The organism is Streptomyces sp. NPDC050625 (assembly GCF_040654755.1).
Lineage (GTDB): Bacteria > Actinomycetota > Actinomycetes > Streptomycetales > Streptomycetaceae > Streptomyces.
This window is the reverse complement of the sequence record NZ_JBFAIQ010000002.1, coordinates 1-115343: the sequence shown is the minus strand read 5'-3', so window position 1 is coordinate 115343 and position 115343 is coordinate 1. Positions and strand designations below refer to the sequence as shown.

Genomic DNA, 115343 nt, shown 5'->3' with positions numbered 1-115343 from the left:
CTGCGGTAGACCTCCGGCGGGATGGCGGGGCCCCGGCCCATGCGGCACAGGCTCAGGGTGAGGTCGGAGCCGAAGGTGGCGCGCCGCATCTCCAGATAGTCGACCGGGTCGGGGATGCGGTTCTGCAACTGGTTGGAGAGTTCCCACACCCAGCTCTCGGTCATCGCGTCGACCGACTGCTTCAGGGCGGTGCGTTCGCCGGGCGGCATCTCGGCCGTCGTACGGGCCCACAGGTCGATCAGTGCGCGTTCCATGCCGTTGACCGGGACGGGGACCGCCTCGTCGTCGAGGGGCATGCACGCGGACAGCCGTTGTGTGGTCAGCCGGGCGGCGGCCAGGTCACGGCGGTGTCCGAAGACGAGGGGGTAGTAGTCGTCGCCGTAGGTGCCCCAGGCGAGCCAGTGCGCGCTTAGGTCGAGCGCCTCGGGGGTCGCGTCCGGGTCGAGGCCGGCCGAGCAGAGCGCAAGGTCGTAAGCGGTCAGCTTGTCCTCGTCCCAGACCCCCTCCCGGAGCATGCCCATCCGGTGCGTCCAGCCGGTCAGCCGCTCGCGGGCGCCGTCCAGGTGCGGGGAGAGCTCCAGCGGGAAAGGCATGCAGAAGTCGGGCAGCAGGGACGGGCCGACCTTCTGGAAGGGCACATGGGAGTAGGCGCGCAGACGTTCTGCGGCGGCCGAGGCGAGCAGGGCGCCGATGTCGGCGGCGGAGGCGCCCGGGCCGGTCAGGCCGTGCCACGGGGAGACGGAGACGGCACCCTCGTTCATGTACCGGCTGGAGCGCAGGTGCCATTCGTGGCCGCCCGACTGCCAGTCCTGGAGTCCCTTCGTGTAGGCCGCGACCGCCGCGACCTGGTCGGGGGTGAGGCCCTTCTCCAGGGCGAGCACGGGCACTTCGGTCAGCGCGGTGTGCTCGAACTGGTGCAGGCGCGAGGTGAGGATGTCGTTGACGGTGTCGGCGGCCTCCTGGGTGGTGCAGCCGAAGAAGGTCTCCAGGACCAGCACGCCATTGCTGTTCTCCCCCTCGTCCTCCACCTCCCGCTGGTAGGAGAACAGGTCGTTGCGCAGGTGCACGGCGTCGGCGAAGGTCTCCATCAGCACCCTGAGCGGCCTGGATCCGGCGACGCGGGCGGGCACCTCGGCGCTCGCGTACTCGACGAGCCCCGCCGACCAGGGGGCGCCGCCCACCTTGCGGCGCATCTCGATGTACTCGACAGGATTGGCGATCCGCCCCTCGTTGATGTTGGACAGCTCCCACATCGACTCGTTGAGCAGGTGCTCGGTGGCCACCGCGAACCGCGCGCGCCAGTCGGCGGACATCGACGGCACGGTACGCGCCCACAGGTCGGCGAGCCCCGCCTCGACGGGGTTCTCCGGCTCCGGTACGGCAGTCGCCAGGTCCAGCGGCATGAACAGCGGCAGCCGGTCGAGGTGGGCCTTGCCGGCCGCGCGGTCCTGGGTGCGCTTGTACCGCTCCAGGAAGTGGTCGTCGAAGAAGAACACCCACACGTACCAGTCGGTGATCAGCGAGAGTGCGGGTCCGTCGCAGTCGGGGTGGGTGTAGGCGCACAGGAGCCCGTAGTCGTGCGCCTCCAGGTCTGCCTGCTCCCAGACCCCGGAGCCCTCCAGCATGCCCATCTCGCGCGCCCACGCCGTCGAGTGGGCACGCGCCTCCTCGACATGCGGGTTCAGCCGCGCGGGGTACGGCATGTAGAAGTGCGGGAGTTCGAACGGCTGCGTCATGGCCGGGGCCCTACCCGTGGCCCCCGGCAACCATCCGCCGGGCGACACATGATCACACCATCGCGTGAACCGGACGGAAACCCGCCAACTCGCCCCGTGCGCAAGCACCGTCCGCGCTCTTGCCGAGCCCCCGTCGACCGGTCACGGTGGTCGCATGACCTCCTTCGTGCTGCCCCATGAGGTGCACGGCGACGGCGCCCACAAGGTGTTCGCCGTGCACGGCTGGTTCGCCGACCGGTCCGCCTACGCGGCCGTCCTGCCGGACCTGGACCGAGAGACGTTCACCTACGCGCTGGTCGATCTGCGCGGTTACGGGCGGGCCAAGGACGCCGTGGGCGCTTACACCACCGCCGAGGCGGCGCTGGACCTGGTGGAGCTGGCCGACCGCCTCGGCTGGGAGCGGTTCTCGGTGGTGGGGCACTCGATGGGTGGCGCGGTGGCCCAGCGGCTGCTGGCCGTGGCCCCGCACCGGCTGCGCCGTATCGTCGGCGTCTCCCCCGTGCCCGCCTCGGGGCTGCCGCTGCCCGGCGAGCAGTGGGAGCTGTTCGCGGACGCGGCGCACCGGCCGGAGAACCGGCGCGCGATCATCGACTTCACCACCGGCGGCCGCCGTCCCGCGGCCTGGCTGGACCGGATGGTCGACACCTCGCTGGAGCGGAGCGACGCCAAGGCGTTCCGCGCCTGGCTCGACTCATGGGCGGGCGACGACTTCCGCGCCGACGTCGAGGGCTCGGACGTACCCGCGCTCGCCGTGGCCGGGGAACTCGACCCGGCCCTGTCACCCGGGCTGGTCCAGGAGACCTGGATGTCCTGCTACCCGCGCGCGGAGCTGTGCCGGCTGCCGAGCGCCGGGCACTATGCCATGGACGAGACCCCGCTGGAGCTGATCAGGGTGGTCGAGGACTTCCTGCGCGAGGACGGGCCCGGCACGGGCGGGACGGCGTGAGCGTGCGCCCGGCTCCACCCGTTCCGGACGTCTTCGATCCGCGCCGCTACGCGTCCGGTGTGCCCTACGACGACTACCGCGTCCTGCGCGACCACCACCCCGTGGCCCGGCAGGACGAGCCCGAGGTGCTGGGCTGGCCCGCCGGGCCCGGGTTCTGGGCGGTGACCCGGCACGCGGACGTGGTGCGGGTACTGAAGGACGCGGCGACGTATTCGTCGTACATCGGGGCGACCCAGATCCGGGATCCGGACCCGGAGGATCTGCCGTTCATCCGGAGCATGATGCTCAATCAGGACCCGCCGCAGCACGGTCGGCTGAGGCGGCTGGTGAGCCGGGCGTTCACTCCCGGGCGGGTCGACCGGTTCGCGGACGTCGCGCAGGAGCGGGCACGTGCGCTGCTGGCCGGCGCCCTGAAGGCGGCCCGCGCGTCGGACGGCACGGTCGACCTGGTCACGGCCGTCACCGACGAGTACGCGCTGCTCAACCTCGCCGACCTGCTGGGTGTCCCGGAGAGCGACCGGAGGCTGCTGCTGCGCTGGACTCAGCGGGTGATCGGCTATCAGGACCCGGACGAGGCCGGTCCCCCGGTGCTGGACGGTGAGGGCAAGCCGGTCAATCCGCGGTCGCCCGCGATGCTGCGGGACATGTTCGACTACGCCCGGCAACTGGCGGCGTACAAGCGGCGCTACCCCGCCGACGACGTGATGACCACACTCGCGCACGACGCCGAACTCACCGGCGCGGAACTGGAGATGTTCTTCTTCCTGCTCACCGTCGCGGGCAACGACACGGTGCGCAGCGCCGCTCCGGGCGGGCTGCTGGCGCTGGCGGAGCATCCGGAGGCGTACCGGGCGCTCCGCGAGGAAGAGGTCGGACTCGACACCGCTGTCGACGAGTTGCTGCGCTGGCATCCGCCCGTGCTGACCTTCCGCCGTACCGCGGCCCAGGACACCGAACTGGCCGGGCGGAAGATCCGGGTCGGTGACAAGGTGGTCGTCTTCCACGCCTCGGCCAACCGGGACGAGCGGGTCTTCACCGGCCCGGACCGTCTCGACCTGGCCCGTACGCCCAATCCGCACGTGTCCTTCGGGGACGGTCCGCATGTGTGTCTGGGCGCCCACTTCGCGCGGCTTCAGCTGCGGCTGCTGTACGAGGAGGTGCTGCGGGTGCTTCCCGCGCCGCGCCCGGCCGGGCCCGCGGAGCGTCTGGTGTCCAACTTCATCAACGGGCTCAAGTCGCTTCCGCTGTACGTGGATTGACCTGGACCAGCGCGTGCGTGCCACCGGTGCGCCAGCGCTGCCCCTCGGCGGCGACCAGGGCCGCCTCGGTGCGGCTGTCCAGGCCGGTGATCACATCGGACTTGAGCGTGCGCAGCGCGGCGACCGGGCCGGGGAAGTAGGCGGTGACGTCCCCGAAGGGCGTGGTCGGGGGCCACAGCCGGTCGCCCACCAGGCGCCGGTAGTTGAGGTCGCCCTTGAAGAGCGTCAGGGCGGCCGCGGCGAACTCCGCGCGGAGGTCACCGGGCATGTCCGAGTACGGAAGCGGGGCGCAGGAGAAGGGGTGGGCGCGTACGGCCAGGCGGCCGTCGGCCATGGCCGCCCACAGGCGCCGCCCGTACGCGGCCGCCGCGCCAGGCGCCGAGACGAGCCGGCGCAGGGCGTCGACCACGTCGGCGGTCGTGGCGTCGGAGACGTAGTACGGGTACGGCTTGACGTGCAGCACGGCCCGTCCGACGCGCCCCTCGGCGAGGAGGCGGGCGATCAGCAGCAGGTCCGGGACGAGTTCGCGGCCCGCGTTGTCCGCGACCAGGCACAGGGTGCCCGTGCCGGAGGGCGGGAGCAGGGACCACAGGGTCTCGCTGTCGTCGGCGACCAGGGCGGGCACGGCCTCCTTGGCCTCGGCACCGGCGTCGGACAGCCGGAAGCCGAGGTCGGCGCGGTTGCCCCAGAGCGAGCCGTGCAGCAGCGCCCGCGTCCTCGCGTCGGCCGGGCCGTCCTCCAGGGCGTCGAGCGCGGCCAGTTCCTCGTCCGTCTCCTCGGCGTCGAGTTCGGCCAGTTTGAAGGGGCGGAAGGGGTCGATGCCCCGCCAGGCGCCCGGGTCGAAGAAACCGACCGCGTCGAGGAGCCTGCGGTAGAAGTGGCTCTCGGACCACAGCCAGGGGACGTCGAACCAGGACCGGCCGGTGTACGCGTCCATGCCCCACTCCCGCCATCGGTCCCGGTCGGGCGCGTCGGCGGGGAGCGGCTCGATCACGCCCTCGGTGCAGCTCTTGTGCAGCGCGTCGAGCGCGCGGTGCTGCTCGGGGCCGTACGGAAAGGCGTCCCGTACCTGCCGGATGATGGCGGGGTGCCGTTCGGCCAGCACGCTGTGGGGGAACGAACCGGGTTCGTCGCCGAGGATCACGGGTGCGGCGGAGGTGTCGGGCATGCGCGTCACCGTACCGCGCGCGTCAGACGGTTCTGATCTCCCGCTCCAGCTGCGAGGCGAGCGTCAGATAGCGGGCGCGGCGGGGCACCGGGACCAGGCTGCGGATCATGAGGTGCCACATCTCGGCGACCCTGCGCGGCAGTCGGGCGACGGGTTCGAGGGAGCGGCCGGCGACCCGGGTGCCGACGAAGAAGTACACGAGTGAGTGAGCGACGGCATCGATGTCTATGTCCGGGTGCACATCGGACTCCCTGACGGCCCCGAGGAGTTTGCGGGTGGCCAGCTCCAACCACTCGGCGAAGGGATGCCGCAGCGGCGGCCGTACGGTGACGTCCGCGGTGGCGAGGCGGAGCCCCGCCCGGGGGATGGGGCCCTCGACGGCGAGCCGGGCGATCCCGAACGTGGTGCGCATCAGGGACTCCAGCGAGGAGCAGCCCCGGCTCTCCACTTCCTTCAGCACCTGCCGCGACGCCCTGGACTGGAGCTCCATGATGGCGTGCGCCAGGTCCTCCTTGGCGGCGAAGTGGAAGTACAGCGCCCCCTTGGTGACCTGGGCGTGTTCGACGATGTCGCTCAGGCTGGTGGATTCATAGCCATGACGGTCGAACAGGTCGGCTGCGGCTGTGATGATCGTTGATCGGGTCTGCTCGGCGCGTAACTGCCTCGCCATCGACTGGACACTCCTTGCGGTCAGAAACGAACGGGACGTGCCGTTTGTTTTTTACCCCTCGCATACGATAGCTCACCCTGCGAGAACGGGAGCCGGGTATGTAGGGCGGGTGGTCGACACGTGTAACTGATGTGTGGACGGCCGTCATCGCCATCGAGCCCCGACAAACGGACGAAGTCAAAGTACGTCCCTCCCTCGACATCTCCCGTATTTCCGGAGGCTTAGGCGGGCGGCGGGTCGCCGCACCGGTGATCGCCACGATACGAGGCGGGCGGCCCGTTCTCAATGGGCCCTTGACGGAGCCTCAAAACAGACGGAACGGTCGGTCGTTGACTCTTGGTCGCCTTCGCGAGGATCGCCCGTGGGGTGCGGCCGTGAGATGCGGCCGTGAGGTGAACGGGATGGGTGTGATCTCCGTACTTCACGGAGCAGACCGTTCCAGCGCCGGCCGAGGAGACGTCCCGGATGACTCGGATGACTCGGATGACCTCACACCTCAGGGTCACGGGGGCCGCCGTCGCGGCCTCGGCCCTGCTCTCCCTGTGGGCGGCGGGGCCCGCCCTGGCGCACGGTGCGCCGACGGATCCGGTCAGCCGGGTGTACGCCTGCTCCCCCAGCGGCGGCAGCGCCTCGACCGCGGCCTGCCGGGCGGCGATCGCCGCGAACGGCACGTCCTTCGTGGCGTGGGACAACCTGCGGGTGGCGGGAGTCGACGGCCGGGACCGGCAGCTGATTCCGGACGGCAGGCTGTGCAGCGGGGGGCTGTCCGCCTACAAGGGCCTCGACCTGGCCCGCGCGGACTGGCCGTCGACGCGGCTGACGCCGGGCGGGCGGCTGACCATGACGTACGCCTCGACGATCGCGCACACGGGAACGTTCAAGCTCTATCTGACCAAGCCCGGCTACGATCCGGCCAGGCCGCTGAAGTGGTCCGACCTGCCCGCGCAGCCCTTCGCCCAGGTCACCGACCCGGCCCTGACGAACGGGGCGTACCACATCACCGCGAAGCTGCCGTCGGACCGGACGGGGCGTCAGGTGCTGTACACCATCTGGCAGAACAGCAGTACGCCGGACACCTACTACTCGTGCTCCGACGTGGTGTTCTCGAAGTCGGCCGGGACCTCGGGCGGGGCGGGCGCTCCGGCGAAGAAGCGGGAGAGCGCGAGTCCGTCGAGGAGTGCGAAGCCGAGCCCCTCGACGTCCTCGAAGAGCGCGTCGACCCCGTCGGCCCCCGCGGCGGACGCCCCGCAGTCGGCCGTCGGCACCACCACCGACAGCACGCCGGTCGCCTCCGACACCGCGACCGGCTCGGGTCCGTCCGCACCGCTGATGGCGGGCGGCGCCGCCGCGGTGCTGATGCTCACCGGGGGCGCCGCCCTCGTACTGCGACTGCGCCGGCGCTGAACGCCGGGCCTAGGAGCGTCAGTTCACGTAGACGGCCGCGCCCGCGTCGGTGACGGGGGCGTACTTCGCGGTGAAGAAGCCGCTGGCGAAGCAGAGCGAGGAGCCGGAGCTCTTGGTGAACTGCTGGTTGGTGAAGGAGATGCTGTTGTCGGCGTTGTCCGCCTTGCCGGTCAGGCTGGCGGCCTGGTACACGCAGGTGATGCTGCCCAGCAGGGTCTTCAGCTTGACCGTGGTCTGGATGGTGGAGCCGCTGGCCGGGGTGACGGTGAGGGTGCCGTCGGAGGCGACCGAGGTGGTGTACGGCAGGTTGTCGACCGTGATGCTGGTGACGCCGGTGACACCGAGGACGTTGCTGGTGCAGCTGCTGCTGTCGAAGGTCTGCGCGTCGACCGCCTCGGTGGCCGTGCCGGGGGCGGCGGGGTTGTCGGTGACGGTGGCGGTGAACGTCGAGGACGTGCACTTGACTCCGCTGGTACCGGTCGCGCTGGAGTAGAGCGTCGCGCTGGTGCCACTGGCCAGCGGCGCGCTGAGCACGTCGCCGACCGCAACGGCGGTGCCGCCGGCGCTGCCCGTGGTGAGCACGGCGCCGTCCGCGGAGGCGGGGACGGTGGCCGCGGCCGTGAGGGCGACGACGGTTCCGGCCAGGGCGAGGAGGGATCGCGTACGCATGGAGGTGCCTCTTTCCTTGGGTGGGGGGCTGTGTGAGGTGGGGTGGGGGGTGGTCGGGCGCGTGCGGCGCCAGCCGTTGCCGACCCGTTACGCCTTCTCCGTACGTGACGGACCGGCAACGGCAGCCGGCCGGACACCGGCCGGAGACTTCGGGGGGAGAAGCCTCCGGCCGGGCCGGGTGGGGGGCGGCCGGGCACGGACCGAGGGGGGAAGCGACCGTGGCCGTTGCCGCGCTGATGCGGAGCGGTGAAGGGGGGGAGGGGGGAGGGGGGGTTCGGGCCGGGACGCGGGCGATGCCGCGGCGGCGGATCCGGCGCCACGGATCCAAGGGAAACCAGGGAGAGTTGTAGACCTGAGTGTCCGTCAACGTCAAGGCCGATCAAGGGAGTTCAAGGTCGGAGCCACAGCTGGCGCACATTCGACACTCTTTTTTCACAACTCTCTTGACCGTGAAATGTAACCCCCGGTAACTTCCTCGTCGGCTACTGACGCGTAACGAGAAAGCCCTTGCAATCGCCGGGAGTTGCGAGGAGACGTGCGCGGCAGCCGCTGTCCGCGCCAGGACAACGTGCCACTGAAGCCCAACCCGCTTTGATTTTGCCCATGGGAGCAGAGATGGCCTCGTCCGCCGACAACATCCCCGAGAACCCGGAAAGCGGTTCCGGGGAACTCACCGAAGGTACTGACAGACGTGGCCGGGTCCGGCTGCGCCGTGCCGCCGTACTGGCCGTGCCGGCCACCCTGGTCGCCGCGGGCCTCGCGGTCCTCACCGCGGAGGGCGCGCTGGGCGTCCAGTTCGCCATCTCCGGCATGCCGTTCACGGTCACGGCGACCAACCTCGACGGCACCGGCTTCGAGCAGTTCGGCAACCTCGACAACATGGCCGAGGGAAGCCCGAACACGGGTGACACCGGCGGTCAGGTGCTGGTGGTCACCTCCGCGATCAAGAACGCCACGCTCACCAAGCTGTGCCAGAGCGTCGACCTCGGTGGCATCAATCTGAAGATCACCGCTGGCGGCGGCAAGGACAAGGTGTCGGCGACCGACCTGACCACCGACTCCACCGAGTTGTCGGGCGACGCCGCATTCGACAACATCGAGATCGGCAACGACGCCAGCACGCTGACGAAGGCCGGGGTGAAGGGGCCCATCGGCGTCTTCAGCCAGCAGGCCGACACCGTGCACATCGCCAACCTGCGGCAGACCAACTACGCCACCACCGCAGGCGTGTTCAAGCTGCCGGGGCTGAAACTCGGCTTCAGCGACTCGGCCTGCTGATGACCGACCGGTCACCGCAGGGGATGCGGCCCGCCTTTCGGCGCTGGCGGGCCCGCCGTCCGTTCTGGGGCGGGCTGCTGTTCGCCCTGGGCGGGGCGGAGGTCCTGCTCACCATGAAGGCGTCGATGAAGGTCGTCATGCACGTCGGCATGCAGGGCCTGGCGGGCTATCTGCTGCCGATCGTGATGCTGCTGTGCGGCCTGCTGACCCTGTTCAGCCCCGCCCAGCGGATCTTCTACTCCCTCATCGGTGTCATGGCCTCCCTCGGAACCTGGCTCACCTCCAACCTCGGCGGCTTCTTCGTCGGCCTGCTCCTCGGCATCGTCGGCAGCTGCCTCACCTTCGGCTGGCTGCCGGACCAGAAGCCCCGGGTGAGCCGGCGCCAGCGCCGCCGCCTGCGCGAGCAGGAGGCGGCCCGGGCGACGGCCCCCGCCCTTGCGGAGGGCACGGGCGAACCGGTGTGAGCCCGCGGCGACGGGCTCACACCCCCGGCAGCAGCCGGGGTTCCAGGCGTTCCTCCACCGCTGTGTCGCCGTCCCGCAGGACTACGTACGCGCCCTTGCCCGGGATCTCGGTGACCGCCTCGGTGAGTTCCGTGCCCCGGTAGACCAGGCCGACGCCGTCGTCCGTGCAGTGGCTGGTGGGCAGGGTGCCGTCGGCGACCAGCCGGTGGATCAGGGGGCGGCGGCCCGTGTCGGTGTCGTAGTGGACGCCGTTGCCGTACGGCAGGAAGCCGAGCGCGTCGGTGAGCGGGCGGAGTTCGGGGCCGAAGGAGTCGGTGGTGCCGCCCTGGAACCAGCACAGGGAACCGGCGCTGACCCCGCTGAGCACGACACCCGACTCCCAGGCCCGGCGCATGATCCGGTCCAGGCCGTGCACCCGCCATACGGCCAGCAGATTGGCCACCGAGCCGCCCATGACCCAGACGACGTCCTGCGCGAGGACCGCGCCCTCGACGTCGTCCAGGTTGGGCATCGGGAAGAGGTGCAGCGGGGTCAGGTCGAACCCCGCCACCCGCGCCGCCTCCGCCATACGGGCGGTGAAGTGCTCGGCGTCGCCTATCGCCGTACCGACGTACATCACGCGCGGCGGCCGGCCGTGGACGCCCGAGAGGTCCACCGCGTGATGGACCAGCGCGTCGAACTCGACCATGGTCCGGCCACCCGCGCGGTGGCCGCCCGAGGTGGCGAGGATGGTGGGTTCACAGGCCGGCACGGTGCGGATGCTAGCGGAACCGCCGCCGTCAGCCCGCGGCGGCCGGCGGCTCCGCGGTGTCGGTGGCCGGCACCGGGTTCTCGTCCTTCATCGCCTTGGCCTCGCTCTTGAGGATGCGCATCGACTTGCCCAGGGCCCGCGCGGTGTCGGGCAGCTTCCGGGAGCCGAACAGCACGATGAACACGACCGCGACGATCAGCAGGTGCCAGGGTTCCAGTCCGTTGCGGAGCATGACCGCGCCCTCCTCTTTCTTACGTTTCCCACTCACCGTTGGTTGCTACATTGCGCAACTGTACAACCCGGGGTTGAGACCGTGAGAGGGCGTCGATGACCATCGCCAGCAGGAGCAGGGAGCGGCGCCGCCGCCCCGGCGGCCGGATACGGATCGCGCTCGCCGTCTGTCTGTCCCTGCTGGTGCTCGTCGCGGGCGGGGCCGGCTGGCTGTATCTGAAGCTGAACGGGAACATCAACACGTTCGACTCGGGCGGCCTCTCCGACAACCGTCCCGCGGCGGGCTCGTCCAGGGGCGAGAACGTGCTGGTCATCGGCTCCGACGCGCGGACCGACGGCAACGCGGCCCTGGGCGGCGGCAACAAGGACGACATAGGCCGCTCCGACACGACCTTCCTGCTGCACATATATGCCGACCACAAGCACGCCCTCGCGGTCTCCATCCCCCGCGACACCCTGGTCACCGTCCCGCCGTGCAAACTCCCCGACGGCACCTGGACGAAGACCCGGGCCGACACGATGTTCAACGCGGCCTTCTCCGTGGGCGGGACCGACAAGGGCAACCCCGCCTGCACCCAGAACACCGTCGAGAAGCTGACCGGACTGCGTGTCGACCACACCGTCGTCGTCGACTTCAAGGGTTTCGCGGCCCTGACCGAGGTGGTGGGCGGGGTCAAGGTGTGCGTGCCGGGCGACGTGTACGAGAACGACCTCAACCCCCACCGCGCCATCCGCGGGAAGCTGCTGTTCAAAAAGGGCGAGCAGACCGTCTCCGGGCAGCGGGCCCTGGACTATGTACGCATCCGGCACGGGATCGGCGACGGCTCCGACATAGGCCGTATCAAGCGCCAGCAGGCCTTCGTGGCAAGCCTGTTGAAGGAGGTCAAGAGCAAGGGGCTGACCCCCACCAAGCTGCTGCCGCTGGCCGACGCCGCGACCAGGTCACTGACGGTGGACACCGGGCTCGGCACCGCCGACAAGCTCATCTCCTTCGCGATGTCACTGAAGGACATCGACCTGCACGACACCAAGTTCGTGACCGTCCCCTGGCGGTACGAGGGATCACGCGTCGCCGTCGTGGAGCCGGACGCGAACGCGCTGTGGGCCGCGCTCAAGGCCGACCGCACGATCGACGGCAGGAACGCCGGCGGAAGGAGGAGCGCCCGAGCCGCCGCATCCACCTCCCCCTCCCCCGCCCAGGTCTCGGGCTCCGGCATCGACGTCGCCGTCTACAACGGCACCACCGTGCCCGGCCTCGCCGCCCGGGGCGCCGCCGACCTCACCGCGGACGGCTTCACGGTCACCGGCACCGCCACGGCCACCGCCCAGGACCACGCCACCACGGTCGTCGAGTACGGCCCCGGCCGCACGGCACAGGCACGGACCGTGGCCCAGGTGTTCCCGGGCGCCCAGTTGGAACCGATCGCAGGTGCGGGGATCAACGTGGTCCTGGGCCAGTCGTACGCCACGTCCCCCTCCCCCACCGCCTCTCCGACCCCCACCGCGGTCCCGTCCGCGGTGGCGAGCGGAGCCCGCTCGGCGGACGACAACCCGTGCGCGAACCTGACCTACGGCTGAGCCCGATCACGGCGCGGCGCCGTGGCGGTGGTCTCAGAGTCCGCGGACGCGGCGCGACGGGGTCCCGGCCGGGGTGGCGCGGTCGGCGAGGCGGCCGATCAGGAGTCGTACGACGTCCACCACGTCCGGATCGTCGACGAAGTAGACCTGGCGGCGGCCCTCACGGCGGGAGCGGACCAGTCCGGCCAGCTTGAGCTTGGTCAGGTGCTGGCTGACCGCGGGCAGGGCGCCGCCGACCCGCTCGGCGAGCCCGGTGACATCGCTCTCGCCCTGCGCCAGTGCCCACACGATGTGCAGCCGGGCGGACGAGGCCAGCAGACCGAAGGCCGCGGCCGCGTCCGCGAGCACCTCGGCGGAGGGATCCTCGAAGCCACTGCCGACCGGCACCACCGTCGTCGCCCTCCCGTACGGAACGCCCTCCACCGCTTGTGCGGGCCGCATCAGTCTAGGTCGCCGGGCGGGGGGCGGGCCCCGATCCGTTCCCCCTCACAATTCGGCGAGTACGGGCAGGAGGTCGATCGCCGTGGTCACGTCGCCCGTGAGCGGGCGGTCCTCGGTGTCCGGTGGGAGGGCGGCGGCCGCGACGGTGAAGGCGGGGACCGTCGGGGGCGTTCGGCTCAGGCGCAACGCCCGTACGGCGGTGACCAGTTCGCAGGCCAGGACCGTGGCGTGGGCGGCCGTGGCGCGCTGGGTCTGGCGGGCGGCCTGGCCGGCGAAGCTGGCGGCCTCCTCCAGGCCCTGGGAGACGACGGCGTGCCCGGCGGAGGCGGGTACGGCGCATGAACGCAGGTCGGCGAGAGCGGAGTTGGCGGTGTACTCCAGGATCATCGTGCCGGAGCTGCTCGCGGGTCCGGCGGTGAGGTAGGCGGGCAGGCCGGTGAGGTCAAAGCGGCCCAGGGCGGTCAGGCGGGCGGCGGAGAGCTGGGCGGTCTGGAGCACCGCCAGGTTGAGGCCGTCCAGGGCCAGGCCCAGCGGCGCCGCGAAGAAGCCGCCGTGGTGGTAGGCGTGGCCGTCCGGGGTCAGGACGGGGTTCTCGGTGGGGCAGTTGACCTCCACCTCGACGATCCGGCGCAGTGCGGCGCAGGCGTCGAGGGCGGCGCCGTGCACCTGTGGGAAGGCGCGGAAGCCGTACGGGTCCTGTATCCGGCGGCCGCCGGTGAGGGGCCGGTCGGGCAGACCGAGCAGCCGCCGTACCTCGGCCGCCGCACGGGCCGGTCCCGGGTAGGGACGCAGGGCGTGCACGGGGGCGGCGTACGCCTCCGGGGAGCCGGAGACGGCGGCGAGGGAGAGCGCGGCGACTGCGTGCGTGGCCCGCAGCAGGACGTCGGTCTCGTGAGTGGCGAGCGCGGCACCGGCAAGGGCCAGGGCGTTGCTGCTGAGCAGTGCCAGGGCGTCACCGGGGCGCAGGGTCACGGGCGCGGGCATGCCCGCGGTGTCCTCCGGTACGGCGGCCAGCCAGGGGCGTTCGCCGAGCAGGGTCAGACCGGTCTGGGCCAACGCCGTCAGGTCGCCGGTGCCGAGACCCCCGTACTCGTTGATCGCGGGGTGGACGCCGAGGCGCAGTGCCTCGGTGAGGGCGGTCACCCAGGAGGGGTGGATGCCGGAGCCGCCGGCCAGGAGCTGGTTGGCGCGGACGGCGAGCATCGCGCGGGCCTGGCGGGGCGGGACGAGCCGTCCGGCGCCGCCCGCGTGGCTGCGCAGGAGCCGCAGACCGTGGCCGGTCTCGTCGGCCGGGTCGACCGGGACCGAGCGGTGGGCGCCCACGCCGGTGCCGCGGCCGTAGAGTCGACCGGTGCCGGCGAGGCGGTCGGCGGTCTCCCGGGCCCGGCGGACCCGGTCGAGGGCCTCGGGCGGTACGACGGGTTCGGCGGCCGCGTCGGCGAGCCGGACGAGTCCGGGCACGTCGAGTCCACGGCCGTCGAGCACCACGCGGGTGTCCCCGGCGTCCGGGGGCACCCGCGTCGAGCCGTCGTGGGTCGTGCCCACCCGCTGAACGTCAGTCGAGGCCGGCGGACTTCAGCCAGGCCTTGGCGACGTCCAGCGGGTCCTTGTTCTGCGACTGCACCTGGGTGTCCAGGTCCAGCAGGGTCGCCGTGTCGAGCTTGGCCGACACGGCGTTGAGCGCGTCGACGCCCTTCTGGGGGAGCGCGCTCTTGTAGACGAGCGGCTGGACGTTCTCGAACCCGAACAGGTTCTCCGTGTCCTGCAGGACGACGAACTTCTCCTTGGAGATGTCCGCGTCCGTGGTGAAGATGTCCGCGGCCTGCACGGTGTTCTTCTTCAGCGCCGCCTTGGTGAGCGGGCCGCCCGCGTCCAGTGCCTTGAAGGACTTGAACTCCAGGCCGTACACGGACTTCAGGCCGACCAGGCCCTGCTGGCGGGTCTGGAACTCCGGCGAGGCGCCGATGGCCAGGTCCTTGGCGACGCTCTTGAGGTCGGAGATGGAGGACTTGTCGGTCAGGTTGTACTTCTTCGCGGTGGCCGCGTTGACCGTGACCGAGTCCTTGTCCTGCGCCGGTGCCGGCTGGAGCAGCGTCAGCTTGGAGTCGAGCTTGGTCTCGATGGCCGAGGTGGTCGCCTCGATGGTCTTCGGGGCGGCCTTCGGGTCGAGGTAGGCCAGCAGGGCGCCGTTGTACTCGGGCAGCACCGAGATGGAGCCGTTCTTGAGCAGGCCGTAGGTGGTCTCCCGGCTGCCGATGTTCGGCTTGTAACTGACCTTGATTCCCTTGGCCTTCAGGGCCTCGCCGTAGATGTCGGCGAGAAGGATGCTCTCGGCGAAGTTGTTGGAGCCGACGACGACGGTGTCGCCGCTCGCCTTGCCGCCGTCTTCCTTGAGCGGGTCGCCGGACTTGTCGTCGGAGGAGGAACAGCCCGCCAGCAGGGCCGTAACCGCGGCGAGCGCGACGGCAGCCGCGCCTCGGTTTCTCCGGATGAACCTGCTGGTGTGGGTGGTGGCAGTCACGATTCCCGTTCCGGACTCAGAGGTGGTGGGGTGGGGGGAACAGCGCTGGACGCAGCGCTGGGAACAGCACTCACTGATCCAATCCAGCCGGTTCTCGGTCAGTCAAGTGCCTCTTGGTCACCGATTGGATTCGATCCGTGGCAAGTTGTGGATGGAGAGGGGTTCCTTTGTAACGGATTCTTGATAAAAGGCGAGCCGGTTGGACCTTCAAGGACGCTGTAGTCTCGCGGCAGTTGATATCGGTCACAGCGGTGCACGGGGCCCGCTTCCGTGCCGTTACGCATCAGTTCGGGTGGAGACACCCCGACCAAGGAGGCCCGGTGTCCACGAACGAGGTGGACGCGCCCGCTCGGCCTGCCCGCCCGGAGCGGGCCGGAGCACGAGGCTTCGCCGACCGCTGGCCCTTCCGGCGCAAACTCAATCTGCTCGTCGGCGTGCCGCTCGCCGTGATCGCCGTCATGCTGTCCTACCTCGTCAGCGGGTTGATCGACGAGTCGGACACCACGGAGTCGGCGGCGCGTGTCGTCCGCGACAGCGCCACGGTGGCCCGGCTGGTGGACCGCATCGAGGCGGAGCACCAGCAGGCCATCCTGCTCTCCGCGCGCTTCGAGTCCGGCTACTCCAGGCCTTTCCTGGCCGCCTACCGCACGGCCCAGCAGGCGGTGGACGACCAGGTCGAGACGGTGCGCGACACCTTCGGCGACCGGCTGCCGGACACCGAGACGCAGGCGCTCAGGGAGGTCGAGGGTCTGTCCAGCCTGCGGCAGAGCGTGGAGCGTGGCTATCTGCCGGCCGACAACATCGACCCGGCCTACACCTCCGCGGCCAAGGGCGTGATCGACGGCCTCGGACTGGACCGCACCACCTCGCTCGCCTCCACCTTCACCGGCAACCTGCTGGACTCCCTGCTGCGTGCGGACGCCGCCCACGGCTCCTTCGAGACCAGCGTGTTCTCGGCGACGACCGGGGACACCAACGCACTGATCGAGTTCACCAACGCGGTCGGCGCGTACGACCTCTACTCCCACCAGGCCGACCGATTCAACCGGTTCGCCACACAGGACCAGGCGCGCAAGCTGGCGGGGATCGAGCACACCCCCGCGCAGCAGCGCATCGCGGAGTCCTTCGCCGAGTTGCAGATCGACCCCACGCAGCTGGAGGCCGGGACACAGGACGAGATCCGCAAGGCGGTGCAGGACGCGCTGAGCGAGTACCCCGCCTATCCGGACCAGGCCGCCGCCCGGCTGAAGATCACCACCTCGCTGATCGACGACATCGCCGCACGGGCCGACGAGGCCTCCAACGAGGCACAGTGGCGTGCCCTTCTGCTGGTGAGCGGCACGCTGGTCGGCTTCGCGCTGTGGATCGCCTTCTCCGTGCTGGTCCGCCGCTCGGTCATCCGCCCCGTGCAGTCCCTCACGGGCGCCGCGCGGGAGGTCGCCGACGTGGCCGGCCGGGAACTGGCCCGGGTGGCCGACGACGACGCCGAGGACGACGGGCCGCCCCGGCTGCGCGACATGCCCGTGACTGCGCGCGACGAGATCGGTGACCTGGCCGAGGCCTTCAACAATGTGCAGACGACCGCGGGGGCGCTGCTGGAGCGTCAGGTGCACAGCCGGCGCAATGTCGCGGAGATGTTCGGCAACGTGGGCCGCCGTGTCAGCAATCTGACGACCCGCCAGCTGGCCCTGATCGACGCCGTCGAGCGGGGCGAGACCGACCCCGCCCTGCTGGAACGTCTCTACTCCATCGACCACATCGCCGTACGCCTGCGGCGCAACGCCGACAGCCTGATGCTGCTGGCCGGCATCCGTGAGGCGGCGCTGGACGCGGAGCCCACGGCCCTGACCAATGTCGTGCGGGCCGCGCTCGGGCAGATCGAGGGCTATCAGCGGGTACGGCTGTACGCCGGGACGGACGCCGTGGTCGAGCCGGACATCATCGGCGACCTGACCCTCATGGTGGCCGAACTCCTGGAGAACGCGGTGTCGTTCTCGCCCGAGGGCAGCCCGGTCGAGGTCACCGTCCGCTCCGGCGACGAGGCCGCGTACGTCGTGATCACCGACCACGGACTCGGTATGAGCGCCGCGCGCCTGGCCGAGGAGAACGCCCGGCTGATCCGCCGCGAGCGCCTGGACGTGGTGCCCACCAAGGTCCTCGGCCTCTTCGTGGTCGGCGCCCTGGCCCGCCGCTGGGACATCGGGGTCGAACTGACCCGCACCCCGGGCGGCGGTGTGACGGCCGAGGTGAAGCTTCCCGCGGCACTGCTGCTGACGACGAGTCCGGTGCAGGCGGATGCCTCGGGTGCGGCGCCGGCCCCGGAAGCGAAGCCCGGGTCCGTGGCCGCGGAAGCGAAGCACGCATCCATGGCCTCGGAAGCGAAGATCGTGCCCGTGGCCGCGGAGGCGAAACCCGCGCTCGTGGCCTCGGAAGCGAAGGTCGAGCCTTCCCCGGCCGTCTCCGGGCCCGTACCCTCCGCCACCGTCGAGGACCGTGCCGCGGCCCCGGACGCGGACCCGGACCACTCCACCACCCTCCCCCGCCGGGTCCCCCGCCGCGAGTCGCCGGTGACCGACGGGAAGACCCCGCTCGTCCCCGCCCCGCGCACCGGGACGCCACCCGCCGAGGACACCTCCCGTCCCCTGCGCCGCCGGGTCCGCGGGGCCACCCTGCGCACCACCGCCGGTGCCGCGCAGGTGCTTCCGCAAGAGGCGCGGGAGCGGGACGCGGAGGCCGTGCGCAGCGCGCTGGAGGAGTTCGAGGCGGCGGTCGAGCGCGCCCAGCGCGACAGCGACACCGGGAACTTCGCCCGCCCCGGCAACGAGGCCGGTCCGGCGGGCGCATCGCGGACCACGAACCCCCCGCAGGACCAGAACCACCTTCCGGAAGGAGCCGAGCAGTGAGCACGTCGACAGGTGACACCCCGACGGGCGGCGCCACACCGACCGACCTGCAGGCCGCCGCGGCCGACTTCAACTGGCTGCTGAACCGTTTCGCGACCGAGACCGCAGGCGTCGTCGACGCCATCGCGGTGTCGTCCGACGGCCTGCTGATCGCGGTGTCCGAACTGCGTGAACGCGCGCACTCCGAGCGGCTGGCCGCGATCGTCTCCGGCATCACCAGCCTGGCCGCCGGGGCCTCCGGCAACTACGGCCTGGGCGGTCTGAACAAGGTCATCATCGATCTGGAGGGCGGCCATGTCATCGTCTCCGCGATCGGCAACGGCGCCGTGCTCGGTGTGGTCGCCGACAAGGAGGCCAAGCTCGGCAACATCGCCTACGAGATGACCGTGTTCGCCAACCGTGCCGGTGCCGCGCTCAGCCCGCAGCTCGTGCTCGAACTGAAGAACACCGTCGGTTCGGTCTCGGCGCGCTGACCGGACGCCCGGTCGAGAAAGGAAGCGACCCAGCCATGGCGGACGGCTCCCCGCCACCGGGCCCCGACCCGGTCGGCCCCGCCCCCGCCGTACGGCCGTTCCTGGTCACCGCCGGCCGGGTGGCGGACAACGCCCCCGGCCGGGCGATGCCGGTCGAGACCCAGGTGGTGGCCACCACCGCGGGGCTCGCGGCGCTCGGCCGGCTCTCCTTCGAGCGGCACGACATCGTCGCCGCCTGCCGGCTGCCGCAGTCGATCGCGGAGCTGGCGGCCCGGCTGCGGCTGCATCTCAACGTGGTGCGCGTGCTGGCCGAGGACCTGCGTGACGCCGGGCAGTTGGCGGTGTACCTGCCCGACGTCGAAGCCACCCACGACGCATCCGTCCTGCGCAGGGTTATCGACGGCCTCCGGGCCGTCCCCGACTCCCGAGGGGAACTCCGTGACACCGACTGAACCGCTGGTCCGCGGCACGCAGGCCGCCGTACGGCCACCGCTGCCGGTCAAGATGGTGATCGCGGGCGGCTTCGGCGTCGGCAAGACCACGGCCGTCGGCTCCATCTCCGAGATCGAGCCGCTGACCACCGAGGCGGCCATCACCGAGGTCGCGGCGGGCGTGGACGACCTCACGCACACCCCGTGCAAGACCACGACCACGGTGGCGATGGACTTCGGCTGCATCACCATCGACCCGACGCTGAAGCTGTATCTGTTCGGCACGCCCGGACAGGAGCGGTTCGGGTTCATGTGGGACGACATCGTCGAGGGCGCGGTCGGCGGGCTCGTCATCGTCGACACCCGCCGGCTGGACGACTGCTACGCGGCCGTCGACTACTTCGAGCACAAGGGCATCCCGTTCGCGGTGGCCATCAACGCCTTCGACGGGAAGGTGGAGCACACCCTGGACGAGGTCCGCTGGGCCCTCGACGTCGCCGAGGGCACCCCGCTCGTCGTCTTCGACGCCCGGGAACGCGGCTCGGTGCGGGACGCGCTGCTCGTCGTACTGGAGCTGGCACTGGCCCGCGCCGAGGCGTGAGCGTCAGCCGCCGCGCCGTACCCCCGGTGACACCGCGATCCGGCCCACCGCCCAGAACACCGCGATCGTGGCCAGGGCCATCGCGGCGACCAGGGTGGCGCCGCCGACGACCTTCTCGTAGTTCTTCTGGTAGAGGCCGTCGATGATGTAGCGGCCGAGGCCGCCGAGGCTGACGTACGCGGCGATGGTGGCGGTGGACACGATCTGGATGGCCGCCGAGCGCAGCCCGCCCAGGATCAGCGGGAGCGCCACCGGGAGTTCCACCTGGAAGAGGATCCGTGACTCGTGCATGCCCATGCCCCGGGCGGCGTCCACCGGGGACGGGTCGACGGAGCGCACCGCCTCGTAGGTGGTGACGAGGATCGGCGGTACGGCGAGGACGACCAGCGGGATCATCACGATCCCGATGCCGAAGCCCAGCCAGGTGACCACCAGCACCAGCAGGCCGAAGGTGGGCAGCGCCCGGCCGGCGGTGGCGATCAGCGCGAGGGCGTTGCCGCCGCGCCCGTAGTGCCCGGTGACCAGGCCGACCGGCAGTCCGATCACGGCGGCGAGGGCGAGCGCTTCCAGGGAGTACTGGATGTGTTCGGTGATCCGGGTGGGGATGCCGTCGTAGCCCTGCCAGTGGGAGCTGTCGCTGAAGAAGGCGTGGATGAAGTTCAGTACGTTCACCGGGCCGCGCTCTCCTTCGGCATCCAGGGGGTCAGCAGCATGCGCACGGCGACCAGGGCCGCGTCGACCAGGGTCGCCAGCACGGCGGTCGTCACGACGGAGTTCACCGCGAGCACGGGCCGGTTGTAGATCTGCGCGTCGTGCAGCAGGTTGCCCAGCGCGCCCTGGTTGCCGATCAGCATGCCGACGCTGACCAGGCTGATGCTGGACACGGTGGCCACCCGCAGGCCGGCGATGATCGCGGGCACGGCGATCGGCAACTGCACCTGGACATAGCGGCGTACGGGGCCAAAGCCCATGGCGGTGGCGGCCGCCAGGGTCTCCTGCGGCACCGAGCGCACCCCGTCCACGATCGCGGGGACGAGCACCACCAGGCTGTACACGGCCAGCGGGATCATCACCGTGGTCTCGCTCTGGCCGGTGTAGTCGATGAGGACGACGAAGAAGGCCAGCGACGGGATGGCGTAGAGCACGGTGGTCACGCCGAGCACGGGCGGGTACAGCCAGCGGAAGCGCACACAGAGCTGGGCGACGGGCAGCGAGACGATCAGGCCCGCGAGGACCGGCAGCAGCGCCTCCCGCAGATGCAGTCCGATCAGGCCGGCGTAGCTGTGCTGGAGGTCGCTGGGGATGTCGAAGAAGCCGTTCATCCGGCGGCCTTCACCTCGTCGACGCGGCCGTCGGGGTGGGCGTCGGCGTGGGCGTGGCGAATGGCCTCGGCGATCGTCTGCTGCGACACGACCCCGACGACCCGCCCGGTGCCGTCCACGCCGACGGCCCAACCGGTGGGCGACAGCACCGCGCAGTCGAGCGCGGCCCGCAGCGAGTCCTTGCCGTGCACGAAGGGCCGCCCGTGGGGCAGCAGCCGCTCGGGCACGATCTCGCCCGCCGTGAGGTCCTGGGGTTCGCCCCAGCCGAGGGGCTTGCCGTCCAGGTCCGTCACGAGGAGATGGGGCACTTCCGCCGAGCCGCGCGCGGCGATCTTCTCGGCGTCGGCGTCCACGGCGACGATCGGAGCGGTCAGCAACTCCAGTTGCCCGGAGGGGAAGAAGGACAGCCGCCGGATGCCGCGGTCGGTGCCGAGGAAGTCCTCGACGAACGGGTCCGCGGGCGAGGTCAGCAGTTCGGCGGGCGGCGCGTACTGGGCGAGCCTGCCGCCGGTGCGCATCACGGCGACCATGGTGCCCAGCTTGATGGCCTCGTCGATGTCGTGCGTGACGAAGACGATGGTCTTGCCCAGCTCCTCCTGGATGCGGAGGAGTTCGTCCTGCAGCCCCTTGCGCACCACGGGGTCGACGGCGGAGAACGGCTCGTCCATCAGCAGCACCGGTGGATCCGCGGCGAGCGCCCGCGCCACGCCGACGCGCTGCTGCTGGCCGCCGGACAGCTGGTACGGGTACCGCTTGGCGAGGGCGGAGTCGAGCCCGACCCGCTCCATCAGTTCCGCGGCCCGGGCGCGGGCCTTCTGCTTGCTCCAGCCCAGCAGGCGGGGCACGGTGGCGATGTTGTCGACGATCGTGCGGTGCTGGAAGAGACCGGCGTTCTGGATGACGTATCCCATGGACCGCCGCAGCGTGTTCACCGGCTGCTGCTGGATGTCGACACCGTCGAGGAGGATGGTGCCCTCGCTGGGTTCGACCATCCGGTTGATCATCCGCAGGGTCGTCGTCTTTCCGCAGCCCGAGGGCCCGACCAGGACGGTGATCGAGCGGTCCGGTATCTCCAACGACAGCCGGTCGACCGCGACCGTGCCGTCCGGGTACCGCTTGGTGACTGAATCTATCCGTATCAAAACGCCGAATACCCTTCGGGTTTGGCAGAAACTGCCCACTTTCGGCCACGGTTGTCCTTGCGCAGGCCGTTGCGGGACGAGTCTAGACCGCGAGGGTTTCGGCACCGCTCCCAGCCAACGGCACGCCGGTGCTGGTGGCGGCGCACGAAGGGACGATCACGCTCGGCGGACGATCCGACTAGCATGGGTGACGTGTCGTCACACGAGGACCACGATCATCAACTGGCTCTGTTCTGCCAGCAGTTGCCGCGGCTGCGGCGGATGTACCGGGGGCCGGTGGGCGCGGCGAGACGGCTGGCGGTCGACCGCGCGGTGACAGCGGCGCGGGCCGGTGAGCCGATCGCGGAGCATCTGGCCGCCCTGGGGCTGCCGCACGGACGTACGGCACCGGATGCGCCGGAGGACGAAGCGCGCTCGACCCTGCCGCCCCGGGTCGCGGACGCCGCGCCGCGCGCCCTGCTCGGCGACCACGTCTGCCCGCGCGGGGTCTGCGCGCGGCGGGAACAGCGGTCGGCCGGTGCGCAGCGGCCGGTGTGCGAGGTCTTCGACCTGGCGCTGCGCTTCGAGGCCGAGGGCTGAGCGGACGGGCATGCTCACCGGATTCGTCACCGACGTAGGACGGAAGCTGGCCGAGCGCTGGGCGGGGGCGGTGGTGCTGCCCGGGCTGCTGTTCACCTGCGCTCTGGCGACAGGCACGATGTTGCGCCAGGACCACTGGTCCGACGTGGGGTTGCTGCGGCACCGGCTGACCGGGCTGAGTTCCGGTTCGGGCTCGACCAGTACGGCCGTGCTGCTCCTCGGCGCACTCGCCGCCTCCTTCGCCGCCGGGCTGCTGGCCGGCGCGCTCTCGGGACCGTACGAGCGTGCCCTGCTGGGGAGTTGGCCCCGGCCCCTGGCCGGGGCGGCCGACGCGCTCACGCGGCGGCGGCGCCGGATCTGGCGGGAGCGGGACGAGGCCTGCCGACGGGCCCGGGACGAGGGCGAGGACGGCGTCCGGGTGGGCGAGCTGGAGGTGCGGCGCAACCAGGTGGCGCTGGTCCCGCCGGAGTGCCCCACCTGGACCGGGGACCGGCTGCGTGCCGCCGCGGTGCGGATCCGCCTGGAGTACCGGCTCGAACTCGCCGACGCCTGGCCCCGGTTGTGGCTCGTCCTGCCCGACTCCACGCGCACGCCGCTCGCCGAGGCCCGGCAGCGGCTGGACGAGACACTGCGGCTCGGCGGCTGGGCGGGGCTGTATCTGCTGCTGGGCGCGGTGTGGTGGCCGAGCGCCGCGGCCGGGGCGTGCGCGGCACTGGTGGCCTGGCGACGGGGCCGTGAACGGGCCGATGTGTACGCGGAGTTGGTGGAGTCGGCGGTCGACGTCCATCTCCCGGAGCTGTCCGAGCGGTTCGACGAGGAGACCCGTCCGGTCCGGGCGAGCCTGGGACCCGCGCTCACCGAACGGTTCCGGAAGGGGGCGGGGCCGCGGCGACTGTGACGTGACCGGCATCGGGGACGACTCGGATCAGGGGTACGGAACATGACGACGGACACGACGGATCCGGGCCGGCGGCCCGGGGACTCCGACCGGCCGGCCGAGCGCGCGCGGCTGCTTGCGGCCGTACGGGAGCGGCTGGAGGGGACCGGCACTCCCGCCGGCAACGCGCGTCTGCACACCGAGGAGGCGCACGGCGAGACCGGACGGCTGCTGTGGCACCTGATGGGCCCCGCCCCGGACGGCGGCTTCGGACTCGACCCGGAGGTAGTGTACGTCCTGGGCGTGACGTATCTGTTCCGCGCGCACGACCGGCCGGACGCCCCCACCGCCGAACGGGAGAGCCGGTACGGCCTGACGCTGCTCGCCCCCTTCTACTTCCATCTGCCGGGACAGGAGGACGTCCTGCCCCCCGACCTGCGTGCAGCGCTCGACGGGATGGCGGGCCCCGACGCCGGGCGGCCCGAGGAGCCGGCGGAGCTCGTCCAGCGGCACGCCGAGGCCCTGACCAATCTGGCGATGCTGGTGATGGAGCTGGCCGTCGCGCTGCCGTATCCGGAGGCCTTCGAACTCGCGGCCGGGCTGACCCGGGACTCCCTTCCGTATCTGTCGCCGGAAGGCCCCGACCGCGCGCTGGCCGGCTGCAACCTCGGATACGCGCTGCTGCTGAGCGCCGTCCACGGCGACAGCGGACCCGAGCGGCTCAGCGAGGCCGTCGACGTCCTGCGCACCGCGTTCAGCGCGACTCCCCCGGGCCATCCCAACCACGCCCGCTGCGCCAACGGGCTGGGTCTGGCACTGCTCGCCTCGGCGGAGCGGCGCCAGGACCGCGCCCCGGTGCCCGAGGCCGTCGAGATGCTGCGCACGGCGACCCGGGCCGCCACCGAGGGCGATCAGAACAGGGCGCAGATGTACTCCGACCTCGGCTACGCCCTCGTCGTCCTCGCCCGCGGCGCGGAGGACGGCGAGGCGGTGGGTCCGGAGCTGCGGGAGGAGGCCGTGACCGCGCTGCGGCGCTCGCTGGACCTGACCGACGACGGGCAGCCGGAGCAGCTGCGCGAACGGCTCGGCCGGCTCGCCGACGCCGAGCTGATCGGGATCCCGGACGACGACCGGCCAGGCGCCGCCGCACAGGCCTCGCAGGCCGCCGGGGCCCTGCGGCGACTGCTCGGACTCACTCCCGACGGGCACCCGGAGCGCGGTGAGCTCCTGCTGCGGCTGGCCGCGAACCTGGTCGTGGCCCAGCGGCCGCGGGAGGCCGTCGGGCTGCTGACCGAGGCCGGTGCGCTGTTCGCCGGTGACGCCGAGCGGGCGGAGCAGGTGCAGGTGCTGCTCTTCCAGGCGTCCATGCTCCAGGGGGAGCTGGCCTCCCGCTCGGACCTCACACCGGAGCAGCGGGAGGACTGGGAGGCCGTCGACAGCGCCATGCGGTCCGCGCTGTCGGGGGACCCGGCCGGTCATCCACTGGGCGCGGTGCTGCAGCTCATCGGCATGGGCACGGAGCAGGGGGGCGGCAGCCGCGGCCAGGAGCTGATGGAGCTCGGCGCCCTGGTGCTGGGCTACCCGGAGCAGGTCTCCCTGAGCGACCTCTTCGCCAAGACCATGGAGCTCCAGGCCCGGCGCATCGCCCGGCTGCCCGAGACGGAGCGCGAGCAGGCCCTCGCCGACTTCCTCGCGGGTGAGGGCACCGGGTCCGAACCGGACGTCGAGGGGCCGGTGGACCCCGGCGCCCTCGACGAACTCCTGGACGTCCACGAGCGGTTGCTCGGCCTGCTGCCGGCCGGCTCCCGCGAGCACGGGCTGCTGAAGGGCAGCCGGAACCTGCTGCGCCTGCAGAAGATCACCTACGAGTCGATGAACGAGCCGGAGGAGGGCCCGGCCCGACTGCGGTCCCTGCGCAGGTCCCTGCCACTGCTGCGGGAGATGTTCGACGACATGCCCGAGCAGCTGCGGCAGTTGGGGATCGCTCCCGAACTCTTCGGCGCGCACACGGCGTTGATGTTCTCCTCCGAGTCGCCGTTCGACCAGTTGGAGGCCGTGGAGGAAGGGGTGCGGGGCGCCCGCCGCAGACTGACCCGGCTCACCCCGGGGACACCGGAGTACGACGAGGCCAGGACGTCGCTCGCGGTCTCGCTCTTCTTCCGGGACGCGCTGTGGCCCGAGGAGGCGGATTTCGAGGAGGCCGTGGCCCTCGCCCGCGAGCTGACCGCCGTACCCGATCCCGGGCTGCGCACCGCGATGCTGCTGACGCAGTGGACCTCGGCCACCCGCTCACATCTCGAACAGTCCCGGTCGCAGGACCGACCGGCCGCCCGGTCGTTCAGCCGGATCACCCGGATGGCGTCCGACCGCGCCGCCAGGGCGCTCGACGAACGGGACCCCGTGGACGCGCTGGAGACCCTGGAGGACGGCCGGGCGCACCTGTTGTCCACCGCGCTCAACACCCGTCGCGAACTGGAGGTCCTGCACGGCGCGGACGCCGACCTGCACGCCCGGCTGCGCGCCGCGCTGGACGAGGTCCGGGCGCTGCGCCGCAGGGTGGAGCCCGGCCACTGGGCCGACCCGGACGAGTTCGAGGCGGTGCGTGCCGCCTCCGGGGACGCCGCCCGGCTCGTCGCCGAGCTCCAGCGGCGCCCCGGCTTCCGGCGCTTCCTCACCCCGCTGCCGCTCGGCCTTGACGACCTGCTGCCCGCCGCCGCGGAGGGCCCGGTGGTGAGCGTCAACGTCCATCCCCGCCGCTGCGACGCCCTGGCGCTGTGCGCGGACGGGCTGCGCACGGTGCCGCTGCCCGAGCTGGACGCCGCCGACCTAGCGGCGCAGGCCGAGTCGTTCCGGCTCGCGGTCGAGGCACTGACGTCCGGACCGCGCGATCCGCTGTTCGAGGAGGCGCGGGACATCTTCACGGGCACCCTGGCCTGGCTCTGGGACGTCCTGGCCGAACCGGTCCTGGACGCCCTCGGACTGACCGGCCGTCCCCCGAGTTCTCGGCTGCGCCCGGACAGGGGGAACCCCCATGAGCCGGGAGCGCCGTGGCCCCGGCTGTGGTGGTCGCCGTCCGGTGTGCTCAACTCCTTCCCGCTGCACGCCGCCGGGCACCACGGCCCGGACGCGCCGGCCGGCGCGGCGGTCCTGGACCGGGTCGCCTCCTCCTACACGCCGACGCTGCGCGCACTGCTCTTCAGCCGGGCCCGCCGGCGCGCGGCACCTGGCCGGCGCAGCACCCTGGCCGTGGCCATGCCGGAGACGGCGGGGCAGGCGCCCCTGGCCCGTACGGTCGCCGAGGCCGCCGAGGCGGTCGCGGCGGGCGGCGGGGTCCCGCTGATCGGAGCGGCCGCCACCCGGGACGCGGTGCGCGCGGCCGTGCCGGCCGCGTCCCTGGTGCACTTCGCCTGCCACGCCGACAGCGACCCGGAGGAACCGGCAGCGGGCCGGCTGCTGCTGGCCGACGGCGACCTGTTCCTCCAGGACATCGCCGAACTGCGCCTGGAATCCGCCGAGTTGGCCTATCTCTCGGCTTGTGGCACGGCCCGCGGCAGCGCCGCGCCCGCCCTGGCCGACGAGGCCGTCCATCTCGCCTCCGCCTTCCAGCTGGCCGGATACGCCCAGTCGGTGGCCACGCTCTGGGAGGTGGGCGACGCGTTCGCGGCCGACGCCGCCGCCAGGTTCCACCGCACGCTGGCCCCGTCCCTGCCGCACCCCGGCCCGCTGCCCGCGGCGCAGGCCCTGCACCACACCGTGCGCTCGCTGCGCGCGGAGCGGCCGGACCTGCCGTGGACCTGGGCGGCACTGGTGCATGCGGGGGCGTGAGCGGGCGGGGCGAGGCGGCCACGGCGCAAGGATGCCGTGGGGCTCACCACCCCCTCTCGGAAGAGCCCTCCAGCGGGATGTGGGCGCCGTGGCGCAGCCGTGGGCGGGCCGCCATGACCGCCACGTCGTCCTCCGCGTTCTTCACGTCGAGGCGGGTGACGATGGTCTCCAGGATCTCGTGGACGCCCGCGCCCACCGCGAAGCGGATCTCGGCCAGGCGTTGCAGGGAGCTGTCGATGTCCTCGCCGCGGTGCTCGACGAGGCCGTCGGTGAACAGCACCAGCGTCTGGTCGGGGTCGAGCCGGGACGTGGTCGACTCGTAGCCGCCGAAGCCGGTGCCCAGCGGTGGGCCGACCGGGGCGGACAGCAGTGAGGTGTGGCCGCCGCGCGTGATCAGGGCGGCGGGCAGGTGGCCCGCGCTGGCCACGGTGAGCTGGCCGCGGGCCGGGTCGACACGTGCGATCAGGCAGGTGGCGGGTCTGCGCTCCGCCTCGTTGGAGGCGATGTCGTCCATCTGGCGCAGCACCCGGTGCGGGGGCAGGTCGGCGGAGGCGATGTAGCGCAGGGAGGAGCGGTAGGCGTTCATGTCGACGGCGGCCTCCAGGCCATGGCCCATGACGTCGCCGACGACGAGCAGGGTGCGGCCGAAGTGCAGCCGTACGGTCTCGCACCAGTCGCCGCCGACCAGCGTGCGGGTTCCCGCGGGCAGGTAGCGGACGGCGACGTCCAGGTTGGGGTGCGGCCGGCCGGGCTCGGCGAGCAGGGCGCACTGCAGGTCGGCGGCGGTGCTGCTGATCCGGTCGTACTCGCGGGCCTGCCGGATGTGGGACGCGGCGCGCTCGGTCAGCAGGGCGAGGAGTTCGACCTCGGAGCGGGTGAACGGCGGGCCGTCCCGTGCGCAGACGAGGACGCCGTAGTGGAGCTCCCCGGTGGTCAGCGGCAGACAGATCGCGGGCCGGGCACCGCCGTGGGCCGGGTACTCGGTCCACGGCTCTTCACGGCCGTCGGCCGCCGGGGTCGCGGCGTCCCGGGCCACGGCGGCGGCCCAGCGGGCGTCGGGCAGGGCGTCGGCGTCCCCGATGATCGAGTCGTACCCGGAGACGCTTCTGCCGACCCGGTGCATGACGGCCGCCGAGCCGCCGGCCAGCCGCACGACCGCCCGGGCCAGCTCGGCACAGGTCGTGCTCTCGTCCGGCGTCGTGCCGATACCGGCCGCCGCCACGCGCAGCGCCCTCAGTCCGTTCTCCCTGCTCCGCGCGTCGACCTGCATCGACGTTTTTCGCGTTTTTCGACGGGACCGGATCCACCGCACGACACCCAACACCCTCACAGAATCTCAAACCAGGGCATTTGGGGCATCCACCGGTTGTGGATGCGGCACATGCCCATGGAGCCATCATGGGACTGTGAGGATCCCGAGGAGCCGTCCTCCCGAGGTGCCCGGCGACGACAGCGACGACCTGGCACGGTTCGGCTACCGTCAGGAGCTGAAGCGCTCCCTCGGGCCGCTGTCCAGTTTCGCCGCGAGTTTCAGTTACATCTCGGTCCTGACCGGAGTGTTCCAGCTCTTCGGCTTCGGCTTCGCCTCCGGCGGCCCGGCGTACATCTGGACCTGGCCGCTGGTGTTCCTCGGGCAACTCGCCGTCGCCCTGTGCTTCGCCGAGATGGTCGGACAGTTCCCGCTGGCCGGCTCGGTGTACCAGTGGTCCAAGCACCTCGCCCGTCCCCTCACCTCATGGCTGTCGGGCTGGATCATGGCCGGTGGCGCGGTGGTGACCGCGGCCGCCGTCGCGGTCGCCTACCAGGTCGTCCTGCCGCAGATCTCACCGGCCTTCCAGATCCTCGGCGGCCCCGGCGACGCGGGCGTGACCGACACCCGGGGCGGTGCCCAGAACGCCATCGTGCTCGCTCTCGGTCTGGTGGTCTTCACCACCGTGGTCAACCTGTGCGGTGTCCGGCTGATGGCGAGGATCAACGACTTCGGTGTGGTGGTCGAGCTGATCGCCGTGACCCTGCTCGTCGTCATGCTGGGCATGCACGTCAGACGGGGGCCGCAGGTCGTCCTGGAGACGCAGGGCACCGGGGCCGGCCACTCCTCCGGCTATCTCGGCGCGTTCCTGGTCGCCTCTCTCGCGAGCGCCTACGTCTTCTACGGCTTCGACACCGCGGGATCGCTGGCGGAGGAGACGAGGGAGCCCAGACGCCACGCGCCCCGTGCCATCCTGCGGGCGCTCACTGCGGCGTTCGTCTCCGGCGGGCTGCTGATTCTGGTCGCGATGATGGCGGTCGGCGACATCGGGGACCAGGAACTGCGCGACCTGGGCATGCCCTACCTGGTCAAGTCCACGCTGGGCTCCGGGCTCGGCTCCGTCTTCCTGGTGTGCGTGGCGATCGCCGTCACCGTCTGCTGCCTGGCCGTGCAGACCGCGGCCATCCGGCTTCTGTTCTCCATGGCCCGGGACGGCCGGCTGCCCTTCAGCCGGGCCGTCTCCCGGGTCTCCCCGCACTCCAGGACCCCCGTCGTGCCGGCCCTCCTCACCTGCCTGCTGACCATCGCGCTGCTGGTGGTCAACCTCGGCAACCGGCACCTGTTCTACACCCTGACCTCGGCCGGCATCGTGCTGTTCTACGTCCCGTACCTGCTGGTGACCGGGCCCATGCTGGTGCGTCGGCTGCGTGGCACCTGGCCTCGTGCCGACCACGGGCCCTACTTCTCCCTCGGCCGCTGGGGCCTGGCCGTGAACCTCGTCGCCGTGCTGTACGGCATGGCCATGACCGTCAACGTGGCCTGGCCGCGGGCCGCGGTGTACCCCGGGGACGCCTGGTACTACCGGTGGGGGGCCCTGTTCTTCCCCGCCGTCATCACAGCCGTCGGCGCGGCCCTCTACCTCGTGCGCCCACGCGCTCGTCCGGCGCCGGAGTGCCGGTAGAACTCCACGGGTTCGGGCGCCAGGGGCTTGTTGCCGAGGATGATGTCGGCGGACTTCTCTGCGAGCATCATCACCGGGGCGTAGATGTTGCCGTTGGTCACGTACGGCATCACGGAGGCGTCCACGACGTACAGCCCCGTCAGGCCGTGCACCGCCATGGTGCCGGGGTCCACGACCGATGCCTCGTCGATGCCCATCCGGCAGGTGCACGAGGGGTGGAGCGCGGTCTCGCCGTCGGCCGCCACCCAGTCCAGGATCTGCTCCTCGGTCTCGACCCCGGGGCCCGGGGAGAGCTCGCCGGTACTGAACTCCTCGAAGGCGGGCCGGCCGAGGATGTGCCGGGTGATGCGGATCGCCTCGACCCATTCCCTGCGGTCCTTGTCGGTCGAGAGGTAGTTGAACCGCAGCGCTGGGTGCGTGCCGGGGGCGCGTGAGACGATCTTCACCGATCCCCGCGCGTCCGAGTACATGGGCCCGACATGCACCTGATAGCCGTGCCCGGGTGCGGGTGAGGACCCGTCGTAGCGGACCGCGGCGGGCAGGAAGTGGAACATCAGGTTGGGGTAGGCCACGTCCTCGTTGCTTCGTACGAAGCCGCCGGCCTCGAAGTGGTTCGTCGCCCCGGGCCCGCGGTGCAGGAGCAGCCACTCGGCGGCGACGAGGGGCCGCCGCCACGGCTTGAGCGCGGGCTGCACCGACACCGGTCTCCTGCTGCCGTGCTGGACGTACACCTCCAGGTGGTCCTGAAGGTTCTCGCCGACGCCCGGCAGGTTCAGGACCGGCTCGATGCCGAGCGCTGCCAGCTCGTCCGCGTTCCCCACGCCGGAGAGCTGGAGCAGCTGCGGGGAGTTGACGGCCCCGCCGCACAGGACGACCCTTGCGCCGCGGCACTGGCGCAGCCCGCCGCGGCCCCGCGCGAGGTACTCCACGCCCACCGCCCGCCCGCCCTCGAACAGGATGCGGGTGACCGTCGCCCTGGTCCGCACCGACAGGTTGGGACGGCTCATCACCGGGTGCAGATAGGCCCGGGCGGCGCTGAGCCGACGGCCGCGGTACACGTTGCGGTCGAACGGGGCGAAGCCCTCCTGCCGGAAGCCGTTGACATCGTCGGTCAGCCGGTACCCCGCCTGCTGCACGGCTTCGAAGAAGGCGGTGAACAGCGGGCTGTCGGCCGGTCCCCGTTCGAGGACGAGCGGCCCGTGGTGGCCGCGGAACTCCCCCTCCGCGTCGGCGAGGCAGTTCTCCATCCGCTTGAAGTACGGCAGGCAGTGGGCGTAGTCCCAGTTCGCCATCCCCGGGTCGGCGCTCCAGCGTTCGTAGTCCAGGGGATTCCCCCGCTGGAAGATCATCCCGTTGATGCTGCTGGAGCCGCCGAGCACCTTGCCCCGGGCGTGGTGGATCCGCCGGCCGTGCAGGAAGGGTTCCGGTTCGGACTCGTACCTCCAGTCGTAGAACCGGCTGCCGATGGGAAAGGTCAGGGCGGCGGGCATGTTGATGAGGAGGTCCCACGGGTAGTCGGGGCGTCCGGCTTCGAGCACCAGCACCCGGTTGGCGGGATCGGCACTGAACCGTGCCGCCAGCGCGCAGCCGGCGGAGCCCCCGCCGACGATGACGAAGTCGTATCGATCTTCCAAGGCCTTGGTCTCCTGCCTGGCCGTGGGGACCGGTCAGCCCGCGGGCATCGGCTGCTCGGCCCAGATGACCTTGCCGCGGGGTGTGTAACGGGTTCCCCAGCGCTGGGCGAGCTGGGCCACGAGGAAGAGGCCGCGGCCGCCTTCGTCGGTCATGTCGGCCTGACGCAGATGCGGAGACGTACTGCTGGTGTCGGCGACCTCGCAGATGAGCATCCGATCGCGCAGCAGCCGTACCTGGAAGGGGCCGGTGGCATGGCGGATGGCGTTGGTGAGCAGTTCGCTGAGGATCAGCTCCGTGGTGAAGGCGGCCTCTTCCAGGTTCCAGTCGGCGAGCTGCCGGACCACGGCCCCGCGTATCTCGGAGACGATGGCCGGGTCCGGCGAAAGGCCGTCCCAGCAGGCCATGTCCGAGGCGGCCAGACCGCGGGGGCGGACGACGAGCAGGGTGACGTCGTCCTCGGCCGGCTGGGACGGCGGCAGGGCTGCCACGGCGGCCTGGCAGGTCTCCTCCGGCGAGCGTCCGGGGTGGCCCAGAGTGTGCCGGAGCTCCTCCAGCACGGTCTCGATGCACCGTTCGCGGTCCTCGACGAGGCCGTCGGTGTAGAACACCAGCTGGCTGTCGTCCGGCAGCTCGATCTCGACCGTCTCGAAGGGGAATCCGCCCAGGCCGAGCGGCGGCGCGGCGGGTACCTCGGGGAAGGTCACCGTCCCGTCGCCGGAGATGAGCGCCGGTGGGAGGTGTCCCGCGCGGGAGAGACTGCAGCGGCGGGTCGTCGGGTCGTACACCCCGTACAGGCAGGTGGCTCCGATGAAGGCGTCCGTGCTGCCGTCCTCCCGGGCCATCCGGGCGACCAGGTCGTCCAGATGCGTGAGGAGTTCGTCGGGGGCGAGCTCGAAGGAGGCGAAGTTGTCCACGGCGGTGCGCAGCCGCCCCATGGTGGCGGCGGCCTGGACGCCGTGGCCGACCACATCGCCCACGACGAGGGCGATACGGGCTCCCGACAGGGGGATCACATCGAACCAGTCACCACTGACTCCGGTGTGCGCGGGCAGATAGCGGTAGGCGACCTCCAGCGCGTTCTGTTCGGGCAGTCCGTGCGGGAGCAGACTGCGCTGCAGGGCGAGCGCGGTGGCGTGCTCGCGTGTGTAGCGGCGCGCGTTGTCGATGCAGAGCGAGGCGCAGGCGACCAGTTCCGCGGCGAGTGAGACGTCGTCGTCCTCGAAGGGCGCGGATCGTCGCGAGCGGTAGAAGCCGGCCATCCCCAGGGGCACGCCGCGGGCGCTCAGCGGCACGGTGATGAGCGAGTGTATGCCCCGGTCGAGGATCTGCGAGGCACGTACGGGGTCCTCGGCGGCCCAGCATCGCGAGGTCTTCAGGTCCGCCTCCATCGACGGAGAGCCGCTGGCCAGACACTGCGCCTGCAGGCTGGTGGGGGCGAAGCCGATCTGCTCGCCCACCCCGCTGAAGGGGAAGCCCTCCACCCCGCCCACCGCGGCGCGCTGCATCGGCAGCACACCGGCCAGCGAGGGCTCGTCGCCGCGCAGCACCGCGGGGTACAGGTCGACGGTGACGACGTCGGCGAAGTTCTCGACCACCACCTCGGCCAGCTCTTCGGCCGTGCGGACGACGTCCAACGTGGTACCGATACGACGGCTGGACTCACGCAGCAACTCCAGACGGCGCCGCGCCGCGAGGGCGAGCCTGCCGATCCCCGGTTCCCCGACAGCCAGCAGCCATCGATGGCACTGCCCCTCGCCCGCCGTTGCGGACGGAGCCGCGGTGGGGGCCGGAATCGCCGTGTGGGCCGGAATCGCGGTGGGAGGACCGCGCCAGGCACCGGGGGCCGTTTCGGCCGTGTCGGTGCGCGGCACGCACGGCGCGGAAGCGGGCGTCCCGCCCGCGGAGACCAGCGCGCCGCTCGCGGGAACGATGACCTCGACCGCGACCCCCTCGCACACGTCCGCCACCGGGCGTGCCAGCAGCGTGACCACCCGTCCACCGGACACGGGTACCTCGATGGCAGCCCTGCGGCCCGAGGCGATCAGTCCTGCCGCCTTCTCCTCCAGGACCAGCCGGTCGGACCCCGTCAGCAGGTCCTCGGCCGGGGCACCGAGGACGATCTGCCGTCCGTCCCTGAACTCGGGTGCCCGCATCTGGCGAGCGGTCCGCATATAGGCCCGCAGCAGGGTGCGCTCCCGGTCGGTCTTCTGCTCCAGCAGCCTTCGTTCGATGGCGTGAGCCGCTTTGCGCGCCATGGTTTCCAGCATCGAAGTGAACTCGGACGACTCGGTCGCAAGGTCCACCACGCCGACGATGCGTCCGCTCAGGGGCTCGTGCACGGGCACGGCCACGCAGCCCTGCACGGTCCATGCGTCGGCGAAGTGCTCATGGCCGTAGACGCGGCTGGCGCGCCGCTCCGCGAGCGCGAGGCCGATGGACGTGGTACCGCCGAGGGACTCGTGGAAGCTGAAGCCGGGCGCCCCGCCGCCCGCGGTGTCGAGATACCGGGTCATCTGCGGCTCGCCGGTCAGGCAGCGGAGCACCACGCCCTCGCCGTCGGTGAGGATCACGGTGGACCAGGTTCCGGCGATCGCGCGGGCCACCTCGTCGAGCACCGGCTCCGCCGCGTGGACGAGTTCCGTGTCCAGGTCGGGTTCTCCCAGGTAGGTGGTCCCCAGACTCGGACGCAGACCGAGGGACTGGCAGCGGCTCCACGAGGACAGGATCTCGCTGCGTACCCCGGCGACCACCGGCCCCCCGGCCAGGAAGCGCTCACGGCTGCGCGCCGTGACGTCATCGCTCCGACCGTCGCGAGCCATCCGGACCACTCCCACCTGTGGGCAAATCAGGTGACTTTATGAAAATACACCAGACGGTTTCGTCTCAGCCCTCGTCCGGGGTCATCCGCAAGGAGATCGAGTTGATGCAGTACCGCTGGTCGGTCGGGGTCGCGTACCCCTCGCCCTCGAAGACATGGCCGAGGTGCGAGCCGCAGCGGGCGCAGCGCACCTCGGTGCGCACCATGCCGTGCGAGCGGTCCTCCAGGAGTTCGACGGCGTCGCTGTCCTTCGGGTCGAAGAAGGACGGCCAGCCGCAGTGGGAGTCGAACTTGGTCTCGGAGGTGAAGAGTTCGGCGCCGCAGGCGCGACAGGAGTAGACGCCCTTGGTCTTGGTGTTCGTGTACTCACCGACGAAGGCCGGCTCGGTGCCGGCCTCGCGCAGGACGGCGTACTCGGCCGGGGTCAGCTCCGCGCGCCACTGCTCGTCCGGCTTCTCGACGTCGTACGACATGAGCCTCAGCCCCTCACTGCTGCGACAGGTGATCCAGGATGCGCGGGCCCAGGTCGGTCACGTCACCCGCGCCCATGGTGAGAACGAGATCACCCGGCTTCGCCATTCCCGCGATCACCGAGGGGACCTCCGCCTTGTCGTGCAGGGCCATGACGACCGCACCCGCCGCGCGCGCCGCGTCGATGATCAGGTCGCTGGTCACGCCGGGGATCGGGTCCTCACGGGCCGGATAGATGTCGAGGACCACGGACTCGTCCGCGAGGGCCAGGGACTCGCCCATCTCCTTGCCCAGCTCCTGGGTGCGGGAGAACAGGTGCGGCTGGAAGACGACGAGGATGCGGGAGTCGCCCGCGGCCCCGCGCATCGCCTCCAGGTCGGCGGTCATCTCCGTGGGGTGGTGGGCGTAGGAGTCGATGACCTGGACGCCGGCCGCCTCGCCCTTCAGCTGCAGACGCCGCTTCACACCGGTGTACGCGGCCAGCGCGGGCGCCAGCTCGGCGGCCGGGACGCCCAGCGCGACGCCCGCCGCGAGGGCGGCCACCGCGTTGTGGGCGTAGTGACGGCCGGGGACGGAGACCACGAAGGTGAGCTCCGCCCCGTCCAGCACCACGGTGACCTCGCTCTTCAGGCCCTGCGGGACGACGGACAGGACGCGTACGTCGGCGTCCGCCGCCTCGCCGTACGTCACCGTCCGTACCGATCCGGCCAGGCGCTCGGTCAGCTTCCGGGCGCCCTCGTGGTCGGCGGAGATCACCAGGGTGCCGCCGGGCACGATCCGGCCGGCGAAGGTCTCGAAGGACTCGTAGATCTCGTCGATCGAGGCGTAGTTGGCGTGGTGGTCGAGCTCGACGTTGAGGACGATCGCGACCTCGGGCGCGTACTTGTGGAAGCTGCGGTCCGATTCGTCCGCCTCGGCGACGAAGATCTCGCCGTCGCCGTGCAGGGCGTTGGAGCCGGGGGCGTCCAGGTCGCCGCCGATGGCGTAGGAGGGGTCCAGGCCCAGCTCGGACAGGGAGACCGCGAGCATCGACGTGGTGGTCGTCTTGCCGTGGGTGCCCGCGACCGCGATCGGACGCAGGCCCTCCATCAGGGCGGCCAGGGCGTCGGAGCGGTGGACCACGGGGATGCCCAGCTCCGCGGCGCGGGCCAGCTCCGGGTTGTCCTTGCGGATCGCCGAGGAGACGACCACACAGCTGGCGTCGTCGGCGAGGTGCTCGGCCGCGTGTCCGATGTGCACGGTCGCGCCCAGCGCGCGCAGCGCCTCGGCGGTCGCCGACTCCTTGGCGTCACTGCCCGCCACCTTGGCCCCGCGCTGCGCGAGGATTTTCGCGATGCCCGACATTCCGGCGCCGCCGATGCCGATGAAGTGCGGTCGGTCCATGGCGGTAGGAAGGCCCGGGGCCATGTGCGTCTCCCTGGAGTGGTGCGGCGAAGCGAACATTCAGCGCACCACCATATGGCCCCGGCGCACCCAACACCTATTAGGTCCGTTACGGGCGGCGGTCACGTCACGTCCCGCCGCGGTCGCCGGTCACGCCTTGCTGTGCGAGAACAGCTTGAGCACCGGTACGCCGACCTTGTGACGGGCCCTGGACGCCCAGTCGCGGTGGAAGAACTCCTCCACGTAGTGGGGGTCGGTCAGGACGATCACCTCGTCGGCGCCGATCTCGTCGACCAGGTCCTTCAGGGCGTCCAGCGGGTGGTCCTCCACCAGCCTGCCCTCGGCCTCGCCGCCCGTCGCGCGCAGCGCCTTCAGGGACACCTCCAGGGCCTGCTCCGCGGGCTCCTTCGCGGCGGCGCCCTCGGGCGTCTCGCGTTCGCGTGCCGCCTCGTCGAGCTCGCCGAGCGCGATGTCGTCGATGGCCCGCAGGAGACGGTCGGCCTGGTCGCCCCGAGGCTGGAGCAGCACGTGGAAGGAGACCTGCTCGTCTCCGTGCAAGGTGGTGACGAACTCCACGTCGGCGGACGTCAGGGCCTTCTCGATCATCAATACGCTTGTGAACACCAGTGCCCCATTCTGCTCCGTGGGCCGTGTCAGGCCCTGCGGAAACCATCCTGCCCCGTGATCGCACGGGTACTGCCGGATTCAGTGTGCCCGTCGAAAGCCAAGCGGAACGGTAGATTCCGCTGATTTCATGACCGACGGTAGCGACCGAACAGGAACCCGGCCTCTTCCAGCAGCGACACCAGCTCGAAGCGCCGCGGCACCGCGACCGACGGCCCCCCGGCGATGCGCTGCGCGTCGCCCGCGGTGAGCATCGGGGAGAGGGTCAGACAGAGCTCGTCGAGCGCTTCGGCGGCGATCAGCTGGCCCAGCAGCCGGGGGCCGCCCTCGGTGAGCAGCCGGGTGTGACCGAGGCCGGCGAGGGCCGCCACGGCCCGCTCCGGGTCCACTCCGGCGCCGTCGCCCGCGATCACCACCCGCGCGCCCGCCCGCTCGGCGGCGGCGACACGGTCCGGGGCCGCCGCGGCGCCGGTCAGGACCAGGGTGGGCACCTGGGGGGAGGTGAACAGCGGAAGCGAGTAGTCCAGGTCCAGGCTCGCGGTGACGACCGCGATCGCCGGGGCCGGGGCCTGTCCCGCCGCCTTCCTGGCGTCCGCGAACTCCGCACGCGCGCGTGCGGGGCGGTACGCCTCCTGCCGTACCGTTTCCGCGCCCACGAGGACGACGTCCGCGAGCGCCCGCAGCGTGCCGAAGATCCGCATGTCGGCCGCGCTGGAGATGGGCTGCGAGCGGCCCTCGTGCTGGGCGGCCCCGTCGAGCGTGGACACCATGTTGGCCCGCAGCCAGGTCCCCCGCCCGCCGGCCGCCGGCTCGGGGTAGGCGTATGCGGCCGCCAGCTCGGCAAGACTCCACTCCCGGTCACCGAGGGCCTCACCGGTCGCACCGGCCCCACCGAAGGGCTGGGCTGCTGTTTCGTCGGTCACAGGGAACAGGCGTCGCATGTCGTGCAGTGTGACACGGCGCTTAGCATGGATAACCGTGTCGTCATCCACCGCCGCGTCCGCCCTCAGCCCGATAGCCGACGCGACCCCGTTGTCCCTGTGCGCCCGCGAGCCGCACGTCCCCGCGGACCGGCTGGTCGCCGAGATGGTGCCGCCCCCCCGCTTCGACTCGGTCCGCTTCGCCACGTACCTCCCGGACCCGGACCAGCCGAGCCAGACCGAGGCCGTACAGGTCCTCGACGGCTTCGCGGCCGGTCTCGGCGGGGCGCACGCCATCGGCACCGGCCGACGGGGGTTCTTCGGGTTCGGCAAGGCCAAGGCGCCCAAGGCGCCGGCCGGACCCCGCGGTGTCTATCTGGACGGCGGGTACGGCGTCGGCAAGACCCACCTCCTCGCCTCCCTCTGGCACGCCACCCCGGCCGAGCCCGCGCTCAAGGCGTTCGGCACCTTCGTCGAGCTGACCAACCTCGTCGGCGCCCTCGGCTTCCAGCAGACCGTCCAGACCCTGTCCGGTCACCGGCTGCTGTGCATCGACGAGTTCGAGCTCGACGACCCGGGCGACACCGTGCTGGTGTCCACCCTGCTCGGCAGGCTCGTCGACGCCGGTGTCGCACTCGCCGCCACCTCCAACACCCTGCCGGGCAAGCTCGGTGAGGGCCGGTTCGCGGCGGCCGACTTCCTGCGCGAGATCCAGGGCCTGTCCGCCCACTTCCGCGCCCTGCGCATCGACGGCGAGGACTACCGCCACCGCGGCCTGCCCGAGGCACCGGCGCCGTACTCGGACGAGCAGGTGACGAAGGCGGCGTACGCCACCGCGGGCGCCTCGCTCGACGACTTCCCGCATCTGCTGGACCACCTGGCCAAGGTGCACCCCAGCCGGTACGGCGCGCTGACCGACGATCTGAAGGCGGTGTGCCTCGTCGGTGTGCGGCCGGTGCCGGACCAGTCGACGGCGCTGCGCCTCGTGGTCCTCGCGGACCGGCTCTACGACCGTGAGGTCCCCGTGCTGGCCTCGGGGCTGCCCTTCGACAAGCTGTTCAGCGAGGAGATGCTGAAGGGCGGCTACCGCAAGAAGTACTTCCGCGCGATATCCCGCCTCACCGCACTCGCCCGGGACGCGAAGGCACTCGTGACGGCCGAGTAGCCCGCCCGGACCCCCGGGCCGAGTCCCGCTGCATGGGGGCGTGGCCGCAGACCAGACACCGGGCATATCGTTGCAGGAGTGGACACAAAGGGCCTCTTATGGAGGAGGTCGTCATGTTCCAGGAACTGCTGGGGGCGATCATCGCGGCCGGTGCCGTCGGACTGGTGTACGCGTCCGCGGGGGTGCGGGTCGTCAAGCAGTACGAACGCGGGGTGGTCCTCCGGCTCGGCCGGCTGCGGGGCGAGATCCGTTCGCCGGGACTCGCGCTGATCGTCCCGGTCGTGGACCGGCTCTACAAGGTCAACATGCAGATCGTCACGATGCCCGTGCCCGCCCAGGAGGGCATCACGCGGGACAACGTGACGGTGCGGGTCGACGCGGTCGTGTACTTCAAGGTCGTGGACGCGGCGGCCGCGACCATCAATGTCGAGGACTACCGCTTCGCCGTCTCCCAGATGGCACAGACCTCCCTACGCTCGATCATCGGCAAGAGCGACCTCGACGATCTGCTCTCCAACCGCGAGAAGCTCAACCAGGGCCTGGAGCTGATGATCGACAGCCCCGCCATCGGCTGGGGCGTGCAGATCGACCGGGTCGAGATCAAGGACGTGTCGCTGCCGGACGCGATGAAGCGCTCCATGGCCCGGCAGGCCGAGGCCGACCGTGAGCGCCGGGCGAGGATCATCAACGCCGACGCCGAGCTCCAGGCCTCCAGGAAGCTGGCCGAGGCCGCGCAGCAGATGGCCGACACGCCCTCCGCACTGCAGCTGCGACTGCTGCAGACGGTGATGGCGGTGGCGGCCGAGAAGAACTCCACGCTGGTACTGCCCATCCCGGTGGAGCTGCTGCGCTTCCTGGAGAGGGGCCAGCAGCCGGCCGCGCTCACCGAGTCGCACCAGGCGGACGGAACCACCGGCTCGCACCCGGCGGACGCCGACGGCGACCTGCGGCAGAGCGAACCGCAACAGAGCGAGCAGCAACGGACCGAACCGCAACAGCCGGACGGCACCGGCGACGCACAGCAGTCCGCCGCCGTCGACGGCACGCAGCAACCCACCGGCATCGGTGACTCCGCGGCCCCCCGGAGCTAACGTTCCGGGCATGCGCCGGAGCTTCCTGATCGCGTTGGTGGCCACCATGGGCCTGCTCCCGGGCTGCGGCAGCGACAGCGGCGGCTCGTCCGCCCCCAGCCCGGCCCGCACACCCACCGCCGCGCACCGCATCACGGTGACGAGTACCGCGTTCACCGAGGGCGGCACGATCCCGCGCCGCCACACCTGCGACGGCGAGGACGTGTCGCCGCCGCTCGCCTTCTCCGGCGTGCCCACGGACACGACCGGACTGGTCCTCATGATGGAGGACCCCGACGCCCCGCACGGCACGTTCACGCACTGGCTGGTGTGGAACATCGGCCCGCGGACCACGGAGCTGGCCGCCGACCAGGCACCCCGGGGCGCCACGCAGGGGCGCAACGGCTTTGGCAGGACGGGGTACGGCGGCCCCTGCCCGCCCAGGGGCGACAGCCCGCACCACTACGTCGTCACGGTCTATGCCGCCGACCGGCGCCTGGACCTCGCCCCCGACGCGACGCCCGACGACGTCCGACGCGCCCTGACCGACCACACCCTCGCCACCGGCACCCTGACGGGCCGTTACGGCCGCTGACCGGGCGGAGGCGGCCGGGGCGCCCGGGCGGGTGACTCCGGTACGACCGGTAGGGCGCGTCGGTCGAATGAGCATATTTACGATCATATCTTCATGCGGTGTTCACTCTTGTACGCCGTGTCACCGCCCTCTGTGCCCTGGGCACCGCCCTCGCCGCCTGCGGCACCGCGAGCGCCCCGCACGCCGCCCACCAGGCCCTCACCTCGCCCTCCGCCTCCACCTCTGCTTCCGCTTCCCCCTCACGACCGCCCACCCTCGTCCCGGGCCCGGGCGGCCTCACCCCGGTCTTCACCAACGGCCCGCGCACACAGGGCAAGACCGTCGCCCTCACCTTCGACGCCGACATGACCGCCGACCAGGGCCCGCGAGCGGCCTCCGGCGAGCACTTCGACAATCCGGCGCTCATCGCCACGCTGCGCAGCCTGAAGGTCCCGGCCACCGTCTTCATGACCGGCCGATGGGCCGACCAGTACCCGGCCGAGGCCCGCTCCCTCGGCAACGACCCCCTGTTCGAGGTCGCCAACCACTCCTACAGCCACTACGCCTTCACCGGCGACTGCTACGGCCTGCCGACCGTCGGCGACGACAAGATGCGGACGGACGTGGAGCGGGCGTACACCGCGATCCGCAAGGCCGGGGTGGCGCAGCCGATGCCGTACTTCCGCTTCCCCGGCGGCTGCTACGACCGGAAGGCGCTGCGCGCGCTGAGCGGCCTCGGCGTCACCGCGGTGCAGTGGGACGTGGTGAGCGGGGACGCGTTCGCGACCGATGCCGACGCCGTCACCCGGCAGGTGCTGGACGGGGTGAAGCCCGGCTCGGTCGTCGTGATGCACTGCACCCGCAGCGCGGCCCCGACGACGGAGCAGGTGGTGCGCACGGTCGTACCGGAACTGCGAAAGCGGGGCTTCCGGTTCGTGAAGGTGTCCGAGCTGATCGGGCAGACCGGTGGCCACCGGTGACCGGCCTACCCTGAAGAGATGAGCGACGAGGACTACTGCACGATCATCGACAGCACCGAGTCGCAGCCCGCCGACGGGCCGCCGTACGCGGAGTGCGTGCTGTGCCGGAAGCCGACGGAGTACCCCGCGTCGTACAGGGGCGCACGCTGTGCCCGGTGTGATGGGGGTTCCCCCTGTTCGAGCGAAGTCGAGAACTTGGGGGAGGCAGGAGGCGCAGCGCACGGCCTGCTCAGGGTGACCGGCGGCGGGTGAGCGCGCAGGCCACGGCGAAGGCCGCGGCGGTCAGCAGCGCCGCCGCGGCCAGTGGCGGCAGCGGCACCGGGACCCGGCCCGACTGTGAGCCGGTGACCAGCCCGCTCACCGCCGCCTGCGCCGGTGAGCCCGCGACGACCACCGACAGCAGCGCGGCCAGCAGCATCGCGGGCACCGCCCGGCCGGGCGAGCGCAGCAGCGGCCGGTTGGTGAGCGCGCCGACGGCCGTGCCCAGCAGCGCGCAGGACAGGGCGGCCAGGAGGCCGGCCGCGCCCGCCTCGATGCGTGGGACGTGGGCGCGATGGCCGTTGGCCGCCGGGTCGCTGATCAGCGTGACGGCCAGGGTCGCCACGGTCCCGAGTGCCGCCGACGCGAGGAGAGCGGCCAGGAGACAGGCGAGGTGGGCCCTGGCCTGTCCGGCCGCGGCGGCGACGCAGGCGCGGGCCGCGGGCGGCTCGTTGGTGACACAGATCCGCACCAGCCAGGCGGCGACCGGCAGCAGCGCCGCGGCCGTGTAGCCGAGCGAGTCGAGCACCGGCTGGCCGCTCTGCACGCCGACGGCGAGGAAGGCCGCGTACAGGACGACGGGCGGCAGCCAGCGCTGGGAGCGTACGAGGAGTGCGGCCTGGTAACGCAGGAGTGCGGTCATGGGCGGCTTTCGGGATCGGGCGGCGTCTCGGGGGGTGTACCGGGGCTCACGCTCACCACGTGCCAGGGCGGGCGGGCCGTCAGCAGGGCGCGGAGCAGGACGTCGGAGTGGGACTCGGGGACGGTGAGCCGGTGGATGCGGGGCGCGGTCTCCTCGGCCGAGGTGACCGCCCGTGCCGCGTCGGGGGGCAGTTGTCCGCCCGAGGGACCCTGCGCGATGACGACGGCGTGCCGGCCGGCCGGTGAACTCTCCTTCCCCGTACGGCGGTTGAGGGCGCCGTCGACGACGGTGTACGTCGCGTCGGGCCCGGCCAGGCGGCGCGGGTCGTGGTCGACGAACACGACGGCACATCCGGCGGCCGTACGCTCGGCGACGGCCCGCTCCAGTTCCGCCCTGGCCGCGGCGTCCAGACCGGTCCAGGCCTCGTCCAGCACCAGGAACTCGGGCTCCGCGAGCAGGGCCTGGGCCACCGCGACCTTCTGGCTGCCGCCCTTGGACAGCTGGGCCATCGGCGTTTCGGCATGAGCGGCGGCACCGAAGCGGTCCAGCCATGCGACGGCGGCGCCGGCCGCCGTCCGGCGGGACAGGCCGTGGACCGTGCCGAGGTGGGTGAGATAGCCCGCGGCGGTGAAGGGGAGCGCCGAGGGGAACCGCTCCGGGACGTACGCCGTGCGGGGGCGGCCGGTGATACGGCCCTCCGTGGGCGCGTCCAGCCCGGCGAGGATGCGGAGCAGGGTGGACTTGCCGCTGCCGTTGGCTCCTTCCACACAGATGAGCGAGCCGGGCCTGACGGTGAGGTCGACGCCTCGTAACACCCAGGGGCCGCGTATGCCGTAGCGGCGGCCTACGCGGGCCAGCCGAAGATCACGTCGCATGGGGCCATTTTGGTCCGGCTTTAGGGTTGGCTGTTGTGAGCCACGTTTCGACATCCCCCGGTGACAGTCCCTTCCGGTCCGAGCGCAGTGCGCGCGACGAGGCGCCGCAGTTCGTGCTGCCGCTGGTCGTGCGCATCGAACGCGGTGCGCCGCCCGCCCGTACAGATGCGCTGGAGACCGCCGCGCGTTCCGTGCTGGTGCTGCTCGCCGACGAGCGGGCGCTGGGGGACGGCGAGTGGGCCGAGGCCGTGCGGGACTGGCAGGACGCCCGGATCCGCAAGGTCGTACGGCGGGCCCGTGGCGCGGAGTGGCGGCGGGCGGAGGCGCTGCCCGGGATCACGGTGACCGGCAGGTCGGCGCAGGTACGGGTCTTCCCGCCCGTCCCGCTGGACGGCTGGCCCAAGGACCTGGCCAAGCTCCAGGTGTCGGGCACCGACCTCGACGACCCGGAGCCGCCTGCCGGCCCCGACCGTGCTCAGCCCGTGCTCTGGATGAATCCCGAACTCGGCATGTCGGCCGGAAAGGCGATGGCCCAGGCCGGGCACGGCGCCCAACTCGCCTGGTGGGAGCTGTCCGACGAGGAGCGCGCGACCTGGCGTGCCGCGGGCTTCCCGCTCTCGGTACGGACCGCGGACCCGGCCGAGTGGCGCCGGCTGACGGACAGCGGGCTGCCGTTGGTACGGGACGCGGGCTTCACGGAGATCGCGCCGGGCTCCTGCACGGTGGTCGCCGATCATCCGGCGCTGCGGCGGGATCCGGTGGACTCGCGGGGCGTGCCCGGGTAGGCCGGGTCCGGGCCGGGTGCCGGGCCGTGTTCCGGGCCGCGAATCCCGGAGCCCGCTCTGCCGCGCACCCACCTCACATCCCGCTCTGCCGCTCACATCCCGCTCTGCCGCGAACCTCAAATGTTGCTCTGAAGGTGCGGGCGGTGTGGTTCGGAGCCGGGCGCCGGGGTGATACCCCCGTCACGCGAAAAGGGGGAAGGGCCATGCGGCGACTGGGAACGGGGATCGGCTGGCGGCCGCAGATCGCGGACGCCGTGGAGCGCATGCCCGGCATCGACTGGGTGGAGGTCGTGGCGGAGAACGTCTGCCCCGGCCACCTCCCCGAGTCGCTGCTGCGGCTGCGCGAGCGCGGGGTGACCGTGGTGCCGCACGGTGTCTCGCTCGGCCTCGGCGGCGCGGACCGGCCCGACGAGGGGCGGCTGACCGCACTCGCCGAGCGGGTGGCGGCGCTGGGCGCGCCGCTGGTCACCGAGCACATCGCGTTCGTGCGCGCGGGCGGTCCGCTGACCGCCTCCCCGCGTCTGGAGGCGGGCCATCTGCTGCCCGTGCCCCGCACCCGGGACGCACTCGACGTGCTGTGCGAGAACGTGCGCATCGCCCAGGAGGCGCTGCCCGTGCCGCTCGCCGTCGAGAACATAGCCGCGCTGATCTCCTGGCCGGGCGAGGAGCTGACCGAGGGCCAGTTCCTGTACGAGCTGGCCGAGCGGACCGGGGTGCGGCTGCTCATCGACGTGGCGAACCTGCACACCAACCAGGTCAACCGGGGCGAGGACCCGGCCAAGGCGCTCGCCGAGCTGCCGCTGGAGGCCATCGCGTATGTGCATGTCGCGGGCGGCTTCGAGCGGGACGGCGTCTGGCACGACAGCCACGCCCACCCCGTACCGCGACCGGTGCTCGACATCCTGACCGACCTCGCCTCACGGGTCGCGCCGCCCGGCGTGCTGCTGGAGCGGGACGAGAACTTCCCCGAACCCGGAGAGCTGGAGCGGGAGTTGGAGTCGATTCGGACAGCGGTGGAGGAGGGGCGCGCGACGCGCTCCGGTTCCGGGGCGGCGTCGCGGGCCGGTGCCGTGACCCCGCCTGTGGTCGCCGCCGACGACGACACCCGGGAGCGGCTCGCGCTTGCCCAGACCGCGGTGCTGTCCTCGCTGGTCGCCGGGACGCCCGTGCCCGAGGGGTTCGACCGGGTGCGGATGGGGGTGCAGGCGCGGGCGCTCGCCGCGAAGCGGGCGGACGTGGTGGCGAAGATCGCGCCGGAGCTGGCGGTGATGCTGGGGGCGGAGTACCGGCCGGCGTTCCTCGACTACGCCCACGGGCACCCGATGACCGGGGGTTACCGGCAGGACGCGCTGGACTTCGCGGGGCAGTTGCTGTTCGCGGGGCGCATCGAGGACGCGGGGGTGCGGCGGGAGCTGCGGGAGTGGTGGCTGGAGCGGTCGGGGCCGGTGCCCCGGTCGCGACGGCCGGTGGTGCGGGCGGCCCGGGCGGCGCGGAGGGTGCTGCTGCGCAGGGGGTGACAGCCGTAACACCGGCATCCCATTTGATGGGTTCGCACACCCTATGTCCCTGCGCCCGCACGGTGGTTGGCCCTGACTCCGCAGTAATATGCGAACTCGCACCCACCCGAGCGCACTGGCGTGCGGTGCCGCAAGCAGGAGGCACCATGCGACCGCGACCCCCGATCAAGGGCAGAGGCATCTTCAGCGGGACCGGGCTCATCATCACGGGCCTGGCCGCGACGCTGGCGGCGCTGCTGTTTCCCGTCTGGTCGTACGCGGACCGGACGGGGATCGCCGGCACCGGCGCCGACGTGCTGAACGCCCAGACCGTGACGACGCAGTACGGCCCGCTGTCCCAGGCGGACCGGGACTTCGTCACCAAGGTCCGCCTCGCCGGGCTGTGGGAGCTGCCGGCCGGTCAGCTGGCCGAGACGAAGGGCACCACCGAGGCCGTACGGGCGGCCGGGGAGCACCTCGTCGCCGGGCACACGTCCCTGGACGCGCATGTCCGCACCGTCGCCACCCGGCTCGGCCTGCCCCTGCCCAACCAGCCCAACGAGCAGCAGCAACAGTGGCTCGCCACCCTGAGCGCGGCACAGGGGCAGGACTTCGACCGCGAGTTCGCCAACATCCTGCGGCTGGCCCACGGCAGGGTGTTCTCCGTCGTCGCCCAGGTCCGGGCCAGTACCCAGAACTCGCTGATCCGCGATCTCGCCGACGACGCCAACACCACCGTGCTGGACCACATCAAGGTGCTGGAGGCGACCGGGTACGTGGACTTCGCCGCACTGGCCCGGGACTTGGCGGCCGCCGCCTCGCCCGTGCCGTCGCCGCCGGTGGTCCAGCCCGGTTCGGCGACTCCGATCGCCTCCCCGCCCTCGCCCACGTACTCGCTTCCGCCGGCCGCCTCCAGCCCGCCGCCGGGCGACGGCTCCTGATCCACCCGGGAAGCGGAACGTCACGTACCGACAACACTCCGTCCGGATGGTGAAAAGGGCATGGTGTTTCACAGGCCCCTGGCATAGAAAAACGTCATGTTCTGGGTCCTTCTCCTGCTGCTGGCCTGGGCCGTCGCGGGCACGGCGTGTACGCGGCTGTGCCTGGCCGCCGTACGTGCGGCGGCGGTCGACGCGGAGGGTACGACCGCGGACCGGGGGCACGATCTGACGCTGTACGAGGCGGCGTTCCTGTCGGGCGGACCCGCACGGGTCGCCGATCTCACCATGGTCTCCATGGCTCGGCAGCGGCGGCTGCTGCTCGCGCACACCGGCTGGGCGACCGTCGTCGACCCGCGGGGCCGGGACGAGATGGAGCGGTCCGTCATAGGGGCCATAGGGCCGGAGGGCCAGTCCCGTATCGAGCCCGTGCGCTCCGCCGCGGCCGGGGCCGACGCCGTGCGCAGCATCGCCGACGGGCTGGTCCGGGCGGGGCTCGCGGTGCCCGACGGGACGCGTACGACCGTGGCGTCCGGGGTCCGTCAGGTGCGGGTGGCCGCGCTGGCCGTCGTCGTCCTGGGCGCGATCGCGCTGCTGACGCCGGCTCAGACCGACATGCCGCGCGACCTGGTCGCCGCCTGGTTCGCGCTTCCCTTCGCCCTGACCCTGAGCTGCCTGGCCATCGCCCGGGTCGAGGTGCACCCTTACTCGCGCTGGGCCTCCCCGGCCGGGCAGCGGCTGCTCGGCGCGCTGAACCGGCGCGCGACCGGGGCCGGTGACGACCGCACCTATCTGACCACCGTCGCCGTGCGCGGAATCCGCGCGATCGGCGAACCGGAGCTGCGCGCGGCGTTCGCCCATCGCGACCAGCCCTGGCGGGAGTAACGGCGTCCGCGCGGGGGCGCACAGGGAGTATTGACGCCGACACCGGCCAGGTGGTGCTTGCCTTCGCCAACGCCCGAACGAAATATCCCTTTTGTTGACGCAGTGTCAGTGCTGCGGCGCACCGAAGGGATACGCCATGCGAGCTGCCGCCCTCTACTCGGCCGCCGGGTCGTTGCTGCTGACCACCCTCGCCGCCGCGCCGGCCGGCGGCGCGCCCGGTGCTTCGGGTGTCCCGGGTACGGCGACCGAGACGCGTGGCACGGTGGTCGCCGCCGCGCGTGCCCGTGCGGAAGGCATCGCCTTCGGGAAGTGCCCCGCCGCGGAGGGCCTTCCGGACAGCTTGCGGTGCGGCACGGTGCGCGTCCCGCTGGACTACGCGCATCCCGACGGCAAGCAGATCGAACTGACCGTGAGCCGGACCGCGGCCACGCACAAGGACCCGCGCAACAGCAAGCGGAAGGTGCCCCGGCAGGGCTCGCTCGTCTACAACCCGGGCGGTCCGGGCGCCTCCGGCATGGCCTTTCCCCTCGTCGGCGCACTGCCCGAGTGGCAGCGGATCGCGGCCGCGTACGACCTCGTCGGGTACGCCCCGCGCGGGGTGGGCCGGTCGGCGCCGCTGTCCTGCCAGGCCCCGGAGCGATTCTTCAAGGGGCCCTCGCAGGCGCCGACGCATCCGTCGGAGTCGTACAAGAAGGAGCGGATCGCGGAGGCGACGGCGTACGCGCACGACTGCGCCCAGCGCGCCGGAAGCGGGCTGCAGTACTACAACTCGCTCAACAACGCCCGTGACCTGGACGTCCTGCGTGCCGCGCTGGACGAGGAGAAGCTGACCTTCATGGGCGCGTCGTACGGCACCTACTTCGGGGCCGTGTACGCGACGCTGTTCCCCTCGCACGTACGGCGGATGGTGCTGGACGCGGCCGTGAACCCGGACCCGGCGCAGATCTGGTACCGCAGCAACCTGGAGCAGTCGGCAGCGTTCGAGAACCGCTGGACCGACTTCCGTGAGTGGGTCGCCCGGCACGACGACGTGTACGGGCTCGGTGCCACGGCCGAGAAGGTGCAGCGCAGCTACGACCGGGCGCGGGCGGCGCTGGCCGCGAAGCCGGCGGGCGGCAAGGTCGGGCCGGGGCAACTGCAGGGCGCGTTCCTGATGGCCGGGTACTACGACGACGTCTGGCCGAGCCGCGCCGAGGCGCTGTCGGCGTATCTGAAGGGCGACACCGGGCCACTGGTGAAGATCGCCTCACCGGCCGTTGGGACGGGGACGGCCGCCGAGGCCGAGAACGCGAGCGCGGTGTACGCGGCCGTCGAGTGCAACGACGCGCCCTGGCCGACGGACTGGGCGGTCTGGGACCGCGACAACACCCGGCTCGCGCGCGTGGCGCCCTTCGAGACCTGGGACAACGCGTGGGCGAATCTGCCGTGCGCCTACTGGAAGGCGCCCCGGCAGGTGCCGCTCGACGTGCGGACCGGGCCGGACGAGTTGCCGCCGACGCTGATCCTGGCCGCCGAGCGGGACGCTGCCGCGCCCTATGACGGGGCGCTGGAGATGAACCGGCGGCTGGCCGGCTCGGTCCTGGTGACCGAGCGGGACGCCGGCACGCACGGCGTCGCGGGCGGTCCCAACCAGTGTGTCAACGCCCACCTGGACGCGTACCTCCTACAGGGCCGCCTCCCCAACCGCCACGCGTCCTGCGCCGCCCACCCGGAACCAAGGCCCCAGCACCAGTCGCAACGAGACGCCCTGAAGGGAAAGTCCGACCAGCACTGAACCCTCACGGCCCCGCACACAACAGCCAAGCCCCACAGCCCCGACAGGCCAAGCCCACACCAACTCACCGAGCCCCTCACGGGCCGAGCCTCAGGACACCGCGGCCGGTCAGGCGGCCCGGCGTCAGCTCGCCGGTTACTTGCGACGGCCCGCACGACACCCGCCGGGGAAGACCCCCGGCCCGACCGACCCGGAAAACGGCACGGCCGATCACGCAAGCCCGGCGATCAACGCACCAATCACCTCGCGGCAGCCGGCACGGAACCCGCCGGGAGAAGCCCCCCCGGCCCCCGGCCGACCCAGAAAACCGCGCGCCCCATCAGGCAAGCCCCCGTCAGCTCACCGAGCTTCTCGCGGGCCGAGCCTCAGGACACCGCGGCCGGTCAGGCAGCCCGGCGTCAGCTCGCCGGTTACTTGCGACGGCCCGCACGACACCCGCCGGGGAAGACCCCCGGCCCGGCCGACCCGGAGGGCGGCACGGCCGATCACGCAAGCCCGGCGATCAACGCACCAATCACCTCGCGGCAGCCGGCACGGAGCCCGCCGGGAGAAGCCCCCCGGCCCCCGGCCGACCCAGAAAACCGCGCGCCCCATCAGGCAAGCCCCCGTCAGCTCACCGAGCTTCTCGCGGGCCGAGCCTCAGGACACCGCGGCCGGTCAGGCAGCCCGGCGTCAGCTCGCCGGTTACGTGCGACGGCCCGCACGACACCCGCCGGGGAAGACCCCCGGCCCGACCGACCCGGAGGGCGGCACGGCCGATCACGCAAGCCCGGCGATCAACGCACCAATCACCTCGCGGCAGCCGGCACGGAACCCGCCGGGAGAAGCCCCCCGGCCCCCGGCCGACCCGGAAAACGGCACGGCCGAATGCGCAAGGCCGACGATCAACTCGCCTATCACCCTGCGGCGGCCCGAACGGGGCCCGTCGGGGGACGCCCCCCGGCCCCGTCGGGCCCACGAAACCGCGCGCCCCATCAGGCAAGCCCGCGATCAGCTCACCGAGCTCTCTCGCGGGCCCGCCCGCAGCACTCCGCAGTCGGTCAGGCGAGGTCTGCGATCAGCTCGGCGATTTCCTTGCGGCGGCCCGTGTAGAACGGGATTTCCTCGCGGACGTGCATGCGGGCCTCCGAGCCGCGGAGGTGGCGCATGAGGTCGACGATGCGGTGCAGGTCGTCGGCCTCGAAGGCCAGGATCCACTCGTAGTCGCCGAGCGAGAACGAGGCGACCGTGTTGGCGCGGACGTCCGGGTAGCCGCGGGCCATCTTGCCGTGGTCGGCGAGCATGCGGCGGCGGTCCTCGTCGGCCAGCAGGTACCAGTCGTACGAGCGCACGAACGGGTACACGCTGACATAGTTGCGCGGCGTCTCGTCGGCGAGGAACGCCGGGATGTGCGAGCGGTTGAACTCCGCCGGACGGTGCAGCGCCATGTTCGACCAGACCGGCTCCAGCGCGCGGCCCAGCTTCGTGCGGCGGAAGAGGTTGTACGCCTCCTGCAGCTGGTCACTGGTCTCGGCGTGCCACCAGATCATCAAGTCGGCGTCGGCGCGCAGACCGGACAGGTCGTACGTACCGCGGATGGTCACGTCCTTCGCGGCGAGCTGGTCGAACAGCTCCTGGACCTCGTCCGCGTAACCCGCGCGGTCCTCGGGCAGCACGTCCTTCAGCTTGAAGACGGACCACAGGGTGTAGCGGATGACCTCGTTGAGGTCCTTGGCCAGCTTGCCCTTGTTCGGGATCCTGCCGGTCTCGGTGGTGGGTGCGTCGTCACTCATGTCCCTTATTCTCCCGCTCCGCCATGAAGACTCTGCACCGGGTTGGCGGTGAGCTCCTGCACACCGCTCGAATCGCCGCCCAGCCGGTCCACGGCGGCGTACGCGCTCGCGATGCAGGCCGGGATACCCACGCCGTCGTACTGCGCTCCGCACACGGCCAGCCCCTGCAGCTTGGCGACGTGCTCGCGGATGCGGGCCACGCGCGCGTGGTGGCCGACGGGGTACTGAGGCAGGCCGTCGGTCCAGCGGGTCACGAGCGTCCGCACGGGAGTCGCGTCGAGGCCGATGGCCGCCCTGAGGTCGTGCCGGGACACGTCGACCAGGTGGGCGTCCTCGTGCTCCAGGATCTCCGTCTCGCCGTACCGCCCGACCGAGGTGCGCAGGACGACGACGTCGGGGTCCTCCTCGGCGATCCAGCCCCACTTGCGGGAGGCGAACGTCGACGCCTTGATTGTGCGGCCGTCCACGGGCGGGACGAGGAAGCCGCTGCCGTCGGGCAGCGCGGCCTCGCTGCGCCGGTAGGCGAGGGTGATCAGGGCCATGGAGGCGTACTCGACGGCCCGTAGCTCGGCCGCGGCCCCGGGCGACTCCGCGGCCAGCAGGTCGGCGGCGGCGGGCGCGGGGACGGCGACGACCACGGCGTCGGCGTGCAGGACGCGGTCGCCTGCCGTCACACGCCAGCCGCCGGCGGCGTCCCGGCGCAGCTCCGTCGCCGGCCGCGAGGTGAGGATCTCGCCCCCGCGCGCGGTGACGGACTCGGCGACGGCGAGGGGCAGCGTGCCGACACCGCCCTCGATGCCCATGAACACGGGCCCGGTCTGTCCGCCGGCCGCCGCCTTCGCCTGGATCTCGCGGACGGCCTCCGTCAGGGAGTCATGGGTCTGGGCGGCCTGGAAGAGCTGCGGGACCGCCGAACGCATCGAGATGCGGTAGGCGTCACCGGCGTACACCCCGCCCAGCAGGGGTTCGACGAGGCGGTCGACGACCTCGCGGCCGAGCCGCGCCGCCACGTACTCCCCGACCGCCACGTCCTCCCCGACCTCCGTACGGGGGAGGTCGGCGTCGCGCTCGATACGGGCGAGGCCCTCGTCGGACAGCACACCGGACAGGGCGGAGGCGGTACCGGGCACGCCCATCACATGCCCCTTGGGCATGGGGCGCAGGGCGCCGCGGGTCCAGATCGAGGCGGCCGCGGTGGCGGGCGGCCGGAGCCGGTCGCCGAGGCCCACCTCGCGCGCGAGCCCGACCGCTTCGGGGCGGCGGGCCAGCATCGACTCGGCGCCGAGGTCAACCCGTACGCCCTCGATCTCCCCGGACCACAGTTTGCCGCCGAGTCTGCGGCCCGCCTCCAGCACGGTCACGCGCGCCCCGCGCTCCAGCAGCCGGTGCGCGGCGGCCAGCCCCGCGATACCGGCCCCGATGACGACGACATGATCCGTGCCCGTAGGTGATCCGCTCATGGCTCCACCCTCTCAGACCCGGCCGACACTCCCGCCAGGGCCATGTGGCCCTGCCGAGTCCCGACCGTGACCGCATCGGGACTCGCCCCGCCAAACGTCCCGGCCCGGCCCGGCGTCCAAGGAGCGTCATCGTCACGACCCTCGGGGGTACCGCCACATGCGCACACGACGTTCCGTACGACCGGCCCGGGCCCTGACCGGGATCCTGCTCGCCGCCACGCTCGCGCTCGCGGGCTGCGGCGGCTCGGACTCCTCCGGCGGCAGCACGAGCGACGCCAAGGCCGCCGCGGGAAGCGCGCGCCAACGGGGCGCCGCCGAGAGCTACTCCGGCGACGCCGCGAAGGGCTCCGCGGCGAAGGCACCCGACCTCACCGCGAACCGCATCATCCGCACCGCCTCCCTCACCGTGCAGGTCAAGGACGTGCCCAAGGCGCTGGACGAGGCCCGTACCACCACCGAGAACGCGGGCGGCTACATCGGCAACGAGAGCACCACGCGCGATGCCCGGGGTCACGAGCGCACCCGAGTGATCCTGCGCGTCCCCGTCGAGAAGTACGACGAGGTCCTCGCCGAACTCCAGGGCACGGGCAAGCTGATCGACCGCACGTCCAAGGCGCAGGACGTCACCGACCAGGTGGTGGACGTCGACAGCCGCATCCGGTCGCAGCGGGCCAGCGTGGCCCGGGTCCGGGAGCTGATGGACAGGGCGACCAAGCTCAGCGACGTGGTCACCCTGGAAGGGGAGTTGAGCAACCGGGAGGCCGACCTGGAGGCGCTGCTCGCCCGGCAGGCGTCCCTGAAGGACCGCACGAGCCTGGCCACCATCACCCTGTCGCTGTCCGAGACGCCGGTGAAGAAGGCCGCGAAGGACGACTCCCCCGGCTTCGTGGACGCGGTGTCCGGCGGCTGGCACGTCTTCGTCACGATGCTGCGCTGGATCGCCCTGGCCCTCGGCGCGGTGCTGCCGTTCGCCGCGCTGGTGGCGCTGCTGATGCTGGTGTGGCTGCGGATCGTACGGCGCCGGCTGCCGCTGCGTGCGGCTCCCGCGGCCGGTCCTGGTCCGCTGCCGGCGAGCGGCCGGGGACCCGGTGAGGAGGGTGAGGAGAGCTGACCGAGCCCGAAATGGCCCGTCCCCGTAGCGTGTTCACATGAGCATGAGCGGTGGACGGGGCGGGACGGAACGGCTGGTCGTGATCGGCGGCGACGCCGCGGGGATGTCCGCGGCGTCGCAGGCGCGCCGGCTGCGCGGGCCCGGCGAGCTGGAGATCGTGGCGTTCGAGCGCGGCCACTTCACCTCGTACTCGGCGTGCGGGATCCCGTACTGGGTGGGCGGCGACGTCCCCGACCGGGACCGGCTGATCGCGCGCACACCCGAGGAGCACCGCGCGCGCGGGATCGATCTGCGGCTGTGCACCGAGGTCACCGAGATCGACGTGGCCGGGCAGCGGGTACGCGCGCGTGACGTGGATTTGGGCGCCGAGTCCTGGACGTCGTACGACAAGCTCGTGATCGCGACGGGCGCGCGCCCGGTCCGCCCCGACCTGCCGGGCGTGAACGCCCCCGGAGTGCACGGCGTGCAGACCCTCGACGACGGCCAGGCCCTCCTCGACACACTGACACGCTCACGCGGACGGCGGGCGGTCGTCGTCGGCGCGGGCTACATCGGCGTCGAGATGGCCGAGGCCCTCATCAACCGGGGCTACGAGGTGACGGTGGTCAACCGTGGCAAGGAGCCCATGGCCACGCTCGACCCGGACATGGGGCGTCTGGTGCACGAGGCGATGGAGGGCCTGGGCATCACCATGGTCAATGACGCCGAGGTCGTCGGGATGCCCACCGGAGCGGACGGCCGGGTGCGCGCGGTGGCCACACGGGACGCGGAGTACCCGGCGGACGTGGTCGTGCTGGGCATCGGCGTGCGCCCGGAGACCGCCCTGGCCGAGGCGGCGGGACTTCCGCTCGGCGGGCGGCGCGGTCTGCTCACCGACCTCGCGATGCGGGTCCGCGGCCACGAGAACATCTGGGCCGGCGGCGACTGCGTGGAGGTCCTCGACCTGGTCTCCGGCCAGGAGCGGCACATCGCGCTGGGCACCCACGCCAACAAGCACGGCCAGGTCATCGGCACCAACGTGGGCGGTGGTTACGCCACCTTCCCCGGGGTGGTCGGCACGGCGGTGAGCAAGGTCTGCGACCTGGAGATCGCCCGCACCGGACTGCGCGAGAAGGACGCGCACCGGGTCGGTCTGCGCTTCGAGACGGTCACCGTCGAGTCGACCAGCCGTGCGGGCTACTACCCCGGTGCCTCCCCCATGACGGTGAAGATGCTCGCCGAACGCCGCACGGGACGGCTGCTCGGCGTGCAGATCGTCGGCCGGGAGGGCGCGGCCAAGCGGGTCGACATCGCCGCGGTGGCCCTCACGGCGGGCATGACGGTGGAGGGGATGACGGCCCTGGACCTGGGCTACGCCCCGCCGTTCTCGCCGGTGTGGGACCCGGTCCTGGTGGCGGCGAGAAAGGCGGCGGCGAAGGTGCGCGACGGCGAAGGTGCGCGACAGCGCCCGGGCGACGGGACCTAGGCCGACCCGCTGATCCGCGGGAGTGCGGTCACGCCCGCGTTCGTCGAGGTCGCCGGTGCGGGCTGTTCGCCCGCCGGCCTGGCGTGCGCGGCGGACGGGCGGGTGGACCGCAGACGGTTGCTGACGGCCTCGTCCAGCGTCACCGGCCGCTGCATCTGCGTGGCCAGCCGCCCGGCCTCCTGGCCGAGTCTGGCGACATCCTCCCAGGGGAGCTTCACGACAAGGGAGAGCTCCGCCTCCCCGTCGGGCAGAGCCTGCATCGCGGGAGCAACTCGCTCGTTCATCGCCTGATCCTCACGTCGGTTGACCAGTGATACGCGTGCACGGGCGGGCCCGTTCATCGATTCGCGGGCCGCATCGGGGGCACTACTCCTGTGTGGTCATCCCCGTGCACGACGTGAACCCGGTACGCCGCACCCCTTGGGTGACGTATGCGCTCATCGCCGCGAACGTCCTCGTCTTCGTGTCCACGCCCGGCATAGCCGGTTCCGTGGCCGGCGGCAGTGACCTGGCCCAGCTGTGCCATCTCCAGGCGTTCATGGACCACTACGCGGCCGTGCCCCGGGAACTGATCCACCATCAACTGCCCCGGCTGGTCCCGACGGGCGAGGTGGGGGTGGGCCCGCACGGCCCCGGGTGCGTGGTGGCCCCGCCGCACTACACCAAGTCGCCTCAGCTGTCGGTGTTCACGTCGATGTTCCTGCACGGCAGCTGGCTGCACCTGCTGGGCAACATGCTCTTCCTGCTGATCTTCGGCAACAACGTCGAGGACCGGATGGGCCACATCCGCTACTTCCTCTTCTACGTCGTCTGCGGCTACGCGGCCGGCTACGGCTTCGCGCTGCTCAACGCCTCCTCGGGCGCCCCGCTGATCGGCGCGTCCGGGGCGATCGCCGGGGTCCTGGGCGCCTATCTGGTGCTGTATCCCAGGGCGCGGGTGTGGGTCCTGGTCCCGTTCCTGATCTTCCTGCCGCTACGGCTGCCCGCCTGGCTGGTGCTGGGCTTCTGGTTCGTGCTCCAGGCGGTGTACTCGTCGGGCCACGGTGTCTCCGGCGCCGGGACGGTGGCCTACGCGGCGCATGTGGTCGGCTTCGTGGCGGGGATGCTGCTCGCCTGGCCGCTCAAGCCCGGCACCCCGCCGCCACCGGAGCCGCGCAACCTGCTGTTCGGCAGGCAGGCCCGGCCCCGGCACACCTGGTGAGTCAGCGGGCGGTCCGCGTGTGGACGTAGTCCACGAGCCGGGTCAGGGCGTCCGGGTCGGTGGAGGGCATCACACCGTGGCCGAGGTTGAAGACGTGCCCCTCCAGGCCGGCGGCCGTCTCGAGCACCTCGCGCGTCTTGGCCTCGACGGCCTCCTTGGTGGCGAACAGCACCGTCGGGTCGAGGTTGCCCTGGAGCGCCTTGCCGGGGCCGACGCGACGGGCGGCCTCGTCCAGGGGAACGCGCCAGTCGACGCCGACGACGTCCGCGCCGGCCTCGCCCATGAGCTTCAGCAGCTCACCGGTGCCGACACCGAAGTGGATGCGCGGGACGCCGTACCCGGCGACGGCCTGGAAGACCTTGGCGGAGGCGGGCAGCACCGAGCGGCGGTAGTCCGCCGGGGCCAGCGCTCCGGCCCAGGAGTCGAACAGCTGGACCGCGCTCGCGCCCGCCTCGATCTGGACCTTCAGGAAGGCGGCCGTGATCTCGGCGAGCCGGTCGAGGAGGTCGGCCCACAGTTCGGGGTCGCCGTACATCATCGCCTTGGCGTTCTCGTACGTGCGCGACGGACCGCCCTCGACGAGGTAGCTCGCGAGGGTGAAAGGAGCACCGGCGAAGCCGATCAGCGGGGTGGAGCCCAGCTCGCGGGTGAGCATCCCGATGGCCTCGGTGACGTAGGAGACGTCCTCGGGGCCGAGGTCGCGCAGCTGGGCCAGATCGGCGCGGGTGCGGATCGGGCGCTCGACGACCGGGCCGACGCCGGGCTTGATGTCGAGGTCGATGCCGATGGCCTTGAGCGGTACGACGATGTCGCTGAAGTAGATCGCGGCGTCCACGTTGTGCCGGCGCACCGGCTGGAGCGTGATCTCGGTGACCAGCTCGGGCCGCGTGCAGGACTCCAGCATCGGAACGCCCTCGCGCACCTTGCGGTACTCCGGCAGCGAGCGCCCGGCCTGCCGCATGAACCACACGGGGGTGTGCGGCACGGGCTCGCGCCTGCACGCCTTGAGGAAGGCACTGTCGTACGTCGCTGTCGGCTGCTGGCCCGTGGGGCTTGCGTTGGCACTCACGACGGCAAGTCTCGCACGGCCCCCAAGCCGACGTGGCCGCGGCCTTGAGGGTGTCTCTCCCTGCGCCGAGGCCCCGTTCCCCTTAATCTTCCCCGCATGGCTGCGGCTCAGGGACGACTGTCGGACGGCGCTGGCGAAATGGACGACGCGAAGGAGACGGGGGAGGCGGAGCGGCACAAGGACAAGGCGGCCCCGCCGGCCTTCCGGACCGCGGTCGAGGCGATCAGGAGCGCGCGGCTGCGGCCGCAGGTCGAGGTGGAGCCGACGCCGGCGCCGCAGCGGCTCGCCCCGTTCGCGTACGCCCTGGAGGCCGCGGTGGTCGACGGCGACCAGGAACTCGCCGACGGCCGTCTGGTGCTGCTGCACGAGCCGGACGGGCACGAGGCCTGGCACGGCACCTTCCGGCTGGTGACGCTGGTACGCGCCGAGCTGGAGCCGGAGATGGCGGCGGATCCGCTGCTGCCCGAGGTGTGCTGGTCGTGGCTGACCGGGGCGCTCCAGGCGCGCGGGCTGTCGTACGGCGAGCCGAGCGGCACGGTCACGCGCGCGAGCTCGCACTACTTCGGCGGGCTGGCCGAGCGCCCGGCCGCCTCGCAGATCGAGATCCGTGCCTCCTGGACGCCCCGTGAGGGCCTGGGCGGAGTCCCGGACAGCGCGGCGCATCTGGCCTCCTGGTGCGATCTGCTGGCCCAGGTCGCGGGTCTGCCGCCGGCCGCCCCGGGCGACGCCTCGGTGGTGACGCTGCCGCAGCGCCGCAGGGGACCGCAGTCCCGTTGACCGCCCGCTTTCGGTTGATCATCATCTCGTTGACCATCTCTTTGTCGATACGGCCACTTTCAGTCCCGTAATCGCCACGACTCGAGCCGACTCGATCTTCGGGTGATCGATCGCGTGTCCGAATTGCACGGATTGTTACTCACTAGATCGTGATCATTCTCTAAAGGCGGACGGGTTTGATGCCGAAGACAGCTGTGACCTTGAAAGCACGGTTCGTCCCGGCTTCATCCCCAGAGCCGGCCCCGTCCCGCACTCCAGGAGGCCTGGTGTCCGTTCTTCTTGAGCAGCCCGCAAGCCTGGTCGCCTACCGCCCGAACAAGCCGACCGCCATGGTGGTCGTGGCCGACCCGCGCGTCCGCTCCACCGTCACCCGCCATCTGTGGGCGCTCGGTGTGCGTGATGTCATCGAGGCCTCGTCCATCGCGGAGGCTCGTCCCCGCATCGGCAACCCCCGCGACATCTGCGTCGCCGACGTCCACCTTCCCGACGGTTCCGGCCTGACCCTCCTTTCCGAGACCCGCGCCGCAGGCTGGCCGAACGGGCTGGCACTGTCCGCCGCCGACGACATCGGCGCCGTGCGCAACGCCCTGGCCGGCGGGGTCAAGGGCTATGTCGTCACCGGGACCCGGACCAACATCGGGCTCCCCACCAGACCGGGCACCTCCCCCATCGGCGCCACCGCCGCCCGTATGCACCGCCGCCCCCCGGGTTCCCCGAGCCACCCGGGTGGCTACCGCGAGCTGTCCGGCCGCGAGGTCGAGGTGCTGCGACTGGTCGCGGAGGGCCAGTCGAACAAGGCGATCGGCGTCTCGATGGGCCTGTCCGCACTGACCGTCAAGAGCCACCTCGCCCGCATCGCCCGCAAGCTCGGCACCGGTGACCGGGCCGGAATGGTCGCGGTGGCCCTGCGCACCGGGATCATCCACTGAACTGGCCGAAACCGTACGCCGAACCCGCCGGAGGCCCCGCACCCACCTACCGTGTTCGTTCACTCACGTGAACGAGATGTTTCACCGAGCTGACTGGTTTACGACCCCCTGACGCCCGTCGACGGAACGTTCCGTCGACGGGCGCTGTCCACACACAGATACCCTTGACAGGTGACCGACGCCCAAGACACCGCAGCCGACATGCCACTGCGCACCACCGGAGGGACCCCTCCGGACGACGGCGGATCGTCAGCGGCGGGGGCGCCGATCCCTTTGCTCGAACCGCGCGAGGGCATTCCGCCGGTGATCGCCGACGAGGCCTCGCTGGCCGAGGTGATCGCCGCCTTCGCCGCCGGCTCCGGCCCCGTGGCCGTGGACGCCGAGCGTGCCTCCGGCTACCGCTACGGCCAGCGCGCCTATCTGGTGCAGCTGCGCCGCGAGGGCGCCGGTACCGCGCTGATCGACCCCGTCGCCTGCCCCGATCTGTCGGGGCTCGGCGAGGTCCTGTCCGGTGTGGAGTGGGTGCTGCACGCCGCCACCCAGGACCTGCCCTGCCTGCGCGAGATAGGCATGGTGCCCAGCCGCCTGTTCGACACCGAGCTGGCCGGCCGGCTCGCCGGGTTCCCCCGGGTCGGCCTGGGCGCGATGGTCGAGGGCGTGCTCGGATTCGTACTCGAAAAGGGGCACTCCGCCGTCGACTGGTCGACCCGGCCGCTGCCCGATCCGTGGCTGCGGTACGCGGCCCTGGACGTCGAGCTGCTCGTCGACCTGCGCAACTCCCTGGAGAAGGAGCTGGACCGGCAGGGCAAGCTGGAGTGGGCCCGCCAGGAGTTCGACTCGATCGCCGGCGCCCCGCCCGCGGAGCCGCGCAGGGATCCCTGGCGCCGTACGTCCGGGATGCACAAGGTGCGGCGCCGACGGCAGCTGGCCGTGGTGCGCGAGCTGTGGGAGACGCGGGACCGCATCGCCCAGCGGCGGGACGTCTCGCCCGGAAAGGTGCTCGGTGACGCCGCGATCGTCGAGGCGGCGCTGTCGCTCCCGGTCAATGTGCACGCGCTCGCCGGGCTGAACGGGTTCGGGCACCGGATGGGCCGGCGCCAGCTGGAACAGTGGCAGGCCGCGGTGGACCGGGCCAAGGCCCTGACGGAGGCGCAGCTGCCGCAGCCGGGGCAGCCCGTCGCCGGGCCGCCGCCGCCCCGGGCCTGGGCCGACAAGGACCCGGCCGCCGCGGCCCGGCTCTCCGCCGCGCGCGCCGCGGTGTCGGCGCTGGCCGAGCGGCTCACCATGCCCCAGGAGAATCTCATCGCCCCGGACACCGTGCGGCGGCTCTGCTGGGAGCCGCCGAAGTCTGTCGACATCGACTCCGTGAGCGCTGCCCTGTCCGGGTACGGTGCGCGGCCGTGGCAGGTGGCGCAGGTGGCGCCGGCGCTCGTCGACGCGCTGTCGGTGAAGGACGCGTAACCGCGACAGCGGTTGGTCACGCACCGCGGCGTCGAGATCACGCCAAGATCCTGGGACGCCCCGGACGAGGAAGGACGGCCGCCTTCGACCAGGCGGCCCGGTCCACGCGCTTCCACTCGCTCCCACGCGCTTCCCGGTGACGGTCGCATCCCCGCCGATGTGACGTTCGCCGCTCCCCGCGTCAGGGGTGTGCAGCTACGTTACCCACAAGTAGCATGGGCCCTGAGCGCGCGCTCAGCTCTTGCGCGTCGCAGCAGTGCCATCCCGCACCCTGGAGGAGAGCCATCGTGCCTCGTACCGTCAGGGATGTCGTCTTCGTCGACGGCGTCCGCACCCCGTTCGGCAAGGCGGGCCCGAAGGGCATCTACCACGAGACCCGCGCCGACGACCTCGTCGTGAAGGCGATCCGGGAGCTGCTGCGCCGCAACCCCGGCCTCGACCCGAAGAAGATCGACGAGGTCGCCATCGCCGCGACCACGCAGATCGGTGACCAGGGCCTGACCCTCGGCCGCACGGCCGGCATCCTCGCCGGTCTCCCCCAGTCCGTCCCGGGCTACTCGATCGACCGCATGTGTGCCGGCGCCCTGACCGCCGTGACGACCACCGCCGGTTCGATCGCGTTCGGCGCCTACGACGCCGTCATCGCCGGTGGCGTCGAGCACATGGGCCGCCACCCGATGGGCGAGGGCGTGGACCCCAACCCGCGCTTCGTCAGCGAGAAGCTGGTCGACGAGTCCGCCCTGTTCATGGGCATGACCGCCGAGAACCTGCACGACCGCTACCCGACCATCACCAAGCAGCGCGCCGACGAATACGCCGTGCGCTCGCAGGAGAAGGCCGCCAAGGCCTACGCCGACGGCAAGATCCAGCAGGACCTGGTGCCGATCTCGGTGCGTCGTACCAACCCCGAGGCCGGCGAGACCGGTTGGGGCCTGGTCACGGCCGACGAGCCGATGCGCCCGGGTACGACCCTGGAGAACCTCGCCGGTCTGAAGACCCCGTTCCGCGTGCACGGCCGGGTCACCGCCGGTAACGCGGCCGGTCTGAACGACGGCGCCACCGCCTCGATCATCGCGAGCGAGGACTTCGCCCGCGAGAACAACCTGCCGGTCAAGATGCGCCTGGTCTCCTACGCCTTCGCGGGCGTCGAGCCCGAGGTCATGGGCTACGGCCCGATCCCGGCCACGGAGAAGGCCCTCGCCCAGGCGGGCCTGTCCATCTCCGACATCGGCCTCTTCGAGATCAACGAGGCCTTCGCCGTCCAGGTCCTCGCCTTCCTGGAGCACTACGGCATCGCCGACGACGACGCACGCGTCAACCAGTACGGCGGCGCCATCGCCTACGGCCACCCGCTGGCCTCCTCCGGTGTCCGTCTGATGACGCAGCTGGCCCGCCAGTTCGAGGAGCAGCCGCACGTCCGCTACGGCCTGAACACCATGTGCGTCGGCTTCGGCATGGGCGCGACGGTCATCTGGGAGAACCCGCACTTCGAGGGGGACAAGTGAGCACCACCGCTGAGCTTCTGAAGGGTGCGGCCGAGCTGTTCCCCGACGAGGTCGTGACGTCCGCGCACGTACGCCACCTCGACCTGCCGTTCGGTGCCGGGCGCTTCGCGCTCATCACGCTGGACAACGGCTTCGACCACACCAAGCCGACCACCTTCGGCCCGGCCTCGCTGGCGAACCTCGACACCGCCATCGACCAGGTCGAGGCGGAGGCCGCGGCCGGCGACATCGTCGGTGTCGGCATCACCGGCAAGCCGTTCATCTTCGCGGTCGGCGCCGACCTCAAGGGCGTCGAGCTGCTGAAGAAGCACGACGACGCGCTCGCCATCGGCAAGGGCGGCCACGAAGTCTTCAAGCGCCTCGCGGGCCTCGCGGTCCCGACCTTCGCGTACTACAACGGTGCCGCCATGGGCGGTGGCGTCGAGGTCGGTCTGCACTGCGCCTACCGGACCGTCTCCAAGGCGATCCCGGCGTTCTCCCTGCCCGAGGTCTTCCTCGGTCTGGTCCCGGGCTGGGGCGGCTGCACGATCCTGCCGAACCTGATCGGCGCCGACAAGGCCGTCTCGGTGATCATCGAGAACAGCCTGAACCAGAACAAGCAGCTCAAGGGCCAGCAGGTCTTCGACCTGGGGATCGCCGACGCCATCTTCGAGGGCGCCGACTTCCTGGAGCAGTCGCTGATCTGGACCGCGAACGTCCTCAAGGGCGACATCGAGGTCGAGCGCCCGGTGATCGACCGCGGTGAGGGCTGGGACCAGGCCGTCGCCAAGGGCCGCTTCATCGCGGACTCCAAGGTGCACGGCGCGGCCCCGGCCGCCTACCGTGCCCTGGACATCATCGCGGCCGCCAAGAACGGCGACCTGCAGCAGGGCTACGACGCCGAGGACACGGCGCTCGCCGACCTGATCATGGGTGGCGAACTGCGCTCCGGCATCTACGCGTTCAACCTGGTGCAGAAGCGCGGCAAGCGCCCGGCCGGTGCCCCGGACAAGAACCTGGCGCGCCCGGTCACCAAGGTCGGCGTGGTCGGCGCGGGCCTGATGGCCAGCCAGCTCGCCCTGCTCTTCCTGCGCCGCCTGGAGGTCCCGGTCGTCCTCACGGACATCGACCAGGAGCGCGTCGACAAGGGTGTGGGCTACGTCCACGCCGAGATCGAGAAGCTGCTGGGCAAGGGCCGTATCAACCAGGACAAGGCCAACCGCCTCAAGGCGCTGGTCACCGGTGTCCTGGACAAGGCCGAGGGCTTCGCGGACGCCGACTTCATCATCGAGGCCGTCTTCGAGGAGATCGGCGTCAAGCAGACGGTGTTCGCGGAGGTCGAGGCGGTCGCCCCGGCACACGCGATCCTCGCGACCAACACCTCCTCCCTGTCGGTGACGGAGATGGCGTCGAAGCTCAAGAACCCCGAGCGGGTCGTGGGCTTCCACTTCTTCAACCCGGTCGCCGTCCTCCCGCTCCTGGAGATCGTCCGGGGCGAGCAGACCGACGACGCCTCGCTGGCCACCGCCTTCGCGGTCGCCAAGAAGCTGAAGAAGACCGCGGTCCTCACCAAGGACGCCCCGGCGTTCGTGGTGAACCGCATCCTGACCCGCTTCATGGGCGAGATCCAGAACGTCATCGACGAGGGCACCCCGGTCGAGGTCGCCGAGAAGGCCATCGAGCCGCTCGGCCTGCCGATGTCCCCGCTGGTGCTGCTGGAACTGGTCGGCCCCGCGATCGGTCTGCACGTCTCGGAGACCCTCAACCGGGCCTTCCCGGACCGCTTCAAGGTCTCCCCGAACCTCGCGGCCGTCGTCAAGGCGGGCAAGCGCGGCTTCTACGTCTACGACAGCGGCAAGCCGGAGCTGGACCCCGAGGTCGCGGCGCTGCTCAAGCAGGGCGATGTCGTCCTGACCGAGGAGCAGGTCCGGGACCGCGTCCTCGACGCGGTGGCCCAGGAGATCGGTCTGATGCTCGACGAGGGTGTCGTGGCCGAGGCCCAGGACATCGACCTGTGCCTGATCACCGGCGCCGGCTGGCCCTTCCACCTGGGCGGCATCACGCCGTACCTGGACCGTGAGGGCGTCTCGGAGCGGGTGAACGGCAAGAAGTTCCTGGCTCCGGGCGTGGCGTCGGTTCCCGCGTAACCGTCGTACGCACGTGAAGAGGGCCTCCGCTTCGGCGGAGGCCCTCTGTCGTCGCGTTCCTACGACCGCCAGGGCCCCAGCGGGCTTCCCGCGGTCGGCGACAACTGGCGGCGGACGCGCAGCTGTCCGTCGGTGCCGATGACGGCCACGACCAGGGCGCCCGTCGCGTCGTACGCCATGGCCGGAGCGTGGGCGATCATCTCCCCCGTCTCGTGCCAGTGCGTCCCGGAGACGTCCTTGTCCCGGTCGGGCAGGGAGACGACGAGCCGGCCACGGCTGCCGCGGTGGGCCAGGAAGGCCTCGCGGGCGCCGCGTTCGGGGGCCCACAGCGCGGCGACGGCGCCCGTGCCGCCGTGGCCCCCCAGTCCCGCGCCGGAGCCGGGCCAGCGGCCGTCGGCGTGCTGGCGGTAGGCCATGACCTGCTGGGTGCCGGCCTCCCGGAAGTAGAGGCAGGTGCGGCCGCCGCCCGAGTCGACGGCGGTGATCCCGCCGGTCGCCGGCCGGCCCGTCTGCAGGGTCTCGTCCAGCAGGAAGGGACCACCGGGCTCGGCCTGGTGCCAGCGCCACACGGTGTTCTTGCCCGGCACGTACAACTCCACCGTGCCACGCTCGGTGACCAGGGCGGTCCCGGCGTCCTGGACGAAGCTGCCGCCGAGGGCCTCCCAGGGCAGCCAGGTGCCGTCGGCCTCACGGCGGCGGCAGCTGATGCCCTGGTCGAAGTCGCGGACGAAGACGTACAGCCGGCCGGCCGCGTCGACCGCGGCGGACGGCACGCCCACCTCCCGCTGCCGACGGCCGTCACCGTGTGCCCAGTCGGGGTTCTCCAGAGTCTGCCAGCCGCTGAAGCCGTTGCCGCCGGGGTCCTGGGCGGTGTGCACGACGTCCACGGTCACCCCGCTGCCGACCACGTTCTGACGGCGCAGGCCCACGAGTTCGGCCGGACCGCCCGGCAGCCCGGTGACAGCGAGCGTGGGCGCGATCCAGCCGTCGCCGAGGACGAAGGGGCCCTTCCACTCACCGCCCGCCGGACCGGTCTCCGTCCAGAAGGCGAGCCGGCCGGCCAGCACCCCGAAGGCGTTGAGTCGCCCGGCCGGCCCCAGGCGCAGCCAGTCGGTCGTCGGGGAGTATCGGTAGGCGGCGCTCATCATGTGCGTGCTGCGGTACGGGTTCGGCCCCAGCTGCCGGTCGCCGCAGGTCCGGCAAGTGCCGTGCGGGCAGACCGTGGGGGCGTCGAGGCCGCCGTACGTGGCCAGGTACTCGGCCTTCTCCGCGACCGCGGCCGAGTCCAGGTTGTAGCCCCAGAAGCGGTTGGCGTAGGCGCGATAGTGCTCGACGACCGGGTTGTGGCCCGCCTCCCGGTGCCGGGTGAGGGCGGCGAGGGCGAACTGGGAGGTCGTGGTGTGGTCGACGTGGTCGGAGCAGACGAACTCGCTGCGGCCGCCGTCATGTTCCGGGTCGGGGTCCATGGTGCGCACCGCGGTGGGACGGACATGGCTCATGAGGGCGGTCAGGGCGGCGATCACCTGCTCGCGGGTGACGTGCTGGACCTCGCCGACGGTGCATCCGTGCACCGGCAGCGTGGTCTGGGTGCGCACGGCGCCCTCCCACAGTTCGTGGAGCCGGGTGCGGGTGCCGCGTTCGGTAGGGGCGCCCATGTGCAGCTGCAGGAAGTAGAGGCACACGGAGTCGTGGTCGACGAGCGTGAACCGCTCCGCCGCGAACCCGGGCACGAGGTCGACGGGTTCACGCCGCCAGGGGTGGTCGCGGTTTCCCGTGGCCATGCGGGCGTAGGCGGAGCGCAGCCCGCAGCCGCGCTCGGTGCTGTAGCGGACGAAGTCCGGTACCACCGCCGCGCGTTGGGGCTCGTTGGTGTCGACGTTGATGCCGTCGGCCTCGCCCGCCGTGACGATGACCGTGGTGATCCGGTCGCCGTCCTGCAGGGAGCGCACCAGGTCCGGGTTCATGAAGTACAGGTCGTCGTCCTGGTGGGCGACGATGTGCAGGATGGAGCGGGTGGGTTCGGTCATCGGCCCTCCTCGGCCGTCGGGGTCGGCGGGGCTCATCGGTCGACCACGTTCATGGCCATGGCGCCCGAGGCGGAGCAGTAGGGCCGCACCCACACCGGGCGGGCCGGGTGAACCACGGCGTACTGCGAGGCCTCGTCACCCACCAGTGGGACGGACGGGTAGACGTAGGCGCCCTTGACGTCGGGAAAGTCCTCCAGCAGGTGGCAGACGCGCATCTTGCGGCGGTCGAACGGGTCGGGCTGCAGCCACCAGTCCCAGTCCTCCCAGCGCTCCAGGCGGTGGTCGACGACCCGACGCAGCGGCGCCTCGGCGCGGAACGACTGGCGGCCCAGGACCTGCACGGGCACCGAGAAGCTCCGCCCGTGCCGGCCGCGACGGCTGACGATGAACAGGGCGCCGGGCTCGATCCGGCGTCCGCCGGTCAGCACGCCGCGCAGCGTGATGGCGCCGTCGCCGACCTCCACGCCGGTGCACTCGACGTGTTCCTCGCGCAACACCGTGCGCAGCATCAGCCGCCCGTTGGGCTGCGCGTAGGGCAGGTTCCAGCCGACCGGCCCGGTCGGGGGGCGGGCCACCAGGCGGGCGCGGGCGTCGATGAGGGCGCGGGTGTCGCGGACGCCGGCCTTCATGTGCACGGGCGAGGACTTGGGGGCGCTCATCGTCACCTGCCAGCGTCCGTCCCCGAGGTCGTCGAGGGCCGTCGGCGTGAGGACGGCCGTGTAGCGGGTGCCGCCGTTGTCCAGGTCCGTGCGGGAGGTGCGCAGCGGGAGGTCGGGGCGGCGGTCGCCGTCGGCGGTCTTGTGGCGCAGCACGAACTGCCAGCGGCGGCGGCCCTCGGCGGGCCCGTCGGCGGTGAAGCGCAGCCAGCCCGCGTCGTCGGCGGTGACGTCCACGGTGGCCGCGCCGAGCGAGACCGGCGCCACCGTGAGCTGCTCGGCTCCGGTCTGGCGGGGCCCGGCGGGGGCGCGGTAGCCGCGGTGGGCGGCGGCACGGCGGCGGGCGGCGTCCTCGAACAGCTCCAGATAGCGGTCGGCCACGGCCGACGGGTCGAAGCGCGCCGCGTTGCGCAGCGCGGCGGCGCCCATGACGCGGCGCAGCGGTTCGTCGGCCATGAGGCGGCGCAGGCCCCAGGCGATGCCCTCGACCTCGCCGTTGGGCACGAGGAAGCCGTCCTCGCCGTCGGCCAGGATCTCCCGGGGGCCGACGGGGCAGTCGGTGGAGACGACGGGCAGGCCGCAGCGCATCGCCTCGACCAGCGTCATGCCGAACGACTCGGCGCTCGACGTGACGGCCGCGATCGAGCCCTTGGCCCACTCGGACTCGATCGGCGAGAAGCCGCCCATGAACAACGCCCGCCCGGTCAGGCCCAGTTCGGTGACCAGGGTGCGCAGCTTGCCGGCCTCGCCGCCGTCGCCGTAGATGCGCAGCTGCCAGTCGGGGAACTCCTCGGCCAGTTGGCCGAAGGCGCGGATCAGCAGGTCGTACCGCTTGATCTGGTGCATGCGGCCCGCGCTGACGACGACCTTGCGCGAGCAGTCGGACGGCTCGACGGACGGCTCGGGGACGCTGTTGGGGATGCCGACCACGGGGATCCCGGGGATCGGCGTGTTCTCCATGAAGGAGCGGGCGTCGGCCTCCGTGACCGTCGTGATCGCGTCCAGTCGCGGGTAGACCCGGGCCATCTCCGCGCGTACCGCGGGCGGGATGGCCAGGTGGGTCATGTGCTCCTGGGCGACGCGCAGGGCGCCGTCGCGGGTGTGGGCGGCGACGAAGAGGTTGAGGCTGGGCCGGGTGCCGACCACCACGTCGGCGGACGTCTTCTGCAGTTCGCGGATGATGCGGCCGTCGGTGAACCTGCTGTACTGGGCGTAGAACTCCTCCTGGCGCGGCACCACTTCACTGGGTTCGTCGCTGCCGGCGGCGCCCCGGTCGGCGGAGCCGGGACGCAGGTCGACGAGGGCGCGGACGGTGACGCGCGGGGAGATCTCGAACTTGGTCGCGGTGGCACGCCGGAAGACCGAGACGATCTCCACCTCGTGGCGGACCGAGAGCGCCTCGGCGAGGTTGATGACGGTGCGGTTGGTGCCGCCGATGCCGTAGATGTTGTTGATCAGGAAGGAGATCTTCACCGGACCTCGCCCTCCTTGCGCTCGAAGGGGCTCGGCACCGGGTAGTAGGCGCGCAGGAACGTGTTGAGCATCCGGGTCTGGCGGTCCACGTCGTGGCCGTCGGAGAGGGTGTCGTTGATGCAGAAAGCCTGGCGGTCGCGGCGGGCCAGCAGGATGCCGAGCCGGCGCTGGATCTCCGGCTTGGCGAGGTCGAGGTAGGCGAAGGTGATGTTCGAGGGCACGGCGCGGCCGGTGAAGTAGGCGTAGTAGTGGTACAGCGAGGACGGGATGGAGATGTCGGTGGCGCTGCGGAACCTGCTGTGCGAGGTGTTCCAGTGCTCCTCGGCGAACTCGCGCTCGATCTCGTGCAGCACGCTGCGCCGCAGCGCGTAGGGGGCGTGCCGCAGCTTCTGCACGATGGCCGTGCCGAACTGCTCCAGCAGCAGGCGCCGGTTGTTCTTGCCGGCCGCGTCGACCGGGCGGTCGACGGGGCTGCGGTCCCACCGGGGCACCTGGGACGGCGAGAAGAAGGTGCGGGTCATGCCGTTGGACAGGAAGAAGTCCTGCGGGGTGACGGGGCTGCCCAGGAACATGTCGTCGTTGAAGTAGAGGAAGTGCTCGGACAGGCCCTTGATGTGGTGCAGACGGCTTTCGATGGCGTGCGAGTTGAAGGTCGGCAGCGCGGCCGGGTCGTCGAAGATCTCCGAGTGGTCGACGACGGTGAGGCGCGGGTGGCTGTCGTGGAGCCAGGCCGGGCGCTGACGGTCCGTCACCAGGTAGACGTGGCGCACCCAGGGGGCGTTCTGCTCCAGCGCGCGCAGGGAGTAGCGCAGTTCGTCGCGGCTGATGTAGCGGGCCGCGTTCGCCGACTCGGTGTGGTAGCCGCCCTCGCCGTAGGCGCCGCGCCGCCGCTGCCAGGCGGGGTCGCTGCCGTCGACCCAGGTGTAGACGACGTCCACGGGGAAGCGCACGTCCTCGGGCAGGGGTTCGGCGCAGGGGCGGATGGTGCGCACCGAGCGGGTACGGCGGGTGTGCAGGGCGGCGAAGCCGGTGAGCCTGCTGATGGGGACGGTGACGCGGGGCTCGTCGGGTGCGACGTCCTCGGTGACGCGGTTGGGCCGCGGGGCGAGCAGGCGTCCGTCCTCGGGCTGCCAGAACTCGATGTCGCAGCCGTGCTCCAGGCCGAGGACCAGGGAGCCCGCCGGGTCGCTCCACACCATCCCGATGCGCAGGACGGCCGCCTGGCGGGCCAACTGTCGGCCGCCGCGCGATCCCGCCAGCACGGTGCGGCCCTGCGCGGCCTCGCCACGACAGGCCCGCAGGTAGACGGGGCTGCCCTCGGCGCAGCGCTCCAGCACCTCGCCGACCCGGTCGCGGTCGGCCTCGGCGACGGCGAGGCAGGAGCGGAAGTCGGAGGCGCCGCGCACCGCGAAGTAGTCGACACCGGCCTCCTCGAGGGCGGTGACGACGAGTTCGAGGTTGGCCTCGCGCAGGCCCAGCGGGGACACGGTCGGCCGGACCAGGGCGATCCGGGCGCCGTGCCCGGTGAGTGCGGCGAGCCGCTCGCCCGCGCCGGACAGATGCGGCCAGCGGCGACGGGCCCGGGCGCCACGGACCATGCGGGCGCCCAGGCTGACGGTGTGCAGTCGGCGCAGCAACTGCTTGAGCACCATGCGCAGGCGCACCGGTACCCGGCGTGCGACACGGCGTCTGAGGCCCGCGGGGACCAGGGTGCGGTACGCCCCTACCGCGGCGGATGCCTCGGGGTTGCCCATGCTCACGGCCGGCTCCCCGCCTCGTGGTGCTGGTCGATGGTCTGATCGCGCTCGAAGACACTGGGGACGGGGAAGTAACGGTGCAGGAAGCGCACGACGGCCTTGGTGCCGCCGCGGACGCGTGCCTCCTCGGTGCCGAGGCCGAAGAACTGGATCTGCTGGGTGTCGCGGCGGATCAGGAGGCGTTCCAGGTGGGTGCCGATGCCCGGCAGCGCCGCGTGCAGCGCCACCGACGCCTCGCCGGACGGGTCGGCCACTCCCGCGGTGTGCCCGACGTGGTGGACCACGCCGTCCAGGGGGTGCGTGCCGGGTACGGCGGGCAGCCACTGCCCGTCGTCCAGGGGCAGCGGTGCGGCGCCGGACTCCATGAGCCGGGCCAGTGTCTCGGCACGGTGCGGCTGCGGGCCGTGCGCGTAGCCGTGGGTGGTGACCCGGCCGCTGGCCGAGAACGCGGTGCGCGTCCACGGGGCGAAGGACTCCTGGGCGTTCCAGGGGCCGCGCCGGGGGCGGGTCGCACCGTTCGGGGTGAAGTAGTCGAAGGGGCGGACCGGCCGGCCGAACAGGGCTCCGGGGCGCAGCAGCAGGAAGTGGTCGGCGAGGTCGGGCAGTTGGTGCAGATGCCACTCGGAACCCGGCCGGGCGCGGACCACGGTGAGCCGGTCGTCGGCCTGCAGCCAGGCCGGCGGCTCCGCCTCGGCGACCAGGTGGACGACGTCGACCCAGGGGGCGTACTGGTGCAGGGAGCGCAGCGCGGCCCGCAGCAGTTCCTCGCCCCACGGGGTGGGGTGCTGCCACAGCAGGACCGCGTCCACGGGGAAGGTGATCTCCTCGAGGCGGGGGACGTCGAAGTTCTCCAGCGTGATCGTCGGCTCCATGTCGCCGTCGATGTCGCAGTAGCCGGACAGCCGGTCGAGGCCGATCTCCACGCCGGGCGCGTCGCTGGGCACGGCACGCTGGACCCGGTTGGGGCGCGGGCCGATCAGCCGCTCGACGGGCAGGTCGGTGTTGGCGGTCCAGAACTCGATCTCGATGCCCTGGTCCTCGCCCACCCAGAGGTTCCCGGTGGGCTCGGTGCGCAGCCAGGTCAGGCGGATCACCTTGGCCTTGCCGTAGTGCTTCCACGCCTTCACATGGCTGCCCGGGATGTCCCGGGTGTCGTTCTGGGAGGGCGAGACGGAGACGACGTAGCCGGTGTGTTCCTCCAGCAGCGCGCGGAGCACCCGGCGGACGGCGCCCTTGTCCTGCTGGTCGACGGCCAGGCAGATCCGTCGGTCGTCGAGGGCCGGGACCGCGAACCAGGGGATGTCGGCGGCATCCAGGGCGTGGGTGACCAGGTCGTGGTCGAGCCGGCGGGCCCGGTCGACGGTGAGGCCGGTGTGCACATGGCCGACCCTGCCGTCGGGTGCCTGGGTGCGGCTCTCGGAGTGGCCGAACTCCGCCTTGCGCACCCGGCGCAGGGCCCTGCGGTGCAGCCGGGCCTCGCGGCGGCTCAGGGTGCGGGCGAGCCGCCGCTTGACCTTGCGCCGCACGCCGACGGGCACCGTGGTCGCGGCGGCGGAGCGTACGGGCTGGGGGACGAGGCGTTTGTAGACGTTGACCGCGGAGCTCATGGACGTCGGGTCCGGCACGTCATGAACTCCGTTTCATCGCTCGTGGGGGCTGGGGGTGGGGAAGTAGGAGGTGAGGAAGCCGTCCAGCAGCTCCGTCTGCGCCTCGATGTCCTCGGGTGTGGAGAAGGCGTCGTTGAGACAGAAGGAGTCCTGGTCCCGGCCGTCGAGCAGCCGTTGCAGCCGGTCCGCCAGGTCCGGCACGGCCAGCTGGAGGTAGGTGAAGGGCATCGAGCCCGGTTGGGCCCGGCCGGTCAGTGCCGCGTAGTAGAGCGCGAAGGACGAGGTCGGCGACAGGTCGGTCATCGCCCGGAACCTGCTGCCCGCGGTGCGCGCCCAGGCCTCGGGGAAGTCCCGCTCGGCCTCCTCCATCGCCGAGCGCCGCAGGGCGTACGGGATGTGCTCCATCGGCTGGGTGATCACCTTGCCGAAACGTTCCAGCAACAGGGCGCGGTTGTTCTTGCACGCCGCGTCGACCGGAGTGTCGGTCTCGGCGACCGGGCCCTGCGGAATGCGGTTGCGCGAGGGGAAGTAGCGCGCCGTGCCGCTCGGCGTGAAGAAGGCCTGCGGGGCCACCGGACGGCCGATGAACATGTCGTCGTTGAAGTACAGGAAGTGCTCGGCCAGGCCCTCGATGTGGTGCAGCTGCGACTCGATCGCGTGCGAGTTGAAGACGGGCAGCACCGAGCGGTCGCGGAAGATCTCGCGGTGGGTGGCGATGCGCACCCCGGGCACGTCCTCGCGCAGCCAGGCCGGGACCTGGTCGTCGGTCACGATGTACACGGTGCGGATCCACGGCGCGAACAGGTGCAGGGAGCGCACCGAGTAGCGCAGCTCGTCGCGGCTGATGAAGCGGGCGTCGCTCGCGGACTCCGCGTGGTAGGCCTCGCCCTTCGCCTGCGCCTTGCGCCGCTGCCACGCGGGGTCGTTGCCGTCGACCCAGGTGTAGACGGCGTCGACGGGGAAGGCGATGTCGTCCGCACAGTTCACCAGGAACTCGGGGCGCGTGGGGAGCGGGGGAGCGAGGTGGCGCGGGGTCCAGTCGGAGACGAACCGGCTGAACAGCCGGGCGGACCCCAGGACGTTCCCGCCGTCGGCGGCGACGGCCCAGGTGGCCCGGTTGGCGCGGGGCGCGAGGAGGTACGTGCCCTGCCGCTGCCAGAACTCGATGGCGCAGCCGTACTCGTGCCCGAGCAGCAGGTGCCGACCCGGGTCGGTGCGGTACCAGCTGATCTGCAGGACCCGCGCGCCGGAGACGTCACGCCAGGCCTTGGGGTCACGGGAGGAGACGGGCTTGGCCGGCCGGGGCGCGTCCGGATCGATCACGCTGAGGTGCCCCGGGTACTGGCTCAGCCCGCGGAACACCACGCCGAGCACGCGGTCCCGGTCCTCCTCGGCCACGGCGACGACGGTGCCGTGGTCGGAGGTGCCGCGGACGGCGAAGTGGGCGACGCCCGCCGAGTCGAGCAGCGCGGTGAGCGCGGAGCGGTTGGCCTCGCGGGCGGCAAGCGGTGTCAGTCCCGGCTCGACGTAGACGTCGCCGTGCTCCGCGGTGACCGTGGTGGGCCCGGTCGCCGCGGGACGCTGCCGTTCGGCGCCTCGCGGGGTGCGGTCCGTCACACCCTCCGCCTGTCCGACAGCACGGTCGGAGAGGGTCGTCACGCCGCTCGCCCCCCACGGGCCGACGCACGCACCAGCACAGCCACCCCTTGACCCCGTCCATGGCGGCACCGGGCCACCATGGATTTCACTACGAAGATTTAACCTTCACATGACCGGCACATCATCATCAAGCGCTTACTTCGCTGTCAACATCACTCGGAAATGACAGAAAACACATACAACCCTTACGTTCCTCTGAACGTCTGATGACCGGTGGATGTGTGTCCACCACCGCAGACGGGCCCGGCCTCTCCCCCCCCACTCGTGCCCTGAGCTCCTGACGACCACGGCATCGAGCCGGCCCGAGAGAGGAACCGAGGCAATGACGCACGCCCAGACGGAGACGGGCTCACCGGGATCGCGGCGGGCGCCGGCCGGCCGCCGGGCCAAGCCGCCCCGGCGGCGCCGTCGCGTGTGGCGCTGGATCGCGCTGAGTCTCGTCCTGCTCGTGCTGGCCGCGGGCGGGGTCGGCTACTGGCTCTACAGCGACCTGAACGGCAACATCAAGGGCGTCGACCTCGAGAAGGCCATCGGCGACGACCGGCCCCACAAGCTGCCCACCTCGGGGCAGAACCTCCTGGTCCTCGGCTCCGACTCGCGGTCCGGCGCCAACGCGTCGCTCGGCACCGGCAAGGTCGCCGGCGCACGCTCCGACACCGCGCTGGTGATCCACATACCCGAGGGCCGCAGCAGGGCCGTCGCCGTGAGCATCCCGCGCGACACCCTGGTGACCCGGCCCGAGTGCACCGCGAAGGGCGGCTCGGCGCTTCCCTCCGCGAAGCGTGTGATGTTCAACTCGGTCTACTCGCTCGCCGGTCCGGCCTGTGTGGTCAAGACCGTCGAGCAGATGTCCGGGGTGCGGATGGACCACTTCGTGGAGATCGACTTCGCGGGCTTCAAGGGGCTGGTGGACGCGATAGGCGGGGTCAGCGTCACCGTCGACCAGGACATCCACGACAAGTCCAGCGGCCTGGACCTGACCGCCGGCACCCACCGGCTCGACGGCACGCAGTCCCTGCAGTTCGTCCGCACACGGCACGGCATCGGCGACGGCAGCGACCTCGGGCGCATCGGGCTCCAGCAGCAGTTCCTGATCGCCCTGCTGAGCGAGATCAAGAAGCAGGACCTGCTCGGCAGCCCCACCAAGGCCTACCGGATCGCCGACCGGCTCACCGAGTCGCTCACCACCGACTCGGGCCTCGCCTCCCTGACCAAGCTCGCGGAGTTCGGGCGCAGCATGAACGGCGTCGACCCGTCCACGATGGAGACGATCATGCTGCCGGTGCGGTACGACACCCAGGACCCCAACCGCGTCGTGGCCGCCCAGCCGCAGGCCGGCCGGTTGTGGCAGGCGCTGCGCAAGGACCAGGAGATCCCCGCGTCGGCGAAGAAGTCGCCGGCGACGGGGGGTTCGGCGTCCTGACCCAGGGCCTGTCGCGGACGGGCGTCAGACGCGGACCGACGGGGACAGCGCCAGGCCGGGGCCGCCGGCCTGGCGGGCGATGTGGAGCGCTCCGTCCGGTGCGATCACGGCGAGCACGATCCGGCCGTACGCATCGAGGGCGAGCGCCGGAGCGCCGACGCAGTGCTCGCCGGTCGGTGACCACCACAGGCCGGCCTGCTCGTTCTCCACGCCGGACGCGGCGAGCACGACCTGCCCGTCCATGTCCCGGTGGGCCAGCACAGTGCAGTCGTACCCGTCGAGCACCGCACGCAGCAGCGAGACGGGGTCCCCCGCCGGTGCGCCGCCGAGGGGGATCACCCAGCCGCCGGGGCGGTGGGCGACGAGGCCACCGCTGTCGGGGTCGGCCCAGTAGTACGACGCCCGGTCCGGCGCCGTCTCCAGCGCCGACACCGTGCCCGGAGCCACCCGCACCGGAATGTTGGGCTCCTGCCGGAAGTCGCCGTCGGCCTCGGCCTGCCGCCACCACATGACGTCCTGGTCGCCGCCCGCCAGCACCTCGATGCGTCCCGAGGCGTGGGCGACGGCGGCCAGTCCGTCGTGCACCCGGCTGCCCTTGAGGTCCTGCCACGGCTCCCACTTCCCGGTGGGCCCCTCACGGCGCAGCATCAGCCCGCGGCCCGCGTTGCGCGCGAAGACGTGCACCCGCCCCGAGGCGCTGACCGCGGCCACCGGGACGCCGAAGCGGGCGGCCTTCTCCCGGTCCTTGTGCGGGTTGCCCAGCGACCGCCACTCGGTCACCGGGCGGCCGGTCTGGTACTGGATGGCGTGCACGATGTCGACGGCGGGCGGGCCGTCACCCTTGCGGACCTCGCGTCGGCCGACGAAGTGGACGTAGGTGTCGGCGCCCTGGGTCACCGACAGGTGGGTCAGATCCGGCACGGGGAAGAAGTCGGGGCCCGTCCAGTGCGGGCCGCCCGGCCGGGTCTCGGTCCAGCGGAGCAGACCGGCGCGGGTGCGGGCGTAGGCGGTCAGCCTGCCGTCCTTGCCGAGTACGAGCCAGCGGCCCGCCACAGCCTCGGCGGTGTACTGCTCCGTCGTCTCCGTGCGTGCGACGACGCGGTCGCCGGCTCTGCGCCGGGCGGTGCCGCGCCCGGATCCGGTCCGCATGACGTGACCTCCCCCTTCCCTGCCGCCCGGCTTGGTTGACCTGCCGACTCCCGAACACCTGTTGCACGGGGAGGCCGAGCGCGCCTCATCATAGGTCGAACGTTCGGCGAACGCGGTGTGACGATCGTGTGCACGCCCCCCCCTCACACCTGCCGCCACGCCTCCAGCGCCAGTCCCGGCTCGTCCTTGCGGCGGGTGACCAGGAGTCGGCCGGTCGACGGGGACAACGTTGCCGCCGTCACGCGGCCGTTCTCGTCCAGCGCGAGGGCCACCACGGCGTCCGCGGGGAGCTGGGGGCCCGACTCGGTCCACCAGGCGCCCGCCGTCTCGTCCTGGGTCGGATACGCGGCGAAGGCCACGCGGCCGCTCGACGAACGCTGGGCGAGGAGGGTGCAGTCGTGGCCGTCCAGTTCGCAGCGGACCGCCGCGACCGGGCCGTCGCCGGCCGCGGGGAGCAGGGCGACGGGCTTGCCGCCGGGGCGCCAGGCGCAGATGTCGCCCGAGTCGGCGGTGTAGAAGAGGGTGGTGCTGTCGGGGGAGGTGGCCAGGGCGTGCAGGGTTCCGGGGCGGGCCGGTGCCTCCAGCGCCTCCTCCAGGACCGGCTCGGCGCCCGCCTCCTCCTGGCGCCAGTGCAGTACGGCGCCGGGGACGGCCGCGTAGAGCTCGACCCGGCCGGACTCCCCCGTCACCGCCGCGAGTTCCTCCTGGACGTCCCGGCCCTTCAGGTCGCGCCAGGGATCCCAGCCGCCCTTCTCCTTCTGGGCCAGCAGGCTCACTCCGCCGCCCTTGTTGCGTACGAAGACATGGGCCCGGCCCTGTGCGTCCACGGCGACCGCCGGGGTGCCGGTGCGGTCGCCCTTCTTGTCGGGGTGTCCGACCGGAGCCCAGTCCAGGGCGGCGAGATGCGGCCGGAAGTGGGTGGAGTGCACCAGGCCCGACTCACCGACCGCCGTGGGCCGCCAGGAGACCAGATGGGCGTATCCGTCGGCGCCCTGACCGACGCCGAGCACGGGGTGCAGCCGCTGGTCGCCGCCGACCTTCCGCGGGGCGCCCCAGGAACCACCGGGACCGCGCTCCGCCCGGCACAGGACGGCTTCACCCGACGGCAGATAGACACTGAGCCGGCCGTCACGGCCGCGTATGAGCCAGTCGCCGTTCACCGCATCACTCTATGCCGGACGCACGATCGACCGGTGCCCGCCCCTGCCGGTCACCGCACCGGATGCCCTGCGTCGGCGGCCGCGCCGGTGTTCTGTCGCTGTTCGGGGCGCATCGCCGTGGGACGCTTGGCGTATGGACGAGGATGCGCCGCTGCTCGTGATCGTCGATGCCGCGAACGTGGTCGGGTCGGTGCCCGACGGATGGTGGCGGGACCGGAGGGGAGCCGCCGAGCGGCTGCGGGACCGGCTGGCGTCGGAGGGGCTGCCCGGTCATCCGAACCCCGTGGAGATCGTGCTGGTCGTCGAGGGCGCGGCGCGCGGCGTGGAGTCCGCGCCCGGACTGCGGGTGGAGTCGGCGCGGGGCAGCGGCGACGACCGCATCGTCGAGCTGGTCGAGGAGAACCGCGGCCGCCCCACCCTGGTCATCACGGCCGACCGCGAACTGCGGCGCAGGGTGACGGAGTTGGACGCGGAGGTGACGGGCCCACGGGCGGTGCTCGGCGGCATGCCCTAGGGGGTGTCGTTTGGATCAGGTCGGCTGTGACCAACGGTGCGGGCCGGCCGACCCGAGCGGGGTCATGGGGGTGCCCCCTGGTCGAGCGAAGCCGAGAGCTTGGGGGAGAGTGACGACAACGCCTGGGGGTCCCCCCTGCTCGAAGAGCTTGGGGGAGTGCGTGCCAGACCCCGCGACGCCGGGATGATCCAAACGACACCCCCTAGTCCCGTGTCACCCGTGCGTACAGCACCGCCCCGTCCACCTCCCCCACCGGCTCGTACCGTGCCGCGAGGAGTCGGCGCAGGCCTGGGACGCGTTCGGGGGCGTACGGCTTGCCCCTGGAGTCGTCGACCACCAAAGCGGGTGCGTGGGTGGTCATTTCCTCGCGGAAGACGGGCCAGGTGCCCTGGACGGCGTACTTCTCACCGACCTGGGGGCTGCCGCGGCCGCCGCTGAAGTTGGTGAGGAGCCCGGCGGTGAGATAGCGGCTGGCGGGGGTGCGCCGGGACAGCCAGTACGTCTCCGGATGTATCCCCCACACGAGGACCCGGTCGGTGAGCGCCGTGCGGTGGGCCACGGCGGAGGCCAGGCGCTGGGCGTGGGTGAGTTCGGGGCGGGGCGCCAGCAGACCCCAGGCCAGGAAGAGGACGCAGCAGCAGGCCGAAGTGAGGACCGCCGCCGTGAGCCGCTGCCGGGGCAGGATCTGCAGCGCGGCCGTCGCCAGCAGGGCGAGCGGCGGGATGAGTTGCAGGTAGTAGTGGCCGAAGAAGTGGAGGCCGAGGAGCACGGCCAGGGCCGAGGAGGCGAGCCACAGCCACAGGTCGGCCGCCCCCGTGCGGGCCAGTCGCAGTACCCGTACCACCGGCGGGATCAGGCCCGCGCAGGCCACGGCCAGGATCGCCGTGTTGGTCAGCGCCCGGACCAGGGCGTGCAGTTCGGACCCGGTGAAGGAGGCGTACGCCCCCGATCCGGTGACCGTCCAGAAGACGAAGCCTGCCGGATCGGTGACCAGGGCCGCGCCCAGCACCGGCAGGGCCACCCCCGCGGCCAGCCGCAGCACCGCGCCGCGCGGGGCGCCGTACCGGTGTGCGAGCCACAGCACCGGCACCAGCACCGCCCCGCCGGTTTGCTTGGTGAGCAGGGCGCAGGCGACGGCCGCGCCGGCCGTGCCCCAGCGGCGGCGGTCCGCGCACCACATCGCGGCGGCCGTGCAGGGCAGCATGAACACCTCGAACGTGGCGGCCTGCGCGTCCTCGGGGTTGAGCCCCACGGAGACCAGCAGATACAGCACCCCGGCCGTCCGGCCCGCGGTGTCGCCCCACCGGCGCCGGGCGAGTGAGGACAGCAGGACGGCGGTGAGCAGCTGTGCCAGCACGGCGAGGATCCGCACCGGTGTGAGCGATCCGGAGCCGCCCAGCGCGAACGCGGCCTGGTACAGCCAGGGCACGATGGGCGGCTTGCGGTCCACCACCGTCTCGTACAACTGCCCGCCGTGTGCCAGCATCCGGGCCTGCACGGCGAGAAAGCCCTCGTCGGGGTTCCACAACGGCCGCGCGAAGGACGGCACACGGGTCACACAGGCCAGGGCCGCCAGCAGCGGCAGCAGCCGCGTCCAGTACGCCTTCCCTGCGACTACGGAACGTGGTGGGGCGAGCGACACGGCGGACATGGGGAGCACGCTATCCGGCCCCGCGGTCTCCACTGAAACAGGACATACGGGGCCGGGGCGGCAAGCTGTTTGACTACCGTGCGTTCATGTTCTCCTATTCGGGTGCGCCGCCCCGCTTGTGCTTGAACACCTCGCCGACCGTCGTCTCCTCGTGCCGTCCGAGGCGGCTGTGCGAGCGGCCGTACGCGAAGTACACGACGAAGCCGATCACCATCCAGATGGCGAACCGGAGCCAGGTCTCGGCGGGCAGGTTCAGCATCAGCCAGAGCGTGGCGGCGACGGACAGGACCGGGATGAAGGGCACCCACGGGGTGCGGAAGGCGCGGTGCAGGTCCGGGCGGGTGCGGCGGAGGATCATCACGCCGAGCGCGACGACCACGAAGGCGAACAGCGTGCCGATGTTCACCAGTTCGGCGAGTTCGCTCAGGCTGGTGAAGCCCGCGATGACCGCGATGAGCACACCGAGCAGGATGGTCGGCCGGTGCGGGGTCCGGAACCGGGGGTGGACGATGGAGAAGAAGCGGGGCAGCAGCCCGTCACGGCTCATCGCGAAGAACACCCGGGTCTGACCGAGCAGCAGGATCATGCAGACGGTGGTCAGGCCGACGACGGCGCCGAAGCTGATCGCGCCCGCGTACCAGGGGTGGCCGAGGGCCTTGAAGGCGTCGGCGAGCGGGGCGTCCACGGAGAGAGCGGTGTAGTGCTGCATGCCGGTGACGACGATGGACACCGCCACGTACAGCACCGTGCAGATGAACAGGGAGCCGAGGATGCCGCGCGGCATGTCCCGCTGCGGGTTCTTGGTCTCCTCGGCGGCGGTGGCCACGACGTCGAAGCCGATGAAGGCGAAGAAGACGACGGAGGCGGCGGTGAAGATGCCCATCACGCCGAAGTTGGACGGCGCCCAGCCGGCCAGCAGCTGGATGAGCGGCGCCTTGAGACTGCCCCCGGCCGGCACCGGCTGGGCCTTGGGGATGAACGGCTTGTAGTTGGCGCTGGTGATGAAGAAGGCACCGGCGACGATCACGATCAGAACGACCGTCACCTTGATGGCGACGACCACTTCGGTGACCCGCGCGGACAGTTTCATGCCGATCACGAGGATGGCGGTGAGCACCAGGACCAGCGCGGCGGCGAGGATGTCGAAGCCGAAGCCGTGGGCTCCGTCCCGGCCGGCGAGGTAGTCGGGCAGGTGCCAGCCCGCGTTGTCCAGGAGCGAGCGCATGTAGCCGGACCAGCCGACGGCGACCACCGCCGTGCCGAGCGCGAACTCCAGGACGAGGTCCCAGCCGATGATCCAGGCGGGCAGTTCTCCGAGGGACGCGTACGAGAAGGTGTACGCGGATCCGGCCACCGGGACCGTGGAGGCGAACTCCGCGTAGCAGAGCGCGGCGAGGGCGCAGACGACGCCGGCCGCGACGAAGGCCAGGGAGACCGCGGGGCCCGCATTCTCCTTGGCGACCTTGCCGGTCAGGACGAAGATGCCGGTGCCGATGATGACGCCGACGCCGAAGACGGTCAGATCCAGCGCGGACAAGGATTTCTTGAGCGCGTGCTCTGGCTCCTCGGTATCGAGGATGGACTGCTCCACCTTTTTCGTCCGGAAGAGGGAACTGCTCACGGGGTACCTCCCACGCTTGTCGTCCTCGACATGATCGAGAGGGGGCGTGGTACGTATGCCCCGAGGCGTGCTCATTCACGCAAATGGGCCGGTTTCACCACTCTTGACAGTGGCAAAACCGGCCCGGAAGGGCGCCGCGAGGCCCGCCCTTCGGGCGGACGACGCGAGTTTGACGACAGGACCTAGTCGCGCGCGGGCTCCACCGAGTCGACCTCGCTCGTCGGGCGGTCGAAACGGCCGTCCAGCTTGGAGACCAGACCGGTGACCTGGCGGGCGATGTCGGGGGCGGTCAGCCCGATCTCGGCCATGACCTCCGCGCGGGAGGCGTGGTCGAGGAAGCGCGGCGGGATGCCGAAGTCACGCAGCGGGACGTCGACCCCGGCGTCGCGCAGGGCCTGGGCGACGGCCGAGCCGACGCCGCCGACACGGGAGTTGTCCTCGACGGTGACGACCACGCGGTGCCGCTCGGCGAGCGGGGCCATGGCCTCGTCGACGGGCTTGACCCAGCGCGGGTCAACGACGGTGGTGGTGATGCCCTGCCGGTCAAGCAGGCCGGCGATCTCCAGGCACATCGGGGCGAGGGCGCCCACGGAGACCAGCAGCACGTCCGGGGTGTCGGTGCCCGGCTCGCGCAGCACGTCCATGCCGCCGACGCGGCCCAGGGCCGGTACGGCGGGACCGACCGCGCCCTTCGAGAAGCGCACGACGGTCGGCGCGTCCTTCACCTCGACGGCCTCGCGCAGCTGCGCGCGCACCTGGTCGGCGTCGCGCGGCGCGGCCAGCCTGAGCCCCGGCACGACCTGAAGGATCGACATGTCCCACATGCCGTTGTGGGAGGCGCCGTCGGTGCCGGTGATGCCCGCCCGGTCCAGCACGAAGGTCACACCGCACCTGTGCAGGGCCACGTCCATCAGCACCTGGTCGAAGGCGCGGTTGAGGAAGGTGGCGTACACGGCGAAGACGGGGTGCACCCCGCCCGTCGCGAGGCCCGCGGCGGAGACGGCGCCGTGCTGCTCGGCGATGCCGACGTCGTACACCCGCTCGGGGAAAGCCTTGGCGAACCGGTCGAGTCCGACCGGCTGGAGCATCGCGGCGGTGATGGCGACGACGTCCTCCCGCTCGTGACCCAGCTTCACCATCTCGTCGCCGAAGACGGAGGTCCAGTCGGCGCCGGAGCTGGCGATGGGCAGGCCCGTGTCGGGGTGGATCTTGCCGACGGCGTGGAAGCGGTCGGCCTCGTCCTGGAGGGCGGGCTGGTAGCCGCGGCCCTTCTCGGTGAGGCAGTGGACGATGACCGGGCCGCCGAACCGCTTGGCGCGGGCCAGCGCCGACTCCAGGGCCTCGATGTCGTGGCCGTCGATCGGGCCGACGTACTTCAGGCCGAGGTCCTCGAACATGCCCTGTGGGGCGATGAAGTCCTTCAGGCCCTTCTTCGCGCCGTGCAGGGTCTCGTAGAGCGGCTTGCCGACGACCGGGGTGCGCTCAAGCACCTCCTTGGTGCGGGCCAGGAAGCGCTCGTAGCCGTCGGTGGTGCGCAGCGTCGCGAGGTGGTTGGCGAGGCCGCCGATGGTCGGCGCGTAGGAGCGCTCGTTGTCGTTGACGACGATGACCAGCGGGCGGTCCTTGGCGTCGGCGATGTTGTTGAGCGCCTCCCAGGCCATGCCGCCGGTGAGGGCGCCGTCGCCGATGACGGCGACGACATGACTGTCCTTTTTGCGCAGTTGATTGGCTTTTGCCAGACCGTCAGCCCAGCCGAGGACCGTCGAGGCGTGCGAGTTCTCGATGATGTCGTGCTCGGACTCGGCCTGCGAGGGGTAGCCGGACAGACCGCCCTTCATCTTCAGCCGGGAGAAGTCCTGCCGGCCGGTGAGCAGCTTGTGCACGTAGGACTGGTGGCCCGTGTCCCACAGCACCTTGTCCTTCGGGGACTCGAAGACACGGTGCAGGGCGATGGTGAGCTCGACCACGCCCAGGTTGGGTCCGAGATGTCCGCCTGTCTTGGAGACGGCGTCGACGAGGAAGGTCCGGATCTCCTCTGCCAGCTGGTCCAGCTCCTCCAGACTGAGCCGGTCCAGATCGCGCGGTCCCCTGATGCGGGTCAGCAGCGGCACCCGTGCCTCCTTGCAGTAGAGCTGATCGAGCTGTTGCCGGGCCTGTCGAGTCTAATGTTCCGCCTTTGCGACCGACGCCCGGGCTGTGCGTCGTACGTCACGCGAACGGCCGTACCCACCAGAAGGGTTCCCGGGACACAGCTGTGCCCGGCACCGCCGTTGGTGCCGGGCACAGCGTTCTGATGTGAGCTACGGCGAGGGATTTGCGCGTTATGCGCGGCCCGCCGCCTTCTGGCTCTTGCGGGAGACCGAGTCGATGACGACGGCGCCCAGCAGCACTCCACCGGTGATCATGTACTGGATCGAGGTGTTCATGTTGAGCAGGTCGAGACCGGTCTGGATGGACTGGATGACCAGCATGCCCAGCAGGGCGGACCAGACGGAGCCGCGGCCGCCGAAGAGGCTCGTACCACCGATGACGGCCGCCGCGATGGCGAGCATCAGGGTGTTGCCGCCACCGGCGTTGAGCGTGGCGCTCGCGGTCTGGCCGGCGAAGAACATACCGCCGATCGCCGCGAAGCCGCCGGAGATGGCGAACACGGTGATCCGGACCATCGGCACGCTGATACCGGCACGGCGCGCGGCCTCGATGCCACCACCGACCGCAAAGACCTTCCGGCCGTAGGTCGTACGACGCAGCACGAAGTCGACGATCACCAGCGCGGCGAGGAAGATCACCAGGGCGTTGGAGACACCGGAGGCGTTGTTCAGCACGGCCGCGGCGGCGAAGGACGCGATGGCGAGCAGGACGACCCGGATCAGGATCTCGCTGGTGGGCCGGAAGGGCACACCGGCGGCGCGACGGCGGCGCTGCTCGTTGAAGGAGCCGACGGCCATCAGGACGACACCGAGGCCCGCGAGCAGATAGGCGCCGACGATGGCCTGGTCCATGAAGAAGGAGCTCTGACCGAGCAGGTGCACCGGGCCGGACTCGGCCGGGATGTTGATGGTGCCGCTGTCGCCGAGGAGCCACAGCATCAGACCGTTCCAGCCGAGGAAGCCGGCCAGGGTCACGACGAACGCCGGTACGCCGATCTTGGCGAAGAACCAGCCCTGCAGCGCGCCGATGGCGATACCGGTCACGACGGCGAGGACCAGCGCCAGCCAGCCGTTCATGCCGTGGTTGACGACGAAGACCGCGAACACGGTGGACGCCAGACCGCTGACCGAACCGACGGAGAGGTCGATCTCGCCCAGCAGCAGCACGAACACCAGGCCGATGGCGAGCATGCCGGTGGCCGCGAGGAAGTAGCTGATGCTCGACAGGTTGTCGGCGCTGAGGAAGAGGTCGTTCTTCAGCTGGAAGATCGTCCAGATGACGACCAGACCGACGAAGACCGGCAGCGAACCGAGCTCGCCGCCCTTGATCTTGCGCTTGAACTCGGTGATGTAGCCCTTGAAGCCCTCTTCGCGGACCAGCAGGCGGGGGTCGACGACGGCGACCGGCGCGGCCGTGGGGTCGTCGGCGGGGGCCACGGTGTCCTGGACCTCGGGAGCGGGGGCGGCCTTCTCTACCTTCTCGGCCTTGGACGTGTCACTCACTTTGCCGCCTCCGTGGTGCGACGCTCCGCACGACGAGTCACGGCGTTGTCCGTGGCTCCCGTGATCGCGGCGATGATCTCTTCGTGGCTGGTGCTCTTCACGGGGAAGGAGCCGTTGTTCTTGCCCAGGCGCAGGACGGCGACGGTGTCCGCGACAGCCTTCACGTCCGCCATGTTGTGGCTGATGAGAATGACGCCGAGGTTGCGCTCGCGCAGCCGCTCGACCAGGTCGAGGACCTGCGCGGTCTGCTCGACACCGAGCGCGGCGGTGGGCTCGTCGAGGATGACGACCTTCGGGTCACCGATCAGGGCGCGGGCGATGGCGACGACCTGGCGCTGACCGCCGGAGAGGCTCGCGATCGGGATGCGCACGCTGGGGATGCGGATCGAGAGCGTGCTCAGCAGCTCACGTGCCTGCTTCTCCATCGACACCTCGTCGATGGCTCCCCGGTGCAGCAGCTCGCGACCGAGGAAGAGGTTGCCGACCACGTCGAGGTTGTCGCACAGCGCGAGGTCCTGGTAGACCGTCGCGACACCGAGTCCCTGGGCGTCGTGCGGCTTGTTGATGCTGACCGGCTTGCCGTCCCACTCGATGACGCCCTCATCGATGGGGTGGACACCCGCGATCGTCTTGACCAGGGTCGACTTTCCTGCGCCGTTGTCGCCCACCAGGGCGACCACTTCTCCGGCGTGGACCTCCAGCTCTACGTCGGTGAGGGCCTGGACCGCACCGAATCGCTTGGAGACTCCGCGCAACGCCAGCACGGGCGTAGCGGACACGTGAACCATCTCCTTCGCCGCCTGACCGGCGGGGATGCCGCGCTTGGACTGGCGCGGAGGGACGTGCACGAAGCACGAGGTTTACAAGATGAACATGCGCGAATCCGCTGCCCTTGGCAACGGTTCCGTCCGACGCCCGTCCCGGCAGCGGGGTATGGAGGCCGGGGCGGGCGTCGGAGGGGTTTCGCGGGACCGCTGTGAGCGGTCGGGGCCCGGTGAGGCTCGTACGCGCCTCACCGGGCTTGAGCCGAGTGATTACTCGAGGCCGGCGGCCTTGCAGGCCTTCGCGAACTCGGCGGTGCAGATGTCCTGGACGGTGTACAGCTTGTCCTTGATCACCGTGTCCTTGATGTTGGCCTTGGTGACCGACACCGGGGTCAGCAGCTGGGAGGGCACCTTGTCGCCGGAGCCGCTGGTCAGCTCCTGGTTGGCGAGGGACTTGATGTCCTTGCCCTGCAGCAGGTCGACCGCGAGCTGGGCGGCGGCGTCCGCCTCCGGCTTGAAGGCCTTGTAGACGGTGGAGGACTGGGTGCCGGCGACGATGCGCTGGATGCCCGCGAGCTCCGCGTCCTGACCGGTCAGCGGGATGCCGCTGATGCCGGCGCCCTTCAGCGTGGTGGCGATACCGCCGGCCATGCCGTCGTTGGCGGCGTAGACGCCCGCGATCTTCTTGGCGCCCAGCTGGGTGATGGCCGCCTTCATCTTCTGCGCGGCGACGGTGTCCTTCCACAGGCCGGACTGCTCGTAGGCGATGTCGACCTTGCCGTCGAGGATGTTGTGGGCACCCTTCTTGAACTGACCGGCGTTCGGGTCGGCGTCGTCACCGTTGATCATGACGACCTTCGACTTCTTGTCGGCCTTGGAGCCGAGCGAGTCGAGCAGCGCCTGGCCCTGGAGCTCGCCGACCTTGACGTTGTCGAAGGAGACGTACGCGGAGACCGGGCCCTGGGCGAGGCGGTCGTACGCGACGACCTTGATGCCCTTGTCGACGGCGGTCTGGATGGAGGACTTGATGGCGGCCGAGTCCTGGGCGCTGATCACGAGGACCTTGACGCCCTTGGTGATCATGCTGCTGACCTGCTGGGCCTGCTTGGCCGCGTCACCGGCGGCGTTCGCGTACTCGACCTTGCAGTCCGAGCAGAGCTCCTTGACCTTCGCCTCGAAGAGCGGGTGGTCGAACTTCTCGTAGCGCGCGGTCACGCTGTCGGGGAGCAGCAGACCGATGGTCTTGCCGCCGGAGGAGCTGTTGCTGCTCGACGAGTCGTCCTTCTTGTCGCCGGCCTTGCCACAAGCGGCCATGGACAGTGCCATCGAAACCGCGGCCGTACCGATGACGACTCTGCGCATCGTTGCGTTCATTTGGGGGTGCCTCCCTGACAGGGCCGCAACGCTGCGGCCGAGGTGGCTCGAAGTCAACTCGGCCGCAAGTTCGACGTCAAGAAGTAAATACTTAACGAGATGGCAACGGCGTCATGCGTTCTCTAAGTGAAGGCAGGTGCCGCGGCGGTCAGACTTCCGTCCAAAAGGGTCGAATCGCCCATCTCGCTGAGGGCGAGAGCGAGCGCGCCGAGCACCTCCGCGCGACCTCCGAGCGCCCCTGGGAGCACGGAGAGCCGACGGGCGGCGCTGGGGATCGCATAGCGGCTCACGGACTCCCTGATGGGCCCCAGAACCAGCTCTCCGGCCTCCGCGAGATCACCGCCGAGGACCACCCGGCTCGGGTTCAGCAGATTGCAGAGATTGGCCACTCCGCTGCCGATGTGGCGGCCGACGTCGGCGATCACCCGACGGCAGCCCGGATCGCCGTCCCTGGCCAGCCGTACGACGCCTTCCATGGTCAGGTCGGTGCCATGACTGGACTGGAGCAACGGGAGCACATAACGCGCGGCCGCGAACGTCTCCAGGCAGCCGCGGTTGCCGCAGCGACAGACCGGGCCGGACTCATCCAGGGTAATATGCCCGATTTCACCCGCCGTGCCGCCCGGACCGCGATAGATCTTCCCCTCGATCACCAGACCGGCGCCGACACCGCTCGCGACCTTGATGTAGGCAAGATCACGAACCCCCCGGCCGCTGCCCCAGACCAGCTCGCCCAGGGCGCCCAGGTTGGCGTCGTTGTCCACGTGCACCGGCACGCCGAGCCGCCCCCGCAGCTCCTCGGCGGGTCTGGTGCCGCTCCAGCCCGGCAGGATCGCGGACGAGCCGAGCGTGCCGGACTCCAGATCGATCGGGCCGGGTACGCCAAGACCCACGCCGGCGATCTTGGAGCGATCCACTCCCGTTGCCCCGATCAGCCGGTTGACCAGCTGTTCCGCCCGGTCGAAGCCCTGTGCCGCGGAGGCGTCCACATCCAGCGGCTCGGACTCCTCGGCAAGCACCTGGTGGGCCAGGTTGCCGACCGCGACCCGCAGATGCGTATGGCCGAAATCGACACCGATCACAATGCCCGCGTCCCCGCTCAGGGAGACGCTGCGGGCCCTGCGGCCACCCGCCGACGTGGGCGTGACCTCGACCGTTCCGCCGTCTTTCAGCTCCCGCACGATGTTGGAGACCGTTGCTGCGGACAGACCCGTGGTCCTTGCGATCTCCGCCTGCGTGAGCGACCCGGCGAGTCGTACGGCGCGCACGACCCTCTCCAGGTTGGCTCGGTGCAGTGACGACTGCGACCCCGGAGTCTCCACGACGACCTCCTGCGCACGGGACCGCCTCGGCGAGGTCCCGTCTATGTCCAACTAGTGAACTCTAAGCTGAGCCGTTCGGGTCGGCTCCCGTCAAGAGGTTGAACTGTTTCCGGGGTCTTGCCCACACGACCGCGCGCCGCCCCCGAAGCCGGGAACGGCGCGCGTACGGACCGTTTCGAAGCGCTACGCCCAGCGCCCCTGAAAGGCGCTACTTCAGGGTCGCCGAGGTCAGTCCGGCCTGCACCTGACGCTGGAAGGAGAGGTACACGACCAGCATCGGGATCATGGCGATCGTCACGCCCGCGAAGAGAACGGGCAGGTCAGAGGCATATCCCTGCTGTTGCTGGAGCTGGATGAGCCCCTGGGTGAGGACATAGCGCTCGGGGTCCGAGCCGCTCTGCGGCTGCATGAGGACCGTCGGCAGGATGAACTGGTTCCACTGGCCCAAAGTGTTGAAGATCCCGACGCTGATCAGGCCCGGCTTCGCCATCGGAAGCATCACCTGGAAGAAGGTCCGGGTGTGCGAGGCCCCGTCCAGGATCGCCGCCTCGAAGACCGCCGTGGGCAGGGTCCGGAAGAAGGCGTGCATGAAGAACACGGTGAACGGCATCGAGTAGGCGATGTAGACGAGGATCAGGCCCTGGTAGGTGTTCAGCATGTCCAGCCGCTTGACCATGAAGAACAGCGGGACCAGGGCCAGGAACACCGGGAACATCGCGCCGGCGACGAAGAAGTAGTAGAGGAGCCGGTTGCCCCAGAACTGGTAGCGGGCCAGGACGTACGCGGCCATCGAGCCGAAGAGCATCGTCAGCGGCACGCTGAACACCAGCACGATGACCGTGTTCAGGAAGTAGTCGCCGATGCCCTTGTTCCAGGCCCGGTGGAAGACGTCGAAGGACCAGTTGTGCGGCCAGCCGAAGGCCGAGCCGCCGATCTGCGCGTCGGTCTTGAAGGAGCTGATCACCAGCCAGAGCAGCGGCAGCACGATCAGCAGGGCCCACAGGGCGAGGAAGCCGTGCGAGAAGACGTTCAGGACGATGCCCTCGCCGCGCTGCTCGCCGGGGCGTACGGAAACCTTGTCGACGGGCCGCTCCGCGGGAACGGCCTCGGTCTCCTTCGAAGGTGCGCTCATGTCGTCGTATCTCCCGCTCAGAACTCGACGCGCTCGCGGCGGGTGGCGCGCAGCATGACCACGGACAGGACCAGGGTGAGCACCAGCATGACCACGCCCATGGCGCAGGCGTAGCCGCTCTTCCCGAAGTATTGGAAGTTGCGCATCATCACCGTCGACATCACGTCGCTGTGGTGATCGGGGCCGCCACCGTACGCGCCCATGTTCTGGGTCATGGAGGAAACCAGGACGAACATGTCCATCGCGACGATGCCCAGATAGACCCACGCGGTCTGCACGGTGTCCCACAGCAGAGGCAGGGTGATGCGGAAGAAGGACTGATTGCGACCGGCGCCGTCGATGAGGGCGGCCTCGTAGATGTCCTTCGGAATGGACTGCATGGCGGCCGAGAACAGCACCAGATAGAAGCCGACGCCGTGCCAGACCACGGCGGCGATCAGCATCCACAGCACCAGGTTGGGCTCGTTGAGCCATTCCACGGGATTGTCGGTGTCGACCAGTCCGAGTTTGATCAGGAAGCCGTTGAGAAGGCCGCCGCCGTCACTGCGGTACACCGCGTTGAACAGCACCGCGACGATCGCCAGCGACAGCACCTGAGGGAAGAAGTAGACGATTTTGTAGAACCGGGATCCGGCGACGCCCTGCACTCCGCCCGCCCTGCTGCGGCCGCCCGCGTTCACCATGAAGGCGAAGAACAGGGCGAGCAGAATGGTGATCACCGGGATGAAGATCAGGAACAGGATGTTGTGCCAGATGGCCTGCATGAAGACGTCGTCCTGGAACAGCGCCTTGTAGTTGTCCAGTCCGACGAACTTGAAGGTCTGCGACTGGCCCTTCCAGTCGGTCAGCGAATAGCCGAACGTCTGGATGTACGGCCAGATCACGAAGATCACATAAAGCGCCACGGGCACGAAGAGAAATCCCGCGACGAATCTGTACTGCCCTTTGCGCATTGGCCTACCTGCTCCTGGTGTCCTCCCCCGGGCCGGATCGCTCCGGCCCGGGATACGGCGTGCGGTCAGTCCCGGTGGTTCTTCTTGGAGGCCGGGTCCTTCGCCTGCTTGTCGACCGCGGCCTGGCACCGCTTCAGCCACTCCTTCGGCTGGATGCGCTTGGCCATCAGCTCGTTGGACGCGGCCTCGATGGCGGCGCCCATCTCGCTGTACCACTCCGTGTAGAGGAAACGGAAGGTGTTGTCACCGGCCGCCTTGGACGCCTCGACCGTGGACTGGGTGCCCGGCCGGAGCTTGACGCTGGGGTCGACGCCGTCCTTGAGGATGGTGAGCGAGTTGGCCTCCTTGGCGAACAGCGTCGACCACTCCTTGGAGAGCATGTGCCGCATGAACTCCTTCGCCCCGGGCAGGTTCTTCGCCTTCGCCGGGATGATGAAAGGCTCGCCGGAGCCGGCCCGGATCGCCTCGAACGGCAGCTTGCTGCCGGGCAGCAGCGGCATCGGCATGAACTTCATGTCGAAGTCCGCGGGCGTCTGCTTGAGCTGCTCGTTCTCCAGCCAGGAGCCGCAGGTGATGAAGGCGGCCTTGTACTGGTTCCAGCGGGTCTGGGACTCGGTGTGGGTCAGGCCGTTGGTGCCGGGCATCAGCAGGCCCTTTTCGACGACCTCGTAGATCGCCTCGACACCGGCCTTGGCCGCGTCCGAGCCGACGAACGCCTTGGGGTCGAGGTTGTCGATCGCCTTCATCGCGTCCAGACCGCCGGTCTTGGCGATCAGGTCCATGATGGCGACGTTGATGTAGTACGGGTACTTGCCCTGGTGGGCCAGGCCGCCGATGCCCTGCTTCTTGGCGTCCTGACAGATGGTGAGGAAGTCGGCCCAGGTCTTGGGCTCCTCCCAGCCCTTCTCCTTGAAGAGCTTGCCGGAGTACCACAGACCCCACACCGTGTAGATGTAGTTGAGGGCGACGATCTTGCCCTCCTGCATGCCCGCGTCCAGGGTGCCGGGGATGATCATGTCCCGGACCTTCTTGGCCGGGTCGTCGACCGACGGGGCGTCGAGCACCGCGGCGAGGTCGAGCAGCTGGCCGTTCTTGTAGAGGACGTCGACCTTGATCTGCTGGGCGCCGGAGTCGTCCACGATGTCCGGCGGGTTGCCGGCGTTGAAGCGCGGCTGGAGCTTACCCGTGATCTCCTGGGTGCCGGTGTGGGTGGAGGTGATGCCGAGCTTCTTCTGGTAGTCCGACTCCCACGCCTTGGCGTAGTCGTCGCCGTAACCGCCCTTGAAGATGACGACGTCGAGCTTGCCGCCCTTCTTCACGCCGAACGGGTTCGACTTGGACGTCTTGCCCTGGTCGCCGCCGTCGTTGGAACTGTCGCCGCCACCGCTCGCGCAGGCGGACAGGAAGCCCGCCGTCGGAATGGTGAGCAGACCGAGTGCGGCGGACCGCTTGATCAGATCACGGCGGCCCACACCGTCAACACCGTGGTTCGCTGCGGATTGGGATCCCATGCTCAAGTCCTCGCCTTCTCCAGGACTCAGGCGGTGAACCGGATCCTCCCCGGCACCGCGGTCGGGTAGCGCTGGGTCGTGCAGGAAACGCCGACAGGTATAGTCCACTTCCGGCCGACGGAGCAAGATCGAGCGCAAGGTTGGCCATGGGTCTTTTCCGAGTTGAGACCTCACGGAAATATGAGCCGCCTGTGACCGCGCCGCCGGAAAAGTCCGTGACATAGGCCCCTGAATGCCTCCCCCAACACCCTTGACATCAATGGCCACTTGGCCACCTACTGGATCCTGCGCACGAACTTGACAACGTTGTCTGAAGCCCGCGCAGGGAGGGAACCCGTTTTGTTGCAGCGGAGAACTCGGCACAGATTCGGTACGGCGGCCGTGCTCACGGCCGCCTTCGCCATGGCGGTGGCCTCGCAGGGAGCCGCGGTCGCCCGGCCGGCCCAGGCTCCCGCCGCCGACCGGGAGTTCGCATCCTCGTTCGAAGCTGATGACCCGGCGCCGGACTGGCTGAACACCGTCGACACGGAGCCGGACGGCAGCAAGCGCGCCTCGGGCGTCGACGGCGGCTACAGCACCGGCATCCCGGGCAATGTGACCGACCATGTCACCGACGTACGGGCGAGCGCCGAGAACACGGGCGCGGGCGAGGTGAAGGAGAACCTCGTCGACGGCGAACCGGGCACGAAGTGGCTGGCCTTCGAGCCCACCGGCTGGGTCGAGTTCGACCTGGACAAACCCATCAAACTCATGACGTACGCTCTCACTTCGGCCAATGACTACGACGAGCGCGACCCCAAGGACTGGACCCTTCAGGGCTCGACGGACGGCAAGGACTGGAAGACCCTCGACACCCGCTCCGGCGAGACCTTCTCCGAACGGTTCCAGACCAAGTCGTACGACCTCGCCCAGCCGGCCGAGTACCAGCACTTCCGGCTCGACATCACGAAGAACAACGGCGCCTCCGGCATAGTGCAGCTCGCCGATGTCCAGTTCTCGACGGGTGGCAGCACAGGGCCGGTCCCGCAGGACATGCTCTCCCTCGTCGACCACGGCCCGAGCGGCTCGCCGACCGCCAAGGCCCGCGCCGGCTTCACGGGCACCCGGGCCCTGCGGTACGCCGGGCGGCACACGGGGGCCGGCCACGCGTACTCGTACAACAAGGTCTTCGACGTGAACGTGAAGGTCGGCCGGGACACACAGCTGGCGTACCGGATCTTCCCGTCGATGGCCGACGGCGACCGCGACTACGACGCCACGAACGTCTCGGTCGACCTGGCCTTCACCGACGGCACCTATCTGAGCGACCTCGGCGCGATGGACCAGCACGGCTTCCCGCTCTCCCCCCGGGGCCAGGGCGCGGCCAAGGCGCTGTACGTCAACCAGTGGAACGACGTGGCCTCGCGCATCGGCTCGGTCGCCGCGGGCAGGACGGTCGACCGGATCCTGCTGGCCTACGACTCCCCGGACGGTCCCGCCAAGTTCCGCGGCTGGATCGACGACGTGGCCATCCGGCCGGTCGTCCCGGAGCCGCCCAGGGCGCATCTGTCCGACTACGCGCTGACCACCCGCGGCACCAACTCCAGCGGCAGCTTCTCGCGCGGCAACAACTTCCCGGCGACCGCCCTGCCGCACGGCTTCAACTTCTGGACGCCGGTGACCAACGCGTCCTCGCTGAGCTGGCTCTACGAGTACGCGCGCGCCAACAACGACGCCAACCTGCCGACCATCCAGGCGTTCAGCGCCAGTCATGAGCCCAGCCCCTGGATGGGCGACCGGCAGACCTTCCAGCTGATGCCGTCGGCCGCCGCCGGCACCCCGGACACCGGCCGCTCGGCACGGGCGCTGGCCTTCCGGCACGAGAACGAGACGGCACGGCCGTACTACTACGGCGTACGGTTCGAGAACGGGCTCAGGGCCGAGATGACCCCGACCGACCACGCCGCCGCGCTGCGCTTCAGCTACCCCGGCGACGACGCGAGCGTGCTCTTCGACAACGTCACCGAGCAGGCGGGTCTCACCCTCGACAAGGACCACGGGATCGTCGCCGGCTACTCCGACGTGAAGTCGGGCCTGTCCACGGGAGCGACCCGGCTCTTCGTGTACGGGCAGTTCGACAAGCCGGTGACGGACGGCGGCTCCAGTGGCGTCAAGGGCTATCTGAGGTTCGACGCGGGCGCGGACCGCACCGTCACCCTGCGCCTGGCGACCTCGCTGATCAGTATCGACCAGGCGAAGGACAATCTGCGCCAGGAGATCCCCGACGGCACCTCCTTCGACACGGTGAAGGCACGCGCCCAGCGGACCTGGGACCGGCTGCTCGGCAAGGTCGAGGTCGAGGGTGCCACCCCGGACCAGCTGACCACGCTCTACTCCAGCATGTACCGGCTGTACCTGTACCCCAACTCCGGCTTCGAGAAGGTGGCCGGCAAGGACCAGTACGCCTCCCCGTTCTCCCCCATGCCGGGCCCGGACACACCGACGCACACCGGCGCGAAGATCGTGGACGGCAGGGTGTACGTCAACAACGGCTTCTGGGACACCTATCGGACGACCTGGCCGGCCTACTCGTTCCTGACCCCCGGTCAGGCCGGTGACATGGTCGACGGGTTCGTTCAGCAGTACAAGGACGGCGGCTGGACCTCCCGCTGGTCCTCCCCCGGCTACGCCGACCTGATGACCGGCACCTCCTCCGACGTCGCGTTCGCGGACGCATACGTCAAGGGCGTCCGCTTCGACGCGAAGGCGGCGTACGACGCGGCCCTGAAGAACGCCACCGTCGTCCCGCCGGCCTCGGGCGTGGGCCGCAAGGGCATGAGCACCTCGCCCTTCCTCGGCTACACCAGCACCGACACGCACGAGGGCCTGTCGTGGGCGATGGAGGGCTACGTCAACGACTACGGCATCGCGAAGATGGGCGAGGCCCTCTACGAGAAGACCAAGGAGAAGCACTACAAGGACGAGTCCGAGTACTTCCTCAACCGCGCCCAGGACTACGTCGACCTCTTCGATTCCAAGGCGGGCTTCTTCCAGGGCCGCGACGCCAAGGGGAACTGGCGCCTGGACTCGTCGAAGTACGACCCGCGCGTGTGGGGCTACGACTACACGGAGACCAACGGCTGGGGCTATGCCTTCACCGCCCCGCAGGACAGCAGGGGCCTCGCCAACCTCTACGGCGGCCGCGGCGCCCTGGGCGACAAGCTCGACGAGTACTTCTCCACCCCGGAGACCGCCTCCCCCGACTTCGTCGGCTCCTACGGCGGCGTCATCCACGAGATGACCGAGGCACGGGACGTGCGGATGGGCATGTACGGCCACTCCAACCAGGTCGCGCACCACGTGATCTACATGTACGACGCGGCCGGCGAGCCCTGGAAGGCGCAGCGGTACGTCCGCGAGGCGCTCTCCCGCCTCTACACGGGCAGCAAGATAGGGCAGGGCTACCACGGCGACGAGGACAACGGCGAGCAGTCGGCCTGGTACCTCTTCTCCTCGCTCGGCTTCTACCCGCTGGTCATGGGCAGCGGTGAGTACGCCATCGGCTCCCCGCTGTTCACGAAAGCGACCGTGCACCTGGAGAACGGCCGGGACCTGGTGATCAGGGCACCCGGGAACAGTGCGAAGAACGTGTACGTACAGGGTGTGACCTTCAACGGCCGTCCCTGGACGTCGACTTCGCTCCCCCACTCGCTGCTCGCCAAGGGCGGGGTGCTGGACTTCCGCATGGGAGCCAAGCCCTCGGCCTGGGGCACCGGCAAGAACGCGGCGCCGGTCTCCATCACCCGGAGCGACAAGGTCCCGACGCCGCGCGCGGACGTGCTGAAGGGCGACGGCGCCCTGTTCGACAACACGTCGGCGACGGACGCCACGGTCACCTCGGTGGACCTGCCGGTGGGCGGCGCAGCCAAGGCCGTCCAGTACACGCTGACGTCCTCCGCGGACCGCGGCAAGGCACCGGCCGGCTGGACGTTGCAGGGCTCGGCGGACGGCACGACCTGGCAGACCCTGGACCGGCGCACGGGAGAGTCGTTCGCCTGGGACCGGCAGACCCGGGCCTTCACGGTCACCACACCGGGCTCGTACACGAAGTATCGCCTGATCCTGGACGGTGAGGCGACGCTGGCGGAGGTGGAGCTGCTGGCCTGACCCGTCGTTCACGGCTCGGACGAGAGGAGGCCGCCCCCGGGGAACCGGGGGCGGCCTCTTGCTCCGCGGGGCGGGGTCTCTTGCTCCGGGGCGGTCGGCGGGATGCTCAGCCCACCGCGAGCGTGAAGACGTGCAGATCCGTGTCGTCCGGGAGCTTCACGCTCCTGATGGTCTTCCCGGACGGCGCCTCGAACGGCTTCGTCGCGAAGACGTACGTCGCCACCGGGTCCTTGTCCGCGCCCGCGACATTGCGGTACGCGCTCTTGGCGACGACCTCGTTGCCGTACTGGACGCTTCCGCCGCCTCCGCCGACGGTCCAGTCGGTGAAGGAGAGGTCGACGGCCTCGGTGGTGCCGTCGGTGTAGGTGACGGTCGCCTTCTTCTGCTGGTTGCCGTTGACCCCGCTGCCGATGAAGGACAACTTGGCGGCCGGGATGGGCAGTTCGATGGTCTGGCCGTCCGCGGCGGCGTTGTCCGGGCGGCCGGTGGGCGAGCTCGGCCAGGTGAAGGTGAGCCCGTCCACCGTGCCCTGCCCGCCGGGGGTCAGGCCCGCCGCCGCGAGGGCCTGGCGGGAGTAGCTCCAGCCGCCGCCGTCGTAGTCGGCCTCGTCGTGATCGCCCTCGTCGTCCGAGACGCCGGTGTTGTCGTAGGCGGCGAGGAGGGTGCCGGGGGCGGCCACGGTCAGGGCGACCGGCTGCCCGTACGAGGTGTCGCCCGAGGTCACCGTGACCTTGACGTCGTAGAAGCCCTGGCGGGCGCCGTCGGCCGCCAAGAGGGTGATCTCCTGTGAGCCGTCGGTGACCGTGCCCTCGGCGGGCGTGGCCGTGACGCCGTCCGGGGTCTCGACGCGGAAGCGGACCTCGGGGCCGGTGCCGCCGCTCAGCGACAGGGCGCGGATGCCGAGCTTCGTGCTGCCGCCGGGGGCGACGGTCGCCGCGGTCGGGCCGACGCCGATCTGGTACGGCTGCTCGCCCTCCCGGAAGGAAGGGGGCGGGGCGGAGGTGCCCCAGGCCCGGTCCGGGGCGGCTGAGAGCGTGTAGTCCAGTCGGCCGCCGTCACGCACGAAGGAGGCCGGGAGCCAAGGCCTGTCACTGGTACGGCCGTTGACCCTCAGGGACTGGACGTACGGTGCGTCGGCGGCCGCTCCCCTCGCGCGGATCGAGATGTCGTTCCCCTGCGGGCGGTCGATCTCGACGCGCTCGAACAGCGGTGACGTGAGGACGAGTTCGGCGCGGGAGGGGACCTGTGGGTACATGCCGAGCGCGGAGAAGACGTACCAGGACGACATGGCGCCGAGGTCGTCGTTGCCGGGGATGCCGCCGGGCCGGGTCGACCAGAGCTGCCTCATCGCCGCGCGGACCGTCTCCTGCGTCTTGTACGGGGCGCCCGCGTAGTCGTACAGGTAGGGGACGTTGAGGGACGGCTCGTTGTCCAGCTCGGACTTGGCGCCGCCGCTGCCGGTGAAGGCCCAGCTGCCGTCCGCGTTGTGGAAGAAGTCGTCTAGCCGGGCCAGCGCCTTGTCCGTGCCGCCCATCACCGCGAACAGGCCGGCCGGGTTGTGCTGGACCATCCAGGTGTACTGGGCGGCCGTGCCCTCGACGAACCCGTTGCCGGTGTCCGGGGTGAAGCCGGTGACCCAGCTGCCGTCGGCCTTGCGGTTGGCGATGTATCCGCCGGTGGGGTCCGCGGCGATGTTGAAGTTGTTCTGCCACCACTGGGCGCGCCGGGCGAAGGCCGCCGCCGTGTCCTTCTCCCCCGCCGCCGCGGCGAGCCCGGAGAGCGAGAAGTCGGCGGTGGACATCTCCAGGGTCTCGGCCGCGCCGCCCCAGGCGTTGGACACGGACGGCATGTAGTGGTGGGAGAGGTACTTGTCCAGGGACGGGCGCTGCCCGACCGACAGCACCGGCTTGCCCGCGGCCGACAGGTCCTTGTCGGTCGGTACGGTCGCCGCCTTCACCAGTGAGTCCAGCGCGCCGCGCAGGTCGAAGCGGGTGCCGCCGAACGCGTGGATACCGGCCAGGGCGGTGGGCGAGGGGTCGCCGTTCATGACGTGCGTGCCGCTCGCGCCGTGCAGCCAGCGGTCCCAGACGCCCCCGTTCTGCCGGGCGAGTTCGTACAGCGACTGGGCGATGTCCGAGCCGGTGCGCGGGTCGAGGAGGGTGAGCAGCTGCACCTGGTCGCGGTAGACGTCCCAGCCGGAGAAGGTGCCGTACTGGGCCCGGTGACCGCGGCCCACCCGGTGCACCTCGTCGTCGCTGCCCCGGTATCTGCGGTCGGCGTCGCTGATCACGTTCGGGTGCAGCAGGGAGTGGTAGAGGGCGGTGTAGAAGGTGGTGCGGTCGGTGTCCGTGCCGCCGCCGACCCGTATGGCGCCCAGCCGGTGGCGCCAGGCCTGCCGGGCCGCGGCCCGGACCGAGTCGAAGGAGCGGTACGACGGGTTCTCGGCCGCGAGGTTCGCCTCGGCGCCCGCCCGGCTCACGTACGAGATACCGACCTTGACGTTCACCGGCCCGGTTCCGGGCGCGAACTCGACGTACCCGCCCGCGCCCTTGCCCGCGACGGGCCGCCCGCCCTTGGCGAAGCCGCCCGTGCCGCCGGAGGCCGTGGTGGCTCCCGGCTCCAGCCGGTCGTCCTGCCAGGTGCCGGTGGAGGTGAAGGCGCGGTCGAAACGGGCGGTGAAGTAGAGCGTGTAGTAGGCGCGTTGGCCCTCCGGGTCCAGATAGCCGCAGAAGTCGCCGGAGGTGACGGAGCCGGAGATCGTGCGGGTCGCCGGGTCGATCGTGACCGTCGAATCGGCCGACCCCACCTCGGAGTTGGCGGTGCGGACGAGCAGCGAGGCCGGCCTGTCCGCCGGGAAGGTGAAGCGGGCCGAGCCGGTGCGCGCGGTCGCGGTGAGGTCGGCGGTGACGCCGGAGGCGAGACCCACCTTGTAGTGGCCGGGTTCGGCGGTCTCGTCGGTGTGGCTGAAGTCGGAGGCGTAGACGGCGTCCTTGGTGTCGCTCGCCGGGGACGAGGTGACCTCGCCCGCGTACGGGAAGAACGGGATGTCCCCGCTGCCGCCCGCACAGCCCGTGCCGGACATATGGGTGAGGCTGAAGCCGCGGATGCGGGTGGCGTCGTACTGGTAACCGCCGGGTGCGGAGGTGCGGGTGGCGTCGCCCCTGGTGTTCTCGGGGCTCCAGGAGAGCATGCCGAACGGCACGACGGCACCCGGGAAGACATTGCCGCCGTTCTTGGTGCCGATCAGCGGATCGACGTATGCGGTGGGGTCCTTGACGAGATCGGGCGGTTGGGCGGTCGCCGCCAGGGCGGGGGTGGCGCCGCCCACCGCGAGTACCGCGGCGAGCAGCAGTGATGTGGGACGGAAACGCATGACGCGGCCCCTCCTCCTTCGGACGGGTCGCGCATCACAGGTCGCACAAGCCGCAGGGACAGTAACGCGCGTCGGCAGTACCACGGAAGACCGTGTGCACCACCGCCGACGCGCCCCGGGATCACTCTGGTGGGTGATCCCAACTGGCTTGACATCGTTGTCGGTTGGGGCGGTACAGTCATGACGGACCTGATAGACAACGTTGTCGCCATCGCGGCGTCGACACAAGCCACGCTCCACCCGGGCGGGCCGCACCCCCTCGCCCGCCCGGCTCGCGGACCCGGTGTGCACCGCCACCGGGTCCGCCCCGAGCGACTCAGCCGACCCGGCAGGGCAGAGTCGTCGCACCGTCACCGCCGGAGCCCTGGACGACGTAGCCGAACGTCGCGCTCTGCCCCGGACTGAGCGAGCCGTTCCAGTCGGCGTTGTGGACCATCACGTCCTGCCCGCTGTAGGTCGCGGTGCCGTTCCACAGGCCGGCCACCGACTGGCCGCCCGGCAGCGTCCAGTCGACCATCCAGCCGAGCATCGGCACGTCGCCGCTGTTGGTGACGGTCACCTCGGACTGGTGGCCGCCGGGCCAGCTGTTCGTCGTCCGGCGGGTGGCCGTGCAGGTGCCGGGCGGGGGCTCGGTGGGGATGCCCGGGTCGTGGACGCCCGTCACCTCGCCGTTGCCGCCGTCGAAGACGACGTCGGAGCAGGAGTAGAAGGTCTCCGCGCTGTCCGAGCGCTGCCAGACCATGTAGATGATGTGCCGCCCGGACTTGCCGGCGGGCAGCGTGCCGGTCCAGGAGTAGTTGGCCTCGACGGTGCCCGGAGTGCCGTTGAGCGGCGGGTGGTCGACGTCCAGGAAGGGCTGGTCCTCCATGTCGTTCCAGGTGAGCGGCTTGGTCGGGTCGTAGCCGTCCTTGGTGACGTAGACGTGGAACCAACCGGGGTGCGCCGCCCAGGCGTTGTAGGAGAAGTCGACGGTCGCTCCCGCGGTGAGGTGCGTGAGGGGCCAGTCGTTCCGCGGCAGATCGAACCCGGTGAAGTTGGGGTTGCCGCCGCTGCACAGCTCGCCGTGGGGCACGAAGCCGCGGGTGCGTCCGGCGCCGTCCGAGCGGAGCACCGAGAACCAGTTGTAGAACGGGGTGGTGCCGCTGACCCGCTGGACCGCCTTGCAGGCGGGGTTGACGGGCTTGATCTCACCTGTGTCGGTGAGCCCGTCCTGCCAGCACAGGAAGGTGCGGCTGCCCGGTTTCATGGGGGTGCCGTGCGCCTCGGCACGGGTGCCGGTGGCGACGATGAGGCCGAGGGCCGGGACGGTGGCGAGCAGGGCCACCAGGACCAGGAAGAGGGCCCCGCCGCGGTAGGCCGAGTGCGTCGAGTGCGGTAATCGCGGGCGGCCAGGGAATCGGGGACCGCTCAGTCTTGTCGTAGGCAAGACAGTTCCACCTTCATCATGTGGACGATCGAAGGCCGTACCGAAGGTGTGCGGATGGGCACCGAGAGGCGCGTAGGGCGGGAGCGGGCCCGCGCGGCGGGTTCCGGTCCACCGTATGGGAGCGCTCCCACCCCACTCTTCTGTGAAAGTAGCGCGGACCGCGACAGCTGTAAACGCCGGATGCGCAAGGGCGGATGACCGCCCAGGAGGCAAGGCAAGTTTCCGGTAAGAAGATTCCGTGAGAAAAGGGGCTTTCTGCGGTAAAGGAGGAGGCGGCGGCACCTGCAAAGGGGGGTGACGCCCGCCGCACATTGGACCGGGCCATAGCCAGGGGGAATCGCCGGTGCTACAAATGTCGCATGGCGGACCGATTCGCCCGGTTTCGACGCTTCTCCTGGCGCTCGCTTGCCGGCAAGAGCCCGCGAAGCGTCGCCGGGCAGGTCTTTGTACTGCAGCTGACGCTGGTCGCGTTGCTGGTGGTCGGTGCCGTCTTCGCCCTCGTCCTGCAGTCGCAGCGGGACACCAGCACGGAGGCCAAGCGCCGCTCCGTGGCCGTCGCGCAGACCTTCGCGCACTCCCCCGGCATCCTGGAGGCGCTGAAGACCGAGAAACCGTCGAAGGTGCTCCAGCCGCTGACCGAGGCGGGACGGAAGTCGGCGGGCGTCGACTTCATCGTGGTGATGGACACCAAGGGCATCCGCTACACCCATCCTCTGCCGGACCGGATCGGCAAGCGGTTCGTGGGCAGGATCGAGCCGTCACTGGCGGGCAAGGTCTACACCGAGAGCGTCCACGGCCCGCTGGGCCATGAGGTGCAGGCGACCGTGCCCATCGAGAACGCCGACGGCAAGGTGGTCGCCCTCGTGTCCGCGGGGATGAAGGTCAAGAACGTGACCAGCGAGGTGAACCGGCAGCTGCCGATCATCCTCGCCGCCGGAACCGGTGCGCTCGCGGTGGCGGCCGGCGGAACGGCGCTGGTGGGCCGGCGGCTGCAGCGGCAGACCCACAGCCTGGCGCCGGACGAGATGACCCGCATGTACGAGCACCACGACACGGTGCTGCACTCCGTACGGGAAGGAGTGCTGATCGTCGGTGAGGACGGTCGGCTGCTCCTCGCCAACGACGAGGCGAGACGGCTCCTCGAGCTGGCCCCGGACGCGGAGGGGTGGCCCGTGTGGGAGCTGTCCGACCTCGAACCCGACATGGTGGACCTGCTCGTCTCCGGGCGCGAGGCCACCGACGAGGTGCACTTCGCCGGGGAGCGGCTGCTCGCGGTCAACCAGCGGCCCACGGACCGCGACGGCGGCCCCAGGGGAACCGTGGTGACGCTCCGCGACTCCACCGAGCTCCAGGCGGTGTCGGGCCGCGCGGAGCTCGCTCGTGAGCGGCTCAAGCTGCTGTACGACGCGGGACTCAGCATCGGCACCAGCCTCGACGTGCTCCAGACCGCCGACGAGCTGGCGCAGGTCGCCGTCCCCCGCTTCGCCGACTTCGTCACCGTGGACCTGGCGGACGCCGTCATCCACGGCGAGGAACCCGCGCCCGCGGCGCCCGACATGCGGCGGGTCGCCGTGTGCGGCATCCGGAGCGACCATCCGCTCTACGAGAAGGGCCGGCTGATCGACTTCCTGCCCTCCACACCCCAGGCGCGAGGCCTCGACACCGGCCGCTCCGAGCTGGTGACGAACCTGTCGGACGCGGCGGACTGGCGGGCACAGGACCCGGAGCGCTCGCGGGAGATCGTCACGTACGGCATCCACTCGCTGATCGCCGCGCCGATCCAGGCCCGCGGCGTCGTGCTGGGCATGGCCAAGTTCTGGCGCTCCAAGCGGCACGAACCCTTCGACGAGGAGGAGCTGTCGCTGGCGGAGGAGCTGGTCGCCCGTGCCGCGGTGAGCATCGACAACGCCCGCCGCTACACCCGCGAGCACGCCCTGGCGGTCACGCTCCAGCGCAGCCTGCTGCCGCGGGCCCTGCCCGAGCTGAGCGCCCTGCAGGTCGGCTACCGCTACATCCCCGCCCAGTCGGGCGTGAGCGGTGACTGGTTCGATGTCATCCCGCTGCCGGGGAACCGGGTGGCGCTGGCCGTCGGCGACGTCGTCGGGCACGGTCTGCACGCCGCCGCGACGATGGGGCGGCTGCGGACCGCGGTGCACAACTTCTCCACGCTGGACCTGCCGCCGGACGAGCTGCTGAGCCACCTGGACGACCTGGTCGGCCGCATCGACCAGGACGAGGCGTGCGCGGAGGCGTCCGAGGTCGTGGGCGCCACCTGCCTGTACGCGATCTACGACCCCGTGAGCCGCCGCTGTGCCATGGCACGCGCGGGACACCTGGCACCCGCGCTGGTCCATCCCGACGGCACCGTCACCTTCCCCGACCTGCCCGCCGGGCCACCGCTCGGCCTGGGCGGCATGCCCTTCCAGACGGCCGAGGTGGACATCGCGGAGGGCACCCAGCTGGTCCTGTACACCGACGGCCTCATCGAGGACCGCGCGCGCGATCTGGACGTGGGCATGGAGCTGCTGCGCCAGGCGCTGGCGGGCCACCCCGACCGGTCTCCCGACGAAAGCTGCCGGGCGGTGGTGCAGGAGCTGCTGCCCGGGCGCCCCAAGGACGACGTCGCCCTGCTCATCGCGCGCACCCGGGCACTGCCGTGCGACCAGGTCGCCGACTGGGACGTGCCGCGCGATCCGGCCGCCGTGTCGGGGATGCGCAGCGCGGTCTCCGAGAAACTGGACGAGTGGGACCTGTCCGAGCTGGGCTTCGGCATGGAACTCGTCCTGAGCGAGCTGATCACCAACGCCATTCGCTACGGCTCGGAGCCGATCCATGTACGCCTGATCCGGGACCGCACGGTGACCTGCGAGGTGTCCGACGGCAGCAGCACGTCGCCGCATCTGCGGTACGCCGCGACGACCGACGAGGGCGGCCGCGGCCTGTTCCTGGTCTCCCAGATGGCCGAGCGCTGGGGCACCCGGTACACCCCGCAGGGCAAGGTGATCTGGGCCGAACTGGCCCCACCGGACCCCGACGAGGTCGGTCTGCTGGACATCCCGGACGACCTCTTCCCGGACTGACCCACGAGCGGCGAGCGCAACGAGCGGCGAGAGGCCGACGGCGCGCGGCGGGAGCGGGAGGTGGGAGGCGGGAGGGTGACGCGGGGCCGTGATCCGCGGCCCGTGCTCACCGCAGTGAGGCCCTGGGCCGGGACATCGGCGCGTCCGCCCCCGAGTCACCGGCCGACGGGAGCACGACCGTGAACTCCGTGCGCCCGGGCTCGCTCCGCACCTCGATTCGCCCCCCGTGCGCCGCCGTGACGGCCGCCGCGATCGCCAGCCCCAGCCCCGGTCCGCCCTCTGCCGCCCCGGCCCGGGTGCGGGACGTGTCCGCCCGGGTGAAACGCTCGAAGACGGACGGAACGAGCTCGGGCGGGATGCCGGGGCCGTCGTCGTGGACGCGGATGACGTGCTGGGCGGACGTGGACTCGACGGAGACGGTCACCGTCGTGCCAACAGGTGTGTGCACACGCGCGTTGGCCAACAGGTTGGCCACCACTTTCCGGAGGCGGGCCTCGTCGCCCCTGACCAGTGCGGGGGTGTCCGGGGAGAGACCGAGTCGCCAGACATGGCCGGCGCCCGCGGCCCGTGCGTCCCACACCGCCTCGGCGACCAGCGCGGCGAGGTCCACCTCGGTGCCGTGCAGCGGGCTGCCCTCGTCGAGACGGGCGAGCAGCAGCAGGTCCTCGACCAGCTCCGTCATGCGCGCCGACTCGGCGAAGACCCGGCTCCAGGCGTGGTCGGGGGCGACACGGTTCATCAGCTCGGCGTACCCGGCGATGGAGGCGAGCGGGGTGCGCAGTTCGTGACTGGCGTCGGCGACGAAGCGGCGCATGCGTTCCTCGCCGCGCCGGCGTTCGGCGAGCGAGGCCTCGACGTGGTCGATCATCCGGTTGAGGGCGGCACCGACCTGCCCGGCCTCGCTGCCGGGGTCGGTGTCGCGTTCGGGGACCCGGGGCAGCGCGCCGACCCGGCCGTGGCCGAGCGGTACCCGGGAGACCTCGACGGCGGTGTCGGCGACCCGGCCGAGCGGGCGGAGCTGGCGCCGGATGACGACCCCGCAGACGCCGCCGGCGAGGGCGAGTCCGGCGGCGCCGACGACCGCCTCGATCTCGACCAGTGTGCCGAGCGTGGCCCGGACGTCGTCCATGGGCAGACCGGTGAGGACGCGGATGCCGCTCGCGTCGAGGGCGGTGACCCGGTAGGTGCCGAGTCCGGGCACCGTCCGGGTGTGCAGCGAACCGTCGGGGCGGATGCCGCTGAGGGCGGCGCGCTGGGCGGAACCGAGGGCACGGGGGGCCGCGTCCCGGGTGACGACCGCGGCGGAGACGAGGTGCCCGGCGGCGTCGAGCCGGGCGGCGAGCAGGCCCTCGGTGTGGCCGCCCTCGCCGAGGAAGGCGAGGGCGGCGGGGAGTTCGGGGTGCAGCGCGGCGCCGCCCACACTGCGTTCGGCGGCGTCGTTCACCCGGTCGTCCAGCTCGCCCATGAGATAGGCGCGTTGGGCGAGGACGGTGGTGAGGGCGAGCGCGGCGCACACGCACACGAGGGTGGCGGTGACGAGGACCAGGAGGCGTGTGCGCAGCGAGCGGGCCCACGGGCGGCGGCTCATGTACCGATCCTGTCCCGGTTCGCTGAGGGAAGCCTGTGTTCCGTCTGAGGGTGGGTGATGACCTTCGTGCCGCCTTCGTACTGACCTTCGTACCGCCCTTCGTCGTACCCGGCCCGGACATGGCCCGGACATGGCCCGGACATGGCCGGGACATGGCGAAGGGCCGCACCCCCGTCACCGGGGATGCGGCCCTGTACCGCCGTACGCTGCCGCTTACTTGCGGATCAGGTTGCGCAGGACGTACTGCATGATGCCGCCGTTGCGGTAGTAGTCGGCCTCACCGGGGGTGTCGATGCGGACGACCGCGTCGAACTCGACACCGGTGTCGGTGGTGACCTTGACCGTGCGCGGGGTGGTGCCGTTGTTCAGCTCGGTGACGCCGGAGAAGGAGAAGGTCTCCTCACCGGTCAGACCGAGGGACTCGGCGGAGGCGCCCTCCGGGAACTGGAGCGGGAGCACGCCCATGCCGATGAGGTTCGAGCGGTGGATGCGCTCGTACGACTCGGCGATGACGGCCTTGACGCCGAGCAGCGCGGTGCCCTTGGCGGCCCAGTCGCGGGACGAGCCGGAGCCGTACTCCTTGCCGGCCAGGACGACCAGCGGGATGCCCTGGTCGATGTAGTTGCGCGAGGCGTCGTAGATGAACGACACCGGCGCGTCCGCCTGGGTGAAGTCGCGGGTGTAGCCGCCCTCGGTGCCCGGCGCGATCTGGTTGCGCAGGCGGATGTTGGCGAACGTACCGCGGATCATGACCTCGTGGTTGCCACGGCGGGAGCCGTAGGAGTTGAAGTCACGACGCTCCACACCGTGCTCGGTGAGGTACTTGCCGGCCGGGGTGTCGGCCTTGATGGCACCGGCCGGGGAGATGTGGTCGGTGGTGACCGAGTCGCCCAGCTTGGCGAGCACACGGGCACCGGCGATGTCGCTGACCGGGGCCGGCTCCATCTCCATGCCCTCGAAGTACGGGGGCTTGCGGACGTAGGTCGACTCGGCGTCCCACTCGAAGGTGTTGCCGGTCGGGATGGGCAGGGACTGCCACTGGGCGTCGCCCGCGAAGACGTCGGAGTAGGACTTGTTGAACATGTCCTCGCCGATGGCGTTCGACACGACGTCGTTGACCTCGGCCTCGGTCGGCCAGATGTCGGACAGGTAGACCGGCTTGCCGTCCTGGTCGGTGCCGAGGGCGTCCTTGGTGATGTCCACCTTCATGGAGCCCGCGATGGCGTACGCGACGACCAGCGGCGGGGAGGCCAGGTAGTTCATCTTGACGTCGGGGTTGATACGGCCCTCGAAGTTCCGGTTGCCGGAGAGGACCGAGGTGACCGCGAGGTCGTGGTCGTTGACGGCCTTGGAGACCTCCTCCGGCAGCGGGCCGGAGTTGCCGATGCAGGTGGTGCAGCCGTAACCGACCAGGTTGAAGCCGACCTTGTCGAGGTACGGGGTCAGACCGGCCTTGTCGAAGTAGTCGGTGACGACCTTCGAGCCCGGGGCGAGGGTGGTCTTGACCCACGGCTTGCGGGTCAGGCCCTTCTCCACGGCCTTCTTCGCGACGAGCGCGGCGGCGACCATGACGTACGGGTTCGAGGTGTTGGTGCAGGAGGTGATGGCCGCGACCGTCACCGCACCGTGGTCGAGCGTGTAGGTCGTGCCGTCGGGGGCGGTGACCTGGACCGGGTTGGACGGCGTGCCGTTCGGGTGGACGGCCGGGGCGTCGGAGGCCGGGAAGGACTCCTCGCCCGCCTCGTCGGCGGTGGTGACGTAGTTCAGGACGTCGGTCTTGAACTGCTCGGCGGCGTTGGCGAGGACGATACGGTCCTGCGGGCGCTTCGGGCCGGCGATGGAGGGAACGACCGTCGACAGCTCCAGTTCGAGCTTCTCGGAGAAGTCGGGCTCGGCCTGCGGGTCCAGCCAGAGGCCCTGCTCCTTGGCGTACGCCTCGACGAGCGCGACCTGCTGGTCGGAGCGGCCGGTCAGGCGCAGGTAGCTCAGGGTCTCGCCGTCGATCGGGAAGATCGCGGCGGTGGAGCCGAACTCCGGCGACATGTTGCCGATGGTGGCGCGGTTGGCGAGCGAGGTGGCGGCCACGCCCTCGCCGTAGAACTCGACGAACTTGCCGACGACACCGTGCTTGCGGAGCATCTCGGTGATGGTGAGCACGAGGTCCGTGGCCGTCGTACCCGGCTGCAGCTCACCGGTCAGCTTGAAGCCGACGACGCGCGGGATGAGCATGGAGACCGGCTGGCCGAGCATGGCGGCCTCGGCCTCGATGCCGCCGACGCCCCAGCCGAGGACGCCGAGGCCGTTGACCATGGTGGTGTGCGAGTCGGTGCCGACCAGGGTGTCCGGGTAGGCCTGCCCGTTGCGCACCATGACGGTCCGCGCGAGGTGCTCGATGTTCACCTGGTGGACGATGCCGGTGCCCGGCGGGACGACCTTGAAGTCGTCGAACGCGGTCTGGCCCCAGCGCAGGAACTGGTAGCGCTCGCGGTTGCGGCCGTACTCCAGGTCGACGTTCTGCTTGAAGGCGTCGCTGGTGCCGAACTTGTCGGCGATGACGGAGTGGTCGATGACCATCTCGGCCGGGGAGAGCGGGTTGATCTTCGCCGGGTCGCCGCCGAGCGCCGCGACGGCCTCACGCATGGTCGCGAGGTCCACGACACAGGGGACACCGGTGAAGTCCTGCATGATCACGCGGGCCGGCGTGAACTGGATCTCCTGGCTGGGCTTGGCCTGCGAGTCCCAGGTGCCGAGAGCGCGGATGTGGTCGGCGGTGATGTTCGCGCCGTCCTCCGTGCGGAGCAGGTTCTCCAGCAGGACCTTGAGGCTGTACGGCAGCCGGGCCGAGCCCTCCACCTTGTCCAGCCGGAAGATCTCGTACGACTCGTCGCCCACCTGCAGCGTGCTGCGGGCGTCGAAGCTGTTCGCCGACACGACAGTCTCCTTCATTGATGTGCGCGTACTCACCACGATCCTGCCGCCACGGCATCTGAGCCAATCCGCTAAGGTAAGGCTTAGTTAGGTAACCCTTACCAGGGTGGCGGCTGCGGTGCTCCTCGCCAGATATCTCGATGTCGAGATAACTCTAGTACACGGGGGCCGAATGGTCATGCCCGGACCGGATCCGTCGCCCCGATATTCAGTGGCATGGCCCACACGGCACACACGGAATTTTCTTCGCAAATCAGTACGTAAGACTCCTGTACGACATCACCTGACGAATCCCCTTCATCCAGAAGTACACTGACACCCCATCACCCGAATGGACCCCTCAACAGGCGCCATCTCATATCTGAGATAGCCTCGGCCTCATGGCAGACGACTACCTCGTACGCATCGGCAAGCTCATCCGTGACGCCCGGCAACACCGTGGCTGGACACAGGCGCAGCTCGCGGAAGCGCTCGGCACAAGTCAGAGCGCTGTCAATCGCATCGAGCGCGGCAACCAAAACATCAGCCTTGAGATGATCGCTCGAATCGGTGAAGCCCTGGACAGTGAAATCGTCTCGTTGGGCTACGCGGGCCCGATGCATCTTCGAGTGGTCGGCGGCCGCCGGCTGTCCGGGGCCATCGATGTGAAGACCAGCAAGAACGCCTGCGTGGCCCTGCTGTGCGCGACCCTGCTCAACAAGGGCCGCACGGTGCTGCGTCGGGTCGCCCGGATCGAGGAGGTGTACCGCCTGCTGGAGGTGCTCAACTCGATCGGCGTGCGGACCCGCTGGATCAACGACGGGGTCGACCTGGAGATCGTGCCGCCGGCCGAACTCGACATGGACGCCATCGACTCCGACGCGGCCGTGCGCACGCGCTCCATCATCATGTTCCTGGGCCCGCTGCTGCACCGTATGGACGCGTTCAAGCTGCCGTACGCCGGCGGCTGCGACCTCGGCACGCGGACCATCGAGCCGCACATGATCGCGCTGCGCCGCTTCGGGCTCGACATCGCCGCCACCGAGGGCCAGTACCACGCCCAGGTGGACCGTTCCGTACGGCCCGACCGGCCCATCGTGCTGACCGAGCGCGGCGACACCGTGACCGAGAACGCGCTGCTGGCCGCCGCCCGGCACGACGGCGTCACCGTCATCCGCAACGCGTCCTCCAACTACATGGTCCAGGACCTCTGCTTCTTCCTGGAGGTGCTGGGCGTCAAGGTCGAGGGCATCGGCACGACGACCCTCACCGTGCACGGTGTGCCGGACATCGACGCCGACGTCGACTACTCCCCCTCCGAGGACCCGGTCGAGGCGATGAGCCTGCTGGCCGCCGCGGTCGTCACGGAGTCCGAGCTGACGGTGCGCCGGGTGCCCATCGAGTTCCTGGAGATCGAGCTGGCGGTCCTGGAGGAGATGGGCCTCGACCACGACCGCACCCCGGAGTACGTCGCCGACAACGGCCGCACCCGACTGGTGGACCTGACCGTGCGGCCCTCCAAGCTGGAGGCGCCGATCGACAAGATCCACCCGATGCCGTTCCCGGGCCTGAACATCGACAACGTCCCGTTCTTCGCGGCCATCGCGGCGGTCGCCCAGGGCAAGACGCTGATCCACGACTGGGTCTACGACAACCGGGCCATCTATCTCACGGACCTCAACCGCCTCGGCGGCCGGCTCCAGCTCCTCGACCCCCACCGCGTGCTGGTCGAGGGCCCGACCCGCTGGCGCGCCGCCGAGATGATGTGCCCGCCCGCACTGCGGCCCGCGGTGGTCGTCCTGCTGGCGATGATGGCCGCGGAGGGCACCTCCGTGCTGCGCAACGTGTATGTCATCAACCGGGGTTACGAGGACCTCGCGGAGCGCCTCAACTCGATCGGGGCACAGATCGAGATCTTCCGGGACATCTGACGTCCGGCATCCGGATCGAGGACCGGCCCGGCAGAGTGGTGCTCTGCCGGGCCGGTCCGTTCGGTGGGCTGGTCAGACCCCGCGGAACCACGCCGTGTTCGCGCGGTCCTCGCGGAGCAGGGTGTCGGCGTGGCCGAAGCCGTCGGCGATGCTGATGAGGCGGTACTGCCGGTCGTGGAAGACCCAGGTCCAGGTCTGGCCGTTCATCCGGTTCTTGCCGGGGACGAAGTGGAAGGCGTCGGCCTTGGTGACGCCCCGCAGGGAGGTCCACTGGGTCAGGTCGCGGTCGCTGCGGACCAATTCGTCGGTGTGCATGCCGCCGTCGGCGATGGAGATCAGACGGTAGCGCCGGCCCTGCGCGGTGGTGTGGAAGAGCCAGTACTGCGTCTTGCCGTCGACGCGGCGCTGGTCCGGCACCGGCAGCACCGCGTCGACCCGGGTGACGTCCTTGAGGGAGCGCCAGGCGCTGAGGGCCCGGTCGTCGCCGACGCTGCGGCAGGCGTGCCGGGCGTCGGTGGAGATGTAGATGCGGCGGTAGACCTGGGTGCCGCCCACCGTGTGGAAGAGCCAGTAGCTGCTCTCGCCGTTCACGGACTGCTCGTCGGGGACCGGCACGATCGCGTCGACCTGTTCGACCCCGGCCAGCGCGGGCCAGGTGGAGAGGTCCGCGGCGGTGTCGACGACGCCGGTGCGGTCGTCGCTGCCCGTGGTGAGCGCCCCGGTCTCGGTGGCGCCGGTGCGCACGACACGGACGGTGCGGCCGGAGAAGGTCCACGCCCGCTCCTCCGTGTCCGGCCAGGGCAGGATCTCGTCGACCGGGCCGGGTTGCACGGGCGGCCGCGGCGGGCGGGTCTGTCCGGTGCCCGTCGTCGTCCACTCCTGGCTTGCGTTCTGCGTGCCGCCGATCGAGGTCGCGGCCTGCAGCCGGCCCTGGGTGAGGCCGCGCAGGGTGGTGATCGACGGGGTGAAGGCGTAGACGGAGCCCTCGGTGGCCACGAAGGTCTTGAAGTGGAGCGTGGTGGTCTTCCGGTCGCCGTTGACGCGGCTCTCGAAGGCGACCTCGCCCCGGGCGACTCCCGGGAGCTGGCCGCTGACCATCGGGTCCGGTCCGGGCTGGGGGTCGCGGTCGTGCGGGAAGTTCGGGTCGTTGACCCAGTCGGCCTGGATGAACTCGAACTGCGTGGCCAGGTTGGCCTGGTAGCAGACGAAGAGCAGGCCTCGCTGCTCGTCGGGGCCTCCCCCGTCCCCGTTGGCGGGGTCGAAGGGGGCGCCGTAGGGGATGCCGCGCCGGATGATGCGGCGCAGGTCCATGAACTTCTCGTCGACCAGTTCGCCTTCGTCGACCAGTCCGTCGCGCGGAGCGGTTTTGCGCAGGTGGGAGAAGAGGGGGGTGGTGACGCCGTCGGGGTCGTCCTTGAAGCTGAGGTCGTTGTCGGGTCTGGTGCCCGGCGGGGGCGACTGGTCGGGGAACTTGGCGACCGAGGCGCCGCAGCGCCAGCGGCCCACCAGGCGGGCGGCGAGCCACTCGCTCTTCGTGTTCTCCCCGACCACCTTGGCTTCCCTCAGCTTCTGGAGTTCGGCGTTGACCTGTGCCCACCAGCCGGGTACGTCCTGGGCGAGCCGTCGTACGACCTGGAAGGAGCCGTATTTCATCCACTCGGGAGCGCCCGTGGGCAAGGGGGTGTCGTCGGAGCCGAGGACGAACTGACCGGCCGGGATCATCCGGGCGCCCCCCGCCTCCTCCGCGTCGTCGAAGCCCGCCACGTACGGTTCGCTGACGCCGTCCTTGAAGCCGAAGTGCTCATTGCCGCGACGGTTGCCGGGCAGCGTGGCGCCGTTCTGCTGGTGGACGATCAGCACTCCGGCCCGGGAGGCGGCCTCCAGCTGCCGGTTCAGCTCGGTGTTGCGGTCGTTTTCGAGGTCGGCGGCGATGGTGAGCACCGCATGGATGACGGGGCTGTGGTCGGCGCCGAAGATCCAGTGCTTCGGGTCGTTGCAGCCCGTGTCGCCCAGGGCCTTGTGGCGGGCGGCGGACCCCTGTGCGAACGCCTGGATCGTGCCGCCCGTGGGCACCTTCTCGAACACCTTCTCCTTGCCCGTGAGGAACTGGATGCCGGGGTGGGTGAGGCTCAGGCCGAGCCAGGTGGCCCTGAGGTTCTTCGGGTCGTCACCGGCGGAGTTCTTGCGGGCGTCGTGGAACTTGGCGTTGAAGGCGGCGACCTGCTGGGTGGTGGCGATGTTGGGGACCAGCTCGGCCAGCCAGTTCCGGGCGGCGGTCATGTCGCCGAACTGGAGGAAGAGCAGGGTCATGTAGTCCTTCTTGAACCCGGCGAGGATGTCGCCCTGGATCTCCGTGCTGTTGCGCAACGGCAGCGGGGTGGACATGGAACTCCCTTGAGCGTGGGGACAGATGGGGACATGTCGGGCCGGCCCGGGCGGCGCCGTGGGCAGCGCTGCCCGGGTGTACGGCGGCAGGGGACGAAGAGGGGTCAGGCGCCGGGCTTGAGCTGCACCCACTTGGCAACGCTGGGCACACCCCGGTCGTCGAGCAGGAAGAGCAGGTAGAAGCCGGGCGGCGCGTCCTTGGCGGACTGCGGGGTGGTGAGGACGAGCTTGTTGCCGGCGCGGCTGGTGATGGGGAGCTCGATGCGGCGCTGGCTGGTGTCCACCGAGTGGGTGGAGGTGATGGGTGCCATCAGGACGGCCTTCTCCGCCTGTTCGGGCGTGCCGGTGCTGATCCGGAGGTCGGCGTTGTAGCCGAGGGGTTGACTCGGCACGTCCGTCAGGGTCGGGCGGACCCCGCCCTGGTGCAGATACGGCGGCTCGTAGATCTCGATGGTGCCGTTCATCCCGGAGCTGATGTCCCGGTTGTTGGCGATCTCCTGCAGCTCGTCACCGGTGATCATGATACGGCCGTCGGGCAGGATCACGGCGTTGGAGTGGTAGCCGCGCGGCAGCCGCTGGACCGGGCCGAGCCGCCAGGTGCCGTCGGTGCCGCGCAACTCGGTCTGGCGGTACTTCTCGTCGGCGTTGGGGTTGTACAGGCCATTGCCGTAGTCGCGGATGTCGTAGCCGCCGTTGACGGTCCACAGCCGCCCGTCGGGGAAGATCAGCGTGTCGTCCTGGGTGCGGCCGAAGGCACGGGGGGTGTCCTCGCTCCAGCGGCCGCCGGAGAACTTGTACGTCTTGGGGTCGTTACGGTCGCCGCCGAGGATCAACACGGAGTCGGGGCCGTTGGTGCCGTTGGGCAGGGCCACCGCGGATCCGTAGTTGCGCATGCCGCCGCCGGGCCGGGGGCGCAGCGCCTGTTCGGTCTCGGCCTTCGGGTCGAAGACGAACTGCTCGTTGTAGTTGCGGCCGAAGCCGTAGATCAGGCCGTCCCGCAGGGAGAACAGGTGCGGGTAGTCGGCCATGTAGTCGGCGTTGACCGGCCACTTGTCGAGCGCCTGGCCGACGGGCTTGGTCTTCGGGTCCGTCGCGACCGGGGTGCTCTTGGCCGGGAAACGCTCGATCGTCTGGGAAAGCTTGCCCCAGCCGGTGTCACCGTGCCCGGAGGTGATGAACTGCCGCCCGTCGGCGCCGGTGACGACGGACGGGTACCAGCGGCCCTCGGCCATGTCCTGCTGCCGGTACCACGTCTCGGTCCACGGGTCGAAGACCAGGGCGAGGTGGGCGCCGGTGCCGTGGTTGCCGCCGAGGTTGCCGCCGAAGACGCCCACCATGCCGTTGGGCAGGTAGGAGTGTCCGGCGCAGAAGATCGGCGCGGCACGCGGTTCGTCCAGCCCGTCGTCCATGTTCACCACGGGCGGCGGTACGGCCTTGAAGGCGGCGGCGCCGATGCCCTTGGCGGGGTCCCAGACGTAGGCGCGTCCGGCGTTGTCCCGGCCGATGACCTCGGTGGGCGCGGTCTCCTTGTTGGGGCTGTCCTCGACGGCCTCGAAGGAGAACAGCAGGACCTTGCCGGTGGGCAGCAGGGCGACGTGGTCGCCGTAGTCCGGGCTGGAGAAGTAGTCGGCGAACTTGCCGAACGCTGCCGCGTCGAACTTCGCGTTCTGCTCCTGCTGCGAGTCGGTGAGCCTCTTGAGGCTGCGGTTCCGCATGGGCTGGGGGTAGCCCCGGTCGACGGCGCGCAGGCCGATGCGGTCGCGGGCCATCTGTTCGGCGCGGGCCTTGCCGAATGCCTTGACCTCGTCGGGGCGGATCTCCTCGGCGAGCTCCGCCTTCGAGATGTGCACCCCGTGCGGGTGCGGATCGGCCGGCCTTGCCGAGGACGGCAGGGGGACGAGACGGAACGGGGCGGCGCGGCCGGCGGGGGCGGTGAGTGACAGAACGACCGCGGCGCAGCCTGCCGCGATCGTCCACCTCCCTCTGCGGGGCATGGGGACTCCTCTTGGGGACACGGGATGCCCTGGGCCAGAACGGGGCAGTACAGGGCGGCCACGTAGAGTGACGGAATGGCGTCAGTAAATCACGCAGGGTAGCGAAATGTGACCGCTTTCTCGAAAGAATGACCGCTTTGCCCCGATGGGATGCAACGCTGCGTGTCCATTGCCCCCTCGATCTCCACGGCGACTGCAATGGTCCCGGCCAGTCCCCTGCCCCCTTTGCGAGGAGCACCCCCATGCCCCGAACACGTACCGCCGTCACCGTGGCCGCGGGAGCCGCGGCCCTGCTCGTCTGTGCCGCCCCCGCCGTGGCGGACCCGCCCCAACCGCCGCACCACTTCTCGGTGTTCGTCCCCGGCGGTGCCGACGGCCGGCCGCACGAGGCGCTCTGCCCGGCCGCGCAGCACGCCTACAGCGGCGGATACGTCATCAGCGCCAAGCAGGACGCGGTCCTCGGCACGGACCGGACCGATGTCACCGAGGACCGTATGAACGACCACGCCACCGGCTGGATCATCACCGCGCGCAAGGCCCAGACCTGGCCCTTCCTCAGCCGCTCGGCCCCGGCCGACCTGACGATCCACATCGCCTGCACGGACGACGTCATGAGCCACGGAGCGGCCTGAACACGGAGCGGCGGGGGGGGGGGGGCGCGGGGGGGGGGGGGGGCGGGGGGGGGGGGGGCCCCGGCGCCCCCGCGCCCCCCAACGGGACGGGGGGGGGGGGGGGGAA

General features: G+C 71.1%; 86 protein-coding genes (1 of these 86 running past the window's edge). 38 read left to right on the top strand and 48 right to left on the bottom strand.

Annotated features, from left to right (window positions below):
- Positions 1 to 1736, bottom strand: partial view of a germacradienol/geosmin synthase Cyc2 gene (cyc2, locus tag AB0I54_RS04800; protein WP_363294446.1) — the 5' portion only. Its footprint begins 424 nt before the window's first position; only the first 1736 of its 2160 coding nucleotides appear in the window; it begins with the start codon at positions 1734 to 1736; its stop codon lies off the left edge, out of view.
- Between the two features lie 154 nt (positions 1737 to 1890).
- Here cyc2 and AB0I54_RS04795 point away from each other — a divergent pair, with 154 nt between their 5' ends.
- On the top strand, positions 1891 to 2682 hold the full coding sequence (locus tag AB0I54_RS04795) for an alpha/beta hydrolase (RefSeq protein WP_363294445.1): 792 nt from the start codon (positions 1891 to 1893) through the stop codon (positions 2680 to 2682).
- Positions 2679 to 3941 carry a cytochrome P450 gene (locus AB0I54_RS04790; RefSeq protein ID WP_363294444.1) on the top strand — a complete coding sequence of 421 codons (1263 nt, stop codon included), beginning with the start codon at positions 2679 to 2681 and terminating at the stop codon, positions 3939 to 3941. Before AB0I54_RS04795 ends, AB0I54_RS04790 begins: the two co-directional genes overlap by 4 nt.
- On the opposite strand, the gene AB0I54_RS04785 is transcribed toward AB0I54_RS04790, so the two are convergent.
- Complete coding sequence (locus AB0I54_RS04785) at positions 3913 to 5109, bottom strand: damage-control phosphatase ARMT1 family protein (RefSeq protein ID WP_363294443.1); 1197 nt, start codon at positions 5107 to 5109, stop codon at positions 3913 to 3915. The two genes, AB0I54_RS04790 and AB0I54_RS04785, sit on opposite strands and share 29 nt — an antisense overlap.
- Positions 5110 to 5131: 22 nt before the next feature.
- Complete coding sequence (locus tag AB0I54_RS04780) at positions 5132 to 5779, bottom strand: ScbR family autoregulator-binding transcription factor (protein ID WP_363294442.1); 648 nt, start codon at positions 5777 to 5779, stop codon at positions 5132 to 5134.
- Positions 5780 to 6253: 474 nt separating this feature from the next.
- Between AB0I54_RS04780 and AB0I54_RS04775 the strand changes: the two genes are divergently transcribed.
- The gene (locus tag AB0I54_RS04775) at positions 6254 to 7183 is read left to right on the top strand and encodes a lytic polysaccharide monooxygenase (protein ID WP_363294977.1); all 930 of its coding nucleotides are present in this window, start codon (positions 6254 to 6256) and stop codon (positions 7181 to 7183) included.
- Between the two features lie 18 nt (positions 7184 to 7201).
- On the opposite strand, the gene AB0I54_RS04770 is transcribed toward AB0I54_RS04775, so the two are convergent.
- A complete protein-coding gene (locus AB0I54_RS04770; protein WP_363294441.1) occupies positions 7202 to 7852 on the bottom strand; it encodes a Tat pathway signal sequence domain protein in 651 nt (216 codons plus the stop codon).
- Positions 7853 to 8467: 615 nt separating this feature from the next.
- On the opposite strand from AB0I54_RS04770, the gene AB0I54_RS04765 reads away from it, so the two are divergent.
- The gene (locus tag AB0I54_RS04765; protein ID WP_363294976.1) at positions 8468 to 9130 is read left to right on the top strand and encodes a DUF6230 family protein; all 663 of its coding nucleotides are present in this window, start codon (positions 8468 to 8470) and stop codon (positions 9128 to 9130) included.
- Positions 9130 to 9594, top strand: coding sequence for a DUF6114 domain-containing protein (locus tag AB0I54_RS04760; RefSeq protein ID WP_363294440.1), 465 nt, complete (start codon positions 9130 to 9132; stop codon positions 9592 to 9594). The genes AB0I54_RS04765 and AB0I54_RS04760 overlap by 1 nt, the downstream gene beginning before the upstream one ends.
- A 16-nt stretch (positions 9595 to 9610) precedes the next feature.
- Here the strand turns inward: AB0I54_RS04760 and AB0I54_RS04755 are convergent, their stop codons facing one another.
- A complete protein-coding gene (locus AB0I54_RS04755; protein ID WP_363294439.1) occupies positions 9611 to 10345 on the bottom strand; it encodes a peptidase E in 735 nt (244 codons plus the stop codon).
- A gap of 28 nt (positions 10346 to 10373) precedes the next feature.
- Positions 10374 to 10577, bottom strand: a complete 204-nt coding sequence (gene tatA, locus AB0I54_RS04750; protein WP_363294438.1) for a Sec-independent protein translocase subunit TatA — start codon at positions 10575 to 10577, stop codon at positions 10374 to 10376.
- Positions 10578 to 10672: 95 nt separating this feature from the next.
- Between tatA and AB0I54_RS04745 the strand changes: the two genes are divergently transcribed.
- Positions 10673 to 12154: an LCP family protein gene (locus AB0I54_RS04745; RefSeq protein WP_363294437.1), complete on the top strand. Its 1482-nt coding sequence runs from the start codon at positions 10673 to 10675 to the stop codon at positions 12152 to 12154.
- 33 nt (positions 12155 to 12187) lie between these two features.
- Here the strand turns inward: AB0I54_RS04745 and AB0I54_RS04740 are convergent, their stop codons facing one another.
- The 3 genes from AB0I54_RS04740 to AB0I54_RS04730 are packed head-to-tail and all read right to left on the bottom strand — an operon-like array spanning position 12188 to position 15116.
- Positions 12188 to 12595: a metalloregulator ArsR/SmtB family transcription factor gene (locus AB0I54_RS04740; RefSeq protein WP_363294436.1), complete on the bottom strand. Its 408-nt coding sequence runs from the start codon at positions 12593 to 12595 to the stop codon at positions 12188 to 12190.
- Positions 12596 to 12640: 45 nt separating this feature from the next.
- Positions 12641 to 14140: an aromatic amino acid ammonia-lyase gene (locus AB0I54_RS04735; protein ID WP_363294435.1), complete on the bottom strand. Its 1500-nt coding sequence runs from the start codon at positions 14138 to 14140 to the stop codon at positions 12641 to 12643.
- Between the two features lie 10 nt (positions 14141 to 14150).
- Entirely contained in the window at positions 14151 to 15116 is a 966-nt protein-coding gene (locus AB0I54_RS04730) for an ABC transporter substrate-binding protein (protein ID WP_363294434.1), read from the bottom strand.
- 320 nt (positions 15117 to 15436) lie between these two features.
- On the opposite strand from AB0I54_RS04730, the gene AB0I54_RS04725 reads away from it, so the two are divergent.
- Genes AB0I54_RS04725 through AB0I54_RS04710 form a run of 4 tightly spaced genes read left to right on the top strand, consistent with a single transcriptional unit; the run spans position 15437 to position 19524 of the window.
- Entirely contained in the window at positions 15437 to 18019 is a 2583-nt protein-coding gene (locus AB0I54_RS04725) for an ATP-binding protein (RefSeq protein WP_363294433.1), read from the top strand.
- Positions 18016 to 18492: a roadblock/LC7 domain-containing protein gene (locus AB0I54_RS04720; protein WP_363294432.1), complete on the top strand. Its 477-nt coding sequence runs from the start codon at positions 18016 to 18018 to the stop codon at positions 18490 to 18492. The genes AB0I54_RS04725 and AB0I54_RS04720 overlap by 4 nt, the downstream gene beginning before the upstream one ends.
- Positions 18493 to 18527: 35 nt before the next feature.
- Positions 18528 to 18944, top strand: coding sequence for a DUF742 domain-containing protein (locus AB0I54_RS04715; RefSeq protein ID WP_263213793.1), 417 nt, complete (start codon positions 18528 to 18530; stop codon positions 18942 to 18944).
- Entirely contained in the window at positions 18931 to 19524 is a 594-nt protein-coding gene (locus AB0I54_RS04710) for an ATP/GTP-binding protein (RefSeq protein WP_363294431.1), read from the top strand. Before AB0I54_RS04715 ends, AB0I54_RS04710 begins: the two co-directional genes overlap by 14 nt.
- 3 nt (positions 19525 to 19527) lie before the next feature.
- On the opposite strand, the gene AB0I54_RS04705 is transcribed toward AB0I54_RS04710, so the two are convergent.
- Genes AB0I54_RS04705 through AB0I54_RS04695 form a run of 3 tightly spaced genes read right to left on the bottom strand, consistent with a single transcriptional unit; the run spans position 19528 to position 21988 of the window.
- Positions 19528 to 20196: an ABC transporter permease gene (locus AB0I54_RS04705; RefSeq protein ID WP_363294430.1), complete on the bottom strand. Its 669-nt coding sequence runs from the start codon at positions 20194 to 20196 to the stop codon at positions 19528 to 19530.
- Positions 20193 to 20846, bottom strand: a complete 654-nt coding sequence (locus tag AB0I54_RS04700; RefSeq protein WP_363294429.1) for an ABC transporter permease subunit — start codon at positions 20844 to 20846, stop codon at positions 20193 to 20195. Before AB0I54_RS04700 ends, AB0I54_RS04705 begins: the two co-directional genes overlap by 4 nt.
- Positions 20843 to 21988: an ABC transporter ATP-binding protein gene (locus AB0I54_RS04695; protein ID WP_363294428.1), complete on the bottom strand. Its 1146-nt coding sequence runs from the start codon at positions 21986 to 21988 to the stop codon at positions 20843 to 20845. The genes AB0I54_RS04700 and AB0I54_RS04695 overlap by 4 nt, the downstream gene beginning before the upstream one ends.
- A 192-nt stretch (positions 21989 to 22180) precedes the next feature.
- Here AB0I54_RS04695 and AB0I54_RS04690 point away from each other — a divergent pair, with 192 nt between their 5' ends.
- The 3 genes from AB0I54_RS04690 to AB0I54_RS04680 are packed head-to-tail and all read left to right on the top strand — an operon-like array spanning position 22181 to position 27269.
- Positions 22181 to 22567, top strand: coding sequence for a hypothetical protein (locus AB0I54_RS04690; RefSeq protein WP_363294427.1), 387 nt, complete (start codon positions 22181 to 22183; stop codon positions 22565 to 22567).
- Positions 22568 to 22577: 10 nt separating this feature from the next.
- Positions 22578 to 23465, top strand: coding sequence for a hypothetical protein (locus AB0I54_RS04685; RefSeq protein WP_363294426.1), 888 nt, complete (start codon positions 22578 to 22580; stop codon positions 23463 to 23465).
- A 42-nt stretch (positions 23466 to 23507) separates the two neighbouring features.
- Positions 23508 to 27269, top strand: coding sequence for a CHAT domain-containing protein (locus tag AB0I54_RS04680; protein WP_363294425.1), 3762 nt, complete (start codon positions 23508 to 23510; stop codon positions 27267 to 27269).
- Between the two features lie 43 nt (positions 27270 to 27312).
- Here the strand turns inward: AB0I54_RS04680 and AB0I54_RS04675 are convergent, their stop codons facing one another.
- A complete protein-coding gene (locus AB0I54_RS04675) occupies positions 27313 to 28539 on the bottom strand; it encodes a GAF domain-containing SpoIIE family protein phosphatase (RefSeq protein WP_363294424.1) in 1227 nt (408 codons plus the stop codon).
- A 136-nt stretch (positions 28540 to 28675) separates the two neighbouring features.
- Between AB0I54_RS04675 and AB0I54_RS04670 the strand changes: the two genes are divergently transcribed.
- On the top strand, positions 28676 to 30199 hold the full coding sequence (locus AB0I54_RS04670; protein WP_363294423.1) for an amino acid permease: 1524 nt from the start codon (positions 28676 to 28678) through the stop codon (positions 30197 to 30199).
- Here the strand turns inward: AB0I54_RS04670 and betA are convergent.
- From betA to AB0I54_RS04640, 6 genes are all read right to left on the bottom strand, one after another.
- Positions 30154 to 31833: a choline dehydrogenase gene (betA, locus tag AB0I54_RS04665; RefSeq protein ID WP_363294422.1), complete on the bottom strand. Its 1680-nt coding sequence runs from the start codon at positions 31831 to 31833 to the stop codon at positions 30154 to 30156. The two genes, AB0I54_RS04670 and betA, sit on opposite strands and share 46 nt — an antisense overlap.
- Positions 31834 to 31866: 33 nt before the next feature.
- Complete coding sequence (locus AB0I54_RS04660) at positions 31867 to 34653, bottom strand: SpoIIE family protein phosphatase (RefSeq protein ID WP_363294421.1); 2787 nt, start codon at positions 34651 to 34653, stop codon at positions 31867 to 31869.
- 64 nt (positions 34654 to 34717) lie between these two features.
- Complete coding sequence (gene msrB, locus AB0I54_RS04655; protein WP_363294420.1) at positions 34718 to 35125, bottom strand: peptide-methionine (R)-S-oxide reductase MsrB; 408 nt, start codon at positions 35123 to 35125, stop codon at positions 34718 to 34720.
- A 13-nt stretch (positions 35126 to 35138) separates the two neighbouring features.
- A complete protein-coding gene (gene murC / locus AB0I54_RS04650; RefSeq protein WP_363294419.1) occupies positions 35139 to 36530 on the bottom strand; it encodes a UDP-N-acetylmuramate--L-alanine ligase in 1392 nt (463 codons plus the stop codon).
- Positions 36531 to 36656: 126 nt separating this feature from the next.
- Entirely contained in the window at positions 36657 to 37130 is a 474-nt protein-coding gene (locus AB0I54_RS04645) for an indole-3-glycerol phosphate synthase (RefSeq protein WP_363294418.1), read from the bottom strand.
- A gap of 128 nt (positions 37131 to 37258) precedes the next feature.
- Positions 37259 to 38071: a pyrimidine reductase family protein gene (locus AB0I54_RS04640; RefSeq protein ID WP_363294417.1), complete on the bottom strand. Its 813-nt coding sequence runs from the start codon at positions 38069 to 38071 to the stop codon at positions 37259 to 37261.
- Between the two features lie 37 nt (positions 38072 to 38108).
- Here AB0I54_RS04640 and zapE point away from each other — a divergent pair, with 37 nt between their 5' ends.
- From zapE to AB0I54_RS04615, 5 genes are all read left to right on the top strand, one after another.
- On the top strand, positions 38109 to 39215 hold the full coding sequence (gene zapE / locus AB0I54_RS04635; protein WP_363294416.1) for a cell division protein ZapE: 1107 nt from the start codon (positions 38109 to 38111) through the stop codon (positions 39213 to 39215).
- A gap of 113 nt (positions 39216 to 39328) precedes the next feature.
- Entirely contained in the window at positions 39329 to 40306 is a 978-nt protein-coding gene (locus AB0I54_RS04630) for a slipin family protein (protein ID WP_363294415.1), read from the top strand.
- A 10-nt stretch (positions 40307 to 40316) separates the two neighbouring features.
- On the top strand, positions 40317 to 40880 hold the full coding sequence (locus AB0I54_RS04625; protein ID WP_363294414.1) for a YbhB/YbcL family Raf kinase inhibitor-like protein: 564 nt from the start codon (positions 40317 to 40319) through the stop codon (positions 40878 to 40880).
- Between the two features lie 98 nt (positions 40881 to 40978).
- Positions 40979 to 41839, top strand: a complete 861-nt coding sequence (locus AB0I54_RS04620; RefSeq protein WP_363294413.1) for a polysaccharide deacetylase family protein — start codon at positions 40979 to 40981, stop codon at positions 41837 to 41839.
- 18 nt (positions 41840 to 41857) lie between these two features.
- Positions 41858 to 42091: a hypothetical protein gene (locus AB0I54_RS04615; RefSeq protein WP_363294412.1), complete on the top strand. Its 234-nt coding sequence runs from the start codon at positions 41858 to 41860 to the stop codon at positions 42089 to 42091.
- Here AB0I54_RS04615 and AB0I54_RS04610 read toward each other — a convergent pair.
- Complete coding sequence (locus AB0I54_RS04610) at positions 42069 to 42740, bottom strand: ABC transporter (protein ID WP_363294411.1); 672 nt, start codon at positions 42738 to 42740, stop codon at positions 42069 to 42071. The genes AB0I54_RS04615 and AB0I54_RS04610 overlap by 23 nt on opposite strands.
- Complete coding sequence (locus AB0I54_RS04605) at positions 42737 to 43615, bottom strand: ATP-binding cassette domain-containing protein (protein WP_363294410.1); 879 nt, start codon at positions 43613 to 43615, stop codon at positions 42737 to 42739. Before AB0I54_RS04605 ends, AB0I54_RS04610 begins: the two co-directional genes overlap by 4 nt.
- Before the next feature lie 35 nt (positions 43616 to 43650).
- Between AB0I54_RS04605 and AB0I54_RS04600 the strand changes: the two genes are divergently transcribed.
- From AB0I54_RS04600 to AB0I54_RS04580, 5 genes are all read left to right on the top strand, one after another.
- A complete protein-coding gene (locus AB0I54_RS04600; protein WP_363294409.1) occupies positions 43651 to 44400 on the top strand; it encodes an aminoacyl-tRNA hydrolase in 750 nt (249 codons plus the stop codon).
- Between the two features lie 203 nt (positions 44401 to 44603).
- The gene (locus AB0I54_RS04595) at positions 44604 to 45917 is read left to right on the top strand and encodes a DUF692 domain-containing protein (protein WP_363294408.1); all 1314 of its coding nucleotides are present in this window, start codon (positions 44604 to 44606) and stop codon (positions 45915 to 45917) included.
- 146 nt (positions 45918 to 46063) lie between these two features.
- Complete coding sequence (locus AB0I54_RS04590; protein ID WP_363294407.1) at positions 46064 to 46837, top strand: DUF4142 domain-containing protein; 774 nt, start codon at positions 46064 to 46066, stop codon at positions 46835 to 46837.
- 96 nt (positions 46838 to 46933) lie between these two features.
- Positions 46934 to 47719, top strand: a complete 786-nt coding sequence (locus AB0I54_RS04585) for a TIGR04222 domain-containing membrane protein (RefSeq protein ID WP_363294406.1) — start codon at positions 46934 to 46936, stop codon at positions 47717 to 47719.
- Positions 47720 to 47855: 136 nt separating this feature from the next.
- The gene (locus tag AB0I54_RS04580) at positions 47856 to 49493 is read left to right on the top strand and encodes an alpha/beta hydrolase (protein WP_363294405.1); all 1638 of its coding nucleotides are present in this window, start codon (positions 47856 to 47858) and stop codon (positions 49491 to 49493) included.
- Positions 49494 to 50533: 1040 nt separating this feature from the next.
- Here the strand turns inward: AB0I54_RS04580 and hemQ are convergent.
- Positions 50534 to 51265: a hydrogen peroxide-dependent heme synthase gene (gene hemQ, locus AB0I54_RS04575; RefSeq protein ID WP_363294404.1), complete on the bottom strand. Its 732-nt coding sequence runs from the start codon at positions 51263 to 51265 to the stop codon at positions 50534 to 50536.
- A 5-nt stretch (positions 51266 to 51270) separates the two neighbouring features.
- Entirely contained in the window at positions 51271 to 52725 is a 1455-nt protein-coding gene (gene hemG / locus AB0I54_RS04570) for a protoporphyrinogen oxidase (RefSeq protein WP_363294403.1), read from the bottom strand.
- A 157-nt stretch (positions 52726 to 52882) separates the two neighbouring features.
- On the opposite strand from hemG, the gene AB0I54_RS04565 reads away from it, so the two are divergent.
- Both AB0I54_RS04565 and AB0I54_RS04560 read left to right on the top strand, forming a co-directional pair.
- Positions 52883 to 53836 (top strand): DUF4349 domain-containing protein, encoded by a 954-nt coding sequence (locus AB0I54_RS04565; RefSeq protein ID WP_363294402.1) that lies wholly within the window; start codon positions 52883 to 52885, stop codon positions 53834 to 53836.
- A gap of 37 nt (positions 53837 to 53873) precedes the next feature.
- Positions 53874 to 55301, top strand: a complete 1428-nt coding sequence (locus AB0I54_RS04560; protein ID WP_363294401.1) for an FAD-dependent oxidoreductase — start codon at positions 53874 to 53876, stop codon at positions 55299 to 55301.
- On the opposite strand, the gene AB0I54_RS04555 is transcribed toward AB0I54_RS04560, so the two are convergent.
- The gene (locus AB0I54_RS04555) at positions 55298 to 55585 is read right to left on the bottom strand and encodes a hypothetical protein (protein ID WP_363294400.1); all 288 of its coding nucleotides are present in this window, start codon (positions 55583 to 55585) and stop codon (positions 55298 to 55300) included. The genes AB0I54_RS04560 and AB0I54_RS04555 overlap by 4 nt on opposite strands.
- Positions 55586 to 55677: 92 nt before the next feature.
- Between AB0I54_RS04555 and AB0I54_RS04550 the strand changes: the two genes are divergently transcribed.
- The gene (locus AB0I54_RS04550; RefSeq protein WP_363294399.1) at positions 55678 to 56502 is read left to right on the top strand and encodes a rhomboid family intramembrane serine protease; all 825 of its coding nucleotides are present in this window, start codon (positions 55678 to 55680) and stop codon (positions 56500 to 56502) included.
- A 1-nt stretch (position 56503) separates the two neighbouring features.
- On the opposite strand, the gene hemE is transcribed toward AB0I54_RS04550, so the two are convergent.
- Positions 56504 to 57571, bottom strand: coding sequence for a uroporphyrinogen decarboxylase (gene hemE / locus AB0I54_RS04545; RefSeq protein ID WP_363294398.1), 1068 nt, complete (start codon positions 57569 to 57571; stop codon positions 56504 to 56506).
- Between the two features lie 96 nt (positions 57572 to 57667).
- Here hemE and AB0I54_RS04540 point away from each other — a divergent pair, with 96 nt between their 5' ends.
- The 5 genes from AB0I54_RS04540 to AB0I54_RS04520 all read left to right on the top strand — a co-directional run bounded on the left by AB0I54_RS04540 (position 57668) and on the right by AB0I54_RS04520 (position 64369).
- Positions 57668 to 58348 (top strand): DUF3000 domain-containing protein, encoded by a 681-nt coding sequence (locus AB0I54_RS04540; protein WP_363294397.1) that lies wholly within the window; start codon positions 57668 to 57670, stop codon positions 58346 to 58348.
- A gap of 266 nt (positions 58349 to 58614) precedes the next feature.
- On the top strand, positions 58615 to 59277 hold the full coding sequence (locus AB0I54_RS04535; protein WP_263213751.1) for a response regulator transcription factor: 663 nt from the start codon (positions 58615 to 58617) through the stop codon (positions 59275 to 59277).
- 171 nt (positions 59278 to 59448) lie between these two features.
- On the top strand, positions 59449 to 60738 hold the full coding sequence (locus tag AB0I54_RS04530; RefSeq protein ID WP_363294396.1) for a ribonuclease D: 1290 nt from the start codon (positions 59449 to 59451) through the stop codon (positions 60736 to 60738).
- Between the two features lie 287 nt (positions 60739 to 61025).
- A complete protein-coding gene (locus tag AB0I54_RS04525; RefSeq protein ID WP_363294395.1) occupies positions 61026 to 62243 on the top strand; it encodes an acetyl-CoA C-acyltransferase in 1218 nt (405 codons plus the stop codon).
- A complete protein-coding gene (locus AB0I54_RS04520) occupies positions 62240 to 64369 on the top strand; it encodes a 3-hydroxyacyl-CoA dehydrogenase NAD-binding domain-containing protein (protein ID WP_363294394.1) in 2130 nt (709 codons plus the stop codon). The genes AB0I54_RS04525 and AB0I54_RS04520 overlap by 4 nt, the downstream gene beginning before the upstream one ends.
- A gap of 59 nt (positions 64370 to 64428) precedes the next feature.
- On the opposite strand, the gene AB0I54_RS04515 is transcribed toward AB0I54_RS04520, so the two are convergent.
- From AB0I54_RS04515 to AB0I54_RS04495, 5 genes are read right to left on the bottom strand one after another with little or no spacing between them, the layout of a single operon-like run.
- The gene (locus AB0I54_RS04515) at positions 64429 to 66396 is read right to left on the bottom strand and encodes a hypothetical protein (RefSeq protein WP_363294393.1); all 1968 of its coding nucleotides are present in this window, start codon (positions 66394 to 66396) and stop codon (positions 64429 to 64431) included.
- 32 nt (positions 66397 to 66428) lie between these two features.
- Entirely contained in the window at positions 66429 to 68525 is a 2097-nt protein-coding gene (locus AB0I54_RS04510) for a glycosyltransferase family 4 protein (RefSeq protein ID WP_363294392.1), read from the bottom strand.
- On the bottom strand, positions 68522 to 70279 hold the full coding sequence (locus tag AB0I54_RS04505; protein WP_363294975.1) for a stealth family protein: 1758 nt from the start codon (positions 70277 to 70279) through the stop codon (positions 68522 to 68524). The genes AB0I54_RS04510 and AB0I54_RS04505 overlap by 4 nt, the downstream gene beginning before the upstream one ends.
- 2 nt (positions 70280 to 70281) lie before the next feature.
- Positions 70282 to 71907 carry a sugar phosphotransferase gene (locus AB0I54_RS04500; RefSeq protein WP_363294391.1) on the bottom strand — a complete coding sequence of 542 codons (1626 nt, stop codon included), beginning with the start codon at positions 71905 to 71907 and terminating at the stop codon, positions 70282 to 70284.
- 15 nt (positions 71908 to 71922) lie between these two features.
- Entirely contained in the window at positions 71923 to 73548 is a 1626-nt protein-coding gene (locus AB0I54_RS04495; RefSeq protein ID WP_363294390.1) for a stealth family protein, read from the bottom strand.
- Between the two features lie 322 nt (positions 73549 to 73870).
- On the opposite strand from AB0I54_RS04495, the gene AB0I54_RS04490 reads away from it, so the two are divergent.
- Positions 73871 to 74971 carry an LCP family protein gene (locus AB0I54_RS04490; protein WP_363294389.1) on the top strand — a complete coding sequence of 367 codons (1101 nt, stop codon included), beginning with the start codon at positions 73871 to 73873 and terminating at the stop codon, positions 74969 to 74971.
- A gap of 24 nt (positions 74972 to 74995) precedes the next feature.
- Here the strand turns inward: AB0I54_RS04490 and AB0I54_RS04485 are convergent, their stop codons facing one another.
- Both AB0I54_RS04485 and AB0I54_RS04480 read right to left on the bottom strand, forming a co-directional pair.
- Positions 74996 to 76120: a hypothetical protein gene (locus AB0I54_RS04485; protein ID WP_363294388.1), complete on the bottom strand. Its 1125-nt coding sequence runs from the start codon at positions 76118 to 76120 to the stop codon at positions 74996 to 74998.
- A gap of 143 nt (positions 76121 to 76263) precedes the next feature.
- Positions 76264 to 77280, bottom strand: a complete 1017-nt coding sequence (locus AB0I54_RS04480; RefSeq protein ID WP_363294387.1) for a hypothetical protein — start codon at positions 77278 to 77280, stop codon at positions 76264 to 76266.
- A 133-nt stretch (positions 77281 to 77413) separates the two neighbouring features.
- On the opposite strand from AB0I54_RS04480, the gene AB0I54_RS04475 reads away from it, so the two are divergent.
- Positions 77414 to 77794: an NTP pyrophosphohydrolase gene (locus AB0I54_RS04475; protein WP_363294386.1), complete on the top strand. Its 381-nt coding sequence runs from the start codon at positions 77414 to 77416 to the stop codon at positions 77792 to 77794.
- A 202-nt stretch (positions 77795 to 77996) separates the two neighbouring features.
- Here the strand turns inward: AB0I54_RS04475 and AB0I54_RS04470 are convergent, their stop codons facing one another.
- From AB0I54_RS04470 to ngcE, 10 genes are all read right to left on the bottom strand, one after another.
- A complete protein-coding gene (locus AB0I54_RS04470; protein WP_363294385.1) occupies positions 77997 to 79445 on the bottom strand; it encodes a glycosyltransferase family 39 protein in 1449 nt (482 codons plus the stop codon).
- 94 nt (positions 79446 to 79539) lie between these two features.
- The gene (locus tag AB0I54_RS04465; RefSeq protein ID WP_363294384.1) at positions 79540 to 81066 is read right to left on the bottom strand and encodes an amino acid permease; all 1527 of its coding nucleotides are present in this window, start codon (positions 81064 to 81066) and stop codon (positions 79540 to 79542) included.
- A 182-nt stretch (positions 81067 to 81248) separates the two neighbouring features.
- On the bottom strand, positions 81249 to 83177 hold the full coding sequence (dxs, locus tag AB0I54_RS04460; RefSeq protein ID WP_363294383.1) for a 1-deoxy-D-xylulose-5-phosphate synthase: 1929 nt from the start codon (positions 83175 to 83177) through the stop codon (positions 81249 to 81251).
- Between the two features lie 210 nt (positions 83178 to 83387).
- Complete coding sequence (locus AB0I54_RS04455; RefSeq protein ID WP_363294974.1) at positions 83388 to 84653, bottom strand: sugar ABC transporter permease; 1266 nt, start codon at positions 84651 to 84653, stop codon at positions 83388 to 83390.
- Positions 84654 to 84715: 62 nt separating this feature from the next.
- Positions 84716 to 85507 (bottom strand): ATP-binding cassette domain-containing protein, encoded by a 792-nt coding sequence (locus AB0I54_RS04450; RefSeq protein ID WP_363294973.1) that lies wholly within the window; start codon positions 85505 to 85507, stop codon positions 84716 to 84718.
- Between the two features lie 246 nt (positions 85508 to 85753).
- Positions 85754 to 86857, bottom strand: a complete 1104-nt coding sequence (locus AB0I54_RS04445) for a substrate-binding domain-containing protein (RefSeq protein ID WP_363294382.1) — start codon at positions 86855 to 86857, stop codon at positions 85754 to 85756.
- 122 nt (positions 86858 to 86979) lie between these two features.
- Positions 86980 to 88179, bottom strand: a complete 1200-nt coding sequence (locus AB0I54_RS04440) for an ROK family transcriptional regulator (protein ID WP_363294381.1) — start codon at positions 88177 to 88179, stop codon at positions 86980 to 86982.
- A 208-nt stretch (positions 88180 to 88387) separates the two neighbouring features.
- Positions 88388 to 89311, bottom strand: coding sequence for a carbohydrate ABC transporter permease (locus AB0I54_RS04435; RefSeq protein WP_363294380.1), 924 nt, complete (start codon positions 89309 to 89311; stop codon positions 88388 to 88390).
- Positions 89312 to 89328: 17 nt separating this feature from the next.
- A complete protein-coding gene (locus AB0I54_RS04430; RefSeq protein ID WP_316752706.1) occupies positions 89329 to 90264 on the bottom strand; it encodes a sugar ABC transporter permease in 936 nt (311 codons plus the stop codon).
- A gap of 65 nt (positions 90265 to 90329) precedes the next feature.
- Positions 90330 to 91775: an N-acetylglucosamine/diacetylchitobiose ABC transporter substrate-binding protein gene (ngcE, locus tag AB0I54_RS04425; RefSeq protein WP_363294379.1), complete on the bottom strand. Its 1446-nt coding sequence runs from the start codon at positions 91773 to 91775 to the stop codon at positions 90330 to 90332.
- Between the two features lie 402 nt (positions 91776 to 92177).
- On the opposite strand from ngcE, the gene AB0I54_RS04420 reads away from it, so the two are divergent.
- Positions 92178 to 95921, top strand: coding sequence for a GH92 family glycosyl hydrolase (locus tag AB0I54_RS04420; RefSeq protein WP_363294972.1), 3744 nt, complete (start codon positions 92178 to 92180; stop codon positions 95919 to 95921).
- A gap of 106 nt (positions 95922 to 96027) precedes the next feature.
- On the opposite strand, the gene AB0I54_RS04415 is transcribed toward AB0I54_RS04420, so the two are convergent.
- Both AB0I54_RS04415 and AB0I54_RS04410 read right to left on the bottom strand, forming a co-directional pair.
- A complete protein-coding gene (locus tag AB0I54_RS04415) occupies positions 96028 to 99294 on the bottom strand; it encodes a GH92 family glycosyl hydrolase (protein WP_363294378.1) in 3267 nt (1088 codons plus the stop codon).
- 316 nt (positions 99295 to 99610) lie between these two features.
- Entirely contained in the window at positions 99611 to 100627 is a 1017-nt protein-coding gene (locus tag AB0I54_RS04410; protein ID WP_363294971.1) for a lytic polysaccharide monooxygenase, read from the bottom strand.
- 452 nt (positions 100628 to 101079) lie between these two features.
- On the opposite strand from AB0I54_RS04410, the gene AB0I54_RS04405 reads away from it, so the two are divergent.
- Positions 101080 to 103800, top strand: coding sequence for a SpoIIE family protein phosphatase (locus AB0I54_RS04405; RefSeq protein ID WP_363294377.1), 2721 nt, complete (start codon positions 101080 to 101082; stop codon positions 103798 to 103800).
- 106 nt (positions 103801 to 103906) lie between these two features.
- On the opposite strand, the gene AB0I54_RS04400 is transcribed toward AB0I54_RS04405, so the two are convergent.
- Both AB0I54_RS04400 and acnA read right to left on the bottom strand, forming a co-directional pair.
- Positions 103907 to 105388 carry an ATP-binding protein gene (locus tag AB0I54_RS04400; protein WP_363294376.1) on the bottom strand — a complete coding sequence of 494 codons (1482 nt, stop codon included), beginning with the start codon at positions 105386 to 105388 and terminating at the stop codon, positions 103907 to 103909.
- A gap of 213 nt (positions 105389 to 105601) precedes the next feature.
- Positions 105602 to 108319, bottom strand: a complete 2718-nt coding sequence (gene acnA, locus AB0I54_RS04395; RefSeq protein WP_363294375.1) for an aconitate hydratase AcnA — start codon at positions 108317 to 108319, stop codon at positions 105602 to 105604.
- Positions 108320 to 108696: 377 nt separating this feature from the next.
- Between acnA and AB0I54_RS04390 the strand changes: the two genes are divergently transcribed.
- Positions 108697 to 110226, top strand: coding sequence for a UDP-N-acetylglucosamine 1-carboxyvinyltransferase (locus AB0I54_RS04390; protein WP_363294374.1), 1530 nt, complete (start codon positions 108697 to 108699; stop codon positions 110224 to 110226).
- A 72-nt stretch (positions 110227 to 110298) separates the two neighbouring features.
- Here AB0I54_RS04390 and AB0I54_RS04385 read toward each other — a convergent pair whose 3' ends face one another.
- Entirely contained in the window at positions 110299 to 112611 is a 2313-nt protein-coding gene (locus AB0I54_RS04385; protein WP_363294373.1) for a Dyp-type peroxidase, read from the bottom strand.
- Positions 112612 to 112715: 104 nt separating this feature from the next.
- Complete coding sequence (locus AB0I54_RS04380) at positions 112716 to 114605, bottom strand: galactose oxidase early set domain-containing protein (protein WP_363294372.1); 1890 nt, start codon at positions 114603 to 114605, stop codon at positions 112716 to 112718.
- Between the two features lie 242 nt (positions 114606 to 114847).
- On the opposite strand from AB0I54_RS04380, the gene AB0I54_RS04375 reads away from it, so the two are divergent.
- Positions 114848 to 115237 (top strand): hypothetical protein, encoded by a 390-nt coding sequence (locus AB0I54_RS04375; protein ID WP_363294371.1) that lies wholly within the window; start codon positions 114848 to 114850, stop codon positions 115235 to 115237.
- Positions 115238 to 115343 lie beyond the last annotated feature (106 nt).

Bases quoted from the DNA above. Each gene is read 5' to 3' on its own strand.
- AB0I54_RS04795 (WP_363294445.1), top strand. From the start codon at position 1,891: ATGACCTCCTTCGTGCTGCCCCATGAGGTGCACGGCGACGGCGCCCAC.
- AB0I54_RS04785 (WP_363294443.1), bottom strand. From the start codon at position 5,109: ATGCCCGACACCTCCGCCGCACCCGTGATCCTCGGCGACGAACCCGGT.
- AB0I54_RS04780 (WP_363294442.1), bottom strand. From the start codon at position 5,779: ATGGCGAGGCAGTTACGCGCCGAGCAGACCCGATCAACGATCATCACA.
- AB0I54_RS04775 (WP_363294977.1), top strand. From the start codon at position 6,254: ATGACTCGGATGACCTCACACCTCAGGGTCACGGGGGCCGCCGTCGCG.
- AB0I54_RS04770 (WP_363294441.1), bottom strand. From the start codon at position 7,852: ATGCGTACGCGATCCCTCCTCGCCCTGGCCGGAACCGTCGTCGCCCTC.
- AB0I54_RS04765 (WP_363294976.1), top strand. From the start codon at position 8,468: ATGGCCTCGTCCGCCGACAACATCCCCGAGAACCCGGAAAGCGGTTCC.
- AB0I54_RS04760 (WP_363294440.1), top strand. From the start codon at position 9,130: ATGACCGACCGGTCACCGCAGGGGATGCGGCCCGCCTTTCGGCGCTGG.
- tatA (WP_363294438.1), bottom strand. From the start codon at position 10,577: ATGCTCCGCAACGGACTGGAACCCTGGCACCTGCTGATCGTCGCGGTC.
- AB0I54_RS04745 (WP_363294437.1), top strand. From the start codon at position 10,673: ATGACCATCGCCAGCAGGAGCAGGGAGCGGCGCCGCCGCCCCGGCGGC.
- AB0I54_RS04740 (WP_363294436.1), bottom strand. From the start codon at position 12,595: ATGCGGCCCGCACAAGCGGTGGAGGGCGTTCCGTACGGGAGGGCGACG.
- AB0I54_RS04715 (WP_263213793.1), top strand. From the start codon at position 18,528: ATGGCGGACGGCTCCCCGCCACCGGGCCCCGACCCGGTCGGCCCCGCC.
- AB0I54_RS04700 (WP_363294429.1), bottom strand. From the start codon at position 20,846: ATGAACGGCTTCTTCGACATCCCCAGCGACCTCCAGCACAGCTACGCC.
- AB0I54_RS04685 (WP_363294426.1), top strand. From the start codon at position 22,578: ATGCTCACCGGATTCGTCACCGACGTAGGACGGAAGCTGGCCGAGCGC.
- AB0I54_RS04680 (WP_363294425.1), top strand. From the start codon at position 23,508: ATGACGACGGACACGACGGATCCGGGCCGGCGGCCCGGGGACTCCGAC.
- AB0I54_RS04675 (WP_363294424.1), bottom strand. From the start codon at position 28,539: ATGCAGGTCGACGCGCGGAGCAGGGAGAACGGACTGAGGGCGCTGCGC.
- AB0I54_RS04660 (WP_363294421.1), bottom strand. From the start codon at position 34,653: ATGGCTCGCGACGGTCGGAGCGATGACGTCACGGCGCGCAGCCGTGAG.
- msrB (WP_363294420.1), bottom strand. From the start codon at position 35,125: ATGTCGTACGACGTCGAGAAGCCGGACGAGCAGTGGCGCGCGGAGCTG.
- murC (WP_363294419.1), bottom strand. From the start codon at position 36,530: ATGGCCCCGGGCCTTCCTACCGCCATGGACCGACCGCACTTCATCGGC.
- AB0I54_RS04640 (WP_363294417.1), bottom strand. From the start codon at position 38,071: ATGCGACGCCTGTTCCCTGTGACCGACGAAACAGCAGCCCAGCCCTTC.
- AB0I54_RS04630 (WP_363294415.1), top strand. From the start codon at position 39,329: ATGTTCCAGGAACTGCTGGGGGCGATCATCGCGGCCGGTGCCGTCGGA.
- AB0I54_RS04625 (WP_363294414.1), top strand. From the start codon at position 40,317: ATGCGCCGGAGCTTCCTGATCGCGTTGGTGGCCACCATGGGCCTGCTC.
- AB0I54_RS04615 (WP_363294412.1), top strand. From the start codon at position 41,858: ATGAGCGACGAGGACTACTGCACGATCATCGACAGCACCGAGTCGCAG.
- AB0I54_RS04610 (WP_363294411.1), bottom strand. From the start codon at position 42,740: ATGACCGCACTCCTGCGTTACCAGGCCGCACTCCTCGTACGCTCCCAG.
- AB0I54_RS04605 (WP_363294410.1), bottom strand. From the start codon at position 43,615: ATGCGACGTGATCTTCGGCTGGCCCGCGTAGGCCGCCGCTACGGCATA.
- AB0I54_RS04595 (WP_363294408.1), top strand. From the start codon at position 44,604: ATGCGGCGACTGGGAACGGGGATCGGCTGGCGGCCGCAGATCGCGGAC.
- AB0I54_RS04590 (WP_363294407.1), top strand. From the start codon at position 46,064: ATGCGACCGCGACCCCCGATCAAGGGCAGAGGCATCTTCAGCGGGACC.
- AB0I54_RS04585 (WP_363294406.1), top strand. From the start codon at position 46,934: ATGTTCTGGGTCCTTCTCCTGCTGCTGGCCTGGGCCGTCGCGGGCACG.
- AB0I54_RS04580 (WP_363294405.1), top strand. From the start codon at position 47,856: ATGCGAGCTGCCGCCCTCTACTCGGCCGCCGGGTCGTTGCTGCTGACC.
- hemQ (WP_363294404.1), bottom strand. From the start codon at position 51,265: ATGAGTGACGACGCACCCACCACCGAGACCGGCAGGATCCCGAACAAG.
- hemG (WP_363294403.1), bottom strand. From the start codon at position 52,725: ATGAGCGGATCACCTACGGGCACGGATCATGTCGTCGTCATCGGGGCC.
- AB0I54_RS04565 (WP_363294402.1), top strand. From the start codon at position 52,883: ATGCGCACACGACGTTCCGTACGACCGGCCCGGGCCCTGACCGGGATC.
- AB0I54_RS04560 (WP_363294401.1), top strand. From the start codon at position 53,874: ATGAGCATGAGCGGTGGACGGGGCGGGACGGAACGGCTGGTCGTGATC.
- AB0I54_RS04555 (WP_363294400.1), bottom strand. From the start codon at position 55,585: ATGAACGAGCGAGTTGCTCCCGCGATGCAGGCTCTGCCCGACGGGGAG.
- AB0I54_RS04540 (WP_363294397.1), top strand. From the start codon at position 57,668: ATGGCTGCGGCTCAGGGACGACTGTCGGACGGCGCTGGCGAAATGGAC.
- AB0I54_RS04515 (WP_363294393.1), bottom strand. From the start codon at position 66,396: ATGACCGAACCCACCCGCTCCATCCTGCACATCGTCGCCCACCAGGAC.
- AB0I54_RS04505 (WP_363294975.1), bottom strand. From the start codon at position 70,279: ATGGGCAACCCCGAGGCATCCGCCGCGGTAGGGGCGTACCGCACCCTG.
- AB0I54_RS04490 (WP_363294389.1), top strand. From the start codon at position 73,871: ATGACGCACGCCCAGACGGAGACGGGCTCACCGGGATCGCGGCGGGCG.
- AB0I54_RS04485 (WP_363294388.1), bottom strand. From the start codon at position 76,120: ATGCGGACCGGATCCGGGCGCGGCACCGCCCGGCGCAGAGCCGGCGAC.
- AB0I54_RS04475 (WP_363294386.1), top strand. From the start codon at position 77,414: ATGGACGAGGATGCGCCGCTGCTCGTGATCGTCGATGCCGCGAACGTG.
- AB0I54_RS04470 (WP_363294385.1), bottom strand. From the start codon at position 79,445: ATGTCCGCCGTGTCGCTCGCCCCACCACGTTCCGTAGTCGCAGGGAAG.
- AB0I54_RS04450 (WP_363294973.1), bottom strand. From the start codon at position 85,507: ATGGTTCACGTGTCCGCTACGCCCGTGCTGGCGTTGCGCGGAGTCTCC.
- AB0I54_RS04445 (WP_363294382.1), bottom strand. From the start codon at position 86,857: ATGAACGCAACGATGCGCAGAGTCGTCATCGGTACGGCCGCGGTTTCG.
- AB0I54_RS04435 (WP_363294380.1), bottom strand. From the start codon at position 89,311: ATGAGCGCACCTTCGAAGGAGACCGAGGCCGTTCCCGCGGAGCGGCCC.
- AB0I54_RS04430 (WP_316752706.1), bottom strand. From the start codon at position 90,264: ATGCGCAAAGGGCAGTACAGATTCGTCGCGGGATTTCTCTTCGTGCCC.
- ngcE (WP_363294379.1), bottom strand. From the start codon at position 91,775: ATGGGATCCCAATCCGCAGCGAACCACGGTGTTGACGGTGTGGGCCGC.
- AB0I54_RS04420 (WP_363294972.1), top strand. From the start codon at position 92,178: ATGGCGGTGGCCTCGCAGGGAGCCGCGGTCGCCCGGCCGGCCCAGGCT.
- AB0I54_RS04415 (WP_363294378.1), bottom strand. From the start codon at position 99,294: ATGCGTTTCCGTCCCACATCACTGCTGCTCGCCGCGGTACTCGCGGTG.
- AB0I54_RS04405 (WP_363294377.1), top strand. From the start codon at position 101,080: ATGGCGGACCGATTCGCCCGGTTTCGACGCTTCTCCTGGCGCTCGCTT.
- AB0I54_RS04400 (WP_363294376.1), bottom strand. From the start codon at position 105,388: ATGAGCCGCCGCCCGTGGGCCCGCTCGCTGCGCACACGCCTCCTGGTC.
- AB0I54_RS04390 (WP_363294374.1), top strand. From the start codon at position 108,697: ATGGCAGACGACTACCTCGTACGCATCGGCAAGCTCATCCGTGACGCC.
- AB0I54_RS04385 (WP_363294373.1), bottom strand. From the start codon at position 112,611: ATGTCCACCCCGCTGCCGTTGCGCAACAGCACGGAGATCCAGGGCGAC.
- AB0I54_RS04380 (WP_363294372.1), bottom strand. From the start codon at position 114,605: ATGCCCCGCAGAGGGAGGTGGACGATCGCGGCAGGCTGCGCCGCGGTC.
- AB0I54_RS04375 (WP_363294371.1), top strand. From the start codon at position 114,848: ATGCCCCGAACACGTACCGCCGTCACCGTGGCCGCGGGAGCCGCGGCC.